The sequence below is a fragment of the Sphingobium sp. FG58 genome, from assembly GCF_057809055.1.
In genome coordinates, this window is the sequence record NZ_JBMDJF010000002.1 from 112,187 (window position 1) to 222,332 (window position 110,146).

124 protein-coding genes, 1 tRNA gene and 1 other RNA gene (2 of these 126 cut by a window edge) are annotated in these 110,146 nt (G+C 63.7%); 37 read left to right on the plus strand and 89 right to left on the minus strand.

Features of this window, described 5'->3' with window-relative positions; genetic code table 11:
* The 6 genes in view from ACODR8_RS03200 to ACODR8_RS03225 are tightly spaced (at most 26 nt apart) and all read right to left on the minus strand, a layout consistent with a single transcriptional unit that may run on beyond the window.
* A protein-coding gene (locus ACODR8_RS03200; RefSeq protein WP_489005925.1) for a hypothetical protein crosses the window boundary here: on the minus strand, nt 1-1,035 show its 5' portion. The gene continues 921 nt to the left of window position 1, outside the view; 1,035 of the gene's 1,956 nt are visible here — the first part of the coding sequence; its start codon is at nt 1,033-1,035; its stop codon lies off the left edge, out of view.
* The gene (locus ACODR8_RS03205; protein ID WP_489005926.1) at nt 1,032-1,451 is read right to left on the minus strand and encodes a DUF6950 family protein; all 420 of its coding nucleotides are present in this window, start codon (nt 1,449-1,451) and stop codon (nt 1,032-1,034) included. The genes ACODR8_RS03200 and ACODR8_RS03205 overlap by 4 nt, the downstream gene beginning before the upstream one ends.
* Nucleotides 1,435-2,025 (minus strand): hypothetical protein, encoded by a 591-nt coding sequence (locus tag ACODR8_RS03210; protein ID WP_489005927.1) that lies wholly within the window; start codon nt 2,023-2,025, stop codon nt 1,435-1,437. Before ACODR8_RS03210 ends, ACODR8_RS03205 begins: the two co-directional genes overlap by 17 nt.
* A gap of 26 nt (nt 2,026-2,051) precedes the next feature.
* Nucleotides 2,052-2,291 (minus strand): hypothetical protein, encoded by a 240-nt coding sequence (locus tag ACODR8_RS03215; RefSeq protein WP_489005928.1) that lies wholly within the window; start codon nt 2,289-2,291, stop codon nt 2,052-2,054.
* Nucleotides 2,291-2,890 carry a hypothetical protein gene (locus tag ACODR8_RS03220; protein ID WP_489005929.1) on the minus strand — a complete coding sequence of 200 codons (600 nt, stop codon included), beginning with the start codon at nt 2,888-2,890 and terminating at the stop codon, nt 2,291-2,293. The genes ACODR8_RS03215 and ACODR8_RS03220 overlap by 1 nt, the downstream gene beginning before the upstream one ends.
* On the minus strand, nt 2,887-5,355 hold the full coding sequence (locus ACODR8_RS03225; protein ID WP_489005930.1) for a phage tail tape measure protein: 2,469 nt from the start codon (nt 5,353-5,355) through the stop codon (nt 2,887-2,889). Before ACODR8_RS03225 ends, ACODR8_RS03220 begins: the two co-directional genes overlap by 4 nt.
* A 256-nt stretch (nt 5,356-5,611) precedes the next feature.
* Between ACODR8_RS03225 and ACODR8_RS03230 the strand changes: the two genes are divergently transcribed.
* Nucleotides 5,612-5,875, plus strand: coding sequence for an excalibur calcium-binding domain-containing protein (locus tag ACODR8_RS03230; RefSeq protein ID WP_489005931.1), 264 nt, complete (start codon nt 5,612-5,614; stop codon nt 5,873-5,875).
* Between the two features lies 1 nt (nt 5,876).
* Here the strand turns inward: ACODR8_RS03230 and ACODR8_RS03235 are convergent, their stop codons facing one another.
* The 27 genes from ACODR8_RS03235 to ACODR8_RS03365 all read right to left on the minus strand — a co-directional run bounded on the left by ACODR8_RS03235 (nt 5,877) and on the right by ACODR8_RS03365 (nt 20,461).
* Entirely contained in the window at nt 5,877-6,317 is a 441-nt protein-coding gene (locus ACODR8_RS03235; protein ID WP_489005932.1) for an OB-fold protein, read from the minus strand.
* Complete coding sequence (locus ACODR8_RS03240; protein WP_489005933.1) at nt 6,298-6,732, minus strand: thermonuclease family protein; 435 nt, start codon at nt 6,730-6,732, stop codon at nt 6,298-6,300. The genes ACODR8_RS03235 and ACODR8_RS03240 overlap by 20 nt, the downstream gene beginning before the upstream one ends.
* Nucleotides 6,729-6,953, minus strand: coding sequence for a hypothetical protein (locus ACODR8_RS03245; protein ID WP_489005934.1), 225 nt, complete (start codon nt 6,951-6,953; stop codon nt 6,729-6,731). Before ACODR8_RS03245 ends, ACODR8_RS03240 begins: the two co-directional genes overlap by 4 nt.
* 47 nt (nt 6,954-7,000) lie before the next feature.
* Nucleotides 7,001-7,411, minus strand: a complete 411-nt coding sequence (locus ACODR8_RS03250) for a hypothetical protein (RefSeq protein WP_489005935.1) — start codon at nt 7,409-7,411, stop codon at nt 7,001-7,003.
* On the minus strand, nt 7,411-7,851 hold the full coding sequence (locus ACODR8_RS03255; protein WP_489005936.1) for a phage tail tube protein: 441 nt from the start codon (nt 7,849-7,851) through the stop codon (nt 7,411-7,413). The genes ACODR8_RS03250 and ACODR8_RS03255 overlap by 1 nt, the downstream gene beginning before the upstream one ends.
* 3 nt (nt 7,852-7,854) lie before the next feature.
* Nucleotides 7,855-8,253 carry a tail completion protein gp17 gene (gp17, locus tag ACODR8_RS03260; RefSeq protein WP_489005937.1) on the minus strand — a complete coding sequence of 133 codons (399 nt, stop codon included), beginning with the start codon at nt 8,251-8,253 and terminating at the stop codon, nt 7,855-7,857.
* On the minus strand, nt 8,253-8,681 hold the full coding sequence (locus ACODR8_RS03265) for an HK97-gp10 family putative phage morphogenesis protein (protein ID WP_489005938.1): 429 nt from the start codon (nt 8,679-8,681) through the stop codon (nt 8,253-8,255). Before ACODR8_RS03265 ends, gp17 begins: the two co-directional genes overlap by 1 nt.
* Nucleotides 8,678-9,049: a phage head completion protein gene (locus ACODR8_RS03270; protein WP_489005939.1), complete on the minus strand. Its 372-nt coding sequence runs from the start codon at nt 9,047-9,049 to the stop codon at nt 8,678-8,680. The genes ACODR8_RS03265 and ACODR8_RS03270 overlap by 4 nt, the downstream gene beginning before the upstream one ends.
* On the minus strand, nt 9,049-9,588 hold the full coding sequence (locus ACODR8_RS03275; RefSeq protein WP_489005940.1) for a head-tail connector protein: 540 nt from the start codon (nt 9,586-9,588) through the stop codon (nt 9,049-9,051). Before ACODR8_RS03275 ends, ACODR8_RS03270 begins: the two co-directional genes overlap by 1 nt.
* A 12-nt stretch (nt 9,589-9,600) precedes the next feature.
* Nucleotides 9,601-10,038, minus strand: a complete 438-nt coding sequence (locus tag ACODR8_RS03280) for a hypothetical protein (protein ID WP_489005941.1) — start codon at nt 10,036-10,038, stop codon at nt 9,601-9,603.
* A gap of 72 nt (nt 10,039-10,110) precedes the next feature.
* The gene (locus ACODR8_RS03285) at nt 10,111-11,394 is read right to left on the minus strand and encodes a phage major capsid protein (RefSeq protein ID WP_489005942.1); all 1,284 of its coding nucleotides are present in this window, start codon (nt 11,392-11,394) and stop codon (nt 10,111-10,113) included.
* 11 nt (nt 11,395-11,405) lie between these two features.
* Nucleotides 11,406-12,296 carry a head maturation protease, ClpP-related gene (locus tag ACODR8_RS03290; protein ID WP_489005943.1) on the minus strand — a complete coding sequence of 297 codons (891 nt, stop codon included), beginning with the start codon at nt 12,294-12,296 and terminating at the stop codon, nt 11,406-11,408.
* A complete protein-coding gene (locus tag ACODR8_RS03295) occupies nt 12,280-13,599 on the minus strand; it encodes a phage portal protein (RefSeq protein ID WP_489005944.1) in 1,320 nt (439 codons plus the stop codon). The genes ACODR8_RS03290 and ACODR8_RS03295 overlap by 17 nt, the downstream gene beginning before the upstream one ends.
* Nucleotides 13,600-13,608: 9 nt before the next feature.
* Nucleotides 13,609-15,291 carry a terminase large subunit gene (locus ACODR8_RS03300; protein ID WP_489005945.1) on the minus strand — a complete coding sequence of 561 codons (1,683 nt, stop codon included), beginning with the start codon at nt 15,289-15,291 and terminating at the stop codon, nt 13,609-13,611.
* Between the two features lie 79 nt (nt 15,292-15,370).
* The gene (locus ACODR8_RS03305; RefSeq protein ID WP_489005946.1) at nt 15,371-15,760 is read right to left on the minus strand and encodes a P27 family phage terminase small subunit; all 390 of its coding nucleotides are present in this window, start codon (nt 15,758-15,760) and stop codon (nt 15,371-15,373) included.
* Between the two features lie 305 nt (nt 15,761-16,065).
* Nucleotides 16,066-16,401 carry an HNH endonuclease gene (locus tag ACODR8_RS03310; RefSeq protein WP_489005947.1) on the minus strand — a complete coding sequence of 112 codons (336 nt, stop codon included), beginning with the start codon at nt 16,399-16,401 and terminating at the stop codon, nt 16,066-16,068.
* Nucleotides 16,402-16,830, minus strand: coding sequence for a DUF1190 domain-containing protein (locus tag ACODR8_RS03315; protein WP_489005948.1), 429 nt, complete (start codon nt 16,828-16,830; stop codon nt 16,402-16,404).
* Nucleotides 16,831-17,139, minus strand: a complete 309-nt coding sequence (locus ACODR8_RS03320; protein WP_489005949.1) for a hypothetical protein — start codon at nt 17,137-17,139, stop codon at nt 16,831-16,833.
* Nucleotides 17,136-17,699: a host-nuclease inhibitor Gam family protein gene (locus ACODR8_RS03325; protein ID WP_489005950.1), complete on the minus strand. Its 564-nt coding sequence runs from the start codon at nt 17,697-17,699 to the stop codon at nt 17,136-17,138. The genes ACODR8_RS03320 and ACODR8_RS03325 overlap by 4 nt, the downstream gene beginning before the upstream one ends.
* Nucleotides 17,699-17,869: a hypothetical protein gene (locus ACODR8_RS03330; protein WP_196871355.1), complete on the minus strand. Its 171-nt coding sequence runs from the start codon at nt 17,867-17,869 to the stop codon at nt 17,699-17,701. The genes ACODR8_RS03325 and ACODR8_RS03330 overlap by 1 nt, the downstream gene beginning before the upstream one ends.
* Nucleotides 17,866-18,078 carry a hypothetical protein gene (locus tag ACODR8_RS03335; RefSeq protein WP_489005951.1) on the minus strand — a complete coding sequence of 71 codons (213 nt, stop codon included), beginning with the start codon at nt 18,076-18,078 and terminating at the stop codon, nt 17,866-17,868. The genes ACODR8_RS03330 and ACODR8_RS03335 overlap by 4 nt, the downstream gene beginning before the upstream one ends.
* 11 nt (nt 18,079-18,089) lie before the next feature.
* Nucleotides 18,090-18,350 carry a hypothetical protein gene (locus ACODR8_RS03340; protein ID WP_489005952.1) on the minus strand — a complete coding sequence of 87 codons (261 nt, stop codon included), beginning with the start codon at nt 18,348-18,350 and terminating at the stop codon, nt 18,090-18,092.
* A 146-nt stretch (nt 18,351-18,496) separates the two neighbouring features.
* Complete coding sequence (locus ACODR8_RS03345; RefSeq protein WP_489005953.1) at nt 18,497-18,661, minus strand: hypothetical protein; 165 nt, start codon at nt 18,659-18,661, stop codon at nt 18,497-18,499.
* Between the two features lies 1 nt (nt 18,662).
* Entirely contained in the window at nt 18,663-18,977 is a 315-nt protein-coding gene (locus ACODR8_RS03350) for a hypothetical protein (RefSeq protein WP_489005954.1), read from the minus strand.
* A gap of 16 nt (nt 18,978-18,993) precedes the next feature.
* Nucleotides 18,994-19,653: a hypothetical protein gene (locus ACODR8_RS03355; RefSeq protein WP_489005955.1), complete on the minus strand. Its 660-nt coding sequence runs from the start codon at nt 19,651-19,653 to the stop codon at nt 18,994-18,996.
* A complete protein-coding gene (locus ACODR8_RS03360) occupies nt 19,613-20,119 on the minus strand; it encodes a LexA family protein (protein ID WP_489005956.1) in 507 nt (168 codons plus the stop codon). Before ACODR8_RS03360 ends, ACODR8_RS03355 begins: the two co-directional genes overlap by 41 nt.
* Nucleotides 20,120-20,182: 63 nt before the next feature.
* The gene (locus ACODR8_RS03365; RefSeq protein WP_489005957.1) at nt 20,183-20,461 is read right to left on the minus strand and encodes a hypothetical protein; all 279 of its coding nucleotides are present in this window, start codon (nt 20,459-20,461) and stop codon (nt 20,183-20,185) included.
* Nucleotides 20,462-20,468: 7 nt separating this feature from the next.
* On the opposite strand from ACODR8_RS03365, the gene ACODR8_RS03370 reads away from it, so the two are divergent.
* Complete coding sequence (locus ACODR8_RS03370) at nt 20,469-21,191, plus strand: SOS response-associated peptidase (RefSeq protein ID WP_489005958.1); 723 nt, start codon at nt 20,469-20,471, stop codon at nt 21,189-21,191.
* Here the strand turns inward: ACODR8_RS03370 and ACODR8_RS03375 are convergent.
* The 3 genes from ACODR8_RS03375 to ACODR8_RS03385 are packed head-to-tail and all read right to left on the minus strand — an operon-like array spanning nt 21,188 to nt 22,087.
* Nucleotides 21,188-21,334 (minus strand): hypothetical protein, encoded by a 147-nt coding sequence (locus ACODR8_RS03375; RefSeq protein WP_489005959.1) that lies wholly within the window; start codon nt 21,332-21,334, stop codon nt 21,188-21,190. The genes ACODR8_RS03370 and ACODR8_RS03375 overlap by 4 nt on opposite strands.
* A complete protein-coding gene (locus ACODR8_RS03380; RefSeq protein WP_489005960.1) occupies nt 21,327-21,683 on the minus strand; it encodes a hypothetical protein in 357 nt (118 codons plus the stop codon). The genes ACODR8_RS03375 and ACODR8_RS03380 overlap by 8 nt, the downstream gene beginning before the upstream one ends.
* Complete coding sequence (locus ACODR8_RS03385) at nt 21,680-22,087, minus strand: helix-turn-helix domain-containing protein (RefSeq protein WP_489006177.1); 408 nt, start codon at nt 22,085-22,087, stop codon at nt 21,680-21,682. The genes ACODR8_RS03380 and ACODR8_RS03385 overlap by 4 nt, the downstream gene beginning before the upstream one ends.
* Before the next feature lie 90 nt (nt 22,088-22,177).
* Here ACODR8_RS03385 and ACODR8_RS03390 point away from each other — a divergent pair, with 90 nt between their 5' ends.
* The 16 genes from ACODR8_RS03390 (at nt 22,178) to ACODR8_RS03465 (ending at nt 30,226) form a co-directional block, all read left to right on the plus strand.
* Nucleotides 22,178-22,450: a DNA-binding protein gene (locus ACODR8_RS03390; protein ID WP_489005961.1), complete on the plus strand. Its 273-nt coding sequence runs from the start codon at nt 22,178-22,180 to the stop codon at nt 22,448-22,450.
* Nucleotides 22,451-22,784: 334 nt separating this feature from the next.
* Nucleotides 22,785-23,243 carry a hypothetical protein gene (locus tag ACODR8_RS03395; protein WP_489005962.1) on the plus strand — a complete coding sequence of 153 codons (459 nt, stop codon included), beginning with the start codon at nt 22,785-22,787 and terminating at the stop codon, nt 23,241-23,243.
* A 150-nt stretch (nt 23,244-23,393) separates the two neighbouring features.
* Nucleotides 23,394-23,804: a helix-turn-helix domain-containing protein gene (locus ACODR8_RS03400; protein ID WP_489005963.1), complete on the plus strand. Its 411-nt coding sequence runs from the start codon at nt 23,394-23,396 to the stop codon at nt 23,802-23,804.
* 3 nt (nt 23,805-23,807) lie between these two features.
* Nucleotides 23,808-24,053 (plus strand): hypothetical protein, encoded by a 246-nt coding sequence (locus ACODR8_RS03405; protein ID WP_489005964.1) that lies wholly within the window; start codon nt 23,808-23,810, stop codon nt 24,051-24,053.
* Complete coding sequence (locus ACODR8_RS03410; protein WP_489005965.1) at nt 24,050-24,295, plus strand: DUF2312 domain-containing protein; 246 nt, start codon at nt 24,050-24,052, stop codon at nt 24,293-24,295. The genes ACODR8_RS03405 and ACODR8_RS03410 overlap by 4 nt, the downstream gene beginning before the upstream one ends.
* A complete protein-coding gene (locus ACODR8_RS03415) occupies nt 24,292-24,627 on the plus strand; it encodes a hypothetical protein (protein ID WP_489005966.1) in 336 nt (111 codons plus the stop codon). Before ACODR8_RS03410 ends, ACODR8_RS03415 begins: the two co-directional genes overlap by 4 nt.
* The gene (locus tag ACODR8_RS03420) at nt 24,624-25,079 is read left to right on the plus strand and encodes a hypothetical protein (protein ID WP_489005967.1); all 456 of its coding nucleotides are present in this window, start codon (nt 24,624-24,626) and stop codon (nt 25,077-25,079) included. The genes ACODR8_RS03415 and ACODR8_RS03420 overlap by 4 nt, the downstream gene beginning before the upstream one ends.
* Nucleotides 25,079-25,240 (plus strand): hypothetical protein, encoded by a 162-nt coding sequence (locus tag ACODR8_RS03425; protein WP_489005968.1) that lies wholly within the window; start codon nt 25,079-25,081, stop codon nt 25,238-25,240. Before ACODR8_RS03420 ends, ACODR8_RS03425 begins: the two co-directional genes overlap by 1 nt.
* Entirely contained in the window at nt 25,237-25,536 is a 300-nt protein-coding gene (locus ACODR8_RS03430) for a MarR family winged helix-turn-helix transcriptional regulator (RefSeq protein ID WP_489005969.1), read from the plus strand. The genes ACODR8_RS03425 and ACODR8_RS03430 overlap by 4 nt, the downstream gene beginning before the upstream one ends.
* Complete coding sequence (locus ACODR8_RS03435) at nt 25,536-26,129, plus strand: DnaJ domain-containing protein (protein WP_489005970.1); 594 nt, start codon at nt 25,536-25,538, stop codon at nt 26,127-26,129. The genes ACODR8_RS03430 and ACODR8_RS03435 overlap by 1 nt, the downstream gene beginning before the upstream one ends.
* Complete coding sequence (locus ACODR8_RS03440) at nt 26,126-26,311, plus strand: hypothetical protein (RefSeq protein ID WP_489005971.1); 186 nt, start codon at nt 26,126-26,128, stop codon at nt 26,309-26,311. The genes ACODR8_RS03435 and ACODR8_RS03440 overlap by 4 nt, the downstream gene beginning before the upstream one ends.
* Before the next feature lie 352 nt (nt 26,312-26,663).
* Nucleotides 26,664-26,888 (plus strand): hypothetical protein, encoded by a 225-nt coding sequence (locus ACODR8_RS03445; RefSeq protein ID WP_489005972.1) that lies wholly within the window; start codon nt 26,664-26,666, stop codon nt 26,886-26,888.
* Between the two features lie 266 nt (nt 26,889-27,154).
* The gene (locus ACODR8_RS03450) at nt 27,155-29,311 is read left to right on the plus strand and encodes a ParB/RepB/Spo0J family partition protein (protein WP_489005973.1); all 2,157 of its coding nucleotides are present in this window, start codon (nt 27,155-27,157) and stop codon (nt 29,309-29,311) included.
* Nucleotides 29,308-29,721: a hypothetical protein gene (locus ACODR8_RS03455; RefSeq protein ID WP_489005974.1), complete on the plus strand. Its 414-nt coding sequence runs from the start codon at nt 29,308-29,310 to the stop codon at nt 29,719-29,721. The genes ACODR8_RS03450 and ACODR8_RS03455 overlap by 4 nt, the downstream gene beginning before the upstream one ends.
* The gene (locus ACODR8_RS03460; protein WP_489005975.1) at nt 29,718-30,017 is read left to right on the plus strand and encodes a hypothetical protein; all 300 of its coding nucleotides are present in this window, start codon (nt 29,718-29,720) and stop codon (nt 30,015-30,017) included. The genes ACODR8_RS03455 and ACODR8_RS03460 overlap by 4 nt, the downstream gene beginning before the upstream one ends.
* Nucleotides 30,014-30,226 (plus strand): helix-turn-helix transcriptional regulator, encoded by a 213-nt coding sequence (locus ACODR8_RS03465; RefSeq protein WP_489005976.1) that lies wholly within the window; start codon nt 30,014-30,016, stop codon nt 30,224-30,226. Before ACODR8_RS03460 ends, ACODR8_RS03465 begins: the two co-directional genes overlap by 4 nt.
* A 173-nt stretch (nt 30,227-30,399) precedes the next feature.
* Here ACODR8_RS03465 and ACODR8_RS03470 read toward each other — a convergent pair whose 3' ends face one another.
* The 7 genes from ACODR8_RS03470 to dusB all read right to left on the minus strand — a co-directional run bounded on the left by ACODR8_RS03470 (nt 30,400) and on the right by dusB (nt 39,409).
* The gene (locus tag ACODR8_RS03470; RefSeq protein ID WP_489005977.1) at nt 30,400-31,344 is read right to left on the minus strand and encodes a glutaminase; all 945 of its coding nucleotides are present in this window, start codon (nt 31,342-31,344) and stop codon (nt 30,400-30,402) included.
* Between the two features lie 129 nt (nt 31,345-31,473).
* Nucleotides 31,474-31,956: an RNA chaperone Hfq gene (hfq, locus tag ACODR8_RS03475; RefSeq protein WP_006960545.1), complete on the minus strand. Its 483-nt coding sequence runs from the start codon at nt 31,954-31,956 to the stop codon at nt 31,474-31,476.
* A gap of 154 nt (nt 31,957-32,110) precedes the next feature.
* Nucleotides 32,111-33,481, minus strand: a complete 1,371-nt coding sequence (gene ntrX, locus ACODR8_RS03480; RefSeq protein WP_006960543.1) for a nitrogen assimilation response regulator NtrX — start codon at nt 33,479-33,481, stop codon at nt 32,111-32,113.
* Nucleotides 33,471-35,726: a sensor histidine kinase gene (locus tag ACODR8_RS03485; RefSeq protein WP_489005978.1), complete on the minus strand. Its 2,256-nt coding sequence runs from the start codon at nt 35,724-35,726 to the stop codon at nt 33,471-33,473. Before ACODR8_RS03485 ends, ntrX begins: the two co-directional genes overlap by 11 nt.
* A 109-nt stretch (nt 35,727-35,835) precedes the next feature.
* The gene (gene ntrC, locus ACODR8_RS03490; protein WP_489005979.1) at nt 35,836-37,281 is read right to left on the minus strand and encodes a nitrogen regulation protein NR(I); all 1,446 of its coding nucleotides are present in this window, start codon (nt 37,279-37,281) and stop codon (nt 35,836-35,838) included.
* A complete protein-coding gene (locus tag ACODR8_RS03495) occupies nt 37,281-38,390 on the minus strand; it encodes a two-component system sensor histidine kinase NtrB (RefSeq protein WP_119743797.1) in 1,110 nt (369 codons plus the stop codon). The genes ntrC and ACODR8_RS03495 overlap by 1 nt, the downstream gene beginning before the upstream one ends.
* Complete coding sequence (gene dusB, locus ACODR8_RS03500; RefSeq protein WP_489005980.1) at nt 38,387-39,409, minus strand: tRNA dihydrouridine synthase DusB; 1,023 nt, start codon at nt 39,407-39,409, stop codon at nt 38,387-38,389. Before dusB ends, ACODR8_RS03495 begins: the two co-directional genes overlap by 4 nt.
* A 98-nt stretch (nt 39,410-39,507) precedes the next feature.
* Here dusB and ACODR8_RS03505 point away from each other — a divergent pair, with 98 nt between their 5' ends.
* Nucleotides 39,508-40,695: a bifunctional 2-C-methyl-D-erythritol 4-phosphate cytidylyltransferase/2-C-methyl-D-erythritol 2,4-cyclodiphosphate synthase gene (locus ACODR8_RS03505; RefSeq protein WP_489005981.1), complete on the plus strand. Its 1,188-nt coding sequence runs from the start codon at nt 39,508-39,510 to the stop codon at nt 40,693-40,695.
* Between the two features lie 4 nt (nt 40,696-40,699).
* A complete protein-coding gene (locus ACODR8_RS03510) occupies nt 40,700-41,218 on the plus strand; it encodes a CinA family protein (RefSeq protein ID WP_217672197.1) in 519 nt (172 codons plus the stop codon).
* Here the strand turns inward: ACODR8_RS03510 and ACODR8_RS03515 are convergent.
* Both ACODR8_RS03515 and lipA read right to left on the minus strand, forming a co-directional pair.
* Entirely contained in the window at nt 41,164-41,640 is a 477-nt protein-coding gene (locus ACODR8_RS03515; RefSeq protein ID WP_217672196.1) for a type II toxin-antitoxin system RatA family toxin, read from the minus strand. The two genes, ACODR8_RS03510 and ACODR8_RS03515, sit on opposite strands and share 55 nt — an antisense overlap.
* A 4-nt stretch (nt 41,641-41,644) precedes the next feature.
* Nucleotides 41,645-42,640 (minus strand): lipoyl synthase, encoded by a 996-nt coding sequence (lipA, locus tag ACODR8_RS03520; RefSeq protein ID WP_489005982.1) that lies wholly within the window; start codon nt 42,638-42,640, stop codon nt 41,645-41,647.
* 38 nt (nt 42,641-42,678) lie between these two features.
* Between lipA and ACODR8_RS03525 the strand changes: the two genes are divergently transcribed.
* Nucleotides 42,679-43,317, plus strand: coding sequence for a carbonic anhydrase (locus ACODR8_RS03525; protein WP_294136404.1), 639 nt, complete (start codon nt 42,679-42,681; stop codon nt 43,315-43,317).
* Between the two features lie 11 nt (nt 43,318-43,328).
* A complete protein-coding gene (locus ACODR8_RS03530; RefSeq protein ID WP_489005983.1) occupies nt 43,329-44,141 on the plus strand; it encodes an NYN domain-containing protein in 813 nt (270 codons plus the stop codon).
* 370 nt (nt 44,142-44,511) lie between these two features.
* On the opposite strand, the gene ettA is transcribed toward ACODR8_RS03530, so the two are convergent.
* On the minus strand, nt 44,512-46,197 hold the full coding sequence (ettA, locus tag ACODR8_RS03535) for an energy-dependent translational throttle protein EttA (RefSeq protein WP_489005984.1): 1,686 nt from the start codon (nt 46,195-46,197) through the stop codon (nt 44,512-44,514).
* Between the two features lie 99 nt (nt 46,198-46,296).
* On the opposite strand from ettA, the gene ACODR8_RS03540 reads away from it, so the two are divergent.
* The 3 genes from ACODR8_RS03540 (at nt 46,297) to ACODR8_RS03550 (ending at nt 48,370) form a co-directional block, all read left to right on the plus strand.
* The gene (locus ACODR8_RS03540) at nt 46,297-47,670 is read left to right on the plus strand and encodes a M20/M25/M40 family metallo-hydrolase (RefSeq protein WP_489005985.1); all 1,374 of its coding nucleotides are present in this window, start codon (nt 46,297-46,299) and stop codon (nt 47,668-47,670) included.
* 156 nt (nt 47,671-47,826) lie between these two features.
* On the plus strand, nt 47,827-48,030 hold the full coding sequence (locus ACODR8_RS03545; protein WP_119743806.1) for a hypothetical protein: 204 nt from the start codon (nt 47,827-47,829) through the stop codon (nt 48,028-48,030).
* A 263-nt stretch (nt 48,031-48,293) separates the two neighbouring features.
* A tRNA-Pro gene (locus ACODR8_RS03550) sits at nt 48,294-48,370 on the plus strand.
* A gap of 14 nt (nt 48,371-48,384) precedes the next feature.
* Here the strand turns inward: ACODR8_RS03550 and ACODR8_RS03555 are convergent.
* The 16 genes from ACODR8_RS03555 to ACODR8_RS03630 all read right to left on the minus strand — a co-directional run bounded on the left by ACODR8_RS03555 (nt 48,385) and on the right by ACODR8_RS03630 (nt 66,396).
* Complete coding sequence (locus ACODR8_RS03555; protein ID WP_489005986.1) at nt 48,385-51,930, minus strand: error-prone DNA polymerase; 3,546 nt, start codon at nt 51,928-51,930, stop codon at nt 48,385-48,387.
* Nucleotides 51,927-53,558 (minus strand): Y-family DNA polymerase, encoded by a 1,632-nt coding sequence (locus ACODR8_RS03560; protein ID WP_489005987.1) that lies wholly within the window; start codon nt 53,556-53,558, stop codon nt 51,927-51,929. The genes ACODR8_RS03555 and ACODR8_RS03560 overlap by 4 nt, the downstream gene beginning before the upstream one ends.
* Complete coding sequence (locus ACODR8_RS03565; RefSeq protein WP_489005988.1) at nt 53,443-54,312, minus strand: ImuA family protein; 870 nt, start codon at nt 54,310-54,312, stop codon at nt 53,443-53,445. The genes ACODR8_RS03560 and ACODR8_RS03565 overlap by 116 nt, the downstream gene beginning before the upstream one ends.
* A gap of 39 nt (nt 54,313-54,351) precedes the next feature.
* Nucleotides 54,352-55,089 (minus strand): prepilin peptidase, encoded by a 738-nt coding sequence (locus tag ACODR8_RS03570; RefSeq protein WP_489006178.1) that lies wholly within the window; start codon nt 55,087-55,089, stop codon nt 54,352-54,354.
* Nucleotides 55,083-55,805, minus strand: coding sequence for a type II secretion system protein N (gene gspN, locus ACODR8_RS03575; protein ID WP_489005989.1), 723 nt, complete (start codon nt 55,803-55,805; stop codon nt 55,083-55,085). Before gspN ends, ACODR8_RS03570 begins: the two co-directional genes overlap by 7 nt.
* Nucleotides 55,802-56,287: a type II secretion system protein M gene (locus tag ACODR8_RS03580; protein WP_489005990.1), complete on the minus strand. Its 486-nt coding sequence runs from the start codon at nt 56,285-56,287 to the stop codon at nt 55,802-55,804. The genes gspN and ACODR8_RS03580 overlap by 4 nt, the downstream gene beginning before the upstream one ends.
* A complete protein-coding gene (gene gspL, locus ACODR8_RS03585) occupies nt 56,284-57,402 on the minus strand; it encodes a type II secretion system protein GspL (RefSeq protein ID WP_489005991.1) in 1,119 nt (372 codons plus the stop codon). The genes ACODR8_RS03580 and gspL overlap by 4 nt, the downstream gene beginning before the upstream one ends.
* The gene (gene gspK, locus ACODR8_RS03590) at nt 57,399-58,388 is read right to left on the minus strand and encodes a type II secretion system minor pseudopilin GspK (protein ID WP_489005992.1); all 990 of its coding nucleotides are present in this window, start codon (nt 58,386-58,388) and stop codon (nt 57,399-57,401) included. Before gspK ends, gspL begins: the two co-directional genes overlap by 4 nt.
* Nucleotides 58,381-59,100, minus strand: coding sequence for a type II secretion system minor pseudopilin GspJ (gene gspJ / locus ACODR8_RS03595; protein WP_489005993.1), 720 nt, complete (start codon nt 59,098-59,100; stop codon nt 58,381-58,383). Before gspJ ends, gspK begins: the two co-directional genes overlap by 8 nt.
* The gene (gspI, locus tag ACODR8_RS03600; RefSeq protein ID WP_489006179.1) at nt 59,100-59,462 is read right to left on the minus strand and encodes a type II secretion system minor pseudopilin GspI; all 363 of its coding nucleotides are present in this window, start codon (nt 59,460-59,462) and stop codon (nt 59,100-59,102) included. The genes gspJ and gspI overlap by 1 nt, the downstream gene beginning before the upstream one ends.
* A gap of 136 nt (nt 59,463-59,598) precedes the next feature.
* The gene (locus ACODR8_RS03605) at nt 59,599-60,072 is read right to left on the minus strand and encodes a GspH/FimT family pseudopilin (protein ID WP_217672183.1); all 474 of its coding nucleotides are present in this window, start codon (nt 60,070-60,072) and stop codon (nt 59,599-59,601) included.
* On the minus strand, nt 60,044-60,472 hold the full coding sequence (gene gspG, locus ACODR8_RS03610; protein WP_489005994.1) for a type II secretion system major pseudopilin GspG: 429 nt from the start codon (nt 60,470-60,472) through the stop codon (nt 60,044-60,046). The genes ACODR8_RS03605 and gspG overlap by 29 nt, the downstream gene beginning before the upstream one ends.
* A 126-nt stretch (nt 60,473-60,598) precedes the next feature.
* Nucleotides 60,599-61,816, minus strand: a complete 1,218-nt coding sequence (gspF, locus tag ACODR8_RS03615) for a type II secretion system inner membrane protein GspF (protein WP_489005995.1) — start codon at nt 61,814-61,816, stop codon at nt 60,599-60,601.
* Nucleotides 61,809-63,323: a type II secretion system ATPase GspE gene (gspE, locus tag ACODR8_RS03620; protein ID WP_489005996.1), complete on the minus strand. Its 1,515-nt coding sequence runs from the start codon at nt 63,321-63,323 to the stop codon at nt 61,809-61,811. The genes gspF and gspE overlap by 8 nt, the downstream gene beginning before the upstream one ends.
* Before the next feature lie 95 nt (nt 63,324-63,418).
* Nucleotides 63,419-65,605 carry a type II secretion system secretin GspD gene (gene gspD / locus ACODR8_RS03625; RefSeq protein WP_489005997.1) on the minus strand — a complete coding sequence of 729 codons (2,187 nt, stop codon included), beginning with the start codon at nt 65,603-65,605 and terminating at the stop codon, nt 63,419-63,421.
* Complete coding sequence (locus ACODR8_RS03630) at nt 65,602-66,396, minus strand: type II secretion system protein N (protein WP_489005998.1); 795 nt, start codon at nt 66,394-66,396, stop codon at nt 65,602-65,604. Before ACODR8_RS03630 ends, gspD begins: the two co-directional genes overlap by 4 nt.
* A 169-nt stretch (nt 66,397-66,565) precedes the next feature.
* Here ACODR8_RS03630 and ACODR8_RS03635 point away from each other — a divergent pair, with 169 nt between their 5' ends.
* Nucleotides 66,566-67,207, plus strand: coding sequence for a prolyl hydroxylase family protein (locus tag ACODR8_RS03635; protein ID WP_489006180.1), 642 nt, complete (start codon nt 66,566-66,568; stop codon nt 67,205-67,207).
* Between the two features lie 83 nt (nt 67,208-67,290).
* Here ACODR8_RS03635 and ACODR8_RS03640 read toward each other — a convergent pair whose 3' ends face one another.
* The 4 genes from ACODR8_RS03640 to ssrA all read right to left on the minus strand — a co-directional run bounded on the left by ACODR8_RS03640 (nt 67,291) and on the right by ssrA (nt 73,029).
* Nucleotides 67,291-69,996 carry a TonB-dependent receptor domain-containing protein gene (locus tag ACODR8_RS03640; RefSeq protein WP_489005999.1) on the minus strand — a complete coding sequence of 902 codons (2,706 nt, stop codon included), beginning with the start codon at nt 69,994-69,996 and terminating at the stop codon, nt 67,291-67,293.
* Between the two features lie 91 nt (nt 69,997-70,087).
* Complete coding sequence (locus ACODR8_RS03645) at nt 70,088-71,674, minus strand: hypothetical protein (RefSeq protein ID WP_489006000.1); 1,587 nt, start codon at nt 71,672-71,674, stop codon at nt 70,088-70,090.
* 244 nt (nt 71,675-71,918) lie between these two features.
* A complete protein-coding gene (locus ACODR8_RS03650; RefSeq protein WP_489006181.1) occupies nt 71,919-72,302 on the minus strand; it encodes a tetratricopeptide repeat protein in 384 nt (127 codons plus the stop codon).
* A 371-nt stretch (nt 72,303-72,673) separates the two neighbouring features.
* Nucleotides 72,674-73,029, minus strand: a transfer-messenger RNA (tmRNA) gene (ssrA, locus tag ACODR8_RS03655).
* An 18-nt stretch (nt 73,030-73,047) separates the two neighbouring features.
* Between ssrA and ACODR8_RS03660 the strand changes: the two genes are divergently transcribed.
* Complete coding sequence (locus tag ACODR8_RS03660; protein WP_489006001.1) at nt 73,048-73,782, plus strand: NRDE family protein; 735 nt, start codon at nt 73,048-73,050, stop codon at nt 73,780-73,782.
* Between the two features lie 115 nt (nt 73,783-73,897).
* Here ACODR8_RS03660 and ACODR8_RS03665 read toward each other — a convergent pair whose 3' ends face one another.
* Complete coding sequence (locus ACODR8_RS03665) at nt 73,898-74,134, minus strand: hypothetical protein (RefSeq protein ID WP_119743824.1); 237 nt, start codon at nt 74,132-74,134, stop codon at nt 73,898-73,900.
* A gap of 224 nt (nt 74,135-74,358) precedes the next feature.
* On the opposite strand from ACODR8_RS03665, the gene ACODR8_RS03670 reads away from it, so the two are divergent.
* The 7 genes from ACODR8_RS03670 to lexA all read left to right on the plus strand — a co-directional run bounded on the left by ACODR8_RS03670 (nt 74,359) and on the right by lexA (nt 80,658).
* Nucleotides 74,359-74,949 (plus strand): anthranilate synthase component II, encoded by a 591-nt coding sequence (locus tag ACODR8_RS03670; protein ID WP_489006002.1) that lies wholly within the window; start codon nt 74,359-74,361, stop codon nt 74,947-74,949.
* Between the two features lie 202 nt (nt 74,950-75,151).
* Complete coding sequence (locus tag ACODR8_RS03675; protein WP_489006003.1) at nt 75,152-76,351, plus strand: GGDEF domain-containing protein; 1,200 nt, start codon at nt 75,152-75,154, stop codon at nt 76,349-76,351.
* An 83-nt stretch (nt 76,352-76,434) separates the two neighbouring features.
* Nucleotides 76,435-77,427 (plus strand): anthranilate phosphoribosyltransferase, encoded by a 993-nt coding sequence (gene trpD / locus ACODR8_RS03680; RefSeq protein WP_489006004.1) that lies wholly within the window; start codon nt 76,435-76,437, stop codon nt 77,425-77,427.
* On the plus strand, nt 77,424-78,215 hold the full coding sequence (gene trpC, locus ACODR8_RS03685; RefSeq protein ID WP_489006005.1) for an indole-3-glycerol phosphate synthase TrpC: 792 nt from the start codon (nt 77,424-77,426) through the stop codon (nt 78,213-78,215). Before trpD ends, trpC begins: the two co-directional genes overlap by 4 nt.
* Nucleotides 78,212-78,682: a cyclic pyranopterin monophosphate synthase MoaC gene (moaC, locus tag ACODR8_RS03690; protein ID WP_489006006.1), complete on the plus strand. Its 471-nt coding sequence runs from the start codon at nt 78,212-78,214 to the stop codon at nt 78,680-78,682. Before trpC ends, moaC begins: the two co-directional genes overlap by 4 nt.
* Entirely contained in the window at nt 78,679-79,863 is a 1,185-nt protein-coding gene (locus tag ACODR8_RS03695; protein WP_489006007.1) for a molybdopterin molybdotransferase MoeA, read from the plus strand. Before moaC ends, ACODR8_RS03695 begins: the two co-directional genes overlap by 4 nt.
* 123 nt (nt 79,864-79,986) lie before the next feature.
* Entirely contained in the window at nt 79,987-80,658 is a 672-nt protein-coding gene (gene lexA, locus ACODR8_RS03700; protein WP_489006008.1) for a transcriptional repressor LexA, read from the plus strand.
* Here lexA and ACODR8_RS03705 read toward each other — a convergent pair.
* Entirely contained in the window at nt 80,649-82,784 is a 2,136-nt protein-coding gene (locus ACODR8_RS03705) for a ComEC/Rec2 family competence protein (RefSeq protein ID WP_489006009.1), read from the minus strand. The two genes, lexA and ACODR8_RS03705, sit on opposite strands and share 10 nt — an antisense overlap.
* Nucleotides 82,785-82,854: 70 nt before the next feature.
* Between ACODR8_RS03705 and gltX the strand changes: the two genes are divergently transcribed.
* Nucleotides 82,855-84,276 (plus strand): glutamate--tRNA ligase, encoded by a 1,422-nt coding sequence (gltX, locus tag ACODR8_RS03710; RefSeq protein WP_489006182.1) that lies wholly within the window; start codon nt 82,855-82,857, stop codon nt 84,274-84,276.
* Between the two features lie 20 nt (nt 84,277-84,296).
* Entirely contained in the window at nt 84,297-85,583 is a 1,287-nt protein-coding gene (locus ACODR8_RS03715) for a citrate synthase (protein WP_489006010.1), read from the plus strand.
* Nucleotides 85,584-85,646: 63 nt separating this feature from the next.
* Here ACODR8_RS03715 and ACODR8_RS03720 read toward each other — a convergent pair whose 3' ends face one another.
* The 4 genes from ACODR8_RS03720 to ACODR8_RS03735 form a co-directional block, all read right to left on the minus strand.
* A complete protein-coding gene (locus tag ACODR8_RS03720; protein WP_489006011.1) occupies nt 85,647-87,026 on the minus strand; it encodes a sensor histidine kinase in 1,380 nt (459 codons plus the stop codon).
* Nucleotides 87,023-88,111, minus strand: a complete 1,089-nt coding sequence (locus ACODR8_RS03725; protein WP_489006012.1) for a DUF2336 domain-containing protein — start codon at nt 88,109-88,111, stop codon at nt 87,023-87,025. The genes ACODR8_RS03720 and ACODR8_RS03725 overlap by 4 nt, the downstream gene beginning before the upstream one ends.
* A gap of 57 nt (nt 88,112-88,168) precedes the next feature.
* Nucleotides 88,169-89,350, minus strand: coding sequence for a hypothetical protein (locus tag ACODR8_RS03730; RefSeq protein ID WP_489006013.1), 1,182 nt, complete (start codon nt 89,348-89,350; stop codon nt 88,169-88,171).
* Between the two features lie 90 nt (nt 89,351-89,440).
* Nucleotides 89,441-89,743 carry an Hpt domain-containing protein gene (locus tag ACODR8_RS03735; protein WP_489006014.1) on the minus strand — a complete coding sequence of 101 codons (303 nt, stop codon included), beginning with the start codon at nt 89,741-89,743 and terminating at the stop codon, nt 89,441-89,443.
* 81 nt (nt 89,744-89,824) lie between these two features.
* Between ACODR8_RS03735 and ACODR8_RS03740 the strand changes: the two genes are divergently transcribed.
* A complete protein-coding gene (locus ACODR8_RS03740) occupies nt 89,825-92,497 on the plus strand; it encodes a coiled-coil domain-containing protein (protein WP_489006015.1) in 2,673 nt (890 codons plus the stop codon).
* A gap of 265 nt (nt 92,498-92,762) precedes the next feature.
* Here ACODR8_RS03740 and ACODR8_RS03745 read toward each other — a convergent pair whose 3' ends face one another.
* The 17 genes from ACODR8_RS03745 to ACODR8_RS03825 form a co-directional block, all read right to left on the minus strand.
* Nucleotides 92,763-93,026 (minus strand): DUF1467 family protein, encoded by a 264-nt coding sequence (locus ACODR8_RS03745; protein WP_217672160.1) that lies wholly within the window; start codon nt 93,024-93,026, stop codon nt 92,763-92,765.
* 120 nt (nt 93,027-93,146) lie between these two features.
* Nucleotides 93,147-94,784 carry a ribonuclease J gene (locus tag ACODR8_RS03750; protein ID WP_489006016.1) on the minus strand — a complete coding sequence of 546 codons (1,638 nt, stop codon included), beginning with the start codon at nt 94,782-94,784 and terminating at the stop codon, nt 93,147-93,149.
* Nucleotides 94,784-95,563, minus strand: a complete 780-nt coding sequence (locus ACODR8_RS03755; RefSeq protein WP_489006017.1) for a type III pantothenate kinase — start codon at nt 95,561-95,563, stop codon at nt 94,784-94,786. The genes ACODR8_RS03750 and ACODR8_RS03755 overlap by 1 nt, the downstream gene beginning before the upstream one ends.
* Nucleotides 95,564-95,577: 14 nt before the next feature.
* A complete protein-coding gene (locus tag ACODR8_RS03760) occupies nt 95,578-96,282 on the minus strand; it encodes a biotin--[acetyl-CoA-carboxylase] ligase (RefSeq protein ID WP_489006183.1) in 705 nt (234 codons plus the stop codon).
* Complete coding sequence (gene nuoN / locus ACODR8_RS03765; RefSeq protein WP_489006018.1) at nt 96,279-97,715, minus strand: NADH-quinone oxidoreductase subunit NuoN; 1,437 nt, start codon at nt 97,713-97,715, stop codon at nt 96,279-96,281. Before nuoN ends, ACODR8_RS03760 begins: the two co-directional genes overlap by 4 nt.
* A complete protein-coding gene (locus ACODR8_RS03770) occupies nt 97,715-99,280 on the minus strand; it encodes an NADH-quinone oxidoreductase subunit M (protein WP_489006019.1) in 1,566 nt (521 codons plus the stop codon). Before ACODR8_RS03770 ends, nuoN begins: the two co-directional genes overlap by 1 nt.
* Nucleotides 99,280-101,316, minus strand: coding sequence for an NADH-quinone oxidoreductase subunit L (gene nuoL / locus ACODR8_RS03775; RefSeq protein WP_489006020.1), 2,037 nt, complete (start codon nt 101,314-101,316; stop codon nt 99,280-99,282). Before nuoL ends, ACODR8_RS03770 begins: the two co-directional genes overlap by 1 nt.
* 127 nt (nt 101,317-101,443) lie before the next feature.
* A complete protein-coding gene (gene nuoK, locus ACODR8_RS03780) occupies nt 101,444-101,749 on the minus strand; it encodes an NADH-quinone oxidoreductase subunit NuoK (RefSeq protein ID WP_004211745.1) in 306 nt (101 codons plus the stop codon).
* Nucleotides 101,746-102,357: an NADH-quinone oxidoreductase subunit J gene (locus ACODR8_RS03785; protein WP_489006021.1), complete on the minus strand. Its 612-nt coding sequence runs from the start codon at nt 102,355-102,357 to the stop codon at nt 101,746-101,748. Before ACODR8_RS03785 ends, nuoK begins: the two co-directional genes overlap by 4 nt.
* A gap of 30 nt (nt 102,358-102,387) precedes the next feature.
* Nucleotides 102,388-102,873: an NADH-quinone oxidoreductase subunit NuoI gene (nuoI, locus tag ACODR8_RS03790; protein WP_017184597.1), complete on the minus strand. Its 486-nt coding sequence runs from the start codon at nt 102,871-102,873 to the stop codon at nt 102,388-102,390.
* Entirely contained in the window at nt 102,870-103,919 is a 1,050-nt protein-coding gene (nuoH, locus tag ACODR8_RS03795; protein ID WP_489006022.1) for an NADH-quinone oxidoreductase subunit NuoH, read from the minus strand. Before nuoH ends, nuoI begins: the two co-directional genes overlap by 4 nt.
* A gap of 148 nt (nt 103,920-104,067) precedes the next feature.
* Nucleotides 104,068-106,074, minus strand: a complete 2,007-nt coding sequence (gene nuoG / locus ACODR8_RS03800) for an NADH-quinone oxidoreductase subunit NuoG (protein ID WP_489006023.1) — start codon at nt 106,072-106,074, stop codon at nt 104,068-104,070.
* 99 nt (nt 106,075-106,173) lie between these two features.
* Complete coding sequence (locus ACODR8_RS03805) at nt 106,174-106,872, minus strand: hypothetical protein (protein ID WP_489006024.1); 699 nt, start codon at nt 106,870-106,872, stop codon at nt 106,174-106,176.
* Nucleotides 106,869-108,215, minus strand: coding sequence for an NADH-quinone oxidoreductase subunit NuoF (gene nuoF / locus ACODR8_RS03810; RefSeq protein ID WP_489006025.1), 1,347 nt, complete (start codon nt 108,213-108,215; stop codon nt 106,869-106,871). Before nuoF ends, ACODR8_RS03805 begins: the two co-directional genes overlap by 4 nt.
* The gene (locus tag ACODR8_RS03815) at nt 108,215-108,412 is read right to left on the minus strand and encodes a hypothetical protein (RefSeq protein ID WP_489006026.1); all 198 of its coding nucleotides are present in this window, start codon (nt 108,410-108,412) and stop codon (nt 108,215-108,217) included. The genes nuoF and ACODR8_RS03815 overlap by 1 nt, the downstream gene beginning before the upstream one ends.
* A gap of 82 nt (nt 108,413-108,494) precedes the next feature.
* Nucleotides 108,495-109,163: an NADH-quinone oxidoreductase subunit NuoE gene (gene nuoE, locus ACODR8_RS03820; protein ID WP_489006027.1), complete on the minus strand. Its 669-nt coding sequence runs from the start codon at nt 109,161-109,163 to the stop codon at nt 108,495-108,497.
* 106 nt (nt 109,164-109,269) lie between these two features.
* Nucleotides 109,270-110,146, minus strand: partial view of an NADH-quinone oxidoreductase subunit D gene (locus ACODR8_RS03825; protein ID WP_489006028.1) — the 3' portion only. 359 nt of this gene lie beyond the right edge of the window; the window shows 877 of its 1,236 coding nt (coding positions 360-1,236); its start codon lies off the right edge, out of view; the stop codon is at nt 109,270-109,272.

Sequence of the window (110,146 nt, forward strand, 5' to 3'; positions counted from 1 at the left end):
TACGCGCGGCGCATTGATTTTCAGGCCCAGCTTGCCGCCGATGAACAGCGGCTCTGCGCCACCGGCCTGCAAAATGTCCTTCAGGTTCGCCCAGCGGTCGCCCGGCTCGAATATGACCCCGCCGACCTTCCAGCCATTGGCGTCGCAGACATTGGCCAGCGACACGAAATGTTCGACCATGATGCCGGCAACGGGCAGACCGACGCCGAAAACCTTGAAGCCATTTTGATAGCTGCCCAGCGCATATTTGAGCGCGTGCAGACCCGGACATTCCGACCATTCCCACGTTGCCGGATCATCGATCCGGTGATCGCCTTCACCACCCGGATAGGTGTCATCCAGACGCGGGTCATAGCATTTGACGCCCTTCCACACCGCGCCCTGGATGGGCACGCCGCTGGCATATCGCTTGGCATCCTTGTCGAATTTCAGGTTCCAAAGCACCGCGGCCTTGCCTGACAGTTTGTGCGCGCTGGTCCAGTTGGGCATCCCGGACCAGAACGGGGTCAGCGCAGTCTCGCTGGCCAGGCCCAGCCGGAAATCGCGATAGAGGTAGCTGGCATAATAGCCGGTCGCCGCAGTCCCGCTGAAGCTGACCGGCTGAAAATCGAGATACAGCCCTTCCAATTCCTCGACCGGCCCGGCGACGGAATAGACCATCACCATGCCGCGATAGGGATTCTTGACCTTCTTGAGCGTGGCGCCATAGCCGGTGTCGTGGCGCAAGACGCCGCCGAAATAAGTCCGCCCGATCAGATAGGGCGACAGCGCATCTGTCGCGATCGTGACACTATTGACGCTGCCCCTGGCGTTCGGCTTCTTCGCGGTGGCCTGCGCGCCGATGCTGGCAGCCGTCGCGGCAAGGCTGGCGTAGGTGGCGATCGATGTTGCGGTCGCTGTGATCGACGCCGCCGTGGCAGCGCCCGCGGCTGTTGATGCAGTGAAAAGGCCAGCGCCCGCCGCCGCGCCAACGCCGGTGGCAACCAGCGCCACCGCGCCCGCGATCATGGCGACGGTTTTGAGCGTCTTGCTCATACGCGCCACGCCCCCTTGATTGCTGTTACGACCAGCGGTTTCAGGCCAGCGGGGTCATCCATATGATAGCCCAGCCACTTGCCCCCCGCGTGGATCACGATGCTGTCGAAACCGTCGTCGCCCTCCAGCAGCGCGAGATCGCCTACCCATGCCGCAGCCGGAGCGATGCGGGGCAACAGGCTGTCCAGAAGCGCCGCCATGTCGCCAAAGCCTGCCTTTGCCAGCGCCCGCCGCGCACCGATTGGAGACTGAAAGGAAGGAATGGCCGGGGGTGTATGGCCCATGTTGCGCATGTGATGACGCGCCAGATGAATGCAGGTGACGCGGCGCTTCCAGTCAAAAGGTAGCGCCCGATATTTGGCGAGGGTCTGGCGCGTTGCCTCCGCGCGCCTGTCCAGGTCAGACAAGTTGGACATACTGATTTTGCATACGGTTGATCGCCGATCCCGCCGCAGCAAGCCCGCTCAGGCTGGCCGTTCCCTGCGCTTCGACACCCCATGCGACCGACACGCCAAGACCGGTAGCATTATCCTCCCCAAGTTCGCCGGGGTTCACCACCTTGTGAAAGCGCGGGTTGAGGCTGTTGCCTTCGTTGATCGAAAACAGGCGCTCGGCGGTGGATACGAAATCGATGTCCAGTTCGCGCTTGCCCTTGCCGATCCGCAGAACCGTCTGGTCGATCTGGCCGTCAAACATCAGGTCCGGGTCGCCAACGATAAGGCCGGTATCCGCGTCCACCTCGACAATCCAGAAGCGCGTGATCGACCCCTGCATCCCCGGCGCTGAAATATCCGCCGCCGCAGCTGTGGAAGCGGGCAGGAAGGTCAGCTTGAACGCTGGCACGCTGTCGCCCACGCCCTCGCTGAACGCCTCCATGGAGCCGATGACGCCAAAGTCGGGATCGCTACTCCGATAGGTATTGCCACCGACCGTGACGAAACCGCCGTCGCACAGACGAATGGTCCGCCCGTCGCGAAGCTGCATTTCCATGATTCCGCACAGCCAGATGCGGTCCATTATTTCAGCTTCAATCGCGCCACGACATTCCCATGCAGGCGACGTATTTTGAAAGCATCATCCTCAACGATCAGATTGCCATCATCGTCGTAAACATGGGCATCGATCCATCCGCGTGCGGTGTCGTATTCCACAACGTTGTTAATCTCGATTCCGTCGAAATAAACGATGACGCGGCCAAACATGTCGCCCGGCATCGTCTCGACTGAGAGGGCTTCCGGGGCTTTTACAGTAATCATTATTCCGCTTCCTCGACCGTGAACGTGAGGCTATCGACCAGTTGCCCGATCGCCAGCGTCCAGCTTATGTCGCCCTCGACCAGCCCTTCGATCGTCGGCGCGGCCAGTTCCACATGCGCGCCATCGGGGAAGGGGATGCGCAGGTTCGGGGTGACGGTCAGTTCCATGTCCCCGCTGGCGTCCGCGAGGGTCTGCGCCTTGACGTTGTGCAGATAGCCCTGCGTCGTTGCATCGCCATCATGGATGGTCAGCCAGAAGCCTTCCTTCGCGGCATAGTGCGGGGTGCCGCCGCGCAGCAGGATCGTGTTGCCCGACTGGTCGGCACCATCCACGACGAAGCTGCCCGGCGTCCCCTGATAGACCCCCTGCAACGGATATTCGACTTTCAAGCCTTCCGACTTCGCCGCCAGCAGCCGTGCCACCACGCGGCGCGCATCCTCGCCTGACCGCACCGGCAGCGTCATGGCGACCCGGTAGCGGTTGCCGCCACGGTCCAGCCGCAGAATCTTCGCGCCGGTGGCAGGGCGTATCGTGCCGCCAAAATCCAGCAGCGTGGGACTGGCGCTGTTGGGGACTGCGCCGACGGGAAGTGTGATCATGCGAGGCGGCGGCTATTCGAACGAGCGATGGCTTTTTGCGCGCCGATGGACCCGCCCGATGCGGCTTGGGCGGACATGGGGGCTGCGACGCCGGCTGCGCGCTGATCGACAACGACGTTGAAGTAGGGGGAGGGGACAACACGGATAGTCTGCGCCCTGCCGCCGTTGTCGTTCGCCCCATTGGCGTGAACATAACCGGACCGCGATGGCGTGAACATTTCCGGGCCGCGTTCGCCGACGATGTAGGACTTTCCGCCCGATACAGGGCCGCCGTTTGCGCGGAAGCCGGAAATCGCGGTGAAGTTGGCGAAGGAGCCGGCAAGGCCTTTACCCAGGATGCCGCTCTGCGCGATCTGCCCAAACGCATTGAAGGCGCTGGAAAGAATGTCTAGAACGCCGCCATTCTTGATCGACTGAGCCAGATTGGAAAGGGCGTTGATCGATTTGTTCGCCATGTCGACGAATGATTGGCCGGCGACTTCATTGGCCGCCTGAATATCCTTGGCCGCGATCTCGCCGGCGCGCATCACCGTCCACCATGCGTCATCCAGCGCGCCAGCAATGGGCACAACATCAGGCACGGACATTTCTGCGTCAGCCTGCTTCTGTGCGTCCGAAACACGGAAGCGCTGCTTCATCACCGCCGCATTCTTTGCATCTGGCGATAGCGTTGTGTCCGCTTCGAGCAGCGCCAGCTTTTCCAGTTCCTCGCGATAGGCCTTGGTCGCTGGGAACAACTCAGCGAGTATCCCGCCAATCCTTTGCTCCATCGCCTGGAATTTTTCGGCAACCGTCTGCGTCGCCTTGGTCGCCGGATCGACCATGACGGCGTCCATCCGGGCGAACTCCGCCGCCACACCATCGACGAGATCGGGGACATAGCTATGGCCCACGACCACGTCCCACAGCCATTTGAATTTGTCTGCGACCGTCTGAATGCCGGTCGTGATACCTTTCCATACAGCCGTGAGCTTGTCGATGAGCCAAGTCTTTACGCTCGTATAAAGCTGCTGGAGGATCGGAGCGATCTTGTCCCAATGCTTCCATGCGAGATAGACCGCGCCAACGGCTGCCGCCACTGCTGCCAAAGGAATCAGGATCGGCGACAAGGCCACAAGCAGAGAGCCGATGGCGGGCAGCACACCGGTCGTCAGTACGACTGCCAGCGTGCGGAGCGCAGTGAACACCGGCCCGAGCAGAGGCAACAGCTTGGCAAAAGCAGATACGATTGCGCCTAAACCAATCACGAACGGCCCGATCGCCGCCACAGCCGTGGCGACCACTGCCCCCCATTTCAGGACTTCCGGGTTCGTCTCGGACAATTGATCCACAAACTCGCCGAGCTTCGTCACAACCCCGGTGATCGCCTCCAGCACGCCCGACTGGGCAATCGTGATCGCCAGCGTTTCGGTCGCGCCCTTCAGCTGCTCCATCTGGCCGTTAAAGCCCTTAAGCCGCTGCGCCGATTGCGCCGCCGCATCCGTCTCAGCAATTTTGGCCTTGATCTGGTCTATGCCCTTCGCGCCCTGATCCATCAGGCCGATGGCCGTGCGCATCGCGTCGGAACCGAAAATCGTATTCAGGACGTTGGTTTTGGCCTCTTCCGACAGGCCACCCAGCTTCGTGCGCAACTCCTCGGCGATCTCGGCCATTGATCGCATATTGCCCTGCGCATCATAGAACGAGAGGCCATATTGCTGGATTGCATTCGCCGCCGCTGTCGATTTGCCGGGCAGGGCGAGCAGGAAAGTCTTGAAGCTGGTGCCAGCATCGGAGCCGGACGCAAACAACGACGAGGTAGCGGCGATTGTCGCGTTGAAATCTTTGAAATCCACGCCTACGCCGCCCGCAACACCACCCGCCTGCGCGATCGCCAGCGCATAATCGTTGAAGTCCAACTTCGACTGATTCACTGCGCCGGTGATCTGGTTGACCGCAGCGGGCAACTCACCCGCGCCGATCTTGAACTGCTGCATGACGTCGCTGATCGCCTTGGACGCAGGCGTCAGCTCCGACCCTGCGGCAGACGCCAGATTGACCGCAGCGGTCGCAGCACCGTCCAGTATCTGCCGCGCGGACAGGCCGTTTTTCGCCAGCTCGTCCATCGCGTCGGCTGCGTCGGTGGCACCGAACACGGTGTCCTTGCCCAGCTGCAGCGCCAGGTCGTTCATCGCCTTCATGTCGGCAGCGGTCGCCTGCGTCGAAATCGACACGCGATTCATCCCCGCCTCGAAATCGCCACCCATTTTGACGATTGCCGCACCAAAGCCGACGATCGGCGCGGTCAGCGCCACCGACATCGTCTTGCCGACGTCGGTAAAGCCCTTGGCCGTCTTGCCAATCGACTTCTGCGCCGCCTTCAGCTTCTTATCGGCAGCGTCCAGCCCTTCATCAAATGCCAGGCTGTCCATGCCCAGCACATATTTAAGGTAGCCCAGCACAGCGCCGCCGCTGTTCTTCGCCATGCTGACCTCCAACAAAAAAGGCGACCCGCAGGCAGCCTTGCTCAACTCTGATTTTTTGATATTAAGTAATTATGGTAGAAGTCAGCGATAACACGGCGAAACAGTCTCGCGGTCGCCCGCGCAACGATACGTCACCTGTGATGGTCCGCATGAGCACGACGGAAATCACTGCTATCGACAACTACCGCCGGTCCCAGCCTGATCTCCCAACCCGCCCAGAAGCTATCCGCCGTCTGGTAGAAAAGGCGCTTTCCACATGAACCGCCGTCTCTTTCTTTTCGCCATCTGTGCTGCCTTTGCGCAACCCGCAGAGGCAGCGCGAAAGCGTGGACGCCGCACCCGTTCTGGCCGCACCGTCTCTTCTCGCGCTTATGCGGGCGCGGGCAAATCCAGCAGCCTATATGGCAGTTGTGCCGATGCGCGTGCCGCGGGCACCGCACCACTGCGTGCCGGCGATCCCGGCTACTCGTCCAGGCTGGACCGGGACGGTGACGGGATCGCCTGCGAACGGTCCCGCTGACCTATTTGATGACACAATCTTTCATGAACGGCCTGCCAGCCACTTCCGAAACGTCGGTGCATATCGCCGTAATGGCATCGCCCTTGTTCAGACTGGCTGCTGCCTGTTTCAAACTCTCGCTGCTGGCCAGAGTGACCGGCATATATTCGTTGGGCGGAACCAGTGCCACCGATGGTTCATCGCCAAGGCCAAGGTTGATAGATTCGACCTTGCCGGTGATTCGCAAAACCTTCGCACCAAAATTCTGCTGCGCGCGCGCCTCATTATCCTGATAGGCGTTGAACAGTTCTTCCGCCGTCACCGCTATGGCCGCAGCTTCATCAACCGGTTTTGGCGGCGCTTTTTCGGGATTGCTGAACATCGCCAGTAAAAGGATGATGCCGACAAGTATCAGGCATCCCATGCCGCCCTCTTTTGCCAAGCTAGACTTTGCTTCTGCCACAAACCTGCCCCCCGGTATAGCGCGCCCAACGCAACGCCATGCCAGAGCGCACCATTGCGCAGCTCAGGTCACCCCCCTGCGCGGTGCGGCACCACGCCGCCGTGCGTCCGCCATGCCCGTCACCGACCGATCGGCAACGCAGCGGAGTGGATTTTACACGAATGTGACCGGTCGCCATCATGCCGATCGGCCTGCCCACCAGCATGACCAGCCGGTCGCGCGCTGCCGTGGCACTGGCCTTCGGGCACGGCTGATTGCGGCGGCAGCGACCATTCATCTCCCGCGCGGCAATGCCCGCAAGCCGGATTTTCGGTCCCTCCGCGCACCAGATCGGCCCGTCCCCGTCATAAACGGCGACAGGCGTGCAGGTGAAAACTAGGCCGGCGGCGACAATCTGGCTCATCAGGGCGATCATGATGCAGGGTTAGCACGTTCCACGCGCCTGATCTTCACATTCGCGCCCTTGCCCTCCAGCGCGGTGAACATCGCGATGACTGCTGCGTTGTCGTCCCGCTTGTCGCTGGCCCTCGCCAGATATTTCTGGAGCGGCTTGAGCCGCTTTTGGCGGGCCATCGCCTCGATCTGGTGCGCAGTCGTGATGATCCGCTCCTGATCGGCGCGGTCGCGACCCCGCATTACATTGCCGTAGGACCGGAATGTCTGCTTCCAGAACGACGCCGGGTCTAGGCCTTTCCCCGCCCAGTCCTCTTGGGCTTGGTCCCAGTCCCACGGCTCGCCTGCGCCTTTCCCTCCGCACTCGGATCGACTTTCGGCATCGCGCCCTGCAATGCTCTGGCTAGCGCAGCGCCAACTGCCTCCCCCTCGCCCAGCAGGCGGATCGCGTTTGAAACTGTGATCGCCGGATGCCGGTCGCGCAACGCGCCATAAAGCAATGCGCCAAGATGCTTGATGCGAGGCTGCCGCACGATCACGCCCGCCTCGTTGACTTGCGGCGAAACGGCGCGCAGAAGATCGTCTACCGACATGTTGGCTGCATCTTCGGCCTCGGCAAAGGCGTTGAAGTCGATGACCAGATGATAGGTTTCGCCGGATTTTCCGACGAAACTGCTTTCTCCGCGCAAGATGTTCGCCATTATGCCGGTGCCGCCTGCGTTGCTGCCGACGCTACACGGATGGAAATAGTCGCCTCCATCTTGCCGTCGGCGGATACCTCGCCGGGATCAACCATGTTGCATTTGCCGGTCGTGCTGATTTCCACTACGACGGTCCCGCTTTCCGGCACATGAAACTCGATAGCACGGACTTCCCGGCTGTCGCGCCAGGCCAGCAGCTTGGTGTGCGTATCGGACAAAGGCCTGAAATTCAGGACGACCTGCACTTCACCACCATTGATCAGGCTATCGATATATTCCCGGTAGCGATTGGCCGATTTGAGATGCGTCGATTCGACCTCCTCAAATTCCGGGTTCGGCAGCGTAAAGCTGACCACCTGCTTGGCTTCATATAGCGCTGACCCGTCGTTGAAGAAGAACGCCCCTCCCCAGCCTACGCTGGCTTCCTGTGTTTCTGCCATGTGCTAATCTCCTGCGTGCCAGATCGTGAAATCAATGGATTGTCGGTAAATGGTGGTGCCAGAAGCTAGATCCTCGCTCAGGTCGCGCGGCCCATCGACCCGCGCAGCACCGAAAATCTTGCCGCCGACGTTTGCCGGTAGCACCAGCGCGTCGATGCAGACTTTCGCCAGCGTCAGCGCGCCGGAATAGGTCGTCGCCCAGCAATCGCACTGCACCGTGGTCGCGCGCGCGCCATCAAAACCTTTGAGATGCTGGGGCCGGAGATCGGATATGATCTGTAGCGTTATGGCGTCCAGGCTCTGGCCCTGTGGTCGCTCCAGCCAGGCTATGCGCGATCCGACGATCGCCGCCACCGGGGCGGCTTCTATCAGGCGCTGGAGCAGGCCAAGGTGAAGATTCATTACCGACCCTTCGCGACTTTGCGCGCTGCCTTTTTCGCAGCACGAAGCACCGTCTTGTCCACTTCGGAACGCAACGCATCACCAAAGCCGACCAGCATTGCCTCCTTTTTCGCGGCCAGTGCTGGACGGGCAAAAGGCTGGGCAGCCTGGTGACTGTTTCCCACTTCCAACTGCATTGCTGCGACATCGTCGGCGATCACCGCGACATTCGGACGCCGGCGCTTGGTGCGCGCGCGCTGCACGCTGATTGACTGCTCCGTCTCACCGGTCAGCTTGGCCACACGATTCTTCATTTCATCGCGCAAAATGCCAGCCGGCACTGTCAGCGATCGCCCGCCCACGCCTTGTGCCGCAGCCTTCTTCATGTTGCTCAGCTGGCGTGACGCTTCCGAAAAGCCTTCGATCCGCGAAAACCTGTTCGCGCTCACTCCGCCACCCGCGTCGCCGTGAAGGCGAAGCCCTCATTGAAGCCGATCTCTGCCTTCGCCTGAATTTCCCAGGCTGGCCATTTGACCGGATCAGGATCGCTGAGCGGATAGCGGATGCGATCACGCACGCCGACAATCGCCGTATCGCTGTCGGCCAGCACCGCGAAGGTTGCCGTCTGCGATCCCGCCTGCTGCGCGGCCTCTCGCTGTTCTGAACCGCCGGTGAAAGCGACATTGGCCCAGGGGCGCGTCACTTCCCGCCAATCCACGGCAACGGTCGGATGGCCATAGCCGTCATTCGTGGCGTCGCGGGTTTCCATCGCTATCCGTTTGTCCCGGGCTTTGGTCGTCAGGCGACGGTCTCCCATCACAGCCTCCTGTAACGATAATGGTCGATCAACTGATCGACTGCGGGCGGCATGGCGCCGCCCAGTCGCAGGAACATCTGCTCCACCAGCAGTCGGGCGGCTTGCTGGATATCGGTGGGTACGGCGTCTTGCTGTTCTTCGGGGCTGAGGCCGGGATCAATATAGCCGACGGTCGCCGTAACGGTGATCGCGCCGGGGACCGGGGCGGCACTGGGCCAGCGCGCGCCGATGGATGGCGTCGCAAATGTCCAGTCATGCCGCACAAAGGATCGGAAATCCTCAAATGCCTGAAATTCGCCCGCCGCGTCCAGATAGCTGATCGTGATGCTATTGGCGACCACGGGGATCAGAGGGATGCGCAATTCGCGGGGGAAGCAGTCCAGGTTGAACGCGACTTCCCGCTGCACCGCCACCAGGCCATAGACGGTCTCGATTTGCCGCCCGGCCGCACGGATGAAGCGCGCGATCGCTTCATCTTCATCCTGCGTGTTGACGCGCAGATACAACCGCGCATCTTCCAGGGAAATCGGACCGTCCATGATGGATCAGCCTCAGGCCTGGTTGGCCTGGGGATTATCGTGGCCCCAGCCCTTGATCACCAGCGCGGCGATCGGCGTGCCGGTGCCATGGGTGCCGGAGAAATCGGCAAGCAGCTTGAGGTAGCGTTTGCCGCCCTTATAACCGAACCGATAGGCGGCAGCTGCGGCATGGGCGGCGATCAGCGATTTGATGATGCCACCCGTCGCCACCGTGACGCCCAGCATATGCTTGGTTTCGACCGCACTATAGGTGAGGTCATCGTCCGAATGGGTCAACACGAACTCGATCTTGTTCGTGCCGCTGAACGTGATGCCACCCGCACCGATCGCCAGCAGGATTTCCGCCGCGTCATAGCCGAGCAGGTCGATGGCCGCAGGCGTATTGTCAGCCGACAGCGTGGCATTGCCGATCGCGACCGCGACCGACATTGCGGAATGAATGTCCTTCATGGATTGTCTCCAGAATATAATGGGGATTGTTAACCGGCGTCGCCGCCGGTCGCCGGGTCAGGTGTCAGCCAATCAGGTCGAGCACTTAAGCAGCTTGATCGCCTCGAAATTGGTGATCCCGCCGCCCACACGCTTGGTCGTGTAGAAATAGACGTACGGCTTGTTGGTCACATTATCGCGGATCACCTGCACGCCCATCCGATCAACGATCGTGTAGGCGCGCTTCCAGTCTGCGACCGCAATCGGAAACTTGTTCGCGCCCAACGAGTCCATATAATCGTCGGTATAGACCGGCTTACCCAGGATGGTGCCGACCTGATCGGCTGCGCTGGGGGCAGCCCACAGATAATTGCCCTGACCGTCCTTCCATTTACGGATCGTTGCCATCACGCTGTCGCTGGTGAGGAAGGCGGCACCGTTGCGATAGCCCTGCTTGAGTGCGAACAGAAGCTCGATGACCGCATCACCGGGGTTGGAACTGGCGAACGCGGCAGCTGCGCCGGTCGTGACAAAGCCAACCTTGCCCCAGGCATAGGAAGCATTGGCTACCGTGTCATAGGACAGAATGCCGCGCGGCTTCTTGATCCCGTTGCCGGTAATGAACGCCTCGCTTTCCTGCTCGGCGAATTCGATCGCGACTTCGTCCGCCAGCCACGCGGCGACATCGACACGGGCATCGTCCAGCATGGTCTGTGTGGTGCCAGGGTTGGCATAAATCTGGCCGGTATTGAGCGCGATCTCGCGCAGCGTCGGCGTGCCGGTTTCGGGCCGCGTGTCTTCTTCGCCGACCCAGCCTGCGCCAGTCCCGCCCATATTGATCAGCTTTTTGTATGTGTCGCCCGAAATGCTGACCGTACGTGCCAGCATACGCATGGCGGACACGGTGCCCATGACTCGATCGATGCCCTGTTCCCAGTCCACCGGAACGAGGTATCCGCCATCGGGATCGGACTGGGTGGTCAGGCCGGCCTGAACGGCCAGATTGTTCATGTCAGCATCGATGGCGCGCTCGCCGCGACGGAACATCGTTGCGAACGTGTCGCGATGGGTACGCTGCGCGGCGTTCAGGCCATCGCCCGCACCGCCGCCCAATTGAGCAGCCGCCAATGCGGCAGAAAGCCGATCGATCTCCGCATTGATCGGCTCGATCAGCGCATTGGCCTCGTCCTGCGTCAGGCGACCCTGGATCGCCTCTTCATGCTTGGCGCGCATGGCCTCGACGGCGGCATTGATCTGCGCGATCATGGCGACAGGATTGTCCGCCTCCGCGCGCGGGGTGGCGAAAACGGCACGGGGAGTGGACGCGACGATGGTCGCGCCCGCCGCCAGGAGGGCGGTGCGCTTCAAATTCTTCATGGGGATTGCTCCTATCGGGTGACGGTCGCGAGGAGCACGGTGAGCGCCTCGGCAAGTTTGGGGTCACCAGCGCCTGGCGTGGTGGGCTCCTCGGTGGCAGCGCCTGGCGTGCCCTTCAGATTCTTGATGCGCGCGCGCGCCTGACTGCGCGTCTGGCCGGATGCGACCAGCGCCAACTCCATGGCACGCAGATCGTTGACACTCTTGTCCTGCGCCTTGGCGTCATCGTCGACGGCAACCTGGTCTGCGGGCAGCAGAGCCTCGGCAAAACCGCGTTCGACAGCCAGACTGCCCGACATGAAGGTCTCGGCATCCATCCAAGTGGCGATCGCCGCCGCGTCCTGACCGCTGCGCGCGGCATACACGTCGACCATCGCCTGGTCGAATGGTGCGAGCCAAGCGGCAGTTTCGGCCATGTCATGGCGATTGCCGACCGCGACGACCCAGCAATTGTGGATCATCAGGAAGCTGGCCGCGCCAATTTCCAGTCGATCGCCCGCCATGGCGATGACCGACGCAGCCGAAGCCGCCATTCCCATGATCTTGACCGTGATGTTCTGCGGATGCTCGCGCAGCACGTTATAGATGGCGATGCCCTCGAACATATCGCCGCCATAGCTGTTGATGTGGACCTCAACGTCGCGATCGCCGATTGCGCGCAGCTGGGCAGAAACCTTCTTGGCCGTGATGCCGCCGCCCGACCAGTAATCTTCCCCAATGCTGTCGAACATAGTGATGACGTTGTCGCCCGTTGAAACCGCCCGGACGCCAGCCGCCATGTCACCGTAGCGATCCAGCACAGACGCCGGCGTGAACGCCTGCAACTTCTTGTCGGCAGGCAACGGCAGCGCGCCAGGGCGAGCGCCCGCAAACACGCGAGGCATGTTACGCAACTGGATCATTGTCGTCCTTTTCGGATTTGCCGCTGGCATCGCCGGCCGTGTTCGGCGGCGGATAATAAATGTCGCCGTCTTCGCGGGGGTTCTGATCCTCCAGCGCGCGAACTTCATTGGGCGATGCCCAGCCCCATTGCAGCGCCACCGCATGGGCGGCGTAGCGGGTCTTGATATCGGTCCTGACCATCGCCGCACGGTTGAACCGCGCATAAATCTTCGAATCGGCGATCATCGCGCCAATCTCTTCTTCCCACATGACCAGATGGTCATCCATCGTGTAAGCGGAAAAGCCGTTTGACTTCTGCTCCAGCCCGGTCCCCCAATTGCTGTCGGAACCACTATTGTCGCCGATCATGCTGGGTGGCACGCCGAAGAACATGCAGATCTCGGATCGCGAAAGCTTCTGCCCCTCGATCCACTGCATGTCGGTCGGGCTCATCGAAATGGTTTCCCACTTCAGCCCTTCCTCCAGCAGCAGCACGCCGCCATCCTTGTCGCCGCCGGCGCGGAAGTCGTCGAGCGATCGCTGCAACCGGTCATAGGCCGGGTCACTCAGTTTTTTGTCGGCCGGCATGGACACCGCGCCTGACGGCCGCGCGCCATGGCGGAACGTCGCCGCGACCTGGCGTTCGCGCGCACGCGCCTGGCCAATCGTCTCGCGGGCATATGTGAGCGGCGTCACGCCCGAATATCCATTCAAGCTCAGGCCATAGAGATGGAACATTTCATCCTGGCCGACAGTGATGCGCGCGCCATTTTTGCGCACCACATCATATTCCAGCGTCAGGTCGTCACGCTGACGCACCGTCACCCGGTCCGGATGGATCGGAATCAAGGCCCGCACTTCGCCGCGCGAGATGACTTTCAGGGCAAACGCATCGCCGCGCAGCAGCACATGTGCCTGCATCATCCGCTTGAACTGAGCCGGCCGCTGCCAGCCATTGGGCTTGCGCCGCAGCAGCTGCGCGACCGCATGGTCCGACGCATCGATGCGGGTCCGATCATCCACCCGCCGCTTGACGTCGATCGGCAGCGTCGCGACCTTGCCCGCGATCAGGCGGACACAGCCAAACACTGCGCCCACACGCATCGCCGTATCCGGGGTCACCACCTCTCCGGACAGCCCGGCCTCGCCCCGAAGCGCTGCCTCCAGCTCCTGCGACGTCGAAATCACAAACCCGCCATCCGGCGCGACCGATTGTGCCAGCGGTCGCCCGCTCGCACCGAACGACAGCGGCGCACCGCCGCCATCGATGCGCGCAGGAACATCCCCGGCCGCGCGGCCGAGAATGCGATCGAAAAGACTCATGCAATCTCCTCAGAGCACCCGCACGCCGCGATGCTCATAGACGGACGGCCCCTCGGCCTCGTTGGCCAGGGCGATCGCGAAGGCCATGATCATGGCGACAGGGTTGTCGATCTTCAGGTGAGCCTGCCCGTCCGGCTTGTTCGGATAGACATTGTCTTTCTTGTCGGCGGCAGCAACGACATTGGAAATCTGCCATTCCGCAACCGGGCAACCGCCGTGGGATATGGTCCGGGCGCGCATGACCGCGTCAGTTTCCTTCATCGGATCGCTCAGATTGAGCACCGTCTGCCGGATCTCCATCATCGGCACGCCCCGCTTCGCCAGCGTGGTCGACAACATCGTCGCCTGGAACGGATCGTAACCGACCTGTTCCACCTGAAACCGGCCGACCGCATCCTCGATCGCGTCGATGATCTCGTCGAAATCGATCACATTGCCGGGCGTCACGTCCAGCAGGTTGAGATTGTCCCAGTCCTGATAGGCCGCGACGTTTTCGATCGTGTCGGCGGGCAGGAAGTAGCGATTGATGATGATCCAGGGATCATCGACCGTGGCTTTCTCGCCGATCGGCGGGAACAGATAGACCAGCGCGGCGATATCGATCTTCGACGCCAGGTCGAGACCGAGGATGCAGCGACGCCCCTGCAGCTTGGGCAGCAGAATGGCGTCGGCCGCTCTGACCGGGATTTCCGGATCAACACACCGCCGCCATGCTTCGATATCGTAATAGGCGGACTTCGCCGAAACCCACAGGTTAAGGTGCTTCGTCTTGATGATGCCGGCTTTGCGCGGTGTCGCGATGGCATCGCGGATCCGCGCACGAAGATAATCTTCCAGCACCGACACGCCCATATTAGGGTTTGCCTTGCGAAGAGCCTTCTCGGACTTCCAGTCATCACCCTCGTCGATCGTATATTCGACGAAGAAGGTTTCATCATCCAGCGGCGGGCCACCATTATGGCCGATGCCAGCGAGCTTTTTCCGTTCCTCCTGGATGAGCTTGTAGCATGGGCCTGCCAGATTATCGCCAGCCGTGGTGATCAGCACCTGCAGCGGCTGCTCCCGCGCACCCATGCCCGTGATCATCGTGTCGATCTGCGCGTCGTCAGCATGTTCATGATATTCGTCGTGGATCGAGCAGCTGGGCGACTGGCCATCACCCGGATCCCCGATGATCGTTTCGAACTTCGATCCGTCACCTGGCCGCGATATCGTCTTGGCCAGCATTTCGATGCCGAACTTGCGCTTCAGCGCCGGCGTGCGCTCCACCATCAGGCGTGCGGGTTTGAAGACCTCCCACGCCTGTTTCTCGTTGGTCGCGCCCGAATAGACTTCGGCGCCGAACTCGCCGTCGGCGCAGAGCATATATAGCCCCAGGCCAGCGGCGATCGCCGATTTGCCGTTTTTGCGCGGGACGACCAGGAACAGCTTGCGGAATCGCCGCAGGCCTTTCTGGGTGCCAGCCTTATGCAGCCACCCGAAGGTGACGCAGATGATCCAGACTTGCCACGGCTCCAGCGTCAGCCGCTCTTTCGAGCGCGCCCATTTGCCCTTGCTGTGGGGCAACGTCTCGATGAAGCGGCACGGCCGCGATGCCTTGGCCGGATCGAATACGAAGGGAAACTTCGCGACCCGTGACCGACTGAGCTTCAGCTCATCGAGGAAGCGCCGGCACTGGAGCCGGATCTGCAACCCGGCCGGGATCCTGCCGGCACAGACGTCGCTCGCATATTTCCGGGCTATCGCCGGATAGTCACGCTCCCCTGCCACATCAATCGAAGTCGCTATATAGGTCGTCCTCGACCTGCTTGTGTCCGGTCGCCAGCTTCAGCGCTGCAGAAGGATTGAGCATCAAATCCCCCAGTAGCGACTGCGCATGGCGAAGGGCTGCGTCGAGCATGGCAACAGCTGGATGAGCGCGCTTCATGATCTTGAGCGCCGACATCGACCCATCTTTGGTCGTCAGCACGCTCTGCGTCGTGAAGGTGCATCCCTCCATCTCGATCACGGCCTGATACATCGCGATCTGTTCTAGGCGCAGCGCCAACAAGCCGACATGCTCGGCATAATGCGGACTAGCCCGCTTCTGCACTTCAAGGATGCCGGCGATGTTGGCGAAATGCTGTCGCGCGATTTCCGACAGATGCAAAGGCGCGATCATCGGACCGAGCGGCACATCCTCATTGACCAGCGCATCGCGATCGGCCCTATAGGTGCCCATCGCTTCCTTCAGCGCCGGATCTTTGCGTTTCCGCCCAGCGCCTGATCGGGATCCACCTCGAGCCATCCCGCCTCACTTTTTACCCTTTGAATTTGACCGCGTAAGAATTTGTCCACAGGCGCGGTCCTAGGGGGGTGGCAGGGGAAGTTTTGACCCTCCCCCCGCCCTCAACTCGGCCTGAATTGCATCGAGCGGCGTCCGATTTTGCTTGAAAATCGGTCGTTCGGCGTTGCGAATCGATCGGTTCAGTCGGCGTTGCGGTTGCGCCATCGCGCCCTCGCCGCCTCCTTCGCGGTCTTGGCCTTGCTGTGCGGATCGCATAGGCCTTGATAGTTCTCGCGGACGTTCGTGCCGCCTTCAGCCCGGTTGCGCCTATGATCCGCAACCGTCGTCCGCCGCGGCGGCGACACGCCGGTGCGGATGCACTCGCGGCACCATGGCTCCTCGATCATCACCCGCTTGCGCATGGCGTCATGCTCGGCATCATAGCCGCGCTGCTGCCTGCTCTTGCCCTTCGATGTTGCCCACGGCTCCGACGGCTTCCATCCCGGCGGGCGGAAGCGCGGCGCCTGGCTGGGCACCTATCGACTGCGGAACGAAGAGCGGAAGGAGGATGAGCGATAGGACGACGTCGGTCGATAGCTATACCGAGACGTCGACGTCGTCGTCTTCCTACCACCGAACAGCCCTTGCTTCGTCGTGATCGTCGTCACCGTGCGCGATCGCACATAGTCCCGGCTGGCCTGATAGCTGGGGATCTGGCGACGGTAGCCGCGATAGTGGGGATCAGGCACGATCACCGTCTGCCGCTGCCCGCCGTTCAAGGCGCTCGACAGCATATAGCCCGCCATCCCGTACATCAGATAGTCGTTCACATCGCCGCCAGCGTCGGCGACCTTGACGCACTCGTTCGGGTTGGCCGCTTGGGCGCAACGCTGCGCCGCAGTCTCGCAAGCCGCGAGCGGAATGCACATTAGGCACGCCAGCAGCATCAACAGATAACGCACCATCTACGCCTCCTTCACCGTCTGCGCCTGAATCTCTGCGAGCAGCTGCTCGCCCTTCTCCTCGATCCCGCCGACGGCCAGTTGCACCAGCACGAAGCCGGGCAGAAAAATCGCATATTCGTCGAGCGTATCGAGCCAGGCCTGTGCCGATCGGCCAACGACGATCGCCTGCAGCTGATGCTCCGCGCAACTGAAGATGCTGCACGGGAGCGCGTCATCACCGCGCGCTACGATATCGATGGTGCAGCCCGCCATCTCGGCCGAGCGCTCGAGCGCTCGCACCAAGCGGTTACCCGCGACGACTTGGCTCAAGGCTCGATCGCCCCGCTCTGACCGACCCGTTCCAGGAAGAAGCTCTCGCCCTGCTTGATCGCAAATCCCATATCATGCAGCGGCAGCGGCACGGTCGCGCCATCGGGCGCCAGGTCGAACGCCTCCCGCTCGGCTTCCAGCGCCTTCATGATGGCGACCTTGTCGGGCGAATGCTTGGTCCGGACATAGTCCGTCATCTCGGCCGCGCGCAGCGTCACGGCCATGTCGTCATCCTTGCCATGGGCAAAGGAGACGCTGGCCTTGTCCAGCCGATAGCCCAGATAGCAGCCGCCGAGCTCGATCGACTTGCGCTTGCCGCCGGTCAACTCGTCGAACTTCGCCGCGAAGAAGGGCTTCAGCTGCTTCTCGATATCCTTGAGCTCGGCCGTGATCGGCACCAGCTCAGTGTCTGCGTCCTGATTGGCCGCGGCGATTGTCTCGTCGCGCGCCTGGATGATCAGCGCGGCCTGAGCGCTCCGCTCGACGAAGCGCACGCACAAGGCCTGCGCCTGCTCAATCGTCTGCGGCGCACGCTGCGCCGGGGAACGAACGCGCGCCATCAGAGGCGCGCCTTCACGACACGCTCGAATGCCGCCGTGGCCTGCGCTGCGGCGTCGCGGGATTTGAGTTCAGCGATCATCGACCGCAGCCACCTTTTGGTGACGCGGATCTCGTCGCCGCCATCGCCCTCCGCCATGCGGGCGAGCGCAGCCATGTCGATCGCGCTCATGTCGCAGATGCCTGCCGCAGATCCACAACCCGCGGCCAACGATAGCCGATCGGCGCATTGTCCGGCTCTGGCCCCAGGATGATCCCGCCACTCTTCACGCGCACCGGGCGCACCATGCCATCGGCGTCGCGCGCCAGGCGGAATGTCTCGCGATGATAGCCCCGCGCCTTCAGGCCGCGAATTTCAAGACGGCGTGGTAAGCTGCTCATGGATCGGTCCTTCAGTACCAGGCTTGCGCCGAGCCGCCGTGCGTCTCGAACGACAGCGGCGGTGCGGATGGTGCCCCTGCACCGCGAAAGGGGGCGACGATGGAGGCCGCGATGGCCTGGGCCCGCTCTTCCAGCTCGGCCAGGACCTTGTCGTGGCGGCGCCGGGATGTCTGGGGGTCGGACAGGCGGGCATCGCGGATCAGCTCGTCCAGCGCATGGCTGGCATTTTCCAGGCTGTCCGGGATTGAAGGCCGGGTAGGCAACGGTGCCATGACGTACCTCCATCGACGCAAAAAGCCCGCCGATGGGGGGATCGGCGGGCTTCAGGCGCAATTAGCGCGGGGTCGGATATGGCCTGTTCGTGGCCACTTTGGCAGGCTCGTTTTTGTAACGGCGCGAAAATAATGGGACAGCAGGATCAGCGCAGTCGGTCCGCCTCACGCGCCATCAGGTGGAACATGCCCGGCCACCATGGCACGAAACGCAGGTCGATGCGGATCTCGCGCCCCTGCCGCACCTCCAGCATCTGCGTCGTCCCCACCTTGATGCCGTCAACCACAACGGTGCGGTCCGTCAACTCCATCTTAGTCCCTGTCAACCGCAATTGGCATGAACGACAAGTCGAGGAAGCAATCTCCGAACTCGACGCTGAGCGTATAGACACGCCGTCCATGCTGGCGCGTGTCCGGCGCTCCGATCTGCCGAATGGCAAATGTATCGCACATCGCCTTGACCACGGTCTCTGGATCGGCCGGCTGATCGGTCCATGGGATGCATACGACGTCAAAATCGCGAGCCATGGAACCATGAACAGCAAGGGCGTAGCCATGGCCGCGGGCTATTTCGGCCAGCGCTGGATACATAGCCGCATAAGCTGGAGCAAACGTCGCGGATTTCATCGCAGATCTCCCACTGTCACAACAGCCCCGCATGCGCCGCCGCTATGTCGGCCGGCGTCACCTCGTCCCGCACCCGGCGATGCATCTGCGCCCAGAGCGCCAGCGCATCGGTCAGCATCCGCCGCGCCCGCCGCACATGCATCCCGTGCAAAGCCGCCGCGCGCGCCACGCCCACATCCCGCACGATGATGTCGAGTACCAGCTTGGCGTCCGCCGGGCCGATCGCCGTGCGCCAGCGCGAATAGGCCATCTCGTTCCACACCGCGCCCAGCGCCTCGAAGAAGGCGTCGCCATGGCGGCTGCCGTCGATCCGGGTCTCCAGGCTGGCTGTGCGGACTGTCACGTCCGCCATGATCTTGTGGACGATCGCCGCGATCTGCTCGGCATAAGCCTTCTCGTCATCGTCAAGATAGCCCGACGCATGAAGCCGCGCGATCGCGCCAGGCCGCTGCCGCCGGTGCGCCTCGTGCGTTTCGGGCGTGCCCGCATTCTTGTGATGCCACCGCTCCAGCGTCTGCGCGCGCGCCTTGCGCAGCGCGCGCTGTTCGACCGCCGTTCGCTTGGCCGCTACCTGCGCCCGCTCGGCCTGTGCCGCCAGCGCCAGCGCCGACCGCGCTTCCCTGCGCACACCGCCGCTACTCTCCCCCGCCCCGCGCGCCGTCCCCACATTCGTCATTCCGTACGTCTCCCGCTCGTCGCACATCATGCGCGCGCGCGCGCATCTGCGGCAGGCTCGGATTTGTAACGGTCATCTGCCCGGCCTCGTCCAGGTCGATGAGCGGCAGGCCGATCGGCTGGATCAGCTCGAACCGTTCCGGATTGACCACCCACCCTTCCGATTGCAGCAGCTGCAGAGCTTCTTCATGGCTCTCGGCTGGGCGAATGCCTCGCGGCACGCCCGGCTGATAGTGAATGCGCCCTTCCCGCGCCAGCTTGCGCACCGCGCCCTGGACCCGCGCCCGGTTGGTGCCGATCGCTGCAGCCATCTCACTCAACGATGGTCCAACGCCATGCTGGGCATGAAACGTCCGAACGAAGGCCAGCACCTGCAGCTTCCTGCTCGCCATTTCCGGCGACAGGCGAGGTATCCCTTCGGACATGCCCATTAAGGCTTGGGCTTGGACATGCCGACTATCAACCATAACAGGCCTCCCGATTGGGAGAACATAAGGAGAAATAGGGGGAAAGGCCAGCAACCGCGGCTATCACTCTTCCAGCCAGCGCGGGTAAACCTCTTCAAACACCCACAGCGGCCGCATCACGCCGTGCAGATAGTGGAAATTATTCCATCCCCTGCACTCCTCGGTCAGGCGGCACCGGCAACGTCGGTTGACCAGGCTATATTCTGGCCCCTTGATCGCAACCAGCACCGCCGGGTCGATGACCTGATAGGTGCGGCATTGCGTGCAGTGCACCTGCACGCGAACGCCATGTTCCGCCATTGCGCCGACTGTCTGCGCCCAACTCGGTATCCATGCGACCATGGAACATATGGCGAACATGATGCCGAGTCGTGTCAAACGCATTGACACTCGCCCCGCCGCAAACCACCCTCCCGCCATGTGCAACCGGGCGGAACGTGGCGATACGCAGAAAGTGCTGCAGCTCTTCAAAGCGCGACCCGGCGCGCTCTTCAACGAAGGTCCGTTGGAAATCCATCCCAGATATCCCGGATCGGTCATCCGCCTCGATGACGGCGATCGCGTTCTCGAACAGATGACCTGGGGTTTCCCTTTGGCTCAGAAAAGCCGAAAGACCGGCAAGCCATTGAAGCCCAAACCGGTGAACAATGCCCGCTTCGACAAGCTCGACAGCTTCTTCTGGAAACGCACCGCCGCCGATCCGCACCATCGCTGCCTCATTCCCACCGCCCGTTATGCCGAAGCGGTGGGGCCAGACGGCGCGATGACTGAAACCTGGCTGTCCGTGAAGGACCAGTCCGTCTTTGCCTGGGCAGGCCTCTGGTCGACGAGCGACGAATGGGGCAACGTATTCACCGGCGTCATGACCGACAACGCGCCGGAGCTCGCCCACATTCACGACCGGTCGCCGGTAATCCTCGATCCGCAGGACTGGGACACCTGGCTCACCGCACCGCTGGAGCATCTTTATCGCTTTGATCGGCCCTATCCGGCCGATCGCATGATCGTCGATGCGACTGACATGCCCTGGTTCAGAAAAGGCGCGGCACCTGCTGGGCCTGTTCTGATCTAGAGATCTAGGTTTCGCGCCTCTATCACGCGCAGTGCCGCTTCCTCGCGCGCCGTGGGATGCTCCGGATCGGCAGCCTCCAGCCAGATCGCCAGGACCTCTGCGTCGGATAAAGCCTGCACCTCATCATGGGCAGTATTATCCATCAAGGCAGGCCTGAAATGGCGCATATGCCTTCGCCGGATTTTTGGGCATCCGCCCCACACCCTTCACGACAACAGAACTGCGGTTGCCGATCCTCACGATATCCACGACGATTAATACAGTATTGCCGAACTGGCCGTTGATCGACTGAACCAGTGAGACGCCATTCTCCAACGGAGTGCTGCTAACGATAACGCCCGGTCCACTTCGCAAAAGATTCGTCATGCATCCCGCGATCGCATCGACTGCGCGCGGGCTATCGCCAGAGAAAGCGACCTGCTTCGACTGCACATCTTGAACGGAAACACAGCCACTTAGGAGGACGACGAAGGCCAAAAGCTCGATTTTCATTCCTCCCCCCGATAACCTTGCCCGCCATCGTGAAGTGTCCCGACTTCATCCAGCGATTTGAAACCAATGGGCATAACTAACGAGTCTGGCTGCATGAAACCCCAATCGTGAGCCATAATTTGCAAAAGTCGTACGAAAGCAGCGCGAGAGCGTTTCGGCATGTGCGAAATCACCTGTGCGACGACAGACACGTCCGCCGGAAGCGTTTCGATGGTTCGGTGGCCCGTCAAAATAAATAAAATATCGACGCCAGCGTTGGCGAGCTGGGCGAAATAGCCTGCGCTAGGCTCGGTTTCACCCTTTTCATAACGGCTTTGGGTTTGCAGGCCCACGCCTCCCAAAGCGCCAAATTCAGCCTGATTCAAGCCGCGCGCTTTCCTTTCGCCCCGCAGGCGCGTCGACATTTGTTCAATACTGAACAATTTACCCTTGACCTTTACGCAGTTCTGATCAATTTTCACGGCATATTCCACACTACAGGTGCATCGCACATCATGACCGAGTCTCCAACCGCCTGCACCTCGCAGGGCGATGGCGCGCGCTTCTTTTCGCCCGCCGATGCAGCCCAAGCGAAGGCGCGCCTCATTGCGCAGGGGAAAAGCTATGCGGAATGGGCGGATGAACATGGTTTCAATCGGCGCACCGTCTACGAAGTCTTGTCCGGTCGCCGCTCCTGCCGCCGTGGAACCTGTCATCGCGTTGCTGTCGCCCTCGGTCTCAAGGAGGAGCCGAAGGTTGACAATCGGTTGGAAGGACTGCGGCCATGACTGCATCCCCCGCCAATATTCCGGCTTTCTGCACTCGTCTCCCCCATTCGCCGCGCCATTTTGGTGCGGCAAAGCGCCCCGTGGCCCCCGGCTCCCATAGTCGACCCTTTGCCGGGGCCATGCCTGCCGCCGCCGACATTTCGTTTGACCGCTTGGAGTCGGCGGCGGCCTTTTGTTCATCGGTTCGGACGTTCAAGTCCGCCCGAACAGGTTATGGGCGCTCCGGCCGCCCAGGACGTGCCGCCGCGTATCTGGCCGATCGCGCGCCGTCCGCCCCCTCATGCCTTCGGGTCGCACCAGGCGAGGGAGCCGGAAATGTTTCTGGCGCGTCCATATGACCAAGTTGCGCGCCCCCATCTCGATCGACACCGCCCTCGCCCGCATCGCCGGGCAGGTCGCTGGTGGCTGGGACGCGATGGCCGAGCATGTCGTCTATCAGGAGCGCACCGTCCGCGCCTGGGGTGATGTCGATCGCGCCGAGCAGATTCCCCTGCCCGTCGCGGTCGCGCTCGACATCCTGTTCCAGAAACATGGCGGCGTCGGCGCACCCCTGCTCGAAGCGCATGGCGACATGGTGCGGATCGCCGTTGGCGAAGCGTTCGGCGACAAGCAGGAGCTGCGCCGCGAGACGATCGACTTCATGCGCGAGACCAACGAAGCCAATCTCGCATTGCTGGAAGCCGCCGAACCGGACGCAGGCGACGCCGAACAGGTGATCGCCACCAAACAAGTTCTGGATGTCCGCCAATGGGCAGACAGGATCCTCACTCGCCTCGGTCGCAAACCCCCCTGACGACCGAGGCGGGGACGCCTGCCCAGCCGGACTTGGACTGCTGAGCCGCAGACATCCCAATCAAGACACGATCAAGAAACCGGCCATTCCGGCGCAGCAATTGTGCTTTTGGAACGGCTTTTTTGCGGCCCGCTTTCAGGGAGGCTGACCATGTTATCCCCCGGCACCTATCTCAAGCTCCGACGCCAGGCCGCAGGCCTGTCGATCGAGGATGTCGCCGCGATGGTCCACACCGCGCCGCGCCTGGGGGAGATTGACCGCTGCGGCTGGATCACCCGGATCGAAAGCGACGTCGCCGCGCTCAGCCCCGACGTCATCGCCACCCTGTCCGATGCCTTCCGCTTCTCGCGCCGCACCCTGCATCAACTTATCGACGCACGCAGCTATGGGGACGCATCAGCCGTCACCCGCATCTGCCTCATCTGCGGCTGCTCCGATGCCGATCCCTGCGTCGATCTGGACAGTCATGATTGCTGCGGCTGGTCCACCGCCGACAGCTGCACCGCCTGCGCGCCAGTCCCGACCGCCAGCCCGACCCCGACCGCCATCAAGGAGGCCTGACCCATGCCCCGCACACCCAAAACCCTCCCCTTCCGCCCGCGCACCTATACCGATCGCCCGATCGACCTCACTCTGGCGAAAAGCGTCCGCGATCGCCTGCATTTTGAGGAACCGCGGCACCCCATCACATTTATAGATGAGACCCAGGCGCAGATCGACGCCGACCTGGAGGGACTGGGCGGCTCGATCGTGCTGGGGATCATAGCAGGCCTGATCTGCGCCGCCCTCATCTGGTTCGCTCAGCCATGAGCGAAGACAGCAATGTCGCCGCTGATCAGCTGCGCCTGCTGATCGAACGCATCGAGCGGCTGGAGGAGGAAAAGAAGGGCATCGGCGACGACATCAAGGATGTCTATCTCGAAGGCAAAGCGACCGGCTATGACCCCAAGATCATGCGCCAGCTCATCCGCCTGCGGAAGATGCAGCCCCATGACCGGCGCGAAATGGAGGCGATCCTCCAAACCTATCTCGCCGCATTGGGGATGGAATGATGGGTGCGGTCCATATCCTCCCCGCGCCTAGCGGTGACCGGCAGGATCCCTTCCCGCCCATGCAGGCACCGCTCATCGTCACCGAAAGGGGCGAAGCATGGGTGCCGCACCCATTCTATCCCGGCATGACGACAAACGTCCCCCTGTGCGAAGGCCTCGCCGTAGCGTGGGCACCCTGCACGCCGCTGCGCGAGATCATCCTGTCCATCTGGGGCGGCAACCCTGAAAATCCCAGCGACGAATCCGTTACCGCCACCCTCACCCGCTCCGGCCTCAAACGCCTGATCGCCGACCTCCAGTCTATCGCCGATCAGTTGGATGCCCAGCCATGAGCCGGGAGTCGATCGAGGTCCGCGAATGCGACCGATGCAGTCGTCGCGTCGAGGTGCGCGAATTCGGCATGGAATTGGGTTGGGGCGAAGCATGGGCCAAGGCTCCAGCACTGGACCCGATCAATCAGCCTGCACGTCGCATGGGTGATCATACCGGCCCTGCCGATCTCTGCCCCGCCTGTGTCGGCGAATTGTTCGACTGGTGGAAAAGCGCACCGCCCAATCCCGCGCCACTGCCCAGCGCAGCTGGCGTCAAGGTCGCCCGTAAATATCGCAAGCAGCTTGTTGAACTCGTCAAGTCACGCCTTCGCGAGCAGGTCAGTGAATCGATCGACGCCGTGCGCGAACAGCCCACATCCATCCTGAGCCAGGACATCGTGCCAGGCGCGATGAGCGGCGTGGAAGATCGCGCCAAGAAACTGGTCGATACCATATTGGAAGGGCTGTCCTGATGCGACCGCCCCGCACCACACCGCTCAGCCCGGACGAACTCCGAGCGATGTTTGCCGATGGCGACAGCGTGGCGCAGATCTACAACCGCGCCTATCGCCTCGACCGTTCGGTCACGAAGGACAAGATCCGCGCCATCCTCTTCGAAAGGTCGGCGGCATGACGGACCTGGTCGCCGCCGCGCTCCGCTTCGTCCGGTCGTCCGATTATCGCGACCTGAGCCTGCGCCAACTGGCCCTGCTCGGCATCGTCGCCGACAGCGATGGTCCCCAGCATGTCCGCGATCTCGCCCGCGAAATGGGCGTCGCCAAGCCGGTCATCACCCGCGCCGTCCAGAAGCTGAAGACGCTCGGCCTGCTCACCCATGCCCGCTCCGGCCCCGATCGCCGCGACTGCCTCGTCTTCGCCACCGAACCCGGCCGCGCCCTGCGCGCCGCCTTTGCGCGGGAGAGCGCTTGATGTACCAGCCCTTCCCACTCCACTGGCCATCCGGTTGGCCACGCGCCCGCCAACGAACGACCGCCCGCTTCGCGGCGCGCAGCAATGACGGCTGGATGAAGAGCGTGACGATCGCCACCGCGCGCGACCGGCTCCAGCGCGAACTCGACCTGCTCGGCGCGACCGGCCCGATCCTGTCGACCAATGTCGAACTGCGCCTGGATGGCCTGCCGCGATCGGGCCGCGCTGATCCCGCGGATCCCGGCGCTGCCATCTACTTCCAGCTCAAAGGCAAGCCGATCGCACTGGCCTGCGACAAATGGGACCGGGTGGCCGACAATATCGTCGCGCTTGCCAAACATATCGAGGCTCTGCGCGGCATGGACCGCTGGGGCGTCGGCACCACGGCGCAGGCCTTCACCGGCTATGAAGCGCTGCCCTCGCCGGAACAATGGTGGGAAGTACTGGGCGTGGCGCGCACCGCCAGCGCCGACGAAATCCGCCGCGCCTATCGCGCCGCCGCCCGGACCGCCCATCCCGACCAGGGCGGAACAACTGCCGCCTGGCATCGCCTGAGCGCCGCGCTGGAAGCCGCCGAACGGGAGAGTCGATGATGTGCGTCGGCCTCCACGATCGCTTGGCCCAAAGCCATGAGCGGCTGCGCCGCGGCATGGTCTGGTGCCGCACCTGTGGCCGATCGACCCGCGTCGATCCTGCGGGCGCGCTGCGCCACGGCTGGCCCCGCTGCTGCGACGCCACCATGACGATCGACGCACCGGAAGAGCGGCTGCCATGACATGCGACGTCGTCACCCTGCCCGGCGGCGGTCGCGCCATTGTCTGCTCCGGCCGTGGCCGAACACCAGCTCGATGCGCCTGCGGCCGTCCTGCTCCGCTGCTATGCGACTGGAAAATGCCGGAAGCGGGCGGAACCTGCGACGTGCCGATCTGCAAGCGGTGCACGACATCCCCGGCACGGGACAAGGATCTGTGCCCCAAACACGCGGAAGCGTTTGAAGCATGGCAAGCAGGCAAATGACCGCAGCGCTCTGCAATTGCCCTTTTTGCGGTCAAGCCATGACGATCCGGGGTGGCGTCAACGCATATGGTTGTTGCGACACGCCTGGGTGCTGGATGCGCGATCGTCGGATGATCATTGTTCTTGACGATCCAGCGCAAGTGGCGGGTTGGAACAACCGTGCCATCGAACAAGAAATGCGTTCAGCGCTGATGCCGTTCGCCAACTTTGCCGATGCGCGCCTGCCTGAAAATCTCATCATTTCAAGTGGTAGTTCTTTTGCTCGACGCCAATTGACGGCAGGGGACTGTCAACGCGCTGCAAAAGCCATAAAACTGCGGACTACGGGCCGATGAAGCCCGCCCTCGCCCTCTGCTCCTGCGCGACCTGCGAAGCGCTCGACGCGCAATTTCCGATGGAAGGGCGTCAACTCGCCCTCATCACGCCAGCCCTGCATTCGGACGCTCCGTTCGCGCCCGCCCCCAAACGCCCGCCTGCCAGCACGCTCACCCCCGCTGGCCAGGCGAAGCGGGTCCGGACCGGGGCCATGCCCTGCGCCGGTCCGGACCAATCCACCCCCGCCAACCTCCCCACCAAGGAGCATCTGACCAGGAGAAGACCCATGTCCGTTACCACGATGACGATCGACGCGCTATGCGTGTCGCCTTTCAACGCCCGCACCAACCAGGTCGATGCTAATGCCGTGAACGGCATGGCGGAATCGCTCCTGCGTCGCGGCCAGATCCAGCCCCTCACCGTTCATCCCATCAAGGGCGGTCGCGGCCGCAAGCGCGTCTATGGCGCGATCGCCGGCGGCCGTCGCTATCGCGCCTTCCGCACGCTCATCGATGCCGGCCGACTGCCCGCCGACCATCCGATCGACGTCGTCCTGCTCGACATCGAGGATGAAGGGGAACTGCGCGAATTCAGCCTCGCGGAAAATCTCGTCCGCGTCGATCTGCGCCCCTATGAAATCTACGCCGCCGTCGCCCGCGCCCATGCCGAAGGGCGGTCGCTGATGGAGATCGCCAACACCAACGGCCAGACGATCGAGACGATCCGCCGCTGGGCGCGGTTGGGCAATCTCCACCCTACCATCTTCGCCGCGCTCGAACTGGGCGAGATCAGCCAGGACCAGGCCAAGGCACTGGGTGCGACCGAGGATGTCGCGCTTCAGCTGCATATCTTTGAGAAGATCGCCGCCTATGCGCCGGGCGACTGGCGCCGCTCGGCCGCCGAGATCCGCAAGCTGCTGCGCATCGGCGATCGCGACCTGGAACGGACGCTGCGCTTTGTCGGCGACGCCGCCTATGCCGACGCCGGCGGTCGCTATGAGCTGGATATGTTCGCCGACGATGCCGACCAGCGCGGCCGCGTCGCCGATGAAGGTCTGCTTATGCAACTGGCCGACGCGCGCCTCGATGCCATCCGCACCCGCGTCCGCAAACAATGCGGCCGGGCGCTGGTGTTCCAGCCCGCCCCGCCGAGGCTGATGATCGGCAGCTACGACCAGGGCGTTGACGCGTCGCTGGAAATTGTCGCCGAACCGCAGCCAGGCGATGCTGATGCGGCCCAATGGCTGGCCGATCTGCAATATCGGATGGCCCGCCTGGAGGCGCAGGCACAGGCAGCGCTTGATGACGAGGATTTGCCCGACGACATCGTCGCCCATGCGATCGCGGCCATCGACGATCTTTACGAGCCGATGGAGTTCGAGCTGGCCAATCTGCTGGACAGCCTGGTCCTGGACATTCCCGCCCAGGCATACGCCACCCTTACCGTCCAGGAAGACGGCGAAACAGAGCTGCGCTTTTGGTGGACCGATCGCAAGGCGAAGGAGAAGGCAGAAGCAGCAGCGCGCAAACTGCCCGATGCGCCACCGCCCCGCGCGGTCTCGGCCGGGCCGATCGCGCGCGCCGCAACGCCCGGCCCGGATGCGCGCCGGTCGCTCGAACGATCGGCCGAGGCGATCGATGGCGGCAGCGGCTATGGCGAACGGGCGAAGGCCGATGCGCTGATCCGCGACGAGCATGGCCTCACTGCCGACGGCGTCCAGATCATGCGCTCCCTGCGCCGGGAAATGCTCCGCGCTGCGCTGCTCAATGAAGCCTTCGCTGTTGGCCCGCGCCATAGCAGCGTCGCGCTGGACTATCTGCTCTGGTCGCTCATGCGCGACCGCATAACAGACGGCGGTATGATCACGTCACGCGCCCACCAGCGTGGTCTCGCCGGATTGGCCGCGCGGCAGGAAATGCAGCCAGTAGAAGCAGCGTCCCATCTTGAGCGCACACAGGCGCATCGCACCTGGAAAGCGGCAGTTGATCGCCTGAAGCAGCACCCCGCGGTGACCGACAAGGATCTGGTCACCGCGTTCGACGCCTTCCGGGCTGAAGACTGGCAATGGAAGCAGGAAGTCGCCGCGATTGTCACCGGCTGCGCTCTCGAGCGATCGGCAAGCGCCGGCGGCTATGAGGTGGAACTACATGATCATGTCGCCCTGTTGGCGGGCTATCATGAACCGGAGCGCCAGCGAACGCTGATCGAACCGACCGAGGAACTGATCGCCCTTCTCCCCCGCGCCCGCCAGCTGGCGCTCGTCCATCCGCACGTCACCAACGGCGAATATCTGGCGCTCGAAAAGCTCAAGGCCTCAGAACTGTCAGCGCCCGTAACCCGCACGCTCAAAAAGGTCGCCGACTGGGTCCACCCCATGCTGCGATTCCGACCCCGCATGTTCGCCGTCATTGCCCGCGAACAGGAACTGGAGACGGCGGCATGAAACTCGACGCCAATGTTTCGCTCGGCGCAGTTGTCCGCGCCATGGGCGTCAGTCAGTTGAAGGGCGCGATAATCAAGGCTGTCAGGGTGACGGTCACCTATCGCGTCGAGGGACAGGACGGCATTGCCGCCTTCGAGCGCAACGGCGGCGATCGCCTGATGGTGCGCAATGCCGAAGTCGATCGCGACGAAGCGATCGACGTCTTGTCCGAAGATGGCTGGCATTTTGATGAGGACGTGGAGGAGCCGATCGATCCGCGCGACCTGCACGATTTTATTGCGGCCTGCTCGGCCGGCGATCGCTGCACCGCCCTCGCGCTCGTCCCTCGCCTCTTCACGGGCAGAAACGCCATGACGGCCGAGCAGCTGCTCACCACGCGGACATCCCAACTCGAAAGGCGCATCGCATGACGGAGGAAAACTGGAAGGTCGGCGATCTCGCCGTCTGCATCGACGATCGTTGGAACTGCCGGTGCGGCCAACCGAACTGCATCGCCAGAACCGGTGCGCCGACGAAAGAGGAGGTGCTGAGGGTTCATGAGCTGAAGATCTGGAAGGGCCATATCTTCTTGTGCTTCGCGGCGAAGGGCGAGGATAGTTTCTGGCAGGCCAGCGGATTTCGCAAGATCCATCCGGACGTCAGCCCTGCGAATGACGACGCATGGGTCGAGCAGCTTCGGCACCTTCGCAAGCGAGAATTAGCATGAGCGGGACAGCGCATCCTACCCGCGAAGCATATCTGCGCCTGCCAGAAGTGCTGTCGGCGATTGGTGTCAGCCGTCCCACGCTCTACCGCCGAATCAAAGCCGGCGAATTTCCCGAGGCCTACTCCCTCGGCGGCAACTGCGTCGCCTGGCGACGCTCGGAAGTGGAAAACTGGATCGAAAATCGCACCAGGCGTGTGCCCCCAGGCTGAAGCAGACGGGGGCATTTCTGGGGGCACCATCCACCACTCACCTGATCAAATTAGACGTAATTTCGGGGCCAAATCGATGAACACAGAATCCTACTCGGGGAGCCAGATTTTCCTGCCAGCGCGGCGATACTGCCGCCCGCAGGAAAGGCTCCAGACTTATCCGATAATATGCTTCAGTCGCCCTCGTCCGGCGGGCTGAACACCGACCAGCCGGTACGGCGGGCGAGTTCCTCCAGCGCCAGCGTGCCAAGGCAGCTATTGCCGCTGGCGTTCAGGCCCGGTGACCAGACTGCGATAGCCGCGCGGCCCGGCACGATCGCCAATATTCCCCCGCCCACACCCGACTTGCCGGGGATGCCGACGCGGAAGGCGAAGTCGCCCGATGCGTCATAATGGCCGCAGGTGAGCATCAGCGCGTTGATGCGGCGCGCCCGACGCGGAGAGATCACGCGCCCTCCGCCCGGATGCCGCCCGTCGAGCATCAGATAGCGTCCGGCAAGCGCCAGTTGCCGACAGCTCATCTCGATCGCGCATTGATGGAAGTAGCTGCCTAGCACCAGTTCGGCGGGATGGCGCACATTGTTGAAGGCGCGCATATAGTTGGCGAGCGCCATGTTGCGAAAGCCCGTCGCGGTTTCCGACGCGGCCACCGCTTCGTTGATGGTGATGCTGTCATCGCCAGCCAGATAGCGCACGAAGCGCAGCATCTCGCCAATCGCCACGCGCGGCTCATGACCGCCCAGATTGACGTCAGCCACGACGATCGCGCCTGCATTGATGAAGGGATTGCGGGGGATGCCCTGCTCATGTTCCAGCTGGGTGATCGAATTGAACGCATTGCCCGACGGCTCGCGCCCGACCCGGTCCCACAACTGGTCGCCGACCTTGCCGAGCGCCAGGGTAAGCGCAAACACCTTGGACACCGACTGGATGGAAAAGCCGGTATCAGCGTCGCCCCCGGTCAACACCCTGCCATCGGCGGTGACGATGGCGATGCCGAATTGCGCGGGATCGATTGTGGCGAGTTCGGGGATATAGGTCGCGACCCGCCCGCGATCCTCCATCGACGCCATGCTGGCGGTAATGTCGGTTATGACGGCTGGAAGATCGAGGCTCATGCCTTTGCCCTAACCCTGTTGCGCAAAGCCGAAAGGCCGCATCGAACGATCATACAGACTGTATGACGCCTCGATACGGCCTTTCCAAACGCTCAATTCAAAGGAAGCGGAAATACGCTCCGGGCAGGATCAGTCGTCCTGTTCATTCTCGCCCGACAGGTCGAGCGAATGGAGCGGCTGGACCGTGGAAATGGCGTGCTTATAGACCAGCTGGACCATGCCATCGCGTTCCAGCAACATGCAGAACAGGTCGAAGGCGGCGATTTCACCCTGAAGCATCACGCCATTGACCAGAAACATCGTGACCGGACTGCCCGATTTGCGGACGGCCGTCAGAAAGATTTCCTGCAACAGCTTGGCCTTGCCATTGCCGTCGCTCGCCTTGCGCAGGTCGGTCAGGTCCATCGACTGGGCGGGCATCACGGTGGAGATGGCGTGCTTATACACCAGCTGTGACTGGCCATCGCGGCGCAGCAGTACGGAAAAATTGTCGAACCAGGTGATGATGCCTTGCAGCTTCACGCCCTTGACCAGAAACATGGTCACCGGGGTCTTGCTCTTGCGCAGGCTGTTCAGGAAAATATCCTGAAGATTGTTCACTTTATCGGCCATATCTCTGACGGTCCTTTATTCTTGGCGGGACGTTACCCGCTCTTGCACCCCTGGGCAGGGTGTCTTGCCTGCCCCCGCTTGTCGGGGGCAGGGATAATCGTATCGCAATTGCGAAGGGGCGTCCATGGGGAATGGAGCGCCCCTGATCGCCATCCTATTCCTTGCCGTCGGTGATCCCCAGCAGCTTGAGTTTGCGGTGCAATGCGGACCGTTCCATGCCGATGAAGGTCGCCGTGCGCGATATATTGCCCGAAAAACGGCGGATCTGGATGCGCAGATATTCCCGCTCGAAACTCTCCCGCGCCTCCCGCAGCGGCGCGCCCATGATCGCGGACTGCCCCATGCCCTCACCGCCGCCGCTGCTGGTCAGTTCAGCGGGCAGCATGTCGAGCTCGATCCGGCCGATGCGATCACCCGGCGCCAAAATCATCGTGCGTTCGATGACATTGCGCAGCTGGCGGACATTGCCGGGCCATTCATTGGCTTGCAGCGCCGCCATGGCGTCGCTCGCCATGTCTGGCGGCGGCACGCGGCGTTCGGCGGCGAAACGGGCGAGATAATGTTCGACGAGCGGCGGAATATCGTCGCGCCGTTCGGACAAGGGCGGAATGACCAGCGGCACGACGTTGAGGCGATAGAAAAGATCCTCACGGAAGCGCCGCTCCTCAATCTCGGTCGACAGATCGCGCGCGGTCGAGGAGATGACGCGGACATCGACCTTCACCTGGCGCTGCCCGCCGACGCGGGTGAAGCTCTGGTCGGTCAGGACGCGCAATATCTTGCCCTGCGTCGTGATCGGCATGTCGGCGACTTCGTCGATATAGAGGGTGCCGCCATGCGCCTGTTCCAGATAGCCGGGCCGCACCAGACCGCTCTGATCCTCCAGACCGAACAGTTCCTCCTCGACCCGGTCCGGGTCCATGCGGGCAGCGGCGACGATGATGAAGGGGGAATCGGCGCGGCCGCTCCAGCTGTGCAGCATCCGCGCGGCGACCTCCTTACCCACGCCGGCCGGGCCGGAAATGAGGACGCGACTCCCGGTCCCCGCGACCTTCTTGATCGTGGCGCGCACACCATTGACCGCAGCGGATGTGCCGGTCAGCTCATCATCCTGTCCGAACCGGGCGCGCAGCACCTGATTTTCGCGCCGCAACCGCTCCGTCTCGGTCGCGCGGGAGACGAGGTGGATCAGCCGGTCGGCCTCGAACGGCTTTTCGATGAAGTCGGCGGCCCCCTTGCGGATCGCGGCGACGGCTGTGTCGATATTGCCATGGCCGGAGATCATCAGCACCGGAATGGTCGGGTCGCGCCGCTTGATCTCGTCCAGCAGCTCCAGGCCATCCATGCGCGATCCCTGCAACCATACGTCGAGCAGGACGAGCGAGGGACGGCGCGAATCCAGCGCCTCGATCGCGCTGTCGCTGTTGGCGGCGGTGCGGGTCGTAAAGCCCTCATCTTCCAGCACACCCGCGACCAGATCGCGAATATCCTCTTCATCGTCGACTATCAGAATATCAAGCGCCATTGGCCGTCACTTTTCCTTTGGGCATGGCAATAACCTGCCCTTCTTCCAATTTTTCCAGCGCCGCCGCAGCAAAACGCAATGTTACCGATGCGCCGCCACCCTGCGCGTCATCGAAGCGAATTTCCCCCAGATGCTCCTCGACAATCTTCTTGACAATGGCGAGGCCCAGACCCGTCCCCTTGGTCCGCGTGGTCATGTAAGGTTCCAATATCCGGTCCCGTTCCGGAGGCAGGCCGATGCCATCATCGCGGACGGTGATGACCAGATCGTCGCCCATCTGGGCGACCCGCATGGACACATGACCGCGCGGTTCGCCCTCTGCCGGTTCCGGCTTGGGTTCAATGGCTTCCACCGCATTTTTGACGATATTCGTCAAAGCCTGCCCCAATTGTCGCCGGTCGCAGACCAGTTCCAGATCGGGCGTGTCGGCGTGATAATCGAAGCGGATATCGGGATGCGCGACCTCGTGCAGGAACAGTGCGTGGCGGGCAATGTCGCCCACCGTCTCGCGCCGGAACACAGGTTTGGGCATCCGCGCGAAGGAGGAGAATTCATCGACGATGCGGCGTAGGTCGCCCACCTGCCGCACGATCGTGCCGGTCAGCCGGGTGAAGGTCGGCCGGTCGCTGGTGATTTCGTCGGCATAGCGGCGCTGGAGCCGTTCGGCGGCCAGCTGGATCGGGGTCAGCGGGTTCTTGATCTCATGCGCGATCCGGCGGGCGACATCGGACCAGGCGGCGCGACGCTGATCCGACAATTGCTGGGTGATATCATCGAAGGTCAGGATATGGCCCGACGCATCGTCCGACACCTTGACCGCCAGCGTGCGCAGGTCGCCATGAGCGCGGACCTGCACGATGCCCGCGCTCTCATCCGATGCGATCAGATCGGCCAGTTCGGTCGATACGTCGGTCAGCAGGCGACCTACCGGATCGTCGCCCTCCTCCACCAAAATGGCGGCGGCGGAACGGTTGAGCAGCTGGATCACGCCCTTGCGATCCACAGACAGTACGCCAGCCGTCACGCCCGACAGAATCGCCTCGATAAAGGCGCGGCGTTCGTCCAACTGACTGTTGGCGGCGACCAGCGCGCCGGTCTGCGCCTCCAGCCTTTGGGTCATGCGGTTGAAGGCGGAGGCGAGCGTGCCGATCTCGTCACGAGCCAGCGGACTGGTCACGCGCGCCGACAGGTCGCCCGCGGTGATCCGCCGCGCCGCCGTCACCAGTTCATTGACCGGGCGGACCATCCAGTCGGCAACGGCCAGCGCGATATAGACGGCGATGCCGACCAGCAGCAGCGATCCCACAAACAGGGCGATGTTGAAGCGGAGCTGCAACGCACGCGATTGCGCCGAAAACACGTCATAATCGGCGATCACCTTCTGCGCGCGCTCGACATTGCTGAACGCCCATGACCCCGAATCGCGGGTGGCGTAGAGATAGATTTTCGATCCCGGATACAGCAAAGTCACCGCCTCGATCTGCTGCGGCTTGGCCTGGACGACGACATTTTCGCCCGCATTCAGCCGCTTGACCACAGCGGCGGTCAGCATTTGCGCCGCGGGGCGGTTTTCCGGGTCGACCGTGGCGGCGGTGCGGGCGACGCCATCCTTGCCGACTTCGATGATGGCCGATCGGTTGAGCTTGCGGGTCACGACCTGATAGATGAACCCCTCGGCAAAGCGCGGGCTGTTGACCTTCGACTGGGCCAGATAGTCGCGCAGATCGCTGGCCATGGTCACCGTTTCGTCGCCGACCTCGCGCAGATTCTGCTCATAATAGCCGCGCGCCAGATCGCTGGCATTCTGGAGCATCCCGCGCGCGCTGTCGGAAAACCAGAATTGCACGCCATATTGAAACAACAGGGACGCAAAGATCACCACCAGCAGCATCGGCACGCTGGCGACGATCGAGAAGATCGCGACCAGCCGTACGTGCAACTGACCATCGCTGCCAATGGCCGACGCGGCTGCGCGACGCTTCGCCACGCGCCGCCCCAGCAGCACCAGCAAAGCGATGGCAGGAACAAGGTTCGCAACCAGCAGCAGCGCAACGATCGGCGGGGTCAGCAGCGCGTAGGACTGGCCGCTACTGGATACGAGCCGGTAGGTCAGCACCGCCATGCCCACAAACAGCCCCAGCGTCACCGCTTCGACCAGTGCGGCCAGACGCCGTCGGCGCAGGAAGGGCGGCAGATGCTTCCGCCATGCCGGCACTCGCCGGGAAACTGTAGTCGCGCCGCTCATAGTGGCTTTGTTACAACAACCCCGTGCCCGATCAAACACAGTATTTGTCGCATCTGCTGTTACTGGTCGATGCAGACCGTCGGTTCGTCCCGCGTAGCGCTGATCTCGATCAATCGGTCAGACGCAATTGCAGCGGGTCCAGGCCATAATCGGTCAGTTTCTTGCGCAGCGTATTGCGGTTGATCCCCAGCAGCCCGGCAGCGCGTATCTGGTTGCCATCGACCGTGGCCAGCACCTCCTGCAACAGGATCGGCTCGATAACCGCCAGCAGATCGTCATGCAGGTTGCGATTGGGCTGACCGATGCCAACGCCCAGTTGCCGCCGCGCCCAATCGCGCACGGCATGGGCCAGATGATCGGCGGGCGCGGCATAGTCGGCCGGGACCGCATCCATCGGCAGCATGTTGCGCAAGATTTCGCCGGTGATGACATTTTCGCGGCTCAGCACGGCCAGGCGCTGCATCATATTCTGCAATTCGCGGACATTGCCGGGCCAGTGATAGACCATCAGCAACTGGGTCGCGTCGTCGGCCAGCGTCTTGCGCGGCAACCCTTCCTGCGCGGCGCGTTCCAGAAAATGTCGGGCGAGCAGGATCACATCCTCGCGCCGTTCGCGTAGCGCTGGCAGGGCGATCGGCACGACATTCAGGCGATAATAGAGATCCTGCCGGAACCGGTTTTCCTCGATCAGTTGCGGCAGATGCTTGTTGGTCGCGGCGATGATGCGGACATTGACCCGAACAGGTTTGGAGCCACCCACGGTGGTGACCTCGCCCGATTGCAGCACCCGCAGCAGTCGGGTCTGCGCCTCCATCGGCATGTCGCCGATTTCGTCGAGGAACAGCGTGCCGCCCTGCGCCTGCTCGAATTTGCCTGCGGTGCGGGCGTGGGCGCCGGTGAAGGCGCCCTTTTCATAACCGAACAGTTCTGCTTCGATCAGTTCGCGCGGAATGGCGGCCATGTTGATCGCAACGAAAGGCTTGGTGCGGCGCTGGCCCAGGCTGTGGATCGCTTCGGCGACCAGTTCCTTGCCCGTGCCGGATTCGCCCAGCACCAGGATCGACAGGTCGTTCGACAGCACGCGGGCGATGGTGCGATAGACTTCCTGCATCGCGGGCGAACGCCCGACCAGCGGCAGCCCGTCATGGGGCAGAGCGCCCTCCTCCACCTCTCCATTCGCCGCAAGCCGGGTGCCAAGCGCGTCGGACACGGCGCGGGTCAATTCGTTGAGGTCGAAGGGCTTGGGCAGATATTCAAACGCGCCCTTCTCGGTCGCGCGGATCGCGGTGTTCAGCGTGTTCTGCGCCGACAATATGATGACGCTCAGCGCCGGGCGGGCGGCGATGATGTCGGCAACCCCGTCCAGCCCATCGCCATCGGGCAGCATGACGTCGGTAATCAGCACGTCGGGCGTGAAACTGTCCATCAGCGCGGCACGCTCGCGGATCGACCCGGCAGTCTTGACCTTATGCCCCTGCCGTCGCAGTGCTTCGCCCACCACCACGCAGATGGCGGGATCATCATCGACCACCAGCACGGTCCCTGTCGCGGCCATCAACCCATCCCCATCGGCAGCAATATGCGGAAGGTGGATTCGCCAGCCTCCGCATCGCGCGCATATTGTACAAAACCGTTCATGTCGCGGACCAGCTTGTCCACCAGCGCCAGCCCCAGCCCCTGCCCGTCGCGCTTGCCGGTGATGAAGGGGTTGAAGAGATGGTCCAGAATATGTTCCGGCACGCCCGGCCCATTGTCGACCACGACGATTTCGATCGGCAGCACCGCGCTGCCCTTGCCACCGCCGACCATGACCGACACGCCATGGCGAAAGGCGGTTTCGACGCGAATGCGGGGCTTGGCGACATGCTCCAATGCCTCCGCCGCGTTCTTGAGCAGGTTGATCATCACCTGCACCAGCGCATCGTCATTGATGTTGGCAAATGGCAAGGATGGATCATAACGCTTTATGATACGGACATGCTTGGCAAAACCAGCTGCCGCGATATCGGCTGCGCGGTCGATCAACGGATAGATATTGCCGGGGTGGCATTCCAGCGTCCGGTCGGTGGTGAAATCCTGCATCCGGTCGATCAGCGCGGCGATGCGATCCACCTCGTTACAGATCAACTGGGTCAGCGCCGCATCGCGCCCGCCCTGCCCACCTTCCAGCAATTGTGCCGCGCCGCGTATGCCCGACAGCGGATTCTTGATCTCATGCGCCAATATCGCCGCCGCGCCCATGGCGGAGCGCGCGCCGCCCGACGTGCCGCGATGGCCGATCTTGCGCGCCTGGCTTTGCGCATGGAGCGACACGACCCGCCAGCCGTCATGATCGACGATCGGCGCGATCATCAGGTCGACCTCCATTTCGGCGGTGCGCCCGGCATGGACCTTGATGTCGTAGGCCGCGATAGGCTTTTGGCTATGCCAGATGTCGAAGCGCGCGCCCGCCTCTGCAATACGGATGGTGCGCGCGACATCGCTGCCGACGATGGCGGACCGGGCCATGTTGAGCAGGGTTTCGGCCCGGACATTGGCTTCGGCAATGCTGTTGTCGGGCCGGATCACCAAAGTCGCTACCGGCAGCGCGGTCATCTGTTCGGCCAGCGACGGCCCGTCCTGCTGCATCCGTAGCGGCGGCACCAGCGGCAGCGTGCCGCTCATGCCGCCTGGCGCGCGTCCACCGCCTCGACCTCGCCCGCGATCAGCGGTTCGTAGAAGCGGGCGAGCATATCCAGCACCTTGTCCGCATCCGGCTCCTGATTGACCGCATGGCGGAACTCGGCCGATCCGGTCAGCCCCTTGGTGTACCAGCCGATATGCTTGCGGGCCATATTGACCCCGGTATAATTATCATAATGATCGAGCATCGCCTTATAATGCTCTATGATTACGTGATATTGTTCTTCCAGCGACGGGTCCGGCACGCGCTCGCCCCGGTCCAGCCAGGCCATGACCTGACTGATCAGCCAGGGACGGCCATAGGCACCGCGCCCGATCATCACCCCGTCCGCGCCGCTCTGTTCCAGCGCCATGTCGGCATCCTCGATCGAGCAGATGTCGCCATTGGCGATCACCGGCAGCTTGACCGCATCCTTGACCGAGCGGATGAAGCCCCAGTCTGCCGACCCCTTATACATCTGGCAGCGAGTGCGGCCATGAACGGTGATCAGCTTCGCGCCCAGATCCTCGGCAATATGCGCCAGTTCGGGCGCGTTGAGGCTGCTATGGTCCCAGCCCATCCGCATCTTGACGGTGACCGGCACGTCGACCGCCTCGACCGTCGCCTTGATCAGCGCAGCGGCCAGCGGCAGGTCGCGCATCAGCGCGCTGCCCGCGTCGCCATTGACCACCTTCTTGACCGGGCAACCCATATTGATGTCGATGATAGCCGCGCCACGATCCGCATTCAGCTTCGCCGCATCGGCCATTTCGGCCGGCGAGCAGCCTGCCAGCTGCATCGACACGGGTTCCTCCAGCGGATGCCAGGCAGCCTTTTGCAGCGACTGGCGCGTTTCGCGGATCATCGCGGCGGTCGCGATCATCTCGGTCACGTTGAGGCCGCAGCCATAGCGGCGCACCAGCGTGCGGAACGGCATGTCAGTGACGCCGGTCATCGGCGCCAACACGACGGGCATGTCGATCGTCAACGGACCGATGGAAATGGGGGAAAGCCTGCGCATGATACTCGAACGATACTGCCTAAAAAACAGGCAGCCAATAGCGGTTATTGGCATGCGGGGCAAGCGAAGGGGTCTGGCGGGGGTCCGCTCAAGCGTCTATGCCCCGCGCCATGACTGATAACAGGCACAGGACCGTAGCCCTGCTGGTCGCCGCTGGCACCGGCAGCCGCGCGGGCGGCGACATTCCCAAGCAGTTCCGCACCGTTGGCGGCAAGGCGGTGATTGCCCATGCGGTGGACGCCCTGGCAGCGCATGAGGGCATCGACGCGATCCATCTGGTGATTGGTGCCGGGCAGGAGGCGCAGGTGCGCGCGCTGCTGGGAGATCGCGCGATTGCCGGGGTGACGCTGGGCGCGGACAGTCGGCGCGGATCGGTGCGCGCAGGGCTGGAGGCGATTGCGGCGGCGGGGGGCGCCGACCGGGTATTGATCCATGATGCGGCGCGCGCCTTCCTGCCGGGTGCCGTGGTGGACCGGTTGCTGGGAGCACTGGACGGTGCGCCGGGGGCGATCCCAGTGTTGCCGGTCGCTGATACGCTTGTGCGCGGTGAGGGCGACGTGATGGGCGAAAGCGTGGCGCGCGACAGCCTTTTCCGGGTGCAGACACCGCAGGCTTTCCGCTTCGACACGATCCTGGCGGCGCACCGTGGCTGGGACGAGGGCCGCGAAGCCACGGACGATGCACAGATTTTGAAAGGCTGGGGCCATGACGTCATCTTGGTTGCAGGCGACGAGGGACTGGAAAAATTGACCTACCCACAGGATTTTGCCCGCGCCGAGGCCAGGCTGCCAAGCGCCCGCACAGTGCGCGTCGGCATGGGCTATGACGTCCATCGCCTCGCCCCGGATGAGGAATTATGGCTGGGCGGCGTGCTGGTCCCCCATGATCGCGGCCTGGCCGGGCATAGCGATGCGGACGTGGCGCTCCACGCTATCGTCGATGCGCTGCTGGGCGCGCTGGCAGAGGGCGACATTGGCAGCCACTTCCCGCCGTCCGACGCGCAATGGCGCGGGGCATCGTCCGACCGCTTTCTGGCCTATGCGGGCGACCGGGTCGCGGCGCGCGGCGGGACGATCGACCATGTCGACCTGACCATCATCTGCGAAGCGCCCAAGATCGGCCCGCATCGCGACGCCATGCGGGCGCGGATCGCCGAGATACTGAGCCTGCCGATCGACCGGGTCAGCGTGAAAGCGACCACCACCGAGCGGCTGGGTTTTGCCGGACGGCGCGAAGGTATTGCGGCACAAGCGGTTGCCACCCTCTCCCTTCCCGCGCTATCCTGATCCCATGCCAGACAGCATCCTCCCCACCATCCTGGTCGAACTTGCCGACCGGGTCATCATCGCCAATCGCCGCGCCGGGCGGACCATCGCCGTCGCCGAAAGCTGCACCGGGGGGCTGGTGTCCGCCGCGCTCACCGAAATCGCGGGCTCATCCGACGTGTTCGAGGCCGGATTCGTCACTTATTCCAATGATATGAAGGCGGAACTTCTCAAAGTTTCGCATGATGTGCTGGAAACCTTCGGCGCGGTGTCCATCGCCACCGCCTGGGCCATGGCGCAGGGCGCGCTGCTCAAAAGCCATGCCCATGTCGCCGTCGCGATCACCGGGATCGCCGGTCCAGGCGGCGGAACCGAGCAGAAGCCGGTCGGGACCGTCGTGTTCGCCCGCGCCGAACGCGGCGCAAGCCCGGACAAGATCGTCGCGGACATGCGGCATTTCGACAATGACGGCCGGGGCGGCGTGCGGCTTCAGGCGGCGCTTTGTGCGCTCGAACTGCTGCTGCCCGACTCGCCCGGCGCATAAAGCTGCCCAGCGCGGGTTTCGAACGCGCCGATCATCTTGCGCAGCGCCTTGTCGAACATCTGCCCCGCCAGCATCTCGAACAGGCGATTTTTGAAGGCGAACTCGACCTCGAAATCCACCAGCACCCCGCCCTGCCCGTCGTCGCGGAAGCGCCATTCATTGTGCAGATGCTTCAAAGGGCCGTCGAGATAATCGACCCGGACATGGTCGGGTCGATGCTTGTGGACACGGGAGGTGAAGCTTTCCTTGATCCCCTTGAACCCCACGATCATGTCGGCGACCATTTCCGTGTCGCTGTTCGACCGCACCCGGATCGCGCTGATCCAGGGCAAAAATTCGGGGTAGCGCGCGACATCCGCCACCAGATCGAACATCTGGGTCGGGCTGTAGGGCAGATGCCGGGTCTCTTCATGCCGGTGCATGGATTTACCGGGCAGCCTTGGCCAGCTTCGCCTCACGCGCGGCGCGCATTTCGGCGAAATCCGCGCCCGCATGATAGCTCGACCGGGTGAGCGGACTGGACGCCACTTGCAGGAAGCCCTTCGCCCGCGCGATCGCGGCATAGGCGTTGAACGCGGCAGGCGTGACGAACTCGATCACCTTGGCGTGCCTGGGCGTGGGCTGGAGATATTGGCCCATGGTCAGGAAATCGATGTCGGCCGACCGCATGTCATCCATCACCTGATGCACTTCCAGCCGCTCTTCGCCCAGCCCCAGCATGATGCCGGACTTGGTGAAGATGGATGGGTCGAGCCGCTTGACCGACTCCAGCAACCGCAGCGAGGCATAGTAGCGCGCGCCGGGGCGGATGGTGGGGTAGAGGCGCGGCACCGTCTCCAGATTATGATTATAGACGTCGGGTCGTGCCGTAACGATCATCTCGACCGCGCGTTCATGCTTGTTGCGGAAGTCCGGCGTCAGAATTTCGATCGTCGTGTTCGGTGTGGTGCGACGCAACGCCTCGATCACCTTGACGAATTGCGACGCCCCGCCGTCGGGCAGATCGTCGCGATCCACCGAGGTGATGACGATATGTTCCAGCCCCATTTCGGCGCAGGCATCGGCCAGATTTTGCGGCTCGTTGACATCGACCTTGCGGGGCATCCCGGTCTTGACGTTACAGAACGCACAGGCCCGCGTACAGACGTCGCCCAGGATCATCACCGTGGCATGCTTCTTGGTCCAGCATTCGCCGATATTCGGACAGGCCGCTTCCTCGCACACCGTGTTCAGCCCCTTGTCGCGCATCAGTTTGCGCGTCTCATGATAGGCCGGGCTGGTCGGTGCCTTGACGCGAATCCAGTCGGGTTTGCGCGCGCGCTCCGGCTTGACAGGGTCACCGGGCATGGGGATCGGGGCGATGTCGTTCATCCGCCCCAGATAGCGATCCAGCGCTCCAGTTGCCAGTCCCCATATGGCCATACTTGCCAGCCTCCTTATTGTACGGCACAGACCGGCGCATGGCTGATTTTTCCAACATGATCGAAGGCTATCGCCGCTTCCGCCAAACCGGCTGGACCCAGCAGCGGGCGCGATGGGACGAACTGAGCGAAGGGCAAAGCCCCAGGGTGATGATCATCGCCTGTTCCGACAGCAGGGTCGATCCCGCGCAGATATTCGACACCAATCCCGGCGAGATTTTCGTCGTCCGCAACGTCGCCGCGCTGGTGCCGCCGTTCGAGACGACACCGGGTCATCATGGCGTATCGGCGGCGCTGGAATTTGCCGTGCAGGTGCTTCAGGTCAGCGAAATCATCGTCATGGGTCATGGTAAATGCGGGGGTTGCAAGGCGGCGCTCAGTCATGATCTGAAGGATGCAGAACCCGGCGAAGGCGGTTTCATCCATAGCTGGATCGAACTGCTGGACCCGGCGCGCGATACGGTGATTGCGCGCTATGGCGACGATCGCAGCCGGGACGTCGAACGGGCGATGGAGCAGGAAAGCGTCAAGGTGAGCCTGGCAAACCTGCGCACCTTCCCCTGCGTCCGGTCCAAGGAACGCAAGGGCGAGTTGAAACTGATCGGCGCTTTCTTTGCCATTTCCGACGGCCAACTGCATGTCATGGATGAGCAGAGCGGCATCTTCACGCCTGCCTGAAAGGACATAACATGACGTCACTGGACGGGCCGAGCGGCAATATCGCCCTGCTGATTGATGCCGACAATGCGTCGGCAGCCCATTTCGATCCGGTGATGACGGTGCTGGCGGAGCTGGGTACGGTCAATATCCGCCGCGCCTATGGCAATTGGAGCAAGGCGACGCTCAAAACCTGGGCCGCGCTGTCGATCGCACAGGCGATCGAACCGCAGCAGCAGTTCGACCTGACCAAGGGCAAGAATGCCACCGACATGAAGATGACGATCGACGCCATGGACCTGATGGCGAGCGGGCGGGTCAGCGGCTTTGGCCTGATGTCGAGCGACAGCGATTTCACCCCGCTCGTCACGCGGATCCGGCAGCAGGGCATCCCGGTCTATGGCTTTGGCCGGATGAATTCGCCGGAGGGTTTCCGCCGCGCCTGCACCCGCTTCATCGACGTGGTGGCGCTGGCAGCAGCCGAAGAGCCGATCGTCAGCAAGGCACCAGCCCCGGCGCGCACGCCCAAGGCTGACGAAACCAAAGCCGCGCCCGCAAAAGCCGCGCCTCCCGCGTCTGCGCCCGCTCCAGCACCCGCCCCGGTCGTCAAGAAAGCCGTCGATGCCGAAGTCATCAAACTGCTGATCGACGCCTATGATTCGGTCAAACGCGACGAGCGCGGCTTTGTGCGGCTGGGGTCCGTGGGCCAGTTGGCCGGCAACCGCTCCAGCTTCGACGTGCGCAACTATGGCTATAAGCGGCTGTCCGACCTGGTGCAGGCCATCCCCAACTTCATCACCGAATCGCGCGAGGGCGGTCAGGTGTGGATCAAGCGGGTGAATTGAGGCTCGATGATCCCTCTCCCTCGAGGGAGAGGGCTGCGCAGACTTGGCAGCTTGCTGCCTAGTCGAAGCCGGGAGAGGGTGTACCGCGCTAACGATAGCGCACTTCCCCCATCCAACTTCGCCTAGCTTCACTGCGTTCGGTAAGGCTGCGTATCCTTCTCCCCCGAGGGAGAAGGTAGGTCCCCGCGATCCACGCCTCTCTGCGCAACTTGCATAAAAAAAGGGCCGATCCTGTGAAGGACCGGCCCGTAAAGTTTAGGAGAGGATGCCTGAAAGGCACCGTCCTCTTCAAATATTAGCGCTAATATCGCAAGTGCGAAAAACAGTTGGGCAGGTGCAACTTTTGCAACTGCCCGGCTGTGGCGTCAGATCAGCGGGTCAGTTTCTTGTAGGCCAATCGGGTCGGACGATCGGCGGCGTCGCCCAGGCGACGGCGCTTATCTTCCTCATACGCCTCGAAATTCCCCTCGAACCATTCGACATGGCTGTCGCCTTCAAAGGCAAGGATGTGGGTGGCGAGGCGATCGAGGAAGAAGCGGTCATGGCTGATGACCACGGCGCAGCCCGCGAAATTTTCGATCGCTTCTTCCAGCGCGCCCAGCGTTTCGACGTCCAGATCGTTGGTAGGTTCGTCGAGCAGCAGCACGTTGCCGCCCTTTTTCAGCATCTTGGCGATATGGACGCGGTTGCGTTCACCGCCCGACAGCTTGCCGACATTCTTCTGCTGGTCCTGCCCCTTGAAGTTGAAGGCGCCGACATAGGCTCGCGTCGACATGTCATGACCGTTGACCTTCACATAATCGAGGCCGTCGGACACTTCTTCCCAGACATTCTTGCTGTCATCCAGATGATCGCGGCTCTGGTCGACAAAGCCCAGGCGGACGGTCGTGCCGATGTCGATCTCACCCGAATCGGGCTTTTCCTGGCCGGTGATCAGCTTGAACAGGGTCGATTTACCCGCACCGTTCGGGCCGATGACGCCGACGATGCCGCCCGGTGGCAGCAGGAAGGACAGATCCTCGAACAGCAGCTTGTCGCCGAACGCCTTGGAAATGCCCTTGAACTCGATCACCTTGCCGCCCAGCCGTTCCGGCACCTGGATGACGATCTGCGCCTTGCCGGGCGAACGGTTGTTCTGGCCAGCGACCAGTTCCTCAAACTTTTTGATACGCGCCTTGGACTTGGTCTGGCGGCCCTTGGTCCCCTGCCGGATCCATTCCAGCTCGTCATTGATCGCCTTCTGGCGGCCGGACGCCTCGCGGTCCTCCTGCTCCAGACGCTTGGCCTTCTTCTCCAGATAGGTGGAGTAATTGCCTTCGTACGGGAAATATTTGCCGCGATCGAGTTCGAGGATCCACCCTACGACATTGTCGAGGAAGTAGCGGTCATGGGTGATCATCAGCACCGCGCCCGCATATTCCTTTAGGTGATTTTCCAGCCAGGTGACGCTTTCGGCATCCAGATGGTTGGTCGGTTCGTCGAGCAGCAATATGTCAGGCTTCTGGATCAGCAGGCGGGTCAGCGCGATGCGGCGCTTTTCACCACCCGACAGATTTTCGACCGACCAGTCGGACGGCGGGCAACGCAGCGCCTCCATCGCGATTTCCAGCTGATTGTCGAGCGTCCAGCCATCGACCGCGTCGATCTGTTCCTGCAACGTCCCCATTTCCTCCATCAGCGCGTCGAAATCGACGTCCTCCGGCGGATCGGCCATGATGTTGCTGATGTCATTGAAGCGATCCATCTTGTCCGCGGTCTCGCGCGCGCCGTCCTTGACGTTTTCCAGCACGGTCTTGGTCGGGTCGAGCTGCGGCTCCTGCGCCAGATAGCCGACCGTGATATTCTCGCCCGGCCAGGCTTCGCCGGTGAAATCGGTGTCGATCCCGGCCATGATCTTGATCAGGGTCGATTTACCCGCACCGTTCGGGCCGACGATGCCGATCTTGGACCCGCGATAAAATTGCAGGTTGATGTTGCTCAGCACCGGCTTGGCAGCGCCGGGAAAGCTCTTGGTCATGCTCTTCATGACATAGGCATATTGCGAGGAGGCGGACATGTTCGGGCAGCTCCAACGGTAGGATAAGAGGATTTGGCGCGGAGTTAGCGGAGGCGGGACGCATTGGCAAATGGGCGATGGCTCGCTACGCTCTCACCCATGCAGAAAATCCGATCGGGCACGCTTGCCGCCCTCCTCCTTGGCAGCCTCCTCACCCCTACCCTGTCCCATGCCGCCCCGGCAGACAGCGCCACGATTCGCGACGCGGCGCTCAAGGATGATGTCGCATGGGATTTCACCGAAGGGCTGACCACCGAAGTCGGCCCGCGTCCGGCCGGCACGCCGCAGGAAGCGCGGGCGCGCGACTGGGCGGTGGCAAAGCTCAAGGCGCTGGGGTTCAGCAATGTGCGCGCCGAACCCTATACGATGCCGGTATGGGTGCGCGGCCGGGATGAGGCGAAAATCCTCTCCCCCTTCCCGCAAAATCTGGTGCTGGCGGCGCTGGGCAATAGCGGATCAACCCCGGACAAGGGGATAGAGGGCGAAGTCGTCTATTTCCCGACCATCGCCGATCTGGAAGCCGCCCCCGCCGCCAGCGTGAAGGGCAAGATCGCCTTCGTCAGCCACGATATGGCAGCGACGCAGGACGGCTCCTCCTATGGCTATTTCGGTGCAGCGCGGCGGCAGGGACCCAGCATCGCGTCGAAAAAGGGCGCGATCGCCATATTGATCCGCTCGATCGGGACCGATCATAACCGCCTGCCCCATACCGGGGTGCAGATGTGGGCCGATGGCGTGACGCCGATTCCCGCTGCCGCGCTTTCAGTCCCCGATGCCGAGCAACTGGCGCGGGTTATAGGGCGCGGACAGCCGGTGAAGCTCCACCTGACGCTGACCTCGAAAATGCTCAAGGACCAGCCATCGGGCAATGTGATCGCGGAAATTCCAGGCAGTGATCCAGCGGCGGGCATTGTCGTTGCCGCCTGCCATCTCGACAGCTGGGACCAGGGCACCGGCGCGATTGACGATGCGACCGGCTGCGGCATCGCGGCCGCAGCGGCGTTGCAGGTGGCCAAGGCGGGCCAGCCCCGCCGCACCATCCGCGTGCTGATGGCTGGCGCGGAAGAAGTGGGCGGTGACGGTGCGCGCGCCTATTATAAGGCGCATGGCGCGGAGAAACATGCGTTGGCGATCGAGTCGGACTTTGGTGCCGACCGCGTCTGGCGCGTCGATTTCAAACTGCCACAGGGGCATGAGGCGCTTGCTACCCGCATCGCAGCGGCCCTTGCGCCGCTGGGCATCGGGGCCAGCAAGCAGGAAGCGGGCGGCGGGGCCGACATTGCGCCGCTGGTCAAAGCCGGCGTGCCGGTGATCGACCTGCAACAGGATGGCACCCGCTATTTCGACCTGCATCACACGCCCGACGATACGCTGGACAAAGTCGATCCGGCGCAGTTGCGACAGAATGTCGCCGCCTGGGCGGTAACGCTGAACCTGATCGCCCATGCATCAGAAACATTGGGCGTTAACTGAACTTTTATAGTAGACAACGCCCTGTCGCGTGATTCCTTCGTTTCACCGGCGCAGAAAAGCATTGATTTGTGCAACGCACACGTTAATGCGGGTCGCTCGCGTAGGGTCACATCGTAACGTGCCTGACGCGGCATAATGCTATGGGAGCCGTACACAATGAAGAAGATCGCTGCTGTTTTCGCTTCGGCCAGCCTGATGGCCCTCGCCGCTTGCGGTGAGAAGCCGGCCAACGAAACCGCGAACGCTTCGAACGCCGTCGTGGAAAACGTTGTTGAAAACGCCGTGAACGCTGCTGAAAATGCAACGAACGCTGCTGACAACGCCGCGAACGCTGCGAACAACGCTGCGAACGCGATGTAATCTTCGCATTAGCGAGATTTCCGAAGGGCGGGCCGTATCCACGGCCCGCCCTTTTTGTTTGTGCCACACACATTGCCCCCGCCCGGAACATCCGTGCCGCTCCATCGGTTGATTCTGAACCGCAGCAGGAGAAAATATCATGGGCAAGGGTCTATTATTATGGCTGATCGGCGTGCCGATCCCCATCATTCTGCTACTTTGGCTCTTCTTTCACTGATCGCCGATTGACGGGACGCGCGATAGGCCGCTAAGGCGCGAGACGTCGGGGAGTAGCGCAGTCTGGTAGCGCGCCTGCTTTGGGAGCAGGATGTCGCAGGTTCGAATCCTGTCTCCCCGACCACTTCATATAAATCGCTAATGAAAATCGCGTGATCCGGGCAATATCCGCACATTGCGCGGATGGCCATGGGTGCGGACGCGCGACATGACCGGGTGAACAGCCTTGTCGCCCGGTCCTGCTTCAATCACCGTTGCATGATCCTCCGACAGGCGATCGAGTTCGGCGGTGCGATCCACGATGCGATCCGCCATCAGGTGCAGCACATCGACCGGCCCCTCCCGCACCCGCTGCACCACGCCATGCGCCTCCATCAGTCGCGCGGCCATGACCGGCAGGCGATAGCGGTCCAGCATCCTGGCCCAGAGCAGGATGTTGACGATGCCTGTCTCATCTTCCAGCGTCGCGAAGATCGCATTGCCCTTGCCGGGTCGCTGCCGCACCAGCACCACACCCGCCACTTTGGCCCGCGCGCCATTTTTCACGCTGCTGATCTGTTCGCTGGTCAGCAGTCCTTCGGCCGCGAAAACCGGGCGCAGGAAGGTCATGGGATGCTGTTTGAGCGACAGGCGGGTCAGCTGATAATCCGCGGCCACCGCTTCGGACAAGGGCATGGGCGGCAGGGCCGCATCGGCTTCCTCCCCCAGTTCGCGCGCGCGGGCGGCGGCGAATAGCGGCAGTTCGCCTGCTGGCATCCGCCGCACGTCCCAGGCCGCGTCGCGCCGTTCGCGCCCGATCGATCGGCAGGCGTCGGCATCAGCCAGCAAATGCAGCGCGCGGGCAGGCAGCCGAACGCGCCGCCCCAATTCCTCGATCGTGGCGAAGGGACCGGACGCCGCGCGATCCACCGCAATCGCCTCTCCCCATGCCTCGCGAAACCCATCAATCTGGCGAAAGCCCAGCCGCAGCGCGAACGCCCCATCCTTGCGGTGGTGCGGGACGATGTCGCCCCAGCGGCGATTGGCCGGGGTCCAATGCTTGCCTGCATCGGGATCGTCCGCCGCAATCGGCTCCAGCCCATTGTCCCAGCCGCTGGCATTGACGTCGATGCCGCGCACCATGACGCCATGTTCGATCGCGTCGCGCACGATCTGCGCCGGGGCGTAGAAGCCCATCGGCTGCGCATTGAGCAGAGCCGCGGCAAATACGGCAGGCTGGTAGCATTTCAGCCAGGCCGACACATAGACCAGTCGGGCAAAGGAGATGGCGTGGCTTTCGGGAAAGCCATAGCTGCCGAACCCCTTGATCTGGTCATAGCAGCGCTGGGCAAAGGCGCGCTCATAGCCGCGCCGCACCATGCCGCCGACCATCTGCTCCTCAAACTCGCCGATCGTGCCGACATTGCGGAACGTCGCCATCGCCCGACGCAATTGATTGGCGCGCGCAGGCGAAAATTCGGCCGCCGTAATCGCCAAATTCATCGCCTGTTCCTGAAACAGGGGGACGCCGTAGGTGAGACCCAGCACGCCATGCAATTCGTCTGCCGGATAGGGCGGTGAAGGCGAAGGAAAGGACCAGCTTTTGGGCTTGCCATCGCGCGCCTCGGCCCGGCGGGCGAGATAGGGGTGGACCATATCCCCCTCGATCGGGCCGGGCCGCACGATCGCCACCTGCACCGCCAGATCATAAAATTTGCGCGGGCGCAGGCGGGGCAGCATGTTGATCTGGGCGCGACTTTCCACCTGGAACACGCCCACGCTGTCGCCCCGGCACAGCATGTCATAGACCGGCTCTTTTTCACTCGGCACCGACGCCAGCGTCATGTTGCCCAGGCCATGGTCGCGCATCAGCGCAAAGCCCTTGCGGATGCAGCTGAGCATCCCCAGCGCCAGCACGTCGACCTTCATCAGGCCCAGCGCGTCGATATCATCCTTATCCCATTCCAGAAATGTGCGGTCCACCATCGCGGCATGGTGGATCGGCACCGTCTCATCCAGCCGGTCCTGCGTCAGCACGAAACCGCCGACATGCTGCGACAAATGGCGCGGGAAGGTCAGGAGCCGGTCGACCAGTTCCTTCAACTGCATGACCAGCGGATTGCCCACGTCCAGCCCGGCGTCGCGGAAGCGCCGTTCCTCCATGCCGCTGGCGTGGCTGCCCCATACGGTGCTGCCGATCCGCGCGGTCACATCTTCCGTCAGGCCCAGCACCTTGCCGACCTCCCGCACCGTGCTGCGCGGGCGATAATGGATGACGGTCGCGGCGATGGCGGCGCGCTCGCGGCCATAGCGGGCGTAGATATGCTGGATCACCTCCTCGCGCCGCTCATGCTCGAAATCGACATCGATGTCGGGCGGCTCGTCGCGATCCTCCGAAATGAAGCGGGAGAAGAGCAGATTATGCTTGGTCGGGTCGACCGATGTGATGCCCAGATAATAGCAAACCGCCGAATTGGCCGCTGATCCCCGCCCCTGACACAGGATCGGCGGATCGAGGCTGCGGGCGAACTGCACCGCTTCATAAACGGTCAGGAAATAATAGGCGTAGTTGCGGCTGCGGATCAGCGCGAACTCCGTCGCCAGCATCGCATGGACCGTGTCCGGCACGCCATCGGGATAGGCTTCGCCTGCCAGCCGCAGCACTTCATGCTCCAGCCAGTCCTGCGCCGCCCACCCCTCCGGCACCGGTTCATGGGGATATTCATATTTGAGGTCCGACAGGTCGAACCCGATCCGGTCCAGCACGTCGCGCCATGCCCCCACCGCCTGCAGCCAGTCGCGGAACAGCCGTGCCATTTCGCGCGCGGGTTTCAGGTGCCGCTCGGCATTGGCCTCCAGCCGCCGCCCCGCCTCACGCAGGGTCACGCCGTGGCGGATGCAGGTGACGACATCGTGCAGCGGCCGATCTTTTGGCATTGCATAGAGCGCGTCGCAGGTGGCGAGCAAAGGCAGGTTAAGTCGCTGCGCCAGCGCCGCCAGCCGGGCGAGGCGGCGGCGGTCCGGCCCTACGCGCGGCATGGTAACACCGATCCACAGCGCGCCCGGCACCGACTGCGCCAATGTCGCCAGCAGCGCTTCGTCCGCCTCCCCCGCCATGACGATCAGGACCATGTCCTGCGCATGATCGATCAGGTCGGACAGGCGCAGGTCGCAATCGCCCTTTTGCACCGTGTCTTTGAGATTGCCGACGCTCAGCAGCCTGGTCAACCGTCCCCAGCCATGGCGGTTGATGGGGTAGGCGATAATGTCCGGTGTCCCGTCGGCAAAGCAGAGCCGCGCCCCGGTGACGAGACGGAAAGCCTGCGCCAGCCGCAGCGCCTGCGCCGCAAGATGGCGGCGTTCAGCAGCCGACTGCGCGGTTTCGCCAGTGCGGATGCCCTGATCCTCGGCATCCTCGGCCAGCATCTTGCGCACCGATTTAAGCGCGCTCCACGCCCGCACCACCCCGGCGACCGTATTGCGATCGGCAATGCCGATACCCGCATGGCCCAGCGCCAGCGCCTGCCCCACCATATCGGCCGGGTGCGACGCACCGCGCAGGAAACTATAATTGGTCGCGGCCACCAACTCGGCGAAATCCGACGCAGGCGATAGCGGTTCCGGTCGCCGCGCCCGCAACGCCGCGTCCAGAGCGATGGGCCGACGCCCCTCGCCCTCCGGCCCCGGATCACGCCCCCGGCTCATGCGAACAGGCCGTGCATGTACCAGCGCGGCATCGGCTTGTCCGGCTCGAAAAAGCCCAGCCGGAAGATCCAGAAACGGCGGCCGCGCCGGTCCTCCACCCTGTAATAGTCGCGAATATGATCAGGCGCGTCACCCAGCAGATAGCGGATATCGACCTCGCCCGGATCGCTGCCGGGCCGGGGCAGTTCGATCGAGACGGGCCGCCTGCGCCACCATTCCCCGGCGATCCGCTCCGGCCCCTCGAACCGGGCGACTTCGTGCAGCGCCCGCCGCCAGCGGAAACGGCGGGGCGGGCCGTCGGGGACTTCGGCGCCCAGCACCTCGATCGACTGGGGCGGATCGAACAGATGGATGGGGCGCAGCGGCGGCTCGCCCGTCTGCGGCGTCGCCCACAGGTCGGACGGCGGGGCATCCAGCGCGGGGAGCGCAAATTCGGCCTGTTCGGGCATATGGCTGTCGCGCGCGCCAAAGCGGCGGACGCGGTTGCGCCCCAGCCGGGTGCTCAATCGCTCGACCAGCGCAGTCACCGCCGCCTCGCCCGTCGCACCGCCCTCCAGCCGCAATTGCGATGCGCCCAGTGGCTCGGTCAGCGGGACGTTCAGGCGCAGCAGGTCGAAACCGAAACCGGGGTCGATGGGATCGTTGAGGCTGTCGATCCGTTCCCGGATCAACCGCATCAGCGCCGGGACATCGCGCATCGGCGCACCGGTTTCCACGGTCAGGCGGCGCACCAGCCCGTCGCTGCGGAAAAACAGCGCCTCGAACCGGCGGCCGCCATGGCCCCTCTGTTCCAATATCTCTGCCGCCTCGCCCGCCAGTTCGGCCAGGATCGTCATCATGGTTTCGGTGCGGGCGACCGGTTCGGCAAAGCGCCGCTCGACGCCCAGCGGCGGGACGACCCGGCGCGGGGTCAGCGCGCTGTCCGCCTCCCCCACGATCCGGCGGATCGCCATCACCGCCGAAGCGCCGAAGCGGGCGGCGATGGACAACATTGGCCGACGCGCGACGTCGCCAATGGTTTTCAGCCCTGCGCGGCGCAGCGCCAGCGTCGCTTCCTCATCCAGTTCCAGCGCGGCGACGGGCAGGCGGCGGATCGCGCTATCTTCATCGCACGCAGCGCCTGCCACATAGCGCGCCAGCGCCCGCGCGCCCTCCGGCGTCCCGGCAAAGGCCAGCCGCACCGCTACGCCCAGCCGCGCCAGCCGCCGTTCCAGATCAGCCGCCAGCCCCGTCTCGCCACCAAAGAGATGGTCGCACCCGCTGGTGTCGAGGATCAGCCCGTCGGGCGGATCGAGCGCCACGGTCGGCGTGTAGCGGGTGCAGCCATCAGCCAGCCGCTCCAGCCAGTCCTGATCTTCATGCGGCACATGGTCGAACAGGTCGAGGTCCGGCACGCGGGCGCGGGCGTCCGCCATCGACAGGCCGGGCGACAGGCCCAGCGCCGCCGCGGCCTCATCCACCGCCGCCAGCCGCAGCGCGCCGCGAACCTTCTCGACAAAGGCGCGGGGCCGTTCATCCTGCCCGGCGCACAAATGGGGCCGGGTCAGGCGCAACCGCTCCGCCGGGAGCCAGGGGAAGAACAGGGCGAGATAGCGGCGGTGCCGGGGCGCCGGCGTCGCGATCGTCATGCTCTCCTCCTCCCCAAACCCTTCCATTAGCGCCTCGTCCATCTGTGGCAGGACGTCTGAAACATAGTCGGTCACGGTCCCACTCCATGCGCCATGGACCGGCCGGGGGACCGGCACGCCGACGCAGCAATTCGATTTGAAACAAGGATGCGCCCGGCGCGTCCGCCTCCAGCGCGATCGAGGGCGAAGCACTGACCCGCCAGCGTGTATCGGCGGCGCTCGGCGCAGCGTCGGCGGCGATCCGCAGCAGGAACAGGGTGACGCCCGATGCTTCGGCGGCCAGCATCAGGCGGCGGCTGGCGGTCAAGTCCAGCCCGCGCATCGCGCCCCATCCTTCGACCAGCACCGCACCCAGTCCGGCGCAGCGTGCTGCCTCTGCCGCCGCATGGAGCAAAGCCGCATCATCGGGGGCCAGCACCAGCAGCATATTGGTGGGGTCTATGCCCAGTTCGACAAGGCCGGTGGCGTGCAGCTGCCCGACCCGCTTCTGCATCGCTTCGGTACGCAGCCACAGGAAAGGCCGCCCTTCCCCCGCGCGCAGGCTGAGCAAGGCAGCAACGCCCGCGCCGCTGCTGGCATCCTCCGCATCGGCAAAGATTTCATGCAACCGCCCGCGCGCCAGCCCGCCGCCCAGCGCCGCATCCACCCCGTCATGCCCCAGCGCAAACAGTGCCGCAGGCGCAGTCGCGCGGCGCGGCTCCAGCTGTTGCAGGCTCTCCCTCAACCGGGCAAGAACAGGGGACGAATCGCGCATATGTTCACTATATGTTCTATCGTTCCTTTGCGCCAGTCGTCAGTATAGGAAGCGAACGCAATACCAGCCCGGCACTGCCGCCAGCGCCAGAAACGTGCCGAGCGGCACCCGCGCCGTCGCTTCTTTTGCCCGGCCCGTCACCAACATGACGCAAAGCCCCGCCATCGCCGCGATCAGCAGGATGAAGGGCAAGGCCTGCCAACCAAACCAGGCGCCGAGCGCACCCAGCAGCTTCGCGTCGCCCAGCCCCAATCCCTCACGCCCCCGCACCGCGCGATAGGTCAATGCGATGGCAAGCAGACTGCCATAGCCAAGCGCCGTGCCGATGATCCGGTCGATCAGCAGCACATCGGTCGCCCACAGTCCCAGCGTCAGGCCCAGAAAAGCGAGCGGCAGGGTCAGCGCATCGGGCAGCCAATAATGCCGCCAGTCCAGCACCGCCAGCGTCAGCAGCAGCCAGCCGAGCAAGGCCCAGCCAATCCCGCTCAGATCCGGCATCGCGCCGATCGCCAGCGCGCCGATGATCGCGCAGCTGAGTTCCACCCGCCCATGCAGTCGATCGATCGCCGCGCCGCACGTCCGGCAGCGGCCATGCTGCAACAGGGCGCTGAGCAACGGGATCAGATCAAGCGGCGTCAGCGTCCGGCCACAGCCATCGCAGGCCGACCGACCCAGCGTCACCCCCCGCCCCTGCGGCCAGCGCAGGATCAGGGTGGCGAGGAAACTGCCGAAAATCGCGCCGACCACCCCGCCCAGCAGCGTCGCCAAGATCACAATGTGCCTTCAACCTTCAGCACCTGCGCATTGCCCATAGTCGCAAAGCCCGCCTGCCCCAGCGACGATGCCAGCGTCGGATCGGCGGTTTCAACCCGCATCGTGGCGCTATAGCGGCCCGACCGCCAGATGCGCAGCGCGATCGTCTCCATGCCCGACTGGCTGGCGAGCGGCAGCGACAGCGCGTCGCCATCGCAGGCGAGCGCACCCGAAAAGCCCTGCGACAGGTTCAGCCCAGGAAACTGCCCGGCCATCCGCGCCCGCACCCTCCCCTCGGCATGACCGCAACGGTCGCCGGTAAAATAGGCGGACACATCCTCCATCTGGAGGCTGGCGATCGGCAGCGGCGCGAAGGTGCGGCCCAATGACACCGCGCCACTCACATCATCCACCCCGATCCGCCCGAACCCGACGGTCAGCGCGCCGGATATGTCGTCGGCCAGCCCCTTGGTCCGGGCAATGTCGAACCGCGCCCGGCCTGTCAGCAGCGCCAGCGGGGCGAGGCCCGCGCGCACGCTGCCCATCGGCATGTCGCCCAGCATCAGCTGGTCGATCCGCCCGCTCCACACCGTGCCACGCACATCCCGCGCCGCCACGCCCAGCCGCTCCAGCCCAGCCAGCCCCAACGCGACCCGCATCGGCAAAAAGAGGAGCAGCCCCAGCAGCACGATCACCAGCAACGTGATCCGCATCCGGCGCGAGAGGATAAGACCCATCATTGCCCCACTCCCCGCACCAGCACCGCCTGCACCGACAGGCTGCCAGCGGTCGGCGCGGGCCGCGCGCTCATCGTATCGACCCGCACCCCCTGCGCCTCCAGCGCCGCAATCCAGGAAAAGAGCGCGACCGGCCGGATCGAGGCGATGGCAATCTCCATCCGGTCCGGTCCCTGCGCCTGCGCCCGTTCCAGCGTCAGCCCGGCTTCACCCGCGCCCTGCCCGACCAGCTGGTCGAGCGGCGCGGACGGGCCGCCAGCAACCGCGCGGGGCAGCGCCTTTAACTGCCGCACCGCCGCGCGCACTGCCGCGTTGCGATCAGTCGCCTCCAGCAACGTATCGCGCGCCGACCGCTGCGCCCGGTCGAGCGGCATCGCCACCCCGAACCAGAGGATCACGCCTGCCAGCAGGGCGAACATCACGCCCAGCATCACTTGCTCGCGGGGCGATCGTTCCGCCCAGAGTGCCTGCATCCGTTCCATCATGACCGCACCGTAATTTCTGCCAGCGTCCGACCGCCCGGCTCCTGCGCGGGTGTCGCCGTGATGGTGAAGCCCGCCGCCTGAAGCGCGAGCAACACGATGTTGATGTCATCCGCCTTCGCCGCCGCCAGCGTCGCGCGCAGCATCCCGTCCGGGTCGCGCGACAGGCTGGTCAGCGCTACGCCGGGCGCATCCTGCATCGCTGCCATCAGCGCCGCGACCGGCGCGGTAAAGGCCCGACCGCCAGCACCCCGCGCGGCAAGCTGCTGCTCCATCGCGCCAAACGCTTGGCGCGCATCGCTTGCGCCGGGAACGACCTGCTGCGCCAGCGCCAGGCTTTCCGCGTCAAGCCGACTGGCCTCACGATGGCTTTTGACGATACCGACCAGCGCAATCAGCAATGCCGCGAGCAGGATCAGCCCGCTCCACAACGCCACCCGTTTCAGCGCACGCTGATCGACCTGCCGCCGCACCCGCTTGGCAAAATCCCCCTGCCGCAGATCGATGGGCGGGGCATCCAGCGCGGCGATCGCGCGTCCCTCGATCACGCCCTGCGGCACATCGGTCACCGGTGCGTCGCCGATCAGCGCGGGCAAGGCCATGTCCCCGGTCAGCGCCATGTCCGCGCCCCGCAACACCGTCACGCCGCCAATCACGCCGCGCGCGAAACCCGCCTCTGGCTCCGGCAGCAACAAAGGCGCAGGCACGATAATATCCGGGTCCAGCCCATGATGCTGCGCCCAGAGCAGCCAATGCTGCATGTCACCGCGCGCCGCCAATGCCACGACATGGGGACGGGCCGGGTCGTCCTGCGCATCGGCCACCGCAAACAGTTGATCGGCAGGCAGGATTCCCTCCGCCAGCGCCGCCAGTCGCGCCGCCGCCCGCGCCTGCCGCACCGGCAGATCAGGATGCAGCGTCCAGTGCAGCGCCACTAGGGCCGCAGGCGGCACCAGCATCACCCGCGCTTGGTCTGGCAAGGCCGCTATACCGCACGCCGCCAACCAGTTCGCGCCCTCGCCCGACTGCACCAGCGCGCCATCCACCACCCGCATCCAGCGCGGCGGCGCATCCGCCGCTTCGGGCAGAAAGACGATCAGGGCGTCGCGCGCGCTCATGCCCCTGCGCCCCAGCTGCGCCGCACCACCGTCGCCGGGCTTTCCCGCGCGTCGATCAGCGACCGCTCCACCAGCTGCGTTCCCCCGACAGTCACTGCCACGTCCACTCCGAAAAACCCCGTCGTCAATTTGACCTGCTCGGCCACCTCGGTCATCGGCGACAGGCCGGCGAGCGAGGGCAAGGCCCAGAATTGCACCGTGCTGCCGTAGCCGTCCACGGGCCGCTGCGCCAGCAATTGCCGCGCCTGCGCGACGCTCAATTGCCCCGGCAGCAGCATCGCGAAGAGCGGCGCCTGTTCCGGCAACAGCGTATTGATGTTGATCGGCGACAGATCCGTGACTGGCAGCGCACAGACCCAGGGCCGCACCGTCGCATAGATGGCGGGCGTGATTCCGTTCACCGCGCGCAACTCGCTGGCGTCGATCATCAACCGGTTGGCCGCGCGATAGGGTCGCTGCATCTGCCCGTAAACCGCATCCTCCGCCCCGCCCGGCTGCGGATCGCCATCGCTGTCGATCCAGTCGGCCAGCCCCGCCGCCGCGCCCTGCGCCTGCCGCGCATCGACACCCAGCGCCACCAGCAAAGCCTGAAATTGCGATACGCCGATGGGGCGCACCTTCAGGCTGGCCTCGCTTGTCCCACTCACCACGCTGTTGAGGTTGAAGCAATTGCCGCCATCGGTGACCCGCGCCGTCGCGGTGCCGCCCGGAACCGGGATGCTCTGCGGCGCACCCAGCCAGCCGCCCGCCAGCGTGATCTTCGCCGGATTGCCCGCGACCAGATCGCCGATCCGCAAGCGCGCGACCGCCGTGCCTGCGTCGGCATAGGCCCGCGCCTGATCGATCGCGCCGCCATTGCCGGTCATCCGCGTCGCCAATGCGACCCGCTCCAGCGCGGTCGCGGCGACGACTGCCATCACCGCCACCAGCAGCAACACGGTCAGCAGCGCCGCGCCGCGCTCGTTGGGTTTACGCGGATCAGGCACCGGATGCGCCCTCGACGATGGGCTTTTCCGCTGGGCCGGGCGCGACGAGGAAGCGCAGGGTGACAGGCGGCTCGCCAGTGCGGGTGAGCGTTATCTCCACCGCGCGGGGCAGCAGGTCAGGCTGGGTCGGGGTCCAGTCATCGCGCCATTTGCCCGCCGCATCGCGGAATTTCAGCGCGACCGCCTCGACATTCTCCAGCAACGCCGCGGGTTCATCCCCCGCCGCGCCATCCAGTTGCGCATAGGTCCGCCGCTCCAGCCGTCCCTGCCGCACCCAATATTCCACCTTTTGCAACGAAGGCCGGGGCAGGTCGCCCAGATTGTCCCAGCCGCCGCGCACAAACTGCATCACCGGCTGATCCTCGCTTTCGTGATGCGCCCAGAAAGCCGGGGCCAGCGTGCCGCTCTCGGTACGGGTGATGCGCGGCACCGCCTGCCCCAGATCCCCCGCCAGCGCCCCGCCCGCGCGCTGCACCGCCGCCATATCATCCAGCCGCGCCTTGACCTGCGCCTGCGCCGACACGCTGTTGCCCAAGAGCAGGACACCGGCGCTCGCCAGCATCGCAAAGATCGTGAGGGCTACGAGCAACTCGATGAGCGTGAATCCATCGTCACCCCGGACTTGATCCGGGGTCCAGGGCGCAACCCGCTGCGCCTTGCCGCACTGGATGCCGGGTCCAGCCCGGCATGACGGGGAAGTAAATGTCGCCATCACTCCACCACCCGCACGAAACTCAACACCACGGGCGACGCACCCGGCTGGCCGTCGACGGTCAGGTCCACCTGCAACAGGCGCTGGTCGTCGGTCGGCTTGACAGTCCGGCTCCAGTGCCAGCGCCGCCCGCCATTCTCGACATCGCCCGCTTCGTCACCAACCGATGGCGGCACCGGATCGCTCTGCACATCGACCATCAGGTTGCGCGCGACGATCTGGCCCAGCGCCTTGCTGTCCAGATCCGCTGCGGTGCGCAGCGTCACCCCCTGCAACCGCACCAGCGCCAGCGCCGCCAGGCTGAACACCGCCAGCGCGACGAGCATTTCCAAGAGGGTGAAGCCCTGTTGGGAGGAACGCATCAAAGGCGTGAAGCCGCGTTCGCCTTTCAAATGGTCGTCACCCCGGACTCGATCCGGGGTCCAGGGCGCAAAGCGTTGCCGTCTGTCGCCCTGGATGCCGGGTCCAGCCCGGCATGACGGTGGAGGAGATGGCCGATTACCCACCGACCATGACCTTCCCCGCCATGTCGACCGTCACCGACACCCGCTCGCCCTCGCGCGCCAGCGTTACGGTCAGCGGATCGGTCGGCAGGCCGGTGCCGTCGAACGCAATCTGCTGCCGCCCGTCCTTGCCGACCAGCGCGCGGGTGCCGCCTTTCCAGTTGGCGGTGACGAAGGGCTTGTCCTCCAGCGCCACCCATTGCCCGCCATCGCGGCGCTGAAAGCCATAGCCGGACGCGGACACCCACAGCCCCATCGGCGCAGCCGTCACGACCGCTTCGTCGCGCGCGGCGGCGACGCGCGCGGCGAAGCGGTCGGCATCCTCGATCACGCGCCCGCGCGGATCCGGGATGGCCAGCACCACGGCAGCCGAAATGAAACCGATGATCGTCAGGACGACCATCAGTTCCACCAGAGTAAATCCTGCATCGGATGCAGGATTAGAGTTCGCTGGAATAGATATCCGCATTTTCACTCTCGCCGCCCGGCTGGCCGTCCGCGCCCAGCGAACTGATGTCGAACGCGCCCTTGCGCCCCGGCACGGTATAGACATAGGCGCGGCCCCACGGATCGTCGGGCAGCTTCTTGATATAGCCGCCACGCCGGTAACGCTGCGGCTGCGCCAGTGATGCGGGCGGATTGAGCAGCGCCTGCAACCCGTCCGACCCCGCCGGATAGGTCAGATTGTCGAGCCGATATTGCTCCAGCGCCTGTTCGATGGTCGCAATGTCCGCCTTCGCCTTCTCGACCCGCGCCGTGTCGGTCGCAGGAATGACGTTGATCGCCACGATCGTCGCCAGCAGGCCGATGATGACGATGACGACCATCAGTTCCACGAGGGTGAAGCCGGCTTCGCTTCGCTTCCCCACCTCGTCATCCCGGCGAAAGCCGGGATCCCGCTTTTCTTCTACGACCTTGCGCGCTCCCAAAAAAGAAGCGGGATTCCCGCCTTCGCGGGAATGACGGAGGGTGAGGGTCTTACGCATATTCAACTCCTAAGCCCCGGTCAGGCTTTGCAGCTGCAAGATCGGCAGCAGGATGGACAGGATGATGACGGCGACGATCGCGCCCATCATAATGATGATGATCGGTTCCAGCATGGCGAGCGCGGTGGAGGTGAAGGCGTCGAATTCGCGCTCCAGATATTCTGCTGCCCGCTCAAGCATCGTGTCGAGCCGCCCGGCGCTTTCGCCGCTCGCCGCCAGATAGACAAGCAAAGGCGGAAAAACCCCCGCCCGCCGGAGCGCCGCCGACAGGCTGCCGCCGCCGCGAATAGCCTCGACAATATCGTCCGACGCGCGCCGTAGCACCCGGTTATGCACCGTGTTGGCGGTCAGCGTCAGACCTTCCAGCAAGGGCAGGCGGCTCGCCACCATGGTCGAGAGCGTCCGCGCCATCCGCGCTGCGTGCAGATCGCGGATCAGCTTGCCCAGCACCGGCAGCCCCAGCAGCATCGCGTCGAAACGATAATGGAACCGCTCATTCTTCATCGCGCGCCAGAAGCCGACAGCGGCCAGCCCGATCAGGATCAGCAGCAGCCACCACCAGCCCGCCAGAAAGGCTGACAGTCCCATCACCATCCGGGTCAGCAGCGGCAATTCCTGCCCGACCGTGTCGAATTGCTCGACCACCTTGGGCACGACGAAGATCATCAGCGCCGCGACCACCAGCACCGCGAAACTGGCCAGCACCGACGGATAAGCGATGGCAGTCAGCACCTTGGACCGCATTAGCGCCTGTCGTTCCATCAGGTCGGACAGGCGCTCCATGATCGCGGGCAGGCTGCCCGAACTTTCGCCGGCGGAGATCATCGCGCGATAGAGCGGCGGAAAGCTTTTCGGCTCCACGCCCAGCGCATCGGCCAGCCGCCGCCCTTCCATCACGCCGCCATGGACCTTGCCGACAATGAGCCGAACATGGTCCTGCTCGCTCTGCCGCCCGATGGTGCGCAGCGATTCCTCCAGCGGGCTGACCTGGGTCAGCGTCGCCAGTTGCCGGGTGAACAGGGTCAGTTCCTTGGGGCTGAGGCGCGGGGTGCGCAGCGACAGGCCCGCCCGCTTGCGCGCCACCTCGACCGCGCCGGCGCTGAGTTCGACAATGAACAGCTTGCGCGCGTCGAGCTTCGCCCGCGCATCCTCCAGCGTATCGGCCTTCAGCGCGCCTTTCCGTTCCTTGCCCGCCGGGTCGATCGCGACATAGTCAAACTCAGCCATCGACGATGGTTTCCGCGTCCACGCTGTCGCGCCGCGACACGCGGATCGCTTCCTCCGCCGTGGTCTGCCCGTCGCGCACAAGCGCGCGCGCCGCCGATCCCAGATTGGGCGCGTTCAAGAAAGCGTGCCGCGCGATCAGCGATTCATCGCCGCCGTCATTGATCAGGCGGCGGATCGTGTCGTCCACCCGGATCGCTTCGAACACGCCGATCCGCCCCTTGTAGCCGGTGCCACCACATTCGCTACAGCCCTTGGCGCGATAGATGATCGTGCCGGGGTCGAACCCCAGCAGCGCGCTGGCCGACTTGTCCGCCTGCACCGGTTCGCGGCAATGCTGGCACAGCCGCCGCACCAGCCGCTGGGCGATCACCGCGCGCAGGGTGGAGGCGAGCAGGAAGGGTTCGACCCGCATGTCGCGCATGCGGGTGATCGCGCCGACCGCGTCATTGGTGTGGACCGTGGACAGCACCAGATGCCCGGTCAGCGACGCCTGCACCGCAATTTCCGCCGTCTCGCGATCGCGAATTTCGCCGACCATCACCACATCGGGGTCCTGCCGCAGGATCGCGCGCAGGCCGGCGGCGAAGGTCAGCCCGACCTTGGCATTCACCTGCGTCTGGCCCACGCCCTCCATCGCATATTCGACCGGGTCCTCGACGGTCAGGATATTGCGACTGCCATCATTGAGCTGGCGAAGGCCTGCATAAAGCGTCGTCGTCTTGCCCGATCCGGTCGGCCCGGTGACCAGGATGATGCCATTGGGTTCGCTCAAACCCTCGCGGAAAATCCGGTCCGGCACCCCGTTCATGCCTAGCAGGTCGAGCGTGATCCCGGCATTTTCCTTGTCCAGGATACGCAGCACCACCCGCTCACCCGCCCGGCTCGGCAGGGTCGAAACACGCACGTCGAGTAGCTTCCCGCCCAGCGTCAGGCCGATCCGCCCGTCCTGCGGCACGCGCCGTTCGGCAATGTCGAGCCGCGCCATCACCTTGACGCGGCTGACCACCACCGGCGCGACATGGGGCGGCATCCGGAGCGTTTCGCGCAGCACCCCGTCGATCCGCATCCGCACGACAAGGCCGGTTTCATAGGGTTCGATATGAATGTCCGACACGCCCTGCCGCGCGGCTTCGGCGATGATGCCGTTGATCAGGCGGATCGCCGGCGCATCGTCGGCGCTGTCGAGCAAATCGTCGGCGGTCGGTATGTCGGCCGCCAGCATGTCCAGCTCATCGGCGCCCATGTCGATCGACCCGGCCATGGCCGCCGCGCTGCCATCCATCGCATAATGGTTGGACAGATGCCGGTCGAATTCCCCCGGATCGACAAAGCTGACATCGAAACTGCGCGCCAGATGGCGACGGACTTCGAGCAGGATGCGCGGATCGCTCCCCTCACGCACCGCGATGGACAGGCGTTCGCCCTCCTGCGGGAGCAGCACGACGCCATGCTTGCGGGCAAAGCCATAGGGTATGTCGATGGCGCGGGAGTTGGCTGATACGAACACGTCGTGCTCCTGCGAAGGCAGGAGCCCAGGGTTCTGGACACTGCCCTCTCCGCCCTGGGCTCCTGCGTCCGCAGGAGCACCTTGCCCGTTCTCGCTCACTTGCGTTCTCCGCTCGGCGCTATCTCGACCGGGCGCACCACGCCGCTCGACTGGCGCACGGTCGGTTCGATCACTTGTGGGGCATCAGGCTGCACCACCGCGTCGCCCGGCTGCGCGGCGACCGGCGGGGTTGCGCCCATATAGTCGCGGACCAGTTCGTCGATCGTGGGTTCCATGTCGGGATTGCGCTGCAACTGCATGTTGCGGACATAGCCGTAGCGCTGCTGGGTCAGCTTCTGCGCATCCTCTTTCGAGCGGAGGATGGTCGGGCGGATGAACACCATCAAATTGGTCTTGGTCCGGCTGCGGCTGCGCGACTTGAACAGTTCGCCAAGGCCCGGAATGTCGCTGAGCAACGGAATCCGCTCGATCGTCTTGCGCTCATTGTCGTCCAGCAATCCGCCCAGCGCCAATATCTCGCCATCATCGACCGTAACCGTCGTTTCGATCTCGCGCTTGTTGATGATCAGGTCGCTGCTGGAGTTGCTGACCGGCCCGGCCACGCTCGACACTTCCTGGCGCAGGAACAGCTTGATCGCCCCGCCAGTGTTGATCTGGGGCTTCACCTCCAGCTTGATGCCGACATCCTGTCGCTGGACGGTGCGGAACTGGTTGTCGAAATTCTGGGAGAGCGCCTCGCCCGTGGTCACCGGCACCTGTTGCCCGACCAGGATCGACGCCTTCTGATTGTCCAGCGTCATCACCGACGGCGTGGAGAGCAGATTGCTTTCCGTGTCGGACTTCACCGCATTGATGATCGCGCCGAAAATCCCGTTCTTGCCGATGCTGCCGCCCAGCCCGGCAATCGCACCGGTCGCGCTGGTCAGGCTGTTGATCGCCGCCTGTTGCAGCGTGCTGGCCAATTCGCCGTTGGTCTGTGTCTCGGTCGTCGTCGTGCTGCCGTCCGCTGCCACCACCGTGGTCTTGGTCGTCCCCAATTGCGTCGCGCCATAGGCACCCGCCAGCGTCAGCAGATTGGGCGACGCATTGCTGTAATTGGTCGCGGCAAAGCCGGTCGATGTGCTGCCAAGCAGGAATTGCACGCCCAGCTTCTTGGCCGCGGCATCGCTAATCTCGACGATGATCGCCTCGACCAGCACCTGTTCGCGCCGCGTGTCGATCTGGCGGATGGTTTCGCCCAGCATCCGCTGCACGTCGCTATTGGCGGCGACAATGATGGCGTTGGCACCCTCATAGCGGGTCACGATCGCCGGACCGCGCGTCGAAATGCCGCTGCCACTGGACGACGAAGAGGATGCCGCCGCAACCGGTGCCGCCGCCGCGCTCGCCGGAGCCGCGCCGCCCGCTGCCGGGGTGGAGGCAGTGACCGGCTGGCTGGTCGATTGCCCGACCAGCTGCTGCAACACCGGCAGCAATTTTTCCGCGTCGGCATGTTCCAGCCAATAGACCCGGATTTCCGTACCACTGGCGGCCTGCTGGTCCAGTTGCCGCGCCATCGCGACAAGGCGCGCGACAGTGTTGGCGTCGCCGCGAATGGCGACGGCATTGCTGCTGTCGATCGGCACCACGGTCGCCGCCGACGGCGAAGCATTCTCGCCCCCGCCGCTGCTTGCCACCAGCGCCTGAAGCGATGTCGCAATCTCGCGCGCACCGGCATTTTTGAGCATGACCATCTGCGTCGATGACACATCGCGATCGACCCGTGCGATCACCTGCCGGATGCGGGCGATATTGTCGGCATAGTCGGCCACGACCACGCTGTTGCCAGCGCGATTGGCGGTCACCGACCCGTCCTTGCTGACCAGCGGGCGCAGCGTTTCGAGCGCGCTTGCCGCGTCGATGGAGCGCAGGCGGAATACTTCGGTCACGAAACTGTTGCGATTGGCCGCGCGGCCCACGCTGCTGGGCTGCCCGGCCGCGCCATCGGCGGGCTGGATGCGATAGGCGCCGCCGGGCGCTGGCACGGCGACCAGGCCATTGGCGCGCAGCGTGGACAAAACGATCTCGAAATATTCAGAGCGCGACAAAGGCCGGTCGGTGACGACCGACACTTTCCCCTGCACCCGATTGTCGATGATGAAGGTGCGCCCCGTCACCCGCGCGGCATCCTGAATGAAGGCGCGAATATCGGCATCGCGGACGTTCAGCGTCTGCTGCGCCATGCCCGGCGCGGCCAGAACCAGCGCAAGCGCGGCGGAAAGGGGGAGGAAATATCTGGTCATTGGCCTTGCACTATTAGGTTCACCGAAGCGACGGCCGCGCCGCGCTCCACGGTCAGGGACAGGCGCGCGCCGGGCGCGATCTGATTTTGTATGGACTGGAGGTCGCCCACCGGCTGGCCGTTAATCTGGCTGATAATGTCGCCGGGCCGGAAACCGGCACTGGCAAAGCCCGGCCCCTTCGCGCTGACCGCCAGCCCGGTCACCCGGCCATTCTGCATCCGGGGCGCAAAACCAATGTCGCGTTTCAGACTGTCGGCAGTCGGGCCAGCCGATGGCGGCGGCGTCTGTGTTTCGCCGCCTTCCGGGGCAACCGTCGGCGCAGGCGTCGACTGGTCCAGGAATATCTGTTCTTCCGCCCCGCCCCGGTCGATCGTCACATGATCGAACGCCACCGATTTCAACACCACGCCAGGCAGGATTTCGTCCCCCACGGCAAAACTGCTCTGCACCCCATCGGGCGCAGCGATGATTGCCGATCCCAGCCCGGAACCTTCGTTCAACCGGATGCCATAGAGGGTCAGCGCCAGCGATGTAACGACGCCATTGCCCGCTGCCTGGGGCGCGCCGGTGCGAAAGAAGGGATCGAAGCTGGCGAACAAAGCCTGCCGCGCGGCCGGGGTCAGCAATTGCGCCTGCCGCCCTTGCCATGGGCCGAAACTGCCCACCGGCGTCACGACCACCCAGGCCAGCCGCACGAGTTGCAGCGCCAGCAGGGCGATCAGCCCCTTTTCCAGCAGCGCCAGCCCGTCAATCGACCGACCCCGCAACCTGTTGGCGATCGCCACCCGCATCTGCCTTGCTTGCCCCTTTATGATGGGCCGCTGCTAAGCACTTCCTCTTACGACTGGATGACAGTGATGTGACTGAATTGTGACACGCGAAATTCCGCCGTCATGGCGCTTGCATTTCCGGGCCTGGCCAGTAGCAGAATCGCCCTCTCAGGCCTTGTTTATGAGTGTCATGCCCGATCATCCCGCCGCCGCAGATGCCGACCCGGTCTGGATCGCCAGCCATCCCCGCGTCCAGCGCGTCCCCAGCCGCGACCTTACCCTGTTCATCCGGCGCGATTTCCTTGTCGCGGAAGAATGTGCCGCGCTGATCGAGCGCATCGAGGCGGACCGCCGCCCCTCCACCATCGCGGATGCCAATGGCGATGGCTATTTTCGCACCAGCGAAACCTGCGACCTCGACCATGCCGACCCGTTCGTCGCCATGATCGACGCAAAGCTCGCCGCCTTTGCCGGGATCGACCCGGCCTATGGCGAACCGATCCAGGGCCAGCGCTATGATGTGGGGCAGGAGTTCAAGGCCCATACCGACTATTTCGACCCCAAGGGCGCGGATTATGCGAAATATTGCTCGGTCGCGGGCAACCGCACCTGGACGCTGATGGTCTATCTGGACGCGCCAAAGGCAGGCGGCGCAACCCGCTTTCCCCAGATCGGCAAGACCGTCCAGCCGGAAACCGGCAAGCTGCTCGCCTGGAACAACCGGATTACGCCGGGCCAGCCCAATCCCGCGAGTCTCCACCACGGCATGAAGGTCCGCGCCGGGGTGAAGCATGTCATCACCAAATGGTATCGCGAAAGGCCATGGGGATGATCCAAACGCAAAACGACCGGCCCGCCTGAAACAGACCGGTCGCCTGCGTCGCACGGGGCCGCGCGCACGCGGCCCCGTTCATATCAGAAGGCTACCGTCATCGACGCAGCGATGGTCGTGCCGATCTTGTAGCGGTTATAATAGACGCGGTTGCCGTCCTGTTCCTGGAATTCCTGGAACTTGCGGCCCAATATGTTGCGCGCCTCGAACTTGACTTCGCTGTTGATGCCGCCGGGCAGCTTGACCCCCTGCCGCGCCACGAAGTCGAGCTGAACGCCCGGCCGTTCCTTGATGTCGGGTTGCAGGTTCGGGCCACGGCTGGTGACGCGGTCGCTGGCATAGGTCAGCAGCAATGTCTGCTGCGACAGCGTGTCGGTATCTTCCAGCCCCAGTTGCAGGTTGACCAGATGGTCCGACTGGCCCGTCAGCGGCACGCCGTTCAGGAAGAAGTCGGACGCCGCCGGCGGCTCACCGGTGGTGTAGGTATAGGGGATGGTGGTGTCATCCGCCCCAACCTTCAGCTTCGACTGGGTATAGGTATAGTTGCCGATCAGTGTGATGCGGCGGCTGCCGAAGAAGCTGGAATCCGACACGCCATCCAGCGGTATATATTTCTGCACTTCCAGCTCCGCGCCATAGAGCGTCGCTTCGGGCGCATTGGCGAAGCTGGTCGTGACATTATAGGTGTCGGTGATGGTCGTGTAGGTTTCGATCGGATTTTCGATCTTCTTGTAGAAGGCCGCCGCCGTGATCCGTTCGTCCTTGCCCATATACCATTCGGCCCGGATGTCCGCATTCCACAACTGGCTGTCCTGAAGGAACGGGTTGCCGCGGAAGAAGCGGTTGGATTCGGTGTCGAGATAAGGCTGGGCGATCAACTCGCGGAATTGCGGACGGGCGATGGTCTTGGACCCGCTGGCGCGCAACTGGAGACCCTTGGCCGCTTCGAGCGTGAAGGTCACGGCGGGCAGCCAGTAATCCTTGCGGATTTCGTTGAACGGGGTCAGCCCGGTGCTGTACACATCGACGCCCGTTACCGACATTTCGCCCTTTTCGTAGCGAACGCCTGCGTTGACGGAAAGACCCGCAAACAGGTCCGCCTGCACCTGGGCATAGCCCGCATGGGTGCGCAGCGCCGCGTCATAGACCGGATAGTTGCCCGAAAATTCGAGCAGGCCGATATCGTATAGCTGGATCGTCGCGTCCGACAGCAGATAGTCGGGGCGCAGCTGCTGCACGGGTATCGGCAGGTTGACGGCATCGAAATGCAGTTCGTAGCGCGACGAACGACGCTTGGTGTCGTTGAAGGCATAGCCCGCCGTCAGCGAGAAGCCTGGCGCAACCTTGTAGCTCCAGTCGGCGCCGGCAAACCACAAATCTTCGTTGAGATCGCTGAACGTGGCCGATGCGTCGCCGCGCTGGCGATTGAGCGCATTGACGAAACGGTCGCCAACCGGATCGGTCGCCAGGTCGCGATTGGTGCGCACATAGACAAATTCGCGCTCATAGGGGGCTTCGCGCTGCGAATTGGCAAAGCCGCCACGCACGTCGAGGCTGAGGGCATCAGAGAATTTGAATTCACCGACCAACTGGGTGTCGATCAACTGCCGCTCATACCAGGCGGTATTCTGCTGCAGGAAATCGGCATCCTGAATGGTGCCGTCATTGCGGCCCACCGCCAGCGCGCTGCGCTTGGTGGTGTCGCGGATATAGAGGTTGGTCCAGCGCAGCTTCTGGTCGCCCAGTTCCAGCCCGACGCCCAGCAGGCCGTTAACCGTAATCTCGTTATCGGTGCTGACCTGCTGATAGCTTTTGCCAGCCCCTGCCCCGACATCGAGCGATGCCTGTTGCAGATTGTCGCGGGTGCGCCACTTGTTGCTGTAGGATGCCGTGGCGATCACGCCCAGCCGTCCGTCGCTGCCGACATCGACCGCCGTACCCGCGTTGATCGAGCCAGAGAAGTTGAACGGCAGGCTGTTGGTCCGCTGCACGACCGACGTGTCGGCGTTCAGGAACTGCATGGCAATCGCCTGCTGGTCGGTCCGGCCGATATTGGCGAACGGAACACCGCTGCCGATCGCCTGCTTGAGCAGCGGCGGCACGTCGCGCGAACTGTCGTCAAAGCCCGTCCAGTCGGACTTGGAGCCATAATGGGTATAGCCCAATTGCCCCGACGTTTCGGTATTGGCCGAACTGCCAAAGCCGATTTCCAGATAGCTTTCGGCAGGAATCGCCTTGGTCGTCAGGTTGATGACGCCGCCGCCAAATTCACCGGGGAAGTTGGCCGAGAAGGTCTTTTGCACCAGCGTCGATGCGATCACGCTGGTCGGGAACAGGTCAAGCGGAACGACGCGCTTCAAGGGTTCGGGGCTTGGCAGCGGCGACCCGTTGAGCAGCGCGAGCGAATAGCGATCTCCCAGGCCGCGGACATACACATAGCCGCCAGACACGACCGACAGGCCAGTGACGCGCTGGAGCGACCCGGCGATATCGCCCTCGCCCGTGCGCTTGATGTCGGCGGCCGACAGGACGTTCACGACCTGCGGGGCGGCCTGCGACACGTTGGTGGTGCGGCGACCGGTGACGACGATGTCCGCGCCGGGGATCGACACGTCGACATTGCCGGCATCGGAATCGGCCTGTTCGGCGGCGGTTGGCGTGCCGGATGTAACGGCACCGCCAGCGTCCGTGCCGGTCGTGGCGGCCGGGTCGGTTTGCGCCATGGCACTAGGTGCGACCAGGGCGGATGAAATCAGGAGCAGGCGCGCCAGGCTGAGCGGCTTCGACATGCTAGGGGTCCCCCTTTGGGAATTGTAGTGCAAAGAAGGCGGGGAAGCGCGACACCACGCTCCCCCGCCCCTGTTGAGGTCGTGGGTCCGATCAGGTCGTCGGGATCGCCGTGCAGTCCTTGCTGGTGGTGCCGAAGTTGGCGGTCACCGAATTGCAGGTCCAGCCGGCATACCAGGTGTCGCTGCTGTCCTTGACCGCACCGATATAGTTGGTGGTGGTGAAGGCAGCGTCGATCGTCTTGGGGTCAACCGCGGTGCGCGCGGTTTCGGTCGCACCGTTGATGAACAGGCTGGTCAGCGACGGGGTGTAGCTGATCGTGCTGTTGGCACCGGCTTCGAAGATCGACTGAACGGCTGCGGCATCGACGCCACGGCTGCCCTTATACGGCGTGCTGTTGCACTGCATCACGACCGAGATGTAGCGCGGCTTGCCGGCATCCTGCAGCGCCGTGTCGGCGTCGCGGGTCGTGGTCGTGCTGTCGATGCGCAGGCAGCTGTTGGTCGGCGATACGATGATGCCGTTCACCAGCGCCAGGTCCGCACCACCGCGCAGCAGCATGGCCGCGCCATTGCTGCCCGTGGTAGAACGCTGGATATAGGTGAAGTTGGCCATCTTCAGATACTGGCGGGGCAGTGCGTCCTCACCATTATTGGCCGCCGAACCACCGTTGGAGTCGGTTTCGAGGAAACCGTCGCCAATGTCGTTGTTCGCACGCTGGGCGCTGATGACATATTGCACGGTGCCGCGATAGCCGACGTCGGAGTCGAAATTGTCGTCCTCGTTGCCGGTCAGCACCAAATGTTTGAAGTGGACGTTGCCGCCAAAGGCTTCGATACCGTCGTCCGAGCTGTTGTGGACCTGGATATGGTCGATCACCGTACCGGTGCCGACGCCCGACGGGGTGAGGCCCTGCAATTCGCTACCGCCCGCAAGAGCAAAGCCCGAATAGCGGATCTGGACATAGGACATGCGACCCGAACTGTCGGCATCGTTCGCGCCACCATAAAGCGCGCCGCTGCTGCCTTCGGTATCACGCTCGCACGCGGTGGTGCCGGGTGCTGCGGCCGGGGCCAGACAGTCGGTTATCTTCGCACGGCCAAGCAGTACGACGCCGCCCCACTGGCCCGACGACTGGTCGGTCGCGGTGCCCAGCACATTTTCACGGCTGGTGAAAACGATCGGCTGCAAAGCGGTGCCGACGGCGTTGATTTTGTTGCCGCGATTGACCGCCAGATAGGCGTTGCCGGTGGCGGCGAAGATGGTGACGCCCGGGTCGATCGTCAGCGTGACGTCAGTGTTGGTGCTGGCGGCACCCTGATCGGTACCGACATCGACGCGGCCGGGCAGCGAATAGATGACGCCCGCCACCTTGGCGATCGCGGTCGAGCTGGTGAAGCGTGCGGGGAAACCGCAATTGCGCCACGTATTGCCACCATCGGAAATGGTGCCCAGGTCCGTCAGCTGCACCGCGCCGGCAATGGTCGGGCAGTTGGCGGCCGGAGTCACGCCGGTGGGCGTGGGGGTCGGCGTGGGGGTCGGCGTTGGCGCCGGCGTCGGCGCGGGGATGACAATGGTGCCCTCGCCCGGCGAAGCGATGTCGTCTGCACCGCAGGCGCTCAGGCCTACGCAGGCGCAGCTCGCCATCAGGATCGTGTGGATACGGTTAATCTTGGCCATGTCGTCTCCGCTCCGGTGGACACCGGGTTTGTTGCTATGCGGAGCGCAGGGGATATGATTCGGACAACGCCCCCTGTCGCCCTCCGAAGGGGCAGTTAGGGACGTCCGGTGACAGGCTTGTTCTGTTTTGGTGACGAAATGGCGTCACTAAAATTACAGTTTAGTGACTTGCGTTATAGTTTCATGACAAGGGCGCCATTGCGCATGACGCCCCGCCATAATCGCCTGAAATAAAGCGCTTCGATCAGCGCGACGCATAAACCGGCGTCAGGCGGCTCATCGCCCGCCGCGCGACGTCGCGTGACGACTGTTCGCTGCCGTCTGCCAGTACCAGGGTCATTTCGGGCGAGAAGCGCGCGGACTTATAGGCCGAGTGCGCGTCAGCCACACGGCCCATGCCCGCATAGGCATTACCCAGATTGATGAGGCGCGCGGGATCATTGGCGCTGTCGGGCCACACGGCCTTCAGCCGCTTGGCAGCCTTTTCAAACTGGCCTGCCGTCAGGTCACGCGCAGCCAGACCGCCATCGGGAACGCCGACAACGATCACATCCTCCGACGCGCCCTGCGCCATGGCGGGAGTGACGCAAGCCAGGGCAAAACCGGCGATGAGGGCGACCTTCAGCATCATATTTTCTCCAGCAAAACCTTCTAACTATAGCGATGATTATTTCACTATGATGACAGTAGCGCAATAGCGGTTCGGTTGCTGAAAAAGGATTTTGTTTTCTGTTAAAACAGATGCTTATGATTTTTTCTTCATACTGTCATAAAAGTGTAATTGAATAGACAGTCAGAGTCGATACCGATTCGCGCAGCAGGGGTTTGTTCGGAAATGGGCCCTCGGTGCATCAGCACCGGCAATCATCAGGCGCTCTTCTACGCATGTCGAGACAGGCTCGCCGCGCCAGGCGATCGACCAAACGACGCCAGCGATGCAGGACAACAAAAATGAAGAAGGTCCGGGAGGTTCTGTTGCCCGGCCCTCCCGGAGGCCGCTGAATTCCCTTCTGTTGCCCGGTGGGTTCAACCGCGCTATTTTAGAGTGAGGTCAGGCCGTTAGGCCCTCATTCACGCTGCAATGGCGAGTGCTTCGTTATCGTTGGCACTTATGAGTTTTGCACAGTTTAACGGCTTACACGGGCCGGGTAAAAATATCGCCTTTGAACACACGTCGATCCTAGTTCGGCCCCGTCAGACATCCCGTCGAGCATCTCTGCCAGCCGGGATATGTGGTGGAACCGCCGGGTACTGCCCCCGGGTCCGCTGCGTCTATTATACGACACACTTTATCACCATAGCCGGGCGAACCCGGCCCGACCCATATGGGCGTAAAGTTGCGCCTTTTCAAGCCGCCGCATAAGGGAAAGCCCATGTGTATCGTGACAATGGCATGGGCGGCCCATCCGCGCTGGCATCTGGTGATGGCGGGCAATCGCGACGAACATCATGTTCGCCCCTCCGCCGCGCTGGCGCAATGGGATGACCGGCCCGGCATCATCGCGGGACGTGACCTGCAATCGGGCGGCACATGGGCTGGTGTGTCCGATACCGGCCGCATGGCGGTCGTCACCAATCAGCGCGGCTATGGCCTGGCCCATCCCGACCGCGCCTCGCGCGGCGCGCTGGTGACGGATATGCTGACGGGCGATGGAGCTTATGCCGCGCCGACGCTGGCGGCACTGGACGATTTCAACCCGTTCAGCCTGATCGCGGTGGATCGGCACCGCGCCCGACTGTTGACCAACCGGCCCCAGCCTGACGCGATCGACCTGCCCCCCGGCATTATCGGCCTGTCGAACGGCCCGTTCGATACGCCCTGGCCCAAAACGCAGCAATTGAACGCGATGCTGGCCGACTGGCTGGCGACGGAGCAGGATGATCCGGCGCTGCTGTTCACAGCCCTGCGCACCGAAACCCTGCCCGACGACACTACACCGGAAGCCGAGCCATCCCCCATCTTCATCCGCGATGCCATCTACGGCACGCGATGCAGCACGATCATCACGATTGACCGCACTGGACAGGGGATGATCGCCGAACGCCGCTATGACGCGGAGGGGCGGCAGACCGGCGAAACCCGGATAGATTTCGCCTGGGCTTTGTAAGCGACCACCGTCCAAAAAAATCCGGTCTCCCTGAGCTTGTCGAAGGGCTGTACTTCTTGAGAAGAAGGACAAGGCTTCGACAGGCTCAGCCCGAACGGAGGGGGGAGGTGCCGCTCTAGCGCAGCACCGAACGCGGCTGACGCGCCAGATGCAGTGAGGACCGCACGACCGGCGACTCGATCAGCTTGGTTTTCATGAGGTCGCGCATCCGGTCGGCCCCATCTGGGTTCAGCATCACCACGCGGGTGCCGCCCGATGTCAGCGCTTCGATGGTCGATACGGCCAGTGCGTGCTTGGTGCAGAGCGCCTGCACATCGGCCAGCGGCGCATTGATGTTGATCGCGCGGCTCATGCGGCGCGGCTCACGACAGTGATGATGGAAAGACGGATGATATGATCCAAGAGAAAGCGCCTTGCTGGCAAGCGGGAGCGCTGGGCGTCTCTCGGTCACGCGAATGCTTGCGGGCAGGGTTCGCGTCGATGGACCGGCCCTAGCAGAGGCATGTGTCCCCGTCGCGACATTTATGGCGCAGCCCGCTTCCCCTTGCCGCCCCGCCTCTCTATAGCCCTGATCCCATGATCCTCGTCATCGACAATTATGACAGCTTCACCTGGAACCTGGTCCATTATCTGATGGAACTGGGCGCGCGGGTGGAGGTCGTCCGCAACGACGCCATTTCAGCGGGCCAGGCGCTGTCCAGCGGGGCGAAGGCCTTTCTGCTATCGCCCGGTCCCTGCACCCCCAATGAAGCGGGCGTCAGCCTTGATCTCGTCGCCGCCTGCGCGGACGCGGGCGCCCCTTTGCTGGGCGTGTGCCTCGGCCATCAGGCGATCGGCCAGCATTTCGGCGGCAAGGTCGTGCGCGGCGGCCTGATGCATGGCAAGACATCGCCCGTTACCCATGACGGCACCGGCCTGTTCGCCGGTATCCCCTCCCCCTTCACCGCGACCCGCTATCACTCGCTGATTGTCGAGGATATTCCGGGCAGTCTGGTCGTCAACGCGACCAGCGAGGACGGGTCGGTCATGGGCTTCCGCCACGCGACCCTGCCGATCCATTCAGTCCAGTTCCACCCCGAAAGCATCGCCACCGAACATGGCCATGACATGCTGGCCAATTTCATGAAGATCGCTGGTCTGCCAGTGCGGGAACGCGAAGCCGCCTGATCGCAGCTACGCCGGCAACGGCGCCCCGCCACAGTCGGCGCAACGTCCCGCATAATTGATTAAGCATTATGCGCTACCACCCTGACGATCGCAGCCGCGTCTATCGCTCCTAGTGCATGTCCACCCAGGCAGGAATATCTGCCAAAATCAGGCGGGCAGGCCCGATCCAAGCGAAGCGGCTTCGCAGGGAGGGCGTTGTTCGGTGCTTGCCATTGCGGAACTCTTCGACGGCGCGACGCTGATATTCATCAATTTCCTGCTCAGTCTCGTATCGGCCGTCGTGATGCTGTTCGTGCGCGCCGGCATGCCCAATGCCCGTGGCCTGACAGCATGGACCGCCAGCAACATATTCTTCGCGCTGGGCTTTCTGCTGCTTTTGTCCTACTATCTTTTTTCCGCCCCCCCTCTGGTGGAATCCCTGATCGCCAATCTGCTGATCGACGCAGGTTCTATCACGGCCTATATCGCTGTCCTGCTGTTTCTACGGCGTCCGCGATCAAGGCTATGGGTGATTGCGCCAGCTTTACTGTTGATCATGGTGGAAATCGGCCTATACGCGCGGCACGGCGCAAACATGGCGATCATGGTTCCGCTCGGTGCCTCGGCGCGCGCGATCGTGACGATCGGCGCCGGGTGGCAGTTGCTTCGCCATGCCCCGTCCTACATGCGCCCCGCCTCCACCATTGGTGGCATATTTCACTTTTCCTGGGCGCTCATGCTCGTCAGTCGCACGGCGTGGTGGATCAGCAGCCATTTCGCCGCAGTGGATTGGGATCCCACCACCCCCTTCGCCCTTATCGCCCGGATCGTGCTGACCTTCGTCGTGACGCCTGGCTATCTTTGGATGATAGCCCGTCAGCTGGACCAGGCATTGCTGGAACAGGCACAGCAGGATCCCCTGACCGGTATTCCGAACCGGCGCGTGATGTGGCATCGGGGACAGCGGCAGGCAGAGTTTGCCATGACGCAGCACACACCCGTCGGGTTGCTGATGATCGATGTCGATCATTTCAAATCGGTCAACGACAGGTTCGGCCATGGCGTCGGGGACGAGGTGCTGGTGGGCATCGCCAAAGCGCTGGCGGCCAACATGCGTGAGGGGGATCTGGTCGCGCGCGTCGGCGGCGAGGAGTTCATGGTCCTTCTGCCCGGAGCCTCGCATGAGGATGCGTATAACGTGGCGGAACGCCTGCGCGCCGCTGTCGAATGCTTGCCCTTCCCCCTGGACGATGGCGGAACCCTGCACTGCACGATCAGCATGGGGATCAGCGTCCTCGATCAGGATGCCATCGATTGGCCGGACCTGGTTCGCACCGCGGATCGGGCGCTCTATTGCGCCAAGCAACTTGGGCGCAATCGCATCGAAAGCGCGCCACCCGTGCGGACGCCGGCGATCGCCTGAACGGCGCCGGCTTGCAAAAAGTGCGATGCGGGGCGCGCGCAGCCTCTCGACTTCGCGTCTCACCCATGCCTAAGGCAAGCGCGATGACCAGCCTGCCCGATCCTTCCCAACCCCTCGACGCGCAGGCCGCCGCCCGCGCCTTCGACCTGCTGTTCGACGCCGACCTGCCCGAAGCCGACATCGCCGCTTTCCTCGTCACCATGGCCCGGCGCGGCGAAACGGCGATCGAGATTGCGGCGGCCGCCCGCGCCATGCGCGCCCGGATGATCCCGGTCACGGCCCCTGCTGGCGCGATCGACGTCTGCGGCACGGGGGGGGACGGGCATCATACCCTCAACGTCTCGACCGCCGTCTCGCTCGTCGTCGCAGCTGCTGGCGTGCCCGTAGCCAAACATGGCAACCGCGCTGCGTCGTCCAAGGCAGGCGCCGCCGACACGCTCGAAGCGCTGGGCCTCAGTCTCGACCGCGCCGCCGCCAGCGCTGAAAAGACGCTGGCGGAGATCGGCATCTGTTTCCTGTTCGCGCAAAATTACCACCCCGCGCTCAAGCGTCTCGGCCCGATCCGCAAGGCGATCGGCGAACGCACCATCTTCAACCTGATGGGACCGCTCGCCAATCCCGCCGGGGTGCGCCGCCAGCTCGTCGGCATCGCCCGCCCCGCTTATGTCCCCATCTATGCCCAGGCGCTGGCCGAACTCGGCGTCGATCGCGCGATGATCGTGTCGGGGGACGAGGGGCTGGACGAATTGTCGCTGGCGGGCGGCAACGACATCGCCGAAGTCGCGGGCCATGGGGTCGTTGCGATGCGCCGCCTGTCCGCCGCCGATCTGGGCCTCGCCACCCACCCGGTCGACGCTATCCGGGGTGGCGACGCGGCCCATAATGCCGCTGCCCTGCGCGCGCTGCTGCAAGGCGAACCGGGTGCCTATCGCGACGCGGTGCTGCTCAACGCCGCCGCTGCCCTTGTCGTGGCCGATGCGGTGGCCGATCTTAAGGAAGGCGTAGAGGAAGCGGCCGAGACGATCGACCGTGGCCTTGCCAACGCCCTGCTCAATTGCTGGATTATCTATCAATGACCAACAAGCTGATCGAAATTTGCGATTTCAAGCGTGAGGATGTCGCCCGGCGCAAGGCCATAACGTCGCTGTCGTCGCTCCACGCTCGCGCCAGCGAACAGACACCCCCACGCGGTTTCCGCAAGGCGCTGGACGACGCCGCCCTTTCCGGTTTCGGCCTGATCGCGGAGATCAAGAAAGCCAGCCCGTCCAAAGGCCTGATCCGCGCAGATTTCGATCCCCCTGCCCATGCCCAGGCCTATGCGGCCGGCGGCGCGGCCTGCCTGTCGGTGCTGACCGACGAGCCTTATTTTCAGGGCCATGACGATTATCTGATGGCCGCCCGCTCCGCCTGCGCCATCCCCGTGCTGCGCAAGGATTTCATCGTCGATCCCTGGCAGATCCTCGAAAGCCGTTCGCTCGGCGCGGACGCCATCCTGATCATCGTCGCCGCACTGGACGACGGGCAAATGGCGGAGATTGAGGATGCAGCGCTCGGCCTGGGCATGGATGCGCTGATCGAAGTGCATGACGAGGCGGAAATGGAGCGCGCGCTCAAATTGCGGTCGCGCCTGATCGGCGTGAACAACCGCGACCTGCGTGACTTCAGCGTCGACTTCGCCCGCACCTATGAACTGGTGAGCAAGGCACCGGCGGGTTACACTTTCGTCGCCGAAAGCGGCCTCACCAGCCATGCCGACCTGACCGCCATGGCCGATCATGGCGTGCGCTGCTTCCTGGTCGGCGAAACGCTGATGCGGCAGGCCGATGTCGAGGCGGCGACGCTCAATCTGCTGACTGGCGCGTGACCGGCCTCACCCATCTCGACGCCGACGGTGCGGCTCGCATGGTCGATGTGTCGGCCAAGGCGGTAACCGCGCGCGAAGCGATTGCCAGTGGCCGGATCGACATGATCGCGGACGCCGCCGCCGCGATCGCGCAGGGGCTGGTCAAGAAGGGCGATGTGCTGGCGGTCGCGCGGGTCGCGGGCATCATGGCGGCCAAGCGCACCGCCGACCTGATCCCGCTCTGCCACCCGATCGCACTGAGCGCCGTCAACATCGACTTTGATCTGGACGATAGCGGCGTCACCGTCACCGCCACCGCCCGCACCGCTGGCCAGACCGGGGTGGAGATGGAGGCGCTGACCGCTGCGTCGGTCGCGCTGCTCACCATCTACGACATGGCCAAGGCGATCGATAAGGGCATGATCATCGGCAATGTCCGCCTGATCGCCAAGAGCGGCGGTAAGTCGGGCGACTGGCGCGCGGCATGAGCCTGCTGCCCGTCGCCGAAGCGCAGGCGCGCCTGTTTGCGCTTGCCTCGCCACTGCTTGCGGAGGAAGCGCCCATTGCCGCCTGCACCGGGCGCTGGCTGGCAAGCGATGTGCTGGCGCTGCGCAACCAGCCCTGGGCCGATCTGTCGGCGATGGACGGCTATGCCGTACGCGCCACCGAGTGGCCCGGACCATGGCGGGTCACCGGCGAAAGCGCGGCGGGCGGCTCCGTCCCTGCCCCGCTGGCCCCAGGAGAGGCGTGCCGCATCTTCACCGGCGCTCCATTGCCCGCCGGAGCCGACACGATCCTGATCCAGGAAAATGCCACCCGCGATGGCGATCGACTGACGGCCAGCGACGATCCTTTGCCGGTTGGCCGCAACGTCCGCCCGGCGGCATCGGACTTCGCGACCGACACTGTGTTGCTGTCCGCAGGAACCACCCTCACCCCCGCCTGCATCGCGCTGGCCGTGCTGGGCGGCTATGGCGCGCTGCCTGTGGGGCGTCGTCCTAAAGTCGCGCTGATCTCCACCGGCAACGAACTCGTCCCGCCCGGCGCGCCGACCCCGGCGGGCAGCCTGCCCTCCTCCAACGCAGCAATGCTGGCGGCGATGCTGGCTGCCCTGCCCTGCGACGTCATCGACCTGGGCATCGTCCCCGATGATCTCGACGCCATGACGGCGGCGCTGACACGGGCGGCATCGGCGGACATCATCGTCTCCACCGGCGGCGCATCGGTCGGCGATCATGACATGGTCCGCCCCGCCTTTGCGCAAGCAGGCGGCGCGCTCGATTTCTGGAAGATCAGGATGCGGCCCGGCAAGCCGCTCATGGCCGGAACGCTGGGCGATGCTGTGTTTCTGGGTCTGCCCGGCAATCCGGTATCGGCCTTCGTCACAGCGACCCTGTTCCTGTTGCCGCTGGTCCGCCATCGCGCCGGATCGACCACGCCGCTGCCGCGCATGACACAAGCGCGCCTTGCCGCGCCGCTACCCGCCACCGGCGATCGCGACGATTATCTGCGCGCCTATCGTGGCGAGGCTGGCATCGTCTCGGTCACGTCGCAGGACAGCGCCGCAACGGCCGCCATGGCAATGGCCGACTGCCTGATCCTGCGTCCGGCCGGCTCACCTTCTGCGGCCACGGGCGACATGGTCACCATCCTGCCACTGATGGACTGAAGCTTCAGTTGTGCCGCCGTTCACGCGGTGGATCGGCGACAAGAACGACCACATGTTGCTCGCTTGACTCGCCCCCTTCCGTTTCCTATGTGTTCCTTATACGTTCCATGGAGGACCGCAGGCATGTTGACCCTCAAGCAGCAGGAATTGCTGAGTTTCATCCAGACCCGGCTGGAGGAAGGCGGTGTGTCTCCTTCTTTCGAGGAGATGAAGGATGCGCTCGACCTGCGATCCAAGTCCGGCATCCACCGGCTCATCAACGCGCTGGAGGAACGCGGCTTCATCCGCCGCCTGCCCAACCGCGCGCGCGCGCTGGAGGTGCTGAAGCTCCCCGACGCCATGCATCGGCCGCCGGCACCGGTTGCCCCGGCCAAGCCGCAACTGGCCCCCAGCCTGCCCGTCGCTGCCAATGATGTGATCGAAATCCCGCTGCATGGCCGCATCGCTGCGGGCGTCCCGATCGAGGCGATGGAGGGACAGAATATGTTGTCCGTCCCTGCCGCCTTGCTGGGGGCTGGCGACCATTATGCGCTGGAAGTTTCGGGCGATTCGATGATGGAAGCGGGCATTCTCGACGGCGATTTCGCGCTGATCCAGCGCACCGACACCGCCCGCGAGGGCCAGATCGTCGTCGCCCTGATCGATGACGCAGAAGCCACGCTCAAATATTTCCGCCGCGAAGGCCAGCGCGTCCGGCTCGACCCGGCCAACAGCGCCTATGAACCGCAACTCTATGATTCGCGGCAGGTGCGGATCCAGGGCAAGCTGGCAGGACTGCTGCGCCGCTATAATTGAGGACGACGAGGGCGGCGGCGCGGCGTGACGATCCAGGGATGGGCGTCGCCCGCCGCCCGCACCGTACTGACCCGCGCATCGTCCAGGTCGATGGCAATGCCGCCGGTTCGCGCCAGGAGCCGCCGGTCGATTTTCAACCAGCGCGGACGGCACCAAGTGGGCAGTCCGCGATCGGCAATCACAATATCGGCGGCGGCACATTCCTTGCTGAACAAGGTCCGTTCGACCAGCATGTCGCTGCGAGTGGCCAGCACATGCCAGCGCCGCCCGCCCGCCTGCATCCCGACAGCACATAAATCCTTCGAACAGCGCGCCTGCGGCAGGTCCGCCATCGCGTCTAGCGGACCGTCATAGCCCGCACTTTCCACGAGCGTATCGCGCACATAATCCCCCGCCCCCGCGCGCAACAACGCCATCCCGCCGCCTGCCGTCCGCACCGCGACATGACGCCCATCGCCGGTCACCAATATGTCGGGCGGTGACAGCAACAACATGCCCACGACACCGATCACCACCGGCCCAAGCCCCAGCCAGCGCCACCCGCTGCGCCACAACAGGCACCACAGCAGCCCACCGATCATCAGGGCAAACAGCCAGGATGGCACCGCCGGCGTCAGCATCGTCGCCATCGGACTCGCCGCCACGCCATGCGCGATCAACAGCAACAGGTTCAGCGCCTGCGCCGTCATCCACCAGAAGGGCGCGCCCAGACCCACCAGATCGAACAGCAGCGCCAGTGCCTCCAGCGGCATCACGACAAAGGTGGTCAGCGGAATCGCAACCAGATTGGCAAACGCGCCCAGCATCCCGGCTTTGTGAAAATGGAACAGCGCGATCGGCATCAACACCAGTTCGACCGCAATGCCGGTCATCAGCGTCGCGCCCAGCACCCGCCCCGCCTTGCGCGTCCAATCCTCGTCCCGCGCACTCGCAAATGCGCGAAAACGCGGATGCTCGGCCAGGGCGACCAGTGCAGTGACCGCGGCAAAGCTCATCTGGAAACTCGGCCCCGTCACCGCTTCGGGCCAGAAAGCAAGCACGATCAGTGCGCCCACCGCCACCAACCGCAACGTGATCGCATCGCGCCCCAGCGCCAGTCCGCCCAGCACCAGCAGCGCGGCAATGCAGGAGCGCAACGTCGGCACTTCCGCCCCTGTCAGCAGCGTATAGCCAATCCCCGCCAGCGCGCCTCCCGCCGCCGCGATCAGCATCAGCGGCCAGTCGAGCGCCGCCCGTTGGCTCAATGCCATCACCCGCATCAGCAGGAAAATCACTGCGCCGATCAGCGCGGTCACATGCAGCCCGCTGATCGAGAGCAGGTGCGCCAACCCGCTGCGCCGCATCGCCTCCGCGTCCGCCTCCGCAATCGCGCCCTGATCCCCCGTCGCCAGCGCGACCGCAATGCCCTGCGCGGGGCCATCGACCTGCTTGCGAATATGCGCGAACAGGCGCGCCCGCAGCGGTGGCGGGGCGGTCGATGGGCGGACAACCTCCACCGGGCGCAGCGCCTTGCCGGTTGCGCCAATCCCCTGAAAATAGGCGCGCGCGGCAAAATCATAGCCACCCGGCACACTGGGCGGCGCAGGCGGCATCAGTCGCGCGCGAAAGCGGATCACCGCCCCCTCGCCCAATCCCGCCGGAACGTCCGCCTCGGCTATGTTGACCCGGATCACCGCTGGCAGGCCCGGCGCATCCACCGGACGCAGCAACGCCCGCACCATCTTTTGCGCGGGAACGGGCCGAACCGCCATCACCTCACCCGTCACCACGGTAAAGACGGCCCGCGCCAGTGGCGGCTGCCCCAGCAGCACCGCCTTCCCCCAGATCAGCGCGCAACCGATACAGGCCAGCATCCCGCCCGCCACGATCATCCGCCGCACCCGTGCGCCGTCAGGCAACAACACCCCCGCGCACGCCAACGCCAGCGCACCGCAACAAAAGGCCAGCCACCCCAGCCTGTCGGGCAACAGGAACCAGGCGGTGATGCCGATCCCCAGCCCGATGGGCGCCCATAACGGCACCTGCTCGCGCTCCACCTCCAGCCAGCTTTCCAGCCTGGCAAACGCGCCGCCTGGCCACGCCGCAGCCCCCCGCCAAAGGGAGGTTTGTCGTGGCTCAAAAGCCATGCTAGGGGGCGACGCATTCATGGAACAGGCAGGACGAATGTCAGCGAATATGACGGCAAGTGCAACGGGAATGAGCAAGCCGGTGGTGACCCGTTTCGCGCCATCGCCGACCGGGTTCCTGCATATCGGCGGCGCCCGCACCGCTTTGTTCAACTGGCTGTTCGCCCGTCACCATGGCGGCAAATTCCTGCTGCGGATCGAAGATACCGACCGCGCCCGCTCCACCGATGAAGCGGTCGCCGCGATTTTCGATGGGCTGGACTGGCTGGGCCTGGGTGGCGATGAACCGGCGGTGTTCCAGTTCGCCCGCACGCTCCGCCATGCCGAAGTCGCCAATGCGATGCTGGCGAACGGCCATGCCTATAAATGCTACGCGACCCCGGAAGAACTGGCCGAACTGCGCGAACAACAGCGTGCCGCCAAGCAGCCGATGCGCTACGATGGCCGCTGGCGCGACCGCTCGCCTGACGAAGCGCCCGAAGGCGCACCCTTTGTCATCCGCCTGAAAGCCCCGCGCGAAGGCGAAACGGTGATCGAGGATGCGGTCCAGGGCCGCGTCGTCGTGCAGAATGCCGAGCTGGACGACATGATCCTGCTGCGATCGGACGGTACGCCCACCTATATGCTGGCCGTAGTGGTCGACGATAACGACATGGGCGTCACCCATGTCATTCGCGGCGACGATCATCTCAACAACGCCTTCCGCCAGCTATGCATCATAAGAGCGATGAATTGGGAAGAGCCGGTCTATGCCCATATCCCGCTGATCCACGGATCGGACGGCGCAAAACTGTCCAAGCGCCATGGCGCGCTGGGCGTCGACGCTTATCGCGACGATATGGGGATGCTGCCGGAAGCGGTGCTGAACTATCTGCTGCGGCTGGGCTGGGGCCATGGCGATGAGGAGATCATTCCCATCGCCCGCGCCATCGAGCTGTTCGATATCAGCGGCGTCGGCCGATCGCCTTCGCGTTTCGACATCAAGAAGCTGGAAAATCTCAACGGCCATTATCTGCGCGAAGCGGACGATGCGCGCCTGGCCGCGCTGGTCGCGCCGCGCGTCGCGGCACGTCTGGACCGCGCCCTGCCCGAAACTGGCCTCGCCTTGCTGACGGCCGCCATGCCATCGCTCAAGCCGCGCGCCAAAACGCTTAATGAAATTGCCGAGGGCGCCGAATTTCTGTTCAAAAATTGCCCGCTGGATTTTGACGAAAAGGCATTGGCTCTGCTAGACGACTCGGCGCGCGCGCTGCTGGGCAAGACAGCCGACGCTCTGCGGCCAGTTCAAATATGGACGGTCGAAGCGATCGAGGACGCAATTCGCCGCGTGGCAGAGGATGCTGGCCTGGGGCTGGGCAAGGTGGCGCAGCCGCTCCGGGCGGCACTCACCGGGCGCACCGTCTCGCCGGGTATTTTTGATGTCCTCTTCCTTCTGGGGAAAGAGGGAAGCTTGGAACGGCTGACCGATGTTGGGCACGCATCGGTTGGCTGATGGCATACAAGGAGAACAATATGTCGGATAACAAAGCCACTTTGACCGTCGGGGGAGAGACCAAGGACTATGCCGTCATGGACGGTTCGGTCGGCCCGCAGGTCATCGATGTGCGCAAGCTGTACGCCAATACCGGCATGTTCACCTATGATCCGGGCTTCACATCGACGGCGAGCTGCGAATCCGGCCTGACCTATATCGACGGTGACGAAGGCATATTGCTGCATCGCGGCTATCCGATCGGCCAGCTGGCCGAAGAATCCAGCTTCATGGAAGTCAGCTATTTGCTGCTGAACGGCGAACTGCCGTCCAAGGCTGAACTGGACGAATTTACCCGCACGATCACCCGCCACACGATGGTCAATGAACAACTCACGACCTTCTATCGCGGCTTCCGTCGCGACGCCCATCCGATGGCGATCATGTGCGGTGTCGTCGGCGCGCTGTCGGCCTTTTATCATGACTCGACCGACATCAATGATCCGGTGCAGCGCAGGATTGCCAGCCACCGCCTGATCGCCAAGATGCCGACGATTGCGGCGATGGCGTATAAATATTCGGTGGGCCAACCCTTCGTCTATCCGCGCAACGACCTGTCCTACACCGCCAACTTCCTGCGCATGACCTTCTCGGTCCCGGCAGAGGAATATGTCCCCGATCCAGTGATTGTGGACGCCATGGACAAGATCTTCACCCTCCATGCCGATCATGAGCAGAATGCGTCGACATCGACGGTGCGTCTGGCCGGTTCGTCGGGTGCCAATCCCTTCGCCTGCATCGCGGCCGGTATCGCCTGCCTGTGGGGTCCCGCGCATGGCGGCGCGAACGAAGCCGCGCTCAACATGCTGCGCGAGATCGGCACGGTCGATCGCATCCCCGAATATATCGCCCGCGCCAAGAATAAGGACGATCCGTTCCGCCTGATGGGCTTTGGCCATCGCGTCTATAAAAATTACGATCCCCGCGCGATCGTCATGCAAAAGACCGCCGAGGACGTACTCACGACGATGGGCGTGACTGATCCGGTGTTCGACGTCGCGCGTGAACTGGAAAAGATTGCGCTCAACGATCCCTATTTCATCGAAAAGAAGCTGTTTCCCAACGTCGACTTCTATTCGGGCGTGATCCTGTCGGCCATCGGCTTCCCGACCGAAATGTTCACCGTTCTCTTCGCCCTTGCCCGCACCGTTGGCTGGGTCGCGCAGTGGAACGAAATGATTTCGGACCCAGCGCAGAAGATCGGTCGCCCGCGGCAGCTCTACACCGGCCCGGTGCAGCGCGACTATGTGCCGGTCGACAAGCGCTAACCCGCCAGACCATGATGAAAATGCAGAACGGCGCCCTGATGAGGGGCGCCGTTTTTCATAGGGCTATAGGTCCGTCGGCAATGACAGGATGAAACGCGCGCCCTCGCCCGGCGCGCCGCCAATGCGAATATCGCCCCCCATCGCGCGGGCAAGGCGACGGGAGATATAGAGGCCCAGGCCACTGCCCCCGGCATCGTCGCGGCCCAGCCGCTCGAACTTCTCGAAAATCCGCTCGCGATCCGCGACCGCGACCCCCTGCCCCTGGTCGATCACCATGATCCGCGCCTGGCCATGATCGCCTTCAGTAACGATCCGCACCTCGCTGCCTTCGGGCGAATAGCGCACCGCATTGCCGATCAGGTTCACCAATATTTGCAGCACCCGGCGAAACTCGCCGGTGGCGGGCGTGCTGGCGTCCGGGTCCGGCGCAACTATGCGAATCTGCCGGTCGAGCGCCTTGACCGCCAGCAATCCGGCAGCGCGACGGCCCAGATCGGCCAGATCGACATCTTCGGCGATCACGCTGAAATCGGGCCGGTCGATCGCCTGCAAATCGGCCAGATCATCGACCAGCGCCATCAGATGCCGCCCGGCCGCAGCGATGTCCGTGGCATAATCGGCATAATCGGGGCGCAGCGGCCCTTGCAGCTGCGCGCTGATCGTGTCGGCGTTGGCGATGATCCGCCCTAGCGGCTGCCGCAGCGAGCGGTCCAGCCGCTTGCCAAATTCGCCGGGATAGAGCGCGACCGCCGCTTCCTGCGCCATCGGCACGACCACCGCCTGCTCCAGCGGAAAGGCGGTGCCGCGATAGCCGGTCAGTTGCCCGGCCAGATCGAACATAGGAAAGCCCGACAGACGAAACGACCGCGCCGGATCGCTGACCAGCACTGCCGTCTGATCGCGGAAGGCACGCCTTTGGGCAAAGGCGCGCAGCATCGCCATGTCGCCTTCCTCGTCGGGCTGAAGCTGGAAATAGCTGGAAAAACGACTGCCCGGCACAGGCGGATCGGGCGGCAGCGCGCCATGCACGTCGCTCCCGGCCAGCACCATCTGGAACCGCAACTGCATGTCGATCTGCCAGCTCCAGCCATCGGCCAGCGCGGCAATATCCACCTCGCGCCGCCCTATGTCCGCTGGCAGCGCGATAGCCGGCCGCTCATGCCAGTCGATGATCGAGAGGGTAACGCCATCGCTATCGGGCCGCGCCCGTACCCACATGTCGATGTCACCATGCTCGGTCGCGGCGATGATCGGCCGCGACACGGTGATGCCCAGCCGGGCCGACAGCCGCGCGATCGCGGCCAGTTGCGGCACGGCCACTGGCGCGCCAAGGTCGCCCCCCGCCTCGCGCTGAAGCGTCAGCAGGCGCAGGTCGGCGCTCAGCAACAGGCCGTCGGTGGAGATGGAGGCCCGGATGATCGCAGGATGCGACGGCATGTTCACGCGCCCGTCAACCGGCGCAGATGATCGAGCCGGGAGCGGAAGGCGGGCGGCGTGCGCAGCGCGCTGACGGCTGCATCGGCCTGCATGTCTGTCAGCCCCTGATAGCGCTCCGCCTCCGCCACGATCGCAGCGTCAGACAGCGATGGCCGGACCGGCCGCAACGCCAGCAGCAAATGGCGATAATCAGCGTCCGATCCGCCCAGCGCCCGGCAAAGCATCGCCACCTGCGCCAGCGGTCCGATCACCAATATGTCCGTCGCCTGCACCGTCGCCATGCGCAGTCGCCTTGCCGCCAGCGCCGCAAACAGCAAAAAGCGCCGCTGCCCCAGCGCGACACCCATCAGTTCCGGCGAATCAGCCAGGTCGCCCATCCGCCGCACCAGCCGGTCAGCCTCGGCAATCGGACTGACGCTTTCATCATGGTCGGCGAGCAAGGCCCAGCCCGACCGCTCGAACGCCGCCAGCAGGGCGTCGCCCAGATCAGGCGCGCTCCGCTGCACGACGGCCGCCAGACAGGCGGATGCCGTCCACACCAGTTCGGCGAAATATTCAGCGGGCAGGTCCGGCCGCATCGGCCGATCCTCGCCGCCCGTGGCGATCCAGCGTCCTTCCGCCAGCGCCAGCGCGGACAGCGCATCGGCGACCAGCGGATCATCGCCCAGCGCCAACACGCCGCCATCGCCATCATCCAAACGCTCGATGTCGGGCTGACCAAATTGCCGCAGCATCAGGCTGACCCCGGCACGCATCTGCATATGCGCCAGCAGAGCCGGTCCGATCAGCGTCGGTTGCGCCTGCACCGTCGGCCAGCATAGCGATTCAGGCGACCGGGAAAGGATGTGCGCGACATCGGGCGCATGGTCGAGCGACAGCCGCAGCGCCATCTCTATTCCGTTCAGGCATCCGCCCAGATGCCGCCGCGTTTCCGCGATCAGCGCATCATGGCGCGCCCGTTCCTCGACCGGGAAAAAGAAAGCCAGATCGATGGCATGGCCAACCGGCACGGCGGACATGCCCGCCATGACTTGCGCCATCGGCCAGCTGTCCGCCATGGCCGCACCGGTAAGGGACGAATAGGCGTTCATACCGGGACCATAGCCCGACGTCCTTAAAATGCACTAAACCCTGGCGGCGAAATATGCTCAGTCGCGCGGGCGCAATATGATCGCCCCGGCCGATGCGATCAGCGCCAGCATCGCCACTCTGATGCCCTGCGCCAGCATCCCGACCAGCCCGGCGACGATCAGCAGCAACAGGACGGTGCCGGGCGTGACGATCATCCACGGCCGGACATTGCCGGTCCGTCGCCAGCGATCCGCCACCAGCATGATCCCAAGCAACAGCGCCAGATCGGCGGCCAGCGTACTGCTGCCCGCCAGCACGATGCCGATCAGCGCCAGCAACGGCGTCACGAACGCCAGCAAGCCCATGGGCGGCGGCCGCAGCGCCAGTTCGTCCAGCCGGTCGGCGATTTCCGCCAGCAATAACGCCCCCAGCAACAGGGCAAATCCGGTCAACGTCCACAGCAGCTCTACCGGCACCAGCGCGATCGCTCCCAGCGCGATGGCGGCGATCCGCACCTGCATCGCTGGCACCTGCATCCGCATCAGCGCCGGGCTGATCATCCGGGCGAGAGGCGATAGAAGATAATGTTCAACGCCCCCCCGCGCCCGTGCCGACGACGCACCCGCTGCCGTCACCGCCTGCGCCACCAGATCGGCCTGCTGCTGGGTTTCGATCAGCGCGACCCGCCCTTCGAGCAGATCATCCTGCGAAACGGTGACGCGGCGCGCGCCTTTCTGCACCGCCGCGCGCACCAGCGTCAGCGACAAATCCCAGTCGCCGATCATGTCGAGCGTGCCGAACAACAATGTCGGGCTGATCCGCGCCAGCCCGGCCCAGCGCTGTCCCGCATCGATTCGCTCGAACGGCGTGCTGGCGCGGCTGTCATCCGTGACCAGCAGGGCATTGCCCTCCGCGCTGCCCATCGCCTCGAAATGCGCCTGCGACACGATCGCCCCGTCGGCGACCAGCAGCACGTCGGCATCACGGGGCGCATCCCGCACCATCGACACCATGTCCCGTACCAATGCGACCGCGATCCCATCGGCGCTCAGCCGATCAACGGCCTGCGACAAAGCGGGCGTAATGACGCTCACCAAAATCATGATGCGATCCGCGCCCGCCTGCGCCGCTTGCCGCGCCTGATATTCCACCAGAGTCTGCCCGGCAAAATACAGACTCGCGCGCTGACCCCCGGTCGATTGGCCCCCGGACGAATCGCCCGAAGCCCGGCTGGCGCTGAGAATAGCCGCGAAACTCATATCGTTATGGTATCGACCCGATTGTTGTGCAGCGGGTCTTGTCGCAAGGCTGAAGGCTTCGCGCAAGCGCAGCCGTGCCAGCGCCGCGATTCAGGTCTGTTGCAGCCCCGCCAGCGCCGCGCGCAAACGGCGCAGCACCCGCGGATCGCCCGGTGCCGCCTCGGCCGCCTCGTCCGCCAGCGCCATCAGCGCGGTCAGCCCGAAACTTGCCGCCAGCCCTTTCAGCCGCCACGCCGCCAGTTCCCAATTGGCGTCGCACCGCGCGCGCGCCAGCAAGTCGATCTGCCGCTCCGCACTTTCCATGAAGGCGACGCGCAGGTCCGCAATCAGGGCGCTGTCGTCGCCGACGGCTGCGGATAAAGCTGCATGGAGGGCGCCAGGATCATAGGACATAGAGACAGACGCTATCTGGCTTGCGTTAAGTTTTGGTAACAGGGCATTTGCGCGGGCGGAAAAGCTGCTAGGATGCACGCCATGACAGGGGGCAGCACAATCGTCGAGTTTTGGCGCGACGAACCAAGCGCGGCCAGCGATGCGTCGCAGGCGGATGACATTTTACTTTTGAAACAGGCGGCTCTCAACATCGACGAAGATGATTCGGATGATGGCGCGGGCGATGCCTGGGTCAGGCGTGTGCGCATCGGATTGACCTTGCTTGGCGTCGGCTGGGTCGGCTTTGCCGGCTGGGCGATGGTGGCGTCGGGCGATCTGGCCGGTGGTCCCTTGTTCTGGGCCAATGCCATCGCCACGCTGGTCGTCCCGCTCATCCTGCTTGGTCTGGCTTACCTGCTGCTGATGCGGAACAGCCGCGCCGAATCGCGCCGCTATCTCGACACGGCCCGCGCCCTGCGGACGGAGGCCGATCTGCTCGAACTGCGCCTGGGCCGGATCGCCACCCAGCTGGAAACCGCCCGCCAGTCGATGCAGGACCAGGCCGAATTGCTCGACAGCTATGGCGCGGCCGCCAGCAGCAATATGGAAGCGTCCGCCGAACTGATCGCCAGCCGGTCGCAAGCGACCGCCGACCGCGCCGAATCCGCCGAACGGGCCAGCACGGCGCTCCTTGCCAAGATGGACTCGCTGATCGCGTCGATCCCCGAACTGGAGGACCGCACCGGTCGCATGGCGGCACAGATCATGGACAATGGCCATGCGCTGGCCGAACGGATCGACACGCTCGAAGCGCGGCTTCATGCGCTGGCCGAACTGTCCGACGACGCCCGCGCCCGCACTTTGTCCGCGACCAAGAGCCTGTCGAGCCAGCTTACCCAGCTCCAGGAATCCACCCGCGCCGCCAATGAAGAAGTCACCGGCATGGCGGAGATCGCCGCCGGACGCATCGACGCCACCGCCCAGAGCGCGCGGCAGGCGATGGATCGCACCCGTCAGGATATCGAATTGCAGGCAGCGGCCCTGGCAACTTTGGTCGAAACCGCCGAAACCGGCATCGCCAGCACCAGCGAAAGCGTGCGCACGGCGTTGATCCATGATCTCGACACGGCGCAGGCAGATTTGACCGGCCGTCTCGACAACGCTTTGCGCAGCGTGCGCGCCACCATGGCGACGACCGACGAAGGGCTGTCGCGCCGCGCCGAACATCTCGAAGCACTTGTTGCGGCCGCACAGGCCGGGATCGGCAATGTCAGCGAGACCACGCTGTCGACGTTGACGCGGGACATGAATGCCATAGAAACCGACCTGCGCGAACGGCTCGACGCCGCGCTGGCCCGCGCGCAGGAAGCGCTGGCGCTGACCGACGGCAATCTGTCGTCCCAGTCCGCTGCGCTCGAATCGCTGGTTACCCGGTCGCGCGACAGCCTGGACGCCATCGGCAGCGAGACGGTCACGGGTCTGGCCAACACGATCGGCGACGTCGAAAACCGGCTGCACCAGATCAACGACGTCATGGCGGGGCAGCACAGCCTGATGGCCGGTATCCAGGCCGGGCTGGACGAAACGATCACCACGACGCAGACCCGCTTCGCAACGCTCGAAGAAGTGGCCCTTGCCCGCAGCGAACGGTTGACCGAAGCGCTTGCGCGCCTGACCAGCGAAACGCAGCGGATCGACGGCGCGCTGGCCAATGGCGGCATGACCGCCGAAAAGCTGATCGGCTGCGCCGAAACGCTGCTCGTCGCGCTCGATTCGAGCGTGCGCGAACTGGACGAGACCTATCCCGCCGCACTGGAGCGTTTCGACTCCCGGCTGGAACAGAGCCGCGCGCTGCTGGGCAACACGACACCGGAAATGGAGCGGCTGGAGGCGATTTCGCAGGCGCTGGTCGGTCGGGCGGAAGAGGCCGAATCGTTGCTGCGCGGTCAGGGCAGTCGCCTGACCGAATGGCTGGAAAGCACGCAGGGCGGGCTGGAGGCCAATCGCAATCTCGTCGAACGGCTGCGCGTGGCGCTTGACGGCGCGCATCAGGACGCGACCCGCATCACCGAGGGGGCAGGGCCATTGCTCGTCACCGCCTTGCTGCGCGTCAAGGATACGGCCGATCAGGCCGCCGAACGCGCGCGTCAGGCGCTGGGCCGCGCCATTCCTGAAGCCGCCCAGGCTCTGGCCGACGCCAGCGAACAGGCGATGCAGACCGCCATCGGTGACAAGGTGACGGCGCAGATCGAACAGGTCGCGCGCGTCGCGGAAGATGCGGTCAAGGCCGCACACCAGGCGTCCGAGCGGCTGACCCGCCAGTTGCTGACCATCGCCGACACCAGCGCCAGTGTCGAACAGCGAATCGAGGAAGCCGAGCGCGCTTCCGAAAATCGCGACCGCGACCATTTCGCCCGCCGCTCCGCGCTGCTGATCGAGTCGCTCAACAGCACAGCCATCGACGTCGCCAAGATCCTGTCCAACGACGTCACCGATTCAAGCTGGTCGGCCTATCTGAAGGGCGATCGCGGCGTATTCACCCGTCGCGCGGTCAGGCTGCTGGATGCGGGGGAATCGCGCGAAATTGCGCTCCATTACGACAATGACCCGGAATTTCGCGATCATGTGAACCGCTATATCCATGATTTTGAAGGGATGCTGCGGATCATCCTGTCCGCGCGCGACGGCAACGCGCTGGGCGTCGCTATCCTCTCCTCCGACATGGGCAAACTCTATGTCGCGCTGGCGCAGGCGATCGAGCGACTGCGGCAGTAAGCGGGTCAGCCTTTAACGTGGGATGACTTTACTATCATCCGTTCGTCCTGAGTAGCCATTGAGCGAAGTCGGAGTCGCAGACGACCGTAGGTCAAATGGCATATCGAAGGATGTGAGCAACGTCTGATGCTTCGATACTTGAACAGGTGAACCATCCCCCGGATGGTTCAGGATCGTCCGGGGGACGATCCGGCCTGTTCAACTTCGACAAGCTCAGTCGCTACTCAGCACGAACGGAGATTATTCAATTTATGATTATCCCACCTTAGCGTGAATAACCCGGCAGCATATCCAGCGTGATCCAGCCCTGCACATAATTGGCGTAATAGAGGCCGAACAGCAAAGCTGACAGCAGCGTCGCCCGAAGCGCCACGACGCCCGGCCGGAAATTGCTGGGTGCGCTATCCGCCTGCCCCTTCACCATCCGCTCGCCCGTTTCGTCGGGCGTGCGGATGCCAAAAGGCAGGATGATGAACGCGCTGATCACCCAGAACAGCACATAGATGGCGAAAATGGCGTAGAGGTTCATGGCCTTGTATCTTCGCTCGTCTCTATCAATCTACATGATGATGTGTTCCCGCGCAGGCGGGAACCCAGTTGATAGGCTGGAACCGGATTCCCGCCTGCGCGGGAACACGATACCAAAATCCTAGGCCCGAATGAGCAGCACGTCCACAATCGGTTTCTTGCCCGTCCATCGCGTCGCGGTGCGGCGCACGGCCAGGCGGATACGCTCGCGCACCGCCTCTTCCTCATGCGATCCCTTGGCAATCACATCCGCCGCGTCGTCAGCCGCTTCAGCCAGAAAGTCCGCCTTATCCTCTTCCACCGGAACGCCCTGCGTCCGCAGTGTCGGTCGGCCAAGCAGCCGTCCCTTGGCATCGAGCGCCACGGCAACGCTGATCTGGCCATGCAGCCCCAGCTTGCGCCGTTCGTTCATCGTCGCGCCCTCGGCAGGCAGGATGACGTCGCCATCCAGCACCAGCCGCCCAACTTCCTGCCGCCCGATGATCGTCGGCTTGCCCGGCGCCAGTCGCAGCAGGTCGCCATTGGACTGCACCACCGCGTGGGGGATGCCCGTCGCCAGCCCCAGCCGTGCCTGTTCGGCCATATGCCGCCGTTCGCCATGGACCGGCAGCAATATTTCCGGCCGAATCCAACGATACATGGCTTCCAGTTCAGGACGCCCCGGATGGCCGGACACATGAACCTCGGCCTGCCGGTCCGTGACCATCACGACATTCTTCGCCGCCAGCGCATTCTGGATGCGACCGATGGCGATTTCATTGCCGGGAATCTGCTTGGACGAAAAGACGACCAGATCGCCCTCGGTCAGTTTGATCGGATGGCTGTCGAACGCGATGCGTGCCAGCGCGGCGCGCGCTTCCCCCTGACCACCGGTGGCGATAATCATCACCTCGTCACGGGGCAGCTTCATCGCCTCGTCCCAGTCGACCGTCGGCGGAAAGCCTTTGAGATAGCCGCTGGCCTTGGCCATGCCGATGATCCGGTCGAGCGAACGGCCCGCGACGCACACCTTGCGCCCCATCGCCCCCGCCACTTCGCCCAACGTCTGGACGCGCGCAGCGTTGGACGCAAAGGTGGTGACCAGCACCCGGCCCGTGGCCCCCTCGATCGTCTGCATCAGCCCTTCACGGACATCGCCTTCGGAGCCGCTGGCCTTGTCATTGAACACATTGGTGCTGTCGCACACCAGCGCCAGCACGCCCTGATCGCCCACTGCGGTCAGTTCCGCCGGGGTCGATGGCACGCCGAGCAAGGGCTGATCGTCCAGCTTCCAGTCGCCGGTGTGGAAAATGCGGCCATGCGGCGTGTCGATCACCAGCGCATTGCCCTCAGGGATCGAGTGCGCCAGCGGCATGTAGCGGAAACCGAACGGGCCAAGCTCAAAGCTGCCCTCGTTGGGAATGACGTGGAGCTTGACCTCCTTGGTCAGCCCCTCTTCCTCCAGCTTCAGGCGGATGAGGCCAGCGGTAAACGGCGTGGCATAGAGCGGCACGCCAAGGTCCGCGGCCAGATAGGGGATCGCACCGATATGATCCTCATGCCCGTGGGTCAGCACGATACCGAGCAGATCCTTGCGCCGTTCCTCGATGAAGCTCAGGTCCGGCAGCACCAGTTCGATGCCCGGATAATTGGGATCGCCAAAGGTCATGCCGAGATCGACCATCACCCATTTGCCCTGGCAACCGTATAAGTTGACGTTCATGCCAATCTCGCCCGACCCGCCTAGGGCCAGGAAGAGCAGCTCATCCTTGGGTTTCATTACGCTTGTAAACTCCGTTCGTGCATCAGCGCGAGGCCCTGAACCGTCAGGTCCGGCGCGATCGCATCGAAAATATCGCTGTTATCATTGAAGAGGACCGCAAGGCCCCCCGTCGAAATCACTCTGGTCGGGCGGCCAATTTCGGCCCTCATCCGGGCGACCAGCCCCTCCATCATGGCTACATAGCCCCAAAAGACGCCAATATGCATCTGTGCTTCGGTCGTTCGCCCGATGACCGATCGATTTTCCGGCGGGGCGATGGCGATCTTGGGCAGCTTCGCCGCCGCCGCGACCAGCGCATCGAGCGACAGGTTGATGCCCGGCGCGATGATCCCGCCCTTATAGGCGCCGCTATAATCGACAACATCGAACGTCGTCGCGGTGCCAAAATCGATGACGATCAGGTCGCCTGCATAAAGATGGTGCGCGGCGATGACGTTTACAACCCGGTCAGCCCCCACCGACCCCGGCTCCGCCACGTCCAGTTCTATGCCCCAGTCGACCGGCGCTTGCCCGGCGATCAAAGCCGTCGTCCTGAAATATTTTTCGGCCAGCACCTGCAAATTATGCAGCGCGCGCGGCACCACGGTCGCAATGATGACCGCATCGACGTCAGCGATCTTATAGCCTTCCAGCATCAGCAACTGGTTGAGCCACACCGCATATTCGTCCGCCGTACGGCGCGGATCGGTCGCAATCCGCCAGCGCGCGCGGATGGTCCGCCCTTCGAGCAGCGCGAAAACCACATTGGTGTTGCCCGCGTCGATCGCGAGAAGCATGGCCGGTCCTTGGTTCAGGTGAGAAATATGTCACCGGCGTGAATGGCACGGCTCTGCCCGTTCGCCAAGCGCAGGATCAACATGCCCTGCCGATCGAGCGTATCGAACAGGCCGTCAACCGTCTCGCCATCGGGTTGCACCACCCGCATCGGCGTGCCGGTCGGGTGGGCGTTGAGCAGCCAGTGGGTCCGCACCGGCTCCAGCCCCTGCCCCCGCCAGATCGAAAGCCAATGCCCAAATAGCTGCGTCAGCCGCTCCAGCAGCGCCCCCGCCTCCGCATCTGCCGCGCCCTGCGCCAGCAGGCTGGTCACGGGACGGTCGAGATTGCGTGGATGGTCAGCAACGTTGATGCCGATACCCACGACGACAGCTTCACCGGCCCGCTCCAGCAGGATGCCCGCAATCTTCGCGCCATCGACCAATATGTCATTAGGCCATTTGATCCGTGCCTGACCTGCACAGAGCGGCGCGACCAGCGCATGAACCGCATTGGCCGCGACCAGCGCCAGCGTGTGCGGCAGAGGATCACCGGCCCGCAGCCGGATCAGGGTGGAGCAATGGAGATTGCCGACCGGGCTTTCCCAGTTGCGCCCCATCCGCCCCTTGCCGCCCGTCTGCCGCCCCGCGCGCAGCCAGCTGCCATCGGGCGCGCCCTGCTCCGCCAATGCCAGCATGTCGGCATTGGTGGACCCGGTCTCGGCAACGAAGCAGATGGTCAGAACAAGGACGCCGCAGCGGCGGCGCTCGCCTGATCCAGCACGGGATTGAGCAGATAGCCCAGGACGATGACGACGGCGCAGGCAGTCAGGATGACATTTTCGACCGCCCCGCCCTTCGCCTCATAGGCACCGGTCGGCTCGTCGAAATAGATCGTCTTGATGATCTTGAGATAATAGAAAGCGCCAATCACCGACGCTGCTATGCCGAACGCCGCCAGCGCGGTCAGGCCCGACGCCACAGCCGCATCGAACACCAGGAACTTGGCCCAGAAGCCAAACAGCGGCGGGATGCCTGCCATCGAGAACATGAAGATCGCAAACCCTGCGGCCAGACCTTTACGCGATTGCGACAGGCCCGCCAGGCTGGCGATCGTTTCGACCGGCTTGCCGTCGGCATCGCGCATCTGGAGGATGCAGGCGAACGCGCCGATCGTCATGACGACATAGATCGCCATATAGCTCATCGTCGCGGCCACACCGGCAGGCGTACCGGCGGCAAGGCCGATCAGCGCAAAGCCGACATTATTGATCGACGAATAGGCCATCAGCCGCTTGATGTTGGTCTGGCCAATCGCCGCGACCGCACCGAACAGGATGGAGGCTAGTGCGACGAAGATCACGATCTGCTGCCAGTCCAGCCCCGCAGGACCCAGCGCCTCGATCGCGACGCGAACGGTCAGGCCCATCGCGGCAACCTTGGGGGCGCTGGCGAAGAAGGTCGTCACCGGCGTCGGCGCGCCTTCATAGACGTCGGGCGTCCACATATGGAAAGGCACGGCGCTGATCTTGAAGGCAAGGCCCGCCAGCACGAACACCAGGCCGAACAATTCGCCCTTGCCCACGCCATCGCCCAGCGCAACGGCAATGCCGTCAAAGGCGGTGCTGCCGGTGAAACCGTAAAGCAGCGAGATCCCATACAGCAGGATGCCGCTGGCCAGCGAGCCCAGCACGAAATATTTAAGGCCCGCTTCGGACGAGCGTCCATCCTGCCGCATGAAACTGGCGAGAACATAGGAGGCGAGGCTGTTCATTTCGAGGCCGACATAGAGCGTCAGCATGTCGCCCGCCGACACCATCATGCCCATGCCGATAGCGGCAAACAGGATCAGGATAGGATATTCGGGCCTTAGCGCGCTGTCGGTCGAAAAGAAGCGCGGTGCGAGCAGGATCGCCGCTGCCGCCGCCGCGTAGATCAACGCCTTGGCATAGACGGAGAAGGCATCGGCGCGAACCAGACCATCGAACGCATCAGGGCCATGCGCCAGCGAGCAGGACAAAGCCACGCCCGCGACGATCAGCGTCAGCACCGACAGGGCGTTGACCAGCCGTGCGGTGCCGTCGCCGCCAAAAGCGGCCACCAGCATCAGGATCAAGCCACCGGCCGTCAATATGAGTTCCGGCAGAACGGCCAGAAGGGAAGCGGAGTCGATCATCAGTGCGCCTCCCCGTGCGCAGGGGCTTCTTCGTGATGGGCTTCTTCATGCGCTTCGCCCGCAGGCCTGGGCGCACCCATCTTGATCTTGGAGTCTCCCGCCGGAGCGGCAGGCGCGAGGCGGGCTTCGAGCGCGCGAATGTCGGGACGCATGGGGCTAAGGAAGCTTTCGGGATAGACGCCCATCCACAGCACGACCGCAGCCATAGGTGCCAGCAGCCAGATTTCGCGCCCCGACAGGTCGGGCATCGCGGCGGCATCGGCATTGACCTGCTCGCCATAGCAGATGCGGCGATAAAGATAGAGCATATAGGCCGCGCCCAGGATGATGCCCGTGGTGCAGACCAGCGCCACCCAGGTGGATGCCTGATAAATACCCATCAGCGCCAGAAATTCGCCGACGAAGTTGGACGTGCCGGGCAGGCCGACCGACGCCATGGTGAAGAACAGGAACAACAGGGCATAGCGCGGCATGTTGATCGACAGGCCACCATAGCGCGCAATCTCACGGGTATGCAGGCGATCATAAATCACGCCCACACACAGGAACAGCGCGCCCGCGACCAGACCGTGGCCCAGCATCACCATCATCGCGCCTTCGATGCCAGCCTGGTTGAAGGCGAACAGGCCGACCGTGACGATCGCCATATGCGCGACCGACGAATAGGCGATCAGCTTCTTCATGTCCGACTGCACGAGCGCGACCAGCGAGGTGTAGACCACCGCGACCATCGACAGGCCCCAGACCAGAGGCGCGAGTTGCGCCGAGGCTTCTGGGAACATCGGCAGGGAGAAGCGGATGAAGCCATAGCCACCCATCTTCAGCAGCACGCCTGCCAGGATGACAGACCCCGCGGTCGGCGCCTGAACGTGCGCATCGGGCAACCATGTGTGGACTGGCCACATCGGCATCTTGACCGCGAAGCTGGCGAAGAAGGCCAGGAACAGCCAGGTCTGGACATGGGGATCGAAATTATAGGCCATCAGCACGGGGATTTCGGTCGTCCCGGCCTCATGCACCATCCACATCATCGCGATCAGCATCAGGACCGATCCGAACAATGTGTAGAGGAAGAATTTATAGCTGGCGTAAATCCGGTCCGCGCCGCCCCAGATGCCGATGATCAGATACATCGGGATCAGGCCGGCTTCGAACATGATGTAGAAGAGGTAGAGATCCTGCGCCGTAAAGACGCCGATCATCAGCACCTCCATGAACAGGAAGGCCGCCATATATTCGCCGACGCGCTTTTCGATCGCGTTCCAACTGGCGCCGATGCAGATCGGCATCAGGAACACGGTCAGCGCGATCAGCATCAGCGCGATGCCGTCGATACCCAGCGCCCAGGCGAATTTGCCGAAGATCGGCGCATATTCCTGAAACTGCCACTGCGCGCCGCCGCCCGACTGGTCGAAATTCGCCCACAGGGCCATGCCCAGCACGAAATCGACCAAGGTGGCGATCAAGGCGATCCAGCGCGCGCTGTTCGCGCCCACGAACAGACAGGCGATGGCCCCCGCCATCGGCACTGCCATCATCAGGGAAAGGATGGGGAAGCCGTCCATTATCGTGTCATCGCCCAGGTTGCGGCAGCGGCGAGGCCAATCAGCATCACCAGCGCGTAGGTGTAGAGGTAGCCGGACTGGAGCCGACGGGTCACTTTATTGCCCTGCACGACCAACGCCGCCAGACCATTGGGTCCGAACCGGTCGATGAAACCGACGTCACCGAACTTCCAGAAGAAGCGGCCGATGGCAAAGGCTGGCTTGACGAACAGAACGTTATACAGCTCGTCGAAATACCATTTGTTGAGCAGGAAGGTGTACAGACCGGTGAAGGTCGCGACGAAGCGCTGCGGCCAGTCGGTATTCCTGATATAGGCCAGCCAGGCGATCAGCAGCCCGGTCAGCATCACCGTGAACGGCGCGAACTTGACCCACGTCGGCACTTCATGCGCGGCGTGCATCAAATGGCTGTCGAACGACAATGCACCGTTCCAGAATGCGATACCGCCTTCGGCACCGATAAACTGGTCGTGGAACAGGAAGCCGGCAAACACCGCGCCCAGGCTCAGCACGATCAATGGCACCAGCATGACCCAGGGACTTTCGTGCGGATGATAGCCGCCGGTCCCGGTGACGGGCGCATGATGATGATCGTCATGCGCATGATCGTCGTGATGATCGTCATGCCCATGAGCGTCATGCAGCGCGTGCTGGATATGCTCCGACGCGGCCCAGCGGGCTTTGCCGAAGAAGGTGAGGAACACCAGACGCCACGAATAGAAGCTGGTGAGCAAAGCGGCAAAGATACCGACCAGGAACGCACCCGTCCCCGCCCCGCCAGCGGCATAGGCCGCTTCGAGGATACCGTCCTTGGAATAGAAACCCGCAAAGCCCACGCCGACAAGCGGCAGCCCCACGCCAGTGATCGCCAGCGTACCCAGCGTCATCGTCCAGAAGGTGATCGGGATTTCTTTCCGCAGCGCGCCATAATAGCGCATGTCCTGCTCATGGTGCATCGCATGGATGACCGAGCCTGCACCCAGGAACAGCAAAGCCTTGAAGAAGGCGTGAGTAAACAGGTGGAACATCGCCGCGCCATAGGCGCCGACGCCAGCGGCAAAGAACATATAGCCCAGCTGCGAGCAGGTCGAATAGGCGATGACACGCTTGATGTCGGTCTGCACCGTGCCGACGGTCGCCGCGAACAGGCAGGTCGCCGCGCCTACATAGGTCACGACGGTCAGCGCCGTTGCCGACGTCTCGAACATCGGCGACAGGCGGCACACCATGAACACGCCCGCCGTCACCATGGTCGCGGCGTGGATCAGCGCGGACACAGGCGTTGGCCCCTCCATCGCGTCCGGCAACCAGGTGTGCAGGCCAAGCTGCGCGGATTTGCCCATCGCACCCACGAACAGCAGCAGACACAGCACCGTCATCGTATCGAAGCGGTGGCCCAGGAAGCCGATCGTCGAACCGGCCATGGACGGCGCCATTTCCAGGATTTCGGGAATGGAGATGGTGTTGAACACCAGATAGGTGCCGAAAATCCCCATCATGAAGCCAAGGTCGCCGACGCGGTTAACGACGAAGGCCTTGATCGCGGCCGCATTGGCGCTGGGCTTGCGGAACCAGAAACCGATGAGGAGGTAAGAGGCAAGGCCCACCCCTTCCCAACCGAAGAACATCTGCAACAGATTGTTCGCGGTCACGAGCATCAGCATCGCGAAGGTGAAGAGCGAGAGATAGGCGAAGAAGCGCGGCTGATCCGGCTCCTCGTCCATATAGCCCCAGCTATACAGGTGGACGAGGCTGGACACGCTGGTGATCACCACCAGCATGACCGCCGTCATCGCATCGACCCGCAGCGCCCATTGCGCATCGAAGCTGCCCGACTGGATCCAGGTGAACAGCGGCGTGACATGCGCTTCGGCGCTGCCCGTCAGGAAGCTGATGAAGATCGGCCAGCTCAGCGCGCAGGAAATGAACAGCGCGCCGGTGGTGAGGATCTTGGCAGGCAGCTTGCCCAGCGCCTTGTTGCCAAGGCCCGCAATAGCCGCGGCCAGCAGCGGAAGAAGAACGATAAGCTGGATCACAGGGCAAAACCCTCCACGTCATCCTGACGAACGTCAGGATCCAGAGCGATCATGCACCGCGTCCGAAACCCTGGATCCCGGATCAAGTCCGGGATAACGGAAATTGTGGCATTGGCCGGCACGCGCATCAGCCCTTCATCCGGTTGACATCGTCGACGGCGATGGTGCCGCGACCACGGAAGTAAATGACGAGGATGGCAAGGCCGATGGCCGCCTCACCCGCCGCGACGGTCAGCACGAACATCGAAAATACCTGCCCCACCAGATCGCCCAGAAAGGCGCTGAAGGCGACAAGGTTGATGTTCACGCTCAAAAGGATCAGCTCGATCGCCATCAGAATGATGATGACATTCTTGCGGTTGATGAAGATGCCCAGCACCCCCATCACGAACAGGATGGCGCTGACCACCATATAATGTTGAAGGCCGATCACAGCTCCACCCCCTGCCCGATGGGCTGATTGATATTGCGGACCGCATCCTGCGGACGGCGGCGGTTCTGCTTGGCGATATTCTGGCCCTTCACCCCGCCCCGCGCCCGATGGGTCAGGACGATCGCACCGATCATCGCGACCAGCAGGACAATGCCCGCCGCCTCGAACAGGAAGATGTAGCGAGTATAAAGCAGCGTCCCGATCGCCTTGATGTTCGACACCTCCGGCGCGGTCGGCGCGGCGCGCTGCGCCAGTTCAATCGGACCAGCACTCCACAGGCCAATGCCCAGCACGATTTCCGCCAGCAGCACCAGCGCGATCAGCAGACCAAAGGGCAGGTAACTCACGAAACCTGCGCGCAGTTCGGCAAAGTCGATGTCGAGCATCATGACGACGAACAGGAACAGCACCGCGACCGCGCCGACATAGACGATGACGAGCAGCATCGCGATGAATTCCGCGCCCAGCAGGATCATCAGACCCGCCGCGTTGAAGAAGGCCAGGATCAGCCACAACACCGAATGGACCGGGTTACGCGACAGGATCGTCAGCGCACCGCTGGACACCACCAGGATCGCGAACAGGTAAAAGGCTAAGACGTGGATCACAGGATCATGTTCCCCTTGGACGCGCGCGGCTTAACGGTATGGAGCATCGGCGGCAAGGTTCGCGGCGATCGCGCGTTCCCACTTGTCACCATTTTCAAGAAGCTTGGCCTTGTCGTAGATCAGCTCCTCGCGGGTTTCGGTCGCAAACTCGAAGTTCGGGCCTTCCACCACCGCATCCACCGGGCAGGCTTCCTGACAGAAACCGCAATAGATGCACTTGGTCATGTCGATGTCATAGCGCGTCGTGCGGCGGCTGCCATCCTCGCGCGGCTGCGCCTCGATCGTGATCGCCTGCGCCGGACACACCGCTTCGCACAACTTGCACGCGATGCAGCGTTCCTCCCCATTGGGATAGCGACGCAGCGCATGTTCGCCCCGGAACCGCGGCGAGATCGGGTTCTTCTCATAGGGATAGTTGATCGTCGCCTTGGGCTTGAAAAAATATTTCAAGGTCAGCCAGTGCGCCTTCACAAACTCCCAGAGAGTGAAGCTTTTGACGTAATATCCGAGGCTCATTGTGCGCCTCCATAGCGCGTCAGCATGAGGAAGCCCGACACCAGAAAGACGAAGAAGAGCGAGGTCGGCAGGAAGATCTTCCAGCCCAGCCGCATCAGTTGGTCATAGCGGTAGCGAGGCACCGTCGCCTTTACCCAGGAAAAGACGAAGAAGAAGAACAGGATCTTGGCGAACAGCCAGAGGATGCCCGGCACATGATAGAGCGGCGCCCAGTCCACCGGCGGCAGATAGCCGCCCCAGAACAGGATCGCGTTCAATGCGCACATCAGAATGACGTTGGCATATTCGCCCAGCCAGTAGAGCGCGAAGGCCATGGATGAATATTCGGTCTGGTAACCCGCGACCAGTTCGCTCTCCGCTTCGGTCAGGTCGAAGGGCGCACGCGCGGTTTCCGCCATGGCGGAAATCAGGAACATGATCGCCATCGGGAAGAGCAGCGGGTTAAAGCCGTTGCCGTTCAGAAAGCCATAATAGCCCTTCTGGCTTTCCACGATCGCGGTCAGGTTGAAGCTGCCGGCCCACAGCACGACGCAGATCAGGATGAAGCCGATCGAGACTTCATAGCTGATCATCTGCGCGGACGCGCGAATCGCGGAATAGAAGGGATATTTGGAGTTGGACGCCCAACCCGCCAGCACGATGCCGTACACGCCCAGCGACGAGATAGCGAGAATGTAGAGCAGCCCGACATTGATATCCGCCAGCACCACGCCGACGTCGAACGGCACCACCGCCCAGGCCAGCAGCGCCACCGTGAAGGTGATGATCGGCGCGATAATGAACAGCGCCTTGTTCGCCGCCGACGGGATGATGGTTTCCTGCAGGAAAACCTTGGCCCCGTCCGCAAAGGACTGGAGCAAGCCGAAGGGGCCAACCACGTTCGGCCCGCGCCGCAGCGCCATCGCCGCCCAGATCTTGCGATCGGCATAGATGATCATCGCGACGGCCAGCATAAGCGGCAGGGCGATCACGAGGATGCCGATGATTGTCGAGAGGAACCAGGCACCTGCAAACGGCAGGCCCAGATTTTGGAAGAAAGCGGTCACTGCGGCAGCCCCTTAAAGCCCTCTCCCTGGAGGGAGAGGGTTGGGTGAGGGTGTACTGAGGTCGAAGGAACGGACCGACATTGACGTCGAGCCCCCTCACCCCGGCCCTCTCCCCGTCGGGGAGAGGGAGTTAGCATAGCTAACGCACTCATTCCGCCGCCTCCGCAAATTCAACCCCATGGACCAGTTCGGCCGAGCATTGCTGCATCGTCGGGCTGGCGCGGCAGATGGCGTTGGTCAGGTAGAAATCCTTGATCGGCGAAGCCAGTTCGCCGGTTGCGCCGGTGGGCAGCGACGGCACGAACCAGCCATAATCGGCCAGCCCCTCGACACCCAATGCAGGCACCGCCTTGATCATTTCGGCGCGCAATTGCTCGAAATTGTCGAACGGCAACGTCGCGCCCATCACTTCGGATAGAGCGCGCAGGATCGACCAGTCCTCACGGGCATCGCCCGGCGCAAACACGGCTTTTTCGCCCCGCTGCACCCGGCCTTCCAGATTGACGTAGGTGCCAGCCTTTTCGGCATAGCTGGCGCCCGGCAGGATCACGTCCGCCGCGTGCGCGCCCTTGTCGCCATGATGGCCGACATAGACTTTGAAACTGTCCTCAAACGCCGAATAATCGACCTCGTCCGCGCCCAGCGCAAACAGCAGCTTCGGCTTGGCCGCCGCCACTGCCTTGATCCCTCCAGCCGCGGCATAGCCGAGCATCAACCCGCCCATGCGTGCGGCGGCGAAGTGCAGCACGTTGTAGCCGTTCCAGCCATCCTTCACGAGGCCCAGCGTCTCGACCAGCGCCAGCGTGTCGCCATGCGCGCCGTCCTTGGCCAGCACACCGCCACCCACGATCATCGCGGGCCGCGCGGCCTTGCCGAACGCCTCGACCACCGCTTGCGGCAACTTGCCCAGCAGCGACGCATCATTGCCCAGCCACTCGACCTTGTAGGTCAGGTCAAACTCAGGCCCGATGCCAAAAACCTTGGCACCCTTCTTGATCGCCTTGCGTAGCCGCGTGTTCACCAGCGGCGCTTCCCAGCGCAAATTGGTGCCGACCAGCAGGATGACGTCCGCGGTCTCCAGATCGGCGAGCGGCGTATTGAACACCACCGACGACAGGCTCGACACGTCATAGGCAAGGCCCGTCTGACGCCCTTCGAGCATCGTCCCGCCCAGTCTCTCGACCAGCGCCTTGCCGGCAAACATCGTCTCGCAATCGAGCAGATCGCCCGCGATAGCGGCAACGCTGCCGCCATGCTGAACCGCCGCGATGGCTGCAAATGCCTCAGCCCAGGTCGCAGGCGCCAGCTTGCCGTCCCGCCGCACATAAGGCTTATCGAGCCGCTTGCGCACCAGACCATCGACATTGTGCCGGGTCTTGTCGCTTGCCCATTCCTCGTTCACGTCATCATTGATGCGCGGCACCGCGCGCAGCACCTGACGGCCCCGGCTGTCGAGGCGGATGTTGGTGCCAACGGCATCCATCACGTCGATCGCATGGGTCTTTTTCAGCTCCCACGGCCGCGCTTCGAACGCATAAGGCTTGGCGGTCAGCGCGCCGACGGGGCAAAGATCGACCACATTGCCCGATAGCTCGCTTTTGGCGGCATGTTCCAGATAGGTGGTGATCTGCATATTTTCGCCGCGATAGATGGCGCCGATTTCCGGCACGCCCGCGACTTCCTCGGCAAAGCGCACGCAACGGGTGCATTGAATGCAGCGGGTCATGACCGTCTTGACGATCGGACCCATATTCTTCTCGGTCACCGCGCGCTTATTTTCGTCATAGCGCGACGCGCCGCGGCCATAGGCGACCGACTGGTCCTGCAAATCGCATTCGCCACCCTGGTCGCAAATCGGGCAATCGAGCGGATGGTTGATCAGGAGAAACTCCATCACCCCTTCGCGCGCCTTCTTGACCATTTCGCTGTCGGTGCGAATCTCCTGCCCCTCGGCAGCGGGCAGCGCACACGACGCCTGCGGCTTGGGCGGTCCGGGCTTCACCTCGACCAGGCACATCCGGCAATTGCCCGCAATGGACAGCCGTTCATGATAGCAGAAACGCGGAATTTCCTTCCCCGCCAGCTCGCACGCCTGCAGGACGGTGGCTCCCGCCGGGACGTCCAATTCTACGCCGTCTACTTTGACTTTAGGCATTCGCGCTGCCCTTTTTGGAAGCGATGAGCGGCAGGGCCGCCCGTTTATAACAATCGCCCCACTCGGCGTGACCGAGGCCGGGCGTAAGGCTGATGCTCATCATTTTTGCACCTCCGCCCGCGCCAATTCGCGGTCAGAGGCGGCGCGAGTCAAACGAACTAATCCTTCAGCAACCGCGCCCTTGACCGTTGCCTTAGACAATTCGATTTTCTCGCCATTGGGGATGCAGGCGCTGAATTTCGGCATCAAAGCCTGTACGGAATCATTTTCCTGACGAGAAGCCGGATAAGACAGAACGAGCGAGCGCGACAGCACAGGATTAGCGCGCGCCACACATTCGCCAAACTGCTCCAGAGCAACGACCGAATAGGCCGCACTTGGTACGGTATCGCCATAAAGCTCACGATAACCCGTATTCAAATCATCTGGGAAGGCATCAATCGCCTTAGACTTATAGTCCTGCTGAAAGAGCGCCACAAAAATGCCGCCTCGCAGCAGGTTTTCCGAAAGACTCAACTGACCATCAGCCATACACTCGTCCGATGGATCGAACATGTTTTTTAGTAAGGATTTATATTCTGGCGAGCCAACCGGCAGATCAATGAACTTGCGCGCACGGCCTTGAGAGCGATCGACGATGCAAGCCGTAAATCCCTCCATCGTCACCCGCGCAGCCGCAGGGCCGCGACCGGGTATTTGCGCCACACGATGGCGGATCAACGATCCCGTTTCCTGCGCCAACACCTGCGGAGCTACAACCAACGCAGCAATTGTCAGAAGAGCGAACCTAAACTTCACTCCGCCGCCTCCATCACCGGCGCGCCGCGCTCGTTGATCCGCCGCTCGATTTCAGGCCGGAAATGCTTGATCAGCCCTTGGATCGGCCACGCCGCCGCGTCGCCCAGTGCGCAGATGGTGTGGCCTTCGACCTGCTTGGTCACCTGATGCAGCATGTCGATTTCGGACAGATCAGCGTCGCCGGTGCGCAGCCGTTCCATCACCCGCCACATCCAGCCCGTGCCTTCGCGGCATGGCGTGCATTGGCCGCAAGACTCATGTTTGTAGAAATAGGACAGCCGCGAAATGGCGCGGACGATGTCGGTGGACTTGTCCATGACGATGACTGCAGCCGTACCAAGGCCGGAGCCGAGCGCGCGCAGCCCGTCAAAATCCATCGGCGCGTCCATGATTTCGCGCGCAGGGACCAAAGGCACCGATGATCCGCCGGGGATCACCGCCATCAGATTGTCCCAGCCGCCGCGAATGCCGCCGCAATGGCGGTCGATCAGTTCGCGAAACGGGATCGACATCGATTCCTCGACCACGCAGGGCTTGTTCACATGGCCGCTGATCTGGAACAGCTTGGTGCCGCGATTGCCCTCCCGCCCGAAGCGGTTGAACCAGGCCGCGCCGCGCCGCAGGATCGTGGGGCTGACCGCGATGCTCTCGACATTGTTGACCGTGGTGGGGCAGCCATAGAGGCCCGCGCCTGCCGGGAAAGGCGGCTTCAGCCGGGGCTGGCCTTTCTTGCCTTCCAGGCTTTCGATCTGCGCGGTTTCCTCGCCGCAGATATAGGCGCCAGCACCGCGATGCACGAACACGTCGAAATCATAGCCCGACCCGCAGGCATTTTTGCCGATGAAGCCCTTGGCATAGGCCTGCTCGACCGCCGCAAACAGCACCTTGGCTTCGTAAATGAACTCGCCGCGAATATAGATATAGGCCGCACGTGCGCGCATCGCGAAGCCCGCAACCAGCGCACCCTCGATCAGCTTGTGCGGATCGTGGCGGATGATCTCGCGATCCTTGCACGAACCCGGCTCGGATTCGTCGGCGTTGATCACCAGGAAGCTCGGACGACCATCCTTGCTTTCCTTGGGCATGAAGCTCCACTTCATGCCGGTCGGGAAGCCCGCGCCGCCACGGCCGCGGAGGTTCGACGCCTTCATGATGTCGATGATCGCGTCCTGGCCCAGCGCCAGCAGCGCCTTGGTATTATCCCAGTCACCACGCATGATCGCGGCATCGATCCCCCAGTCCTGAAAACCATGGACATTGGTGAAGATGCGATCCCGGTCCTCCAGCGGGCCGACGAACGGCGGTGGAGGCGGCGGCGCAACAGGGGCGGTTTCGTCGGCCATCAGCGGCCCTTTCCGATCAGTTTTTCAGCCACGAAATAGACAATGACGGCCAGTCCAAGCCCGATGACCAGGCCCAGCACCGCCCCGATAATCTTGAGCGCGATCACGAAGATGATCAGCCCGATGATGATGGCGATCAGGGCGCTCATGCGAATACCCCACACCCGTTCGGGCTGAGCGAAGTCGAAGCCTTCCACTGAGCCGAAGGCGAAGTGCCTTCGCCAAGCTCAGGCAAGCCCTTCGACAGGCTCAGGGCGAACGGAGGGTGAGTAGAAGGCCTCACGCCCAAGCCCCCCGATAGTCATGATTGCCCTCGACCATCTCTTTGAGCGTCGTCGGGCCACCCTCCGGGCAACTGGTCTGGCGATCGATCTGCGGCCCGATCTTGGGCTGACCACCCGCCGCCAGCGTTTCCAGCACCGCGCTCATGCTGTCATAGGTCAGGTCTTCGTAATTATCGTCGTTGATCTGCACCATCGGCGCATTGGCGCAGGCGCCCAGGCATTCGACTTCGGTCAGCGTGAACAGGCCGTCGGGCGTGGTCGCGCCCTTCACCAGACCCTTGTTCTTGCACGCCGCGAACACATCGTCGGAGCCGCGCAACATGCAGGGCGTCGTGCCGCACACCTGCACATGATAGCGGCCAACCGGCGCCAAATTGAACATGGTGTAGAAGGTCGCGACCTCATAGACGCGCATATAGGGCATATCGAGCTGGTCGCCGATATATTCCATCACCGGCACGGGCAGCCACCCTTGCGTCTGCGTCTCCGCGCCAACCTGCCGCTGGGCCAGGTCGAGCAGCGGCATGACAGCGGACTGCTGGCGACCGGCGGGATAGCGGGCGATGATGGTTTTCACCTGCTCGGCATTCTCCGCCGTCCAGGCGAAGTTGCCCCAGCGCGCGCGGGTTTCGGCCTCATCGGGGATATGGGGTGCGTCAGCCATTAGTTCACCGTCATCCCAGCGAAAGCTGGGATCTCACTGCCTTGAAGAGCAGCATCAAAGAAAAGAGGGATCCCAGCATTCGCTGGGATGACGAGAGCAGAATAACTCACCGGTCACACTCCCCGAACACGATGTCCATCGAGCCAAGAACCGCGGTGACGTCGGCCAGCATATGGCCCTTCATCATGAAGTCCATCGCCTGCAAATGGCTGAACGCGGTCGGGCGGATCTTGCAGCGATAGGGTTTGTTGCTGCCGTCCGCGACCAGATAGACGCCGAATTCGCCCTTGGGGCTTTCGGTCGCGACATAGACTTCACCCGCAGGCACATGAAAGCCCTCGGTATAGAGTTTGAAGTGATGGATCAGCGCTTCCATCGACCGTTTCATCTCACCACGCTTGGGCGGCACCACCTTGCGGTCGAAGCTGGCGATCGGCCCTTCGGGCATGTCGTTCAGGCACTGTTTCATGATCCGCACCGACTGGCGGACCTCCTCCACGCGCACCATGAAGCGATCATAGCAGTCATATTGCGTGCCGACCGGCACGTCGAAATCGACCCGATCATAGACGTCGTAGGGCTGCGCCTTGCGAATGTCCCAGGCAATGCCGGACCCGCGCAGCATCGGGCCGGAAAAGCCCCATTTCAGCGCATCTTCCTTGGATACGATTGCGATATCGACATTGCGCTGCTTGAAGATGCGGTTGTCCGCGACGAGCGAAATCGCATCCTCGAACAGGCGCGGCAAACGGCTGTCGAGCCAATCGGCAATGTCGGTGAGCAGTTTGAGCGGCACATCTTGATGCACGCCGCCGGGCCGGAAGTAAGCGCTGTGCATCCGCGCGCCCGAAGCCCGCTCGAAGAAGTTGAGGCAATCCTCGCGAATCTCGAACAGCCACAGATTGGGCGTCATCGCGCCCACGTCCATGACATGGCTGCCCAGGTTGAGCATGTGATTGCAGATGCGGGTCAGTTCCGCGAAG

Bases quoted from the DNA above. Each gene is read 5' to 3' on its own strand.
- ACODR8_RS03460 (WP_489005975.1), top strand. From the start codon at position 29,718: ATGACGGAGGAAAACTGGAAGGTCGGCGATCTCGCCGTCTGCATCGAC.
- ACODR8_RS03225 (WP_489005930.1), bottom strand. From the start codon at position 5,355: ATGGCGAAGAACAGCGGCGGCGCTGTGCTGGGCTACCTTAAATATGTG.
- ACODR8_RS03560 (WP_489005987.1), bottom strand. From the start codon at position 53,558: ATGACGATCGCGACGCCGGCGCCCCGGCACCGCCGCTATCTCGCCCTG.
- ACODR8_RS03580 (WP_489005990.1), bottom strand. From the start codon at position 56,287: ATGATGGAACGGATGCAGGCACTCTGGGCGGAACGATCGCCCCGCGAG.
- ACODR8_RS03665 (WP_119743824.1), bottom strand. From the start codon at position 74,134: ATGAGCCGCGCGATCAACATCAATGCGCCGCTGGCCGATGTGCAGGCG.
- ACODR8_RS03385 (WP_489006177.1), bottom strand. From the start codon at position 22,087: ATGTCGACGCGCCTGCGGGGCGAAAGGAAAGCGCGCGGCTTGAATCAG.
- ACODR8_RS03645 (WP_489006000.1), bottom strand. From the start codon at position 71,674: ATGGCCAAGATTAACCGTATCCACACGATCCTGATGGCGAGCTGCGCC.
- ntrX (WP_006960543.1), bottom strand. From the start codon at position 33,481: ATGGCGCTTGATATTCTGATAGTCGACGATGAAGAGGATATTCGCGAT.
- nuoE (WP_489006027.1), bottom strand. From the start codon at position 109,163: ATGGCTGACGCACCCCATATCCCCGATGAGGCCGAAACCCGCGCGCGC.
- gspJ (WP_489005993.1), bottom strand. From the start codon at position 59,100: ATGGCGACATTTACTTCCCCGTCATGCCGGGCTGGACCCGGCATCCAG.
- ACODR8_RS03660 (WP_489006001.1), top strand. From the start codon at position 73,048: ATGTGTATCGTGACAATGGCATGGGCGGCCCATCCGCGCTGGCATCTG.
- gspN (WP_489005989.1), bottom strand. From the start codon at position 55,805: ATGATGGGTCTTATCCTCTCGCGCCGGATGCGGATCACGTTGCTGGTG.
- ACODR8_RS03540 (WP_489005985.1), top strand. From the start codon at position 46,297: ATGCAGAAAATCCGATCGGGCACGCTTGCCGCCCTCCTCCTTGGCAGC.
- ACODR8_RS03350 (WP_489005954.1), bottom strand. From the start codon at position 18,977: ATGAAATCCGCGACGTTTGCTCCAGCTTATGCGGCTATGTATCCAGCG.
- ACODR8_RS03240 (WP_489005933.1), bottom strand. From the start codon at position 6,732: ATGATCGCCCTGATGAGCCAGATTGTCGCCGCCGGCCTAGTTTTCACC.
- ACODR8_RS03465 (WP_489005976.1), top strand. From the start codon at position 30,014: ATGAGCGGGACAGCGCATCCTACCCGCGAAGCATATCTGCGCCTGCCA.
- gspI (WP_489006179.1), bottom strand. From the start codon at position 59,462: ATGCGTTCCTCCCAACAGGGCTTCACCCTCTTGGAAATGCTCGTCGCG.
- ACODR8_RS03420 (WP_489005967.1), top strand. From the start codon at position 24,624: ATGAGCCGGGAGTCGATCGAGGTCCGCGAATGCGACCGATGCAGTCGT.
- nuoF (WP_489006025.1), bottom strand. From the start codon at position 108,215: ATGGCCGACGAAACCGCCCCTGTTGCGCCGCCGCCTCCACCGCCGTTC.
- ACODR8_RS03735 (WP_489006014.1), bottom strand. From the start codon at position 89,743: ATGTCCTATGATCCTGGCGCCCTCCATGCAGCTTTATCCGCAGCCGTC.
- ACODR8_RS03515 (WP_217672196.1), bottom strand. From the start codon at position 41,640: ATGCACCGGCATGAAGAGACCCGGCATCTGCCCTACAGCCCGACCCAG.
- ACODR8_RS03205 (WP_489005926.1), bottom strand. From the start codon at position 1,451: ATGTCCAACTTGTCTGACCTGGACAGGCGCGCGGAGGCAACGCGCCAG.
- ACODR8_RS03415 (WP_489005966.1), top strand. From the start codon at position 24,292: ATGATGGGTGCGGTCCATATCCTCCCCGCGCCTAGCGGTGACCGGCAG.
- gp17 (WP_489005937.1), bottom strand. From the start codon at position 8,253: ATGAATCTTCACCTTGGCCTGCTCCAGCGCCTGATAGAAGCCGCCCCG.
- ACODR8_RS03250 (WP_489005935.1), bottom strand. From the start codon at position 7,411: ATGGCGAACATCTTGCGCGGAGAAAGCAGTTTCGTCGGAAAATCCGGC.
- ACODR8_RS03325 (WP_489005950.1), bottom strand. From the start codon at position 17,699: ATGGCGCGCGTTCGTTCCCCGGCGCAGCGTGCGCCGCAGACGATTGAG.
- lipA (WP_489005982.1), bottom strand. From the start codon at position 42,640: ATGGCCATATGGGGACTGGCAACTGGAGCGCTGGATCGCTATCTGGGG.
- ACODR8_RS03505 (WP_489005981.1), top strand. From the start codon at position 39,508: ATGCCCCGCGCCATGACTGATAACAGGCACAGGACCGTAGCCCTGCTG.
- ACODR8_RS03495 (WP_119743797.1), bottom strand. From the start codon at position 38,390: ATGAGCGGCACGCTGCCGCTGGTGCCGCCGCTACGGATGCAGCAGGAC.
- ACODR8_RS03285 (WP_489005942.1), bottom strand. From the start codon at position 11,394: ATGAAGAATTTGAAGCGCACCGCCCTCCTGGCGGCGGGCGCGACCATC.
- ACODR8_RS03355 (WP_489005955.1), bottom strand. From the start codon at position 19,653: ATGACGAATGTGGGGACGGCGCGCGGGGCGGGGGAGAGTAGCGGCGGT.
- ACODR8_RS03375 (WP_489005959.1), bottom strand. From the start codon at position 21,334: ATGGATAATACTGCCCATGATGAGGTGCAGGCTTTATCCGACGCAGAG.
- ACODR8_RS03305 (WP_489005946.1), bottom strand. From the start codon at position 15,760: ATGATCGCGCCTTTGCATCTGTCGGAAATCGCGCGACAGCATTTCGCC.
- ACODR8_RS03220 (WP_489005929.1), bottom strand. From the start codon at position 2,890: ATGATCACACTTCCCGTCGGCGCAGTCCCCAACAGCGCCAGTCCCACG.
- gspL (WP_489005991.1), bottom strand. From the start codon at position 57,402: ATGAGCGCGCGCGACGCCCTGATCGTCTTTCTGCCCGAAGCGGCGGAT.
- ettA (WP_489005984.1), bottom strand. From the start codon at position 46,197: ATGTCCGCCTCCTCGCAATATGCCTATGTCATGAAGAGCATGACCAAG.
- ACODR8_RS03255 (WP_489005936.1), bottom strand. From the start codon at position 7,851: ATGGCAGAAACACAGGAAGCCAGCGTAGGCTGGGGAGGGGCGTTCTTC.
- ACODR8_RS03395 (WP_489005962.1), top strand. From the start codon at position 22,785: ATGACCAAGTTGCGCGCCCCCATCTCGATCGACACCGCCCTCGCCCGC.
- ACODR8_RS03635 (WP_489006180.1), top strand. From the start codon at position 66,566: ATGCCCGATCATCCCGCCGCCGCAGATGCCGACCCGGTCTGGATCGCC.
- ACODR8_RS03470 (WP_489005977.1), bottom strand. From the start codon at position 31,344: ATGAGCCTCGATCTTCCAGCCGTCATAACCGACATTACCGCCAGCATG.
- nuoI (WP_017184597.1), bottom strand. From the start codon at position 102,873: ATGAGCCTCGGATATTACGTCAAAAGCTTCACTCTCTGGGAGTTTGTG.
- ACODR8_RS03640 (WP_489005999.1), bottom strand. From the start codon at position 69,996: ATGTCGAAGCCGCTCAGCCTGGCGCGCCTGCTCCTGATTTCATCCGCC.
- ACODR8_RS03485 (WP_489005978.1), bottom strand. From the start codon at position 35,726: ATGAGCGGCGCGACTACAGTTTCCCGGCGAGTGCCGGCATGGCGGAAG.
- ACODR8_RS03400 (WP_489005963.1), top strand. From the start codon at position 23,394: ATGTTATCCCCCGGCACCTATCTCAAGCTCCGACGCCAGGCCGCAGGC.
- ACODR8_RS03365 (WP_489005957.1), bottom strand. From the start codon at position 20,461: ATGGTCGCATGGATACCGAGTTGGGCGCAGACAGTCGGCGCAATGGCG.
- ACODR8_RS03725 (WP_489006012.1), bottom strand. From the start codon at position 88,111: ATGAACGCCTATTCGTCCCTTACCGGTGCGGCCATGGCGGACAGCTGG.
- ACODR8_RS03450 (WP_489005973.1), top strand. From the start codon at position 27,155: ATGTCCGTTACCACGATGACGATCGACGCGCTATGCGTGTCGCCTTTC.
- nuoG (WP_489006023.1), bottom strand. From the start codon at position 106,074: ATGCCTAAAGTCAAAGTAGACGGCGTAGAATTGGACGTCCCGGCGGGA.
- ACODR8_RS03440 (WP_489005971.1), top strand. From the start codon at position 26,126: ATGATGTGCGTCGGCCTCCACGATCGCTTGGCCCAAAGCCATGAGCGG.
- ACODR8_RS03555 (WP_489005986.1), bottom strand. From the start codon at position 51,930: ATGAGCCGGGGGCGTGATCCGGGGCCGGAGGGCGAGGGGCGTCGGCCC.
- ACODR8_RS03740 (WP_489006015.1), top strand. From the start codon at position 89,825: ATGACAGGGGGCAGCACAATCGTCGAGTTTTGGCGCGACGAACCAAGC.
- ACODR8_RS03405 (WP_489005964.1), top strand. From the start codon at position 23,808: ATGCCCCGCACACCCAAAACCCTCCCCTTCCGCCCGCGCACCTATACC.
- ACODR8_RS03370 (WP_489005958.1), top strand. From the start codon at position 20,469: ATGGCGAACATGATGCCGAGTCGTGTCAAACGCATTGACACTCGCCCC.
- dusB (WP_489005980.1), bottom strand. From the start codon at position 39,409: ATGCGCAGGCTTTCCCCCATTTCCATCGGTCCGTTGACGATCGACATG.
- hfq (WP_006960545.1), bottom strand. From the start codon at position 31,956: ATGGCCGATAAAGTGAACAATCTTCAGGATATTTTCCTGAACAGCCTG.
- ACODR8_RS03770 (WP_489006019.1), bottom strand. From the start codon at position 99,280: ATGGACGGCTTCCCCATCCTTTCCCTGATGATGGCAGTGCCGATGGCG.
- ACODR8_RS03730 (WP_489006013.1), bottom strand. From the start codon at position 89,350: ATGAGTTTCGCGGCTATTCTCAGCGCCAGCCGGGCTTCGGGCGATTCG.
- ACODR8_RS03315 (WP_489005948.1), bottom strand. From the start codon at position 16,830: ATGGTGCGTTATCTGTTGATGCTGCTGGCGTGCCTAATGTGCATTCCG.
- ACODR8_RS03360 (WP_489005956.1), bottom strand. From the start codon at position 20,119: ATGGTTGATAGTCGGCATGTCCAAGCCCAAGCCTTAATGGGCATGTCC.
- ACODR8_RS03410 (WP_489005965.1), top strand. From the start codon at position 24,050: ATGAGCGAAGACAGCAATGTCGCCGCTGATCAGCTGCGCCTGCTGATC.
- ntrC (WP_489005979.1), bottom strand. From the start codon at position 37,281: ATGGCCGCGACAGGGACCGTGCTGGTGGTCGATGATGATCCCGCCATC.
- ACODR8_RS03455 (WP_489005974.1), top strand. From the start codon at position 29,308: ATGAAACTCGACGCCAATGTTTCGCTCGGCGCAGTTGTCCGCGCCATG.
- trpC (WP_489006005.1), top strand. From the start codon at position 77,424: ATGACCAACAAGCTGATCGAAATTTGCGATTTCAAGCGTGAGGATGTC.
- ACODR8_RS03695 (WP_489006007.1), top strand. From the start codon at position 78,679: ATGAGCCTGCTGCCCGTCGCCGAAGCGCAGGCGCGCCTGTTTGCGCTT.
- gspF (WP_489005995.1), bottom strand. From the start codon at position 61,816: ATGGCTGAGTTTGACTATGTCGCGATCGACCCGGCGGGCAAGGAACGG.
- ACODR8_RS03545 (WP_119743806.1), top strand. From the start codon at position 47,827: ATGAAGAAGATCGCTGCTGTTTTCGCTTCGGCCAGCCTGATGGCCCTC.
- ACODR8_RS03215 (WP_489005928.1), bottom strand. From the start codon at position 2,291: ATGATTACTGTAAAAGCCCCGGAAGCCCTCTCAGTCGAGACGATGCCG.
- ACODR8_RS03280 (WP_489005941.1), bottom strand. From the start codon at position 10,038: ATGAAGGACATTCATTCCGCAATGTCGGTCGCGGTCGCGATCGGCAAT.
- ACODR8_RS03230 (WP_489005931.1), top strand. From the start codon at position 5,612: ATGAACCGCCGTCTCTTTCTTTTCGCCATCTGTGCTGCCTTTGCGCAA.
- ACODR8_RS03750 (WP_489006016.1), bottom strand. From the start codon at position 94,784: ATGAAACCCAAGGATGAGCTGCTCTTCCTGGCCCTAGGCGGGTCGGGC.
- ACODR8_RS03605 (WP_217672183.1), bottom strand. From the start codon at position 60,072: ATGCGGATATCTATTCCAGCGAACTCTAATCCTGCATCCGATGCAGGA.
- ACODR8_RS03650 (WP_489006181.1), bottom strand. From the start codon at position 72,302: ATGCTGAAGGTCGCCCTCATCGCCGGTTTTGCCCTGGCTTGCGTCACT.
- ACODR8_RS03630 (WP_489005998.1), bottom strand. From the start codon at position 66,396: ATGCGGGTGGCGATCGCCAACAGGTTGCGGGGTCGGTCGATTGACGGG.
- ACODR8_RS03390 (WP_489005961.1), top strand. From the start codon at position 22,178: ATGACCGAGTCTCCAACCGCCTGCACCTCGCAGGGCGATGGCGCGCGC.
- ACODR8_RS03525 (WP_294136404.1), top strand. From the start codon at position 42,679: ATGGCTGATTTTTCCAACATGATCGAAGGCTATCGCCGCTTCCGCCAA.
- ACODR8_RS03330 (WP_196871355.1), bottom strand. From the start codon at position 17,869: ATGAGCGCGATCGACATGGCTGCGCTCGCCCGCATGGCGGAGGGCGAT.
- ACODR8_RS03210 (WP_489005927.1), bottom strand. From the start codon at position 2,025: ATGGAAATGCAGCTTCGCGACGGGCGGACCATTCGTCTGTGCGACGGC.
- ACODR8_RS03295 (WP_489005944.1), bottom strand. From the start codon at position 13,599: ATGAGTCTTTTCGATCGCATTCTCGGCCGCGCGGCCGGGGATGTTCCT.
- ACODR8_RS03425 (WP_489005968.1), top strand. From the start codon at position 25,079: ATGCGACCGCCCCGCACCACACCGCTCAGCCCGGACGAACTCCGAGCG.
- ACODR8_RS03445 (WP_489005972.1), top strand. From the start codon at position 26,664: ATGATCATTGTTCTTGACGATCCAGCGCAAGTGGCGGGTTGGAACAAC.
- ACODR8_RS03345 (WP_489005953.1), bottom strand. From the start codon at position 18,661: ATGGAGTTGACGGACCGCACCGTTGTGGTTGACGGCATCAAGGTGGGG.
- ACODR8_RS03290 (WP_489005943.1), bottom strand. From the start codon at position 12,296: ATGATCCAGTTGCGTAACATGCCTCGCGTGTTTGCGGGCGCTCGCCCT.
- ACODR8_RS03745 (WP_217672160.1), bottom strand. From the start codon at position 93,026: ATGAACCTCTACGCCATTTTCGCCATCTATGTGCTGTTCTGGGTGATC.
- nuoN (WP_489006018.1), bottom strand. From the start codon at position 97,715: ATGATCGACTCCGCTTCCCTTCTGGCCGTTCTGCCGGAACTCATATTG.
- ACODR8_RS03755 (WP_489006017.1), bottom strand. From the start codon at position 95,563: ATGCTTCTCGCGATCGACGCGGGCAACACCAATGTGGTTTTCGCGCTG.
- ACODR8_RS03510 (WP_217672197.1), top strand. From the start codon at position 40,700: ATGCCAGACAGCATCCTCCCCACCATCCTGGTCGAACTTGCCGACCGG.
- ACODR8_RS03335 (WP_489005951.1), bottom strand. From the start codon at position 18,078: ATGAGCAGCTTACCACGCCGTCTTGAAATTCGCGGCCTGAAGGCGCGG.
- gltX (WP_489006182.1), top strand. From the start codon at position 82,855: ATGAGCAAGCCGGTGGTGACCCGTTTCGCGCCATCGCCGACCGGGTTC.
- ACODR8_RS03565 (WP_489005988.1), bottom strand. From the start codon at position 54,312: ATGCGCGATTCGTCCCCTGTTCTTGCCCGGTTGAGGGAGAGCCTGCAA.
- ACODR8_RS03430 (WP_489005969.1), top strand. From the start codon at position 25,237: ATGACGGACCTGGTCGCCGCCGCGCTCCGCTTCGTCCGGTCGTCCGAT.
- ACODR8_RS03340 (WP_489005952.1), bottom strand. From the start codon at position 18,350: ATGGCACCGTTGCCTACCCGGCCTTCAATCCCGGACAGCCTGGAAAAT.
- trpD (WP_489006004.1), top strand. From the start codon at position 76,435: ATGACCAGCCTGCCCGATCCTTCCCAACCCCTCGACGCGCAGGCCGCC.
- ACODR8_RS03270 (WP_489005939.1), bottom strand. From the start codon at position 9,049: ATGGGAGACCGTCGCCTGACGACCAAAGCCCGGGACAAACGGATAGCG.
- ACODR8_RS03435 (WP_489005970.1), top strand. From the start codon at position 25,536: ATGTACCAGCCCTTCCCACTCCACTGGCCATCCGGTTGGCCACGCGCC.
- ACODR8_RS03380 (WP_489005960.1), bottom strand. From the start codon at position 21,683: ATGAAAATCGAGCTTTTGGCCTTCGTCGTCCTCCTAAGTGGCTGTGTT.
- ACODR8_RS03275 (WP_489005940.1), bottom strand. From the start codon at position 9,588: ATGGACGGTCCGATTTCCCTGGAAGATGCGCGGTTGTATCTGCGCGTC.
- gspD (WP_489005997.1), bottom strand. From the start codon at position 65,605: ATGACCAGATATTTCCTCCCCCTTTCCGCCGCGCTTGCGCTGGTTCTG.
- ACODR8_RS03705 (WP_489006009.1), bottom strand. From the start codon at position 82,784: ATGGCTTTTGAGCCACGACAAACCTCCCTTTGGCGGGGGGCTGCGGCG.
- lexA (WP_489006008.1), top strand. From the start codon at position 79,987: ATGTTGACCCTCAAGCAGCAGGAATTGCTGAGTTTCATCCAGACCCGG.
- ACODR8_RS03530 (WP_489005983.1), top strand. From the start codon at position 43,329: ATGACGTCACTGGACGGGCCGAGCGGCAATATCGCCCTGCTGATTGAT.
- ACODR8_RS03670 (WP_489006002.1), top strand. From the start codon at position 74,359: ATGATCCTCGTCATCGACAATTATGACAGCTTCACCTGGAACCTGGTC.
- ACODR8_RS03245 (WP_489005934.1), bottom strand. From the start codon at position 6,953: ATGCGGGGTCGCGACCGCGCCGATCAGGAGCGGATCATCACGACTGCG.
- ACODR8_RS03715 (WP_489006010.1), top strand. From the start codon at position 84,297: ATGTCGGATAACAAAGCCACTTTGACCGTCGGGGGAGAGACCAAGGAC.